Genomic DNA, 115,343 nt, shown 5'->3' with positions numbered 1-115,343 from the left:
TTGAAGGATACGTTTTTGAGCAGCAGGTGGTAGATTGGATAGGTCCTTGAAAATGCGTGATTTTTGGAAATCGGTTGGCTGGTCAAGTACATCGCAAAAAATGGCGTCTGCGGAAACACCCAGACCATTGATAATAGCAATTAAGTTCTCACATCTGGGGAACGACGCGCCTCTCTCTACGGTGGAGATATAGTTGCTGGCCATCCCAATCTTCTCTGCGAACTGCTCTTGGGTCAATCCAATGTTCTCACGGCATTCCTTGATCCGCCTACCTATGCGCTTATCAATCATGGTCACCAGCCCTTTACTATATCGTTTCGATTTAGTATAATGGCATACGGCACAGTGATACAGATACGCTAATGTGTAGACTGTGGATTAGCGATATAGAAAAAAGCGCAGAAAGTTCCAATTGAGGGTATTCTTTTGAAGATCAAAAATGATGTTGCAGTGATGGGTCGTTTGGGCATAATACGCGGGCTGGAAATGGAGTGGGAAAGATGGCAAGCCTTGAGAATTTGACTGTTGGAGCAAGTGTATCGGGAATCGCCGGTAGCAGTACGATTGTTCAGATTGTAGCAGTGAAATGGCATGGCTCTAACGCCATGACCGTTACATACAGAAATCCAAATGGTAGCGTTGAGGAACGGGTCCTGTTTCGAGAAGATGAGGGTGCGTTATCGGTTGCAGATGGCAGTCTCCCATGGAGTTTCGATGCGGACGCCAATCTGCTGCGTCTTACTTCCGAGGCATATAGGATCAACCTCGCTCACATTTTTGACCCATATCTTGCCGTACATACTTCAGCGGTAGAACCGTTGCCGCATCAAATTTCCGCCGTGTACCAGGAGATGCTACCTCGTCTCCCTCTACGCTATATCTTGGCGGATGACCCCGGCGCAGGTAAAACCATCATGACTGGCCTGTTTATTAAAGAGTTGATGATACGCGGTGCGCTGAAACGGTGCCTGATCGTATCACCTGGAAACTTGGCAGAGCAGTGGCAGGATGAGCTTTTCCGCAAATTCGGTCTGCGCTTTGATATTCTGACCAACGACAATTTTGAGTCGGCGGTATCCGGCAATGTATTCTTGGAAAGGAATCTGTGCATAGTCCGGCTGGATAAGCTGGCCCGGAACGAGGACATCCAGGCAAAGTTGAAGATTTCATCCTGGGACTTGATCGTCTGCGATGAGGCCCACAAAATGTCCGCCACTGTATGGGGCGGCGAAGTGAGGTACACCAAACGGTTTCAAGTTGGACGCCTGCTGTCATCCATAACCAACCACTTCCTGCTCCTGACTGCTACACCGCACAATGGCAAGGAGGAGGACTTCCAGCTTTTCATGTCTCTGATTGATCAGGACCGTTTTGAGGGAGTAGCCCGTAGCGGAACACAGGCGGTCGATGTTACAGACGTGATGCGCCGCCTTGTTAAAGAGGACCTTCTTAAATTCGATGGCACACCACTGTTTCCAGAGCGGAGGGCCTACACGGTCAACTATGACCTGTCCAACCGTGAGGCTGCTCTATATAACGCTGTGACGGATTATGTCCAGGAAGAGTTTAACCGGGCGGACAACCTGGAGAAAGAGCGCAAAAACACGGTGGGCTTTGCACTGACCATTTTGCAACGGCGCTTGGCCTCATCGCCGGAGGCTATTTACCAATCGCTGAAGCGGCGCAGAGAGCGGCTGGAAGGCCGACTTGCCGAAGAACGGCTTGGTCGCCGAGGTGCGGAGTATTCTTCCGTATATTACGATGACTTTGACGATGACGATCTGCCCTCGGCTGAGTTAGAGGACGAGGAGGAGAAGGTCGTTGACCAAGCCACCGCAGCACGAACGATTACGGAGTTGGAGGCCGAAATCACCACTCTGAAAAGATTAGAGCGCATGGCGAACGATGTGCGTCAAAGCGGCGAGGATCGAAAATGGAGCGAGTTGTCCAAGTTGCTCCAGGATGATGGGAGTATGTTCGGAGCCGAGGGTGAGCGGGAAAAGCTGATCATCTTTACCGAACACAGAGATACCCTCCGCTACCTCCAGAGCAAAATCTCATCCCTCCTGGGCAGTGAGGATGCTGTTGTCACTATCCACGGCGGTCTGCTCCGGGATGAACGGCGCAAGGTGGAAGAACGGTTCAAGCAGGACAAGGAGGTGCGTATCCTCATTGCCACAGATGCCGCAGGCGAAGGTATCAACCTACAGCGGGCGCACTTGATGGTCAACTATGACCTGCCCTGGAATCCCAATCGGCTGGAGCAGCGTTTCGGGCGGATTCATCGTATCGGCCAGACCGAGGTATGCCATCTGTGGAATCTGGTGTCAAAGGAAACCCGCGAGGGTATGGTGTATGGTCGTTTGTTGGAAAAGCTGGAGCAAGAGCGAGAGGCTCTGAAGGGGAAGGTATTTGATGTTCTCGGCAAACTGTCCTTTGACAACAAATCGCTCCGGGAGCTGCTGATTGAGGCTGTTCGCTACAACAACCAGGAGGATGTGCGGCAACGCCTCTTTGAGGTGGTGGATCATTCCCTGGATCGGGATGCTCTAAAACAACTTCTGGATGAGCAGGCTCTCACGCCGGACGCTATGGATGTCCACCAAGTCATGACCATCCGCGAGGACATGGAGCGTATGGAGGCACAGCGGCTTCAGCCGCACTTTATTGAATCCTTTTTCCTTGAGGCATTCCAAAGAGTTGGTGGCAGGGTGCGCCAAAGGGAACGGGGCCGCTATGAGGTTCTCTCGGTTCCGTTTGCCGTCCGAAATCGGGATATGCAGATTGGTACGGGGACGCCAGTGCTTGACCGTTATGAACGTATCTGTTTTGACAGAGCTTTTTGCAATGTGCAGGGCAAGCCCCAGGCCGACTTGATTGCTCCGGGACATCCTCTCCTGGAAGCCACAATAGACCTTGTACGGGAGCGCAACTCAGATGTGCTAAAGTGCGGCGCGGTATTTGTAGATGACAACGATTTTGACACTGAGGCCAGGCTCCTATTCTACATAGAGGATTCGGTTCAGGACGGAATCGTTCTCCCCAGCGGGGGTAGACGGGTCATTTCTAAGAACATTCACTTTGTGGAGCTGAAAGAAGGTGGTGCTGCTATCAACGCTGGCTGTGCGCCCTACTTAGATTATCGTGCAGCGACAGATGAGGAAAAGCCGGTAATCCGTTCCTTCTTGGAGAGCCAGCGGTGGCTTACAGTAAACGTGGAGGACACCGCCACCAACTATGCCATTTCAGAGATTGTCCCAGCTCATGTATCCGAGGTGCGTCAGCGTACCGCGAAACGGGTGGACAAAACTGCCAGAGCCGTTAAAGAACGTCTGACCGCTGAAATTCAGTATTGGGACTTCCGGGCCGGAGAGCTGAAGACGAAGGAAGCGGCTGGCAAAGTCAACGCCAAGCTGAATTCGGACATGGCCTCCCGCCGCGCCGACGATCTCCAGGCCCGAATGCAGAAACGGCTGGCCGAATTGGAGCAGGAGAAGCACATCTCCGCTCTACCGCCAGTGATTGTAGGCGGTGCGGTGGTCATCCCGCGTGGCCTATTGGACAAGCTGATGGGCCGTCCGGCCCTGTTCGGTGCGGATGCAGCGGCGCGGCGCAAGATTGAGCTTGCTGCCATGAAAGCGGTCATGGGCATAGAAACATCCCTCGGCTTTGCTCCTGTTGATGTGAGTGCGCTGAACAAGGGGTATGACATTGAGTCGAAAATCCCTGCCGAACTTCGGGATGAGGACGGAACCACGCTCCGCTTCATCGAGGTCAAAGGACGGGTCAAAGGCGCGACCAGCGTGACTGTTACCAGGAACGAGATACTCACAGCACTGAATGGTCAGGAGCATGACCAATTTATATTGGCAATCGTGGAGGTGGACGGTGACAGCACACACACGCTCTACCTCAAGCAGCCCTTTCACAAGCAGCCGGATTTCGCCGCCACCAGTGTAAATTACGACATTACAGAATTGGTGAGCGGGGCGACTATCATATTAGAGAGGTGATGAGGATGGTGAAGAAACTGATCGAAGTGGCTCTCCCCTTGGAGGCCATCAACAAGGAGTCGGCCCGTGAGAAATCCATCCGCCACGGCCACCCCTCCACCCTCCATCTGTGGTGGGCGCGGCGTCCGCTGGCGGCAGCGCGGGCGGTGATTTGGGCCAGCCTGGTGGATGACCCCTCCAGCCACCCGGAGCAGTTTCCCACCGAGGATGAGCAGACCACCGAGCGGGAGCGGCTGTTTCGCATCCTCGAACAGTTGGTGGTATGGGAGAACTCCAATAACCCGGAGGTACTGGATCGGGCCAAGGCCGAGATCATGAAGTCAACAGGCGGCAATCCGCCTGCCTTGTTGGACCCCTTCGCTGGGGGTGGAGCCATCCCGCTGGAGGCCCAACGGCTGGGGCTGGAGGCCCACGCCCACGACCTGAACCCGGTGGCGGTGATGATCAACAAGGCCATGATTGAGATACCGCCCAAATTCGCCGGACAGCCTCCGATTCATCCGGGGAAATTGAGCCTTGACGATGGTCGCGGCAGGCGCGGCGCGGCAGGACTGGCAGAGGATGTACGCTACTACGGGGAGTGGATGAAACAGGAGGCGTTCAAACGTATCGGACATTTGTATCCGAAAGTAAAGGATGAAAAGGGGAAGGAATATACCGTCATTGCTTGGATTTGGGCGCGGACAGTGGTATCTCCTGACCCAATGGCAAAGGGAGCCTATGTGCCGCTGGTGTCCTCGCTGATGCTGTCAACGAAAAAGGGAAATAAAGCCTGGGTGGATATCGTGGAGGATGCAAGCGCCAAAGACGGCTGGCGGTTTGAGGTCAAAATGGGTGAGATTCCCGCCGCTGAGGAGACCGCAAAAAAGAACGGCACGAAGGCAGGAAAGGCAAAGGATTTTATCTGCTGTCTCACGCAGTCACCCATTCAGCGCAGCTATGTCCAAGAACAGGGCAAGGCAGACAAGCTCTCCAAGCGGCTCATGGCTGTGGTGGCCCAAGGGCAGAATGGAAGGGTCTATCTCTCCCCTTCGCAGGAACATGAGACACTTGCTTTATCATTGGATGACGCGCCGGAAGTGCAGGAGGCGCGGGAAACCTTTTTAAGTGGAAGTACGCCCACCCGCGCCATGATAACGGGCGGCGTTTGTTCCGCCTATGGATTGAGAACGTGGGGGCATCTATTCACTGGCCGTCAGCTTACGGCCCTTATCACATTTAGCGATTTCATTTCTGAAACTAAAAACAAGGTTATTACGGATGGTGGGTCAGTTGAATACGCAAATGCCGTATGTACTTATCTTAGTTTCACCATTTCAAAAATGGCGGACAGAGGTTCATCTGTTTGTAGCTGGGATGTTTCCAGAGACGGTTTGCGTAATACTTTCGGTCGTCAAGCAATCCCTATGACATGGGACTTTGCGGAGTCCAACCCGTTTTGTAGTGCTTCCGGCAGCTTTGACAATATGCTGGAATGGGTTTACAAGTGCCTTCTTGAGTTGCCAGCGGGGGAGCTTGGCGAAGCCTCACAATTTGACGCACAAAGCGACTGCGGTTTGCAGGAGATCGTTGTGTCAACAGACCCGCCGTACTATGACAATATCAGTTATGCGATTTTGTCTGACTACTTTTATATCTGGATGCGGCAATCGCTGAAAAATGTCTATCCTGATTTATTCCGAACTATGCTTGTACCCAAGGCGGAGGAACTGATTGCCGCGCCCCACCGCTTTGAGGGTAATGTTGACCGTGCGAGAGATTTCTTTGAAAATGGTATGCTGGAAACCTGCAAGCGTATTTTTCGATACTCGCGTGAAGATGTGCCGGTGACAATATACTATGCCTATAAGCAAAGTGAAACGAGTGACGATCAGACAACATCTTCCGGTTGGGAGACTATGCTTTCAGCAATCATTCAAGCCGGTTTTGCTATCACTGGAACTTGGCCCATGCGGACGGAAATGGCAAACCGTTCTATTGCCAGCGGCACCAACGCCCTGGCCTCCTCCATCGTCCTGGTGTGCCGGAAGCGCCCCACGGACGCCCCCATGTGTACCCGCCGGGACTTCATCAACACTCTGAAGCGGGAGCTGAAGCCCGCTCTGCAAAAACTCCAGGCCAGCAATATCGCCCCGGTGGATTTGGCACAGTCTGCCATCGGCCCTGGCATGGGGGTCTACTCCCGCTACTCCACGGTCCTGGAGGCAGACGGCACCCCCATGAGCGTCCGCTCGGCCCTACAGATCATCAACCAGGAGCTGGACCTCTATTTCAACGAGCAGGACGGCGAGCTGGACAAGGAGAGCCGCTTCTGTGTGGAGCTGTATACACAGTGTGCGTTCAATGACATCAAATTCGGCGAGGCGGACGTGCTGGCGCGGGCAAAGAACACCAGCGTGGACAAACTGCGCTCAGACGGAATGCTGTATTCGGAAAAGGGAGTCGTGCGCCTGCTAACCCGCGAGGAGCTTCCGACATCCGTGGATAAGAACAAGGGCATTTGGCTCCTGACCCAGCAACTCACCCACGCAATGGAAAAAGAAGGCATAGAGGGAGCGGCTAACATCGTGAAGGAATTCTTCACATCTGAGCCGGAGAGGGCAAAGGCTCTGGCGTACCGCCTGTTTACGCTGGCCGAGCGCAGGGGGTGGGCGAATGAGGCGTTTGCATATAACTCGCTCATTGTTGCCTGGCCGGACGTGCAGAGCAGAGCGGCTGATTTGTCGGCGGCTTGGAACAATGCAGAACAGATGGAGATAACGGTTCCACCAGTACAAGTCGGTGTTCGTGTTGTTGGAATTGTAGAAAGCATAACCACAACTGTACTGCCCAAATTAGATGATCCGGAGGGTAACAATGGAGAATAATCATGTACTGATTTCACAAGGTTTTCGTGTTCTGCTGGAGTCGATGGCTCCCTATTTGGCGCGGGAGCTGGGGAACGAATATGGCGATGACTGGTGGGAGGATGGTGTAATCAGCGTCCTCTATGATGACCAGAAGAGGGACCTGCCGCTGACCGGGAATTGGCCTGAGTTGGTGGATTCTCTGGATATTGCCCGCTGCCTTTTGTTGTTTGACCTTCATTGGCAAAGGGTATTTCGGAAGAAACTACCCATTGACTGCCGCACCTGGGCCAAGGAACTGGTGGGAGTGCGGAACAAGCTGGCTCATTTGGGGGGAAACGACTTCTCAGATGATGACACTTGGAGGGCGCTCGATACCATGTCGCGTGTCTGTGACCAGCTTGACTCGGAGGGGGCGGAGGAAATCCGCAAGCTGATCCGCTCCTTCCGCTACGGCAGCGAGAGTGGCTCCACCTCAGTAACCGAGGCCCCTGCCGCCGTTCCTCCCCCGGCAAAGAAAAACTCCGGCATTCTGGATGCCACTCCCGTCAAAGGTCTCCCTTGCTGGCGGGATGTCATCCAGCCCCACCCGGACGTGGCCCAGGGGCGGTATAAGAATGCGGAGTTTGCTGCCGACCTCGCACAAGTCGCACGTGGAGAGGGTGCCTACGAATACCGGGACCCGGTAGAGTTTTTTGCACGCACCTATGTGACCGAGGGCATGACCGGCCTTTTGGAGCAGGCCCTCCGCCGTGTATCCGGCAAGGACGGAGAGCCGGTCATCCAGTTAAAGACAGCGTTTGGCGGCGGAAAAACCCACAGTATGCTGGCACTCTACCATATGCTTCGGGGTAGGACGCCTATCGGTAAAATCCAGAACATCATGCCCGTCTTAGAGAGAGCTGAAGTGGACTCCATTCCCAAGACCAACGTTGCCGTCCTGGTAGGCACAGCTCTTGACCCCACGAAAACGAAACGGCCTCAGAATTTCCCCGGTATCACAATCAGCACACTGTGGGGAGAAATGGCGGCGCAGCTTGCGGAGTCAGCGGGCGACCCTAAACTCTATGACTATGTGAAGGAGGCAGATAAAAAGGGAGTTTCCCCTGGCTCCGAGGCATTGAAGAATCTGTTTGACGCCTGCGGTCCCTGTTTGGTGCTGATGGACGAGCTGGTGGCCTACGCCAAGAAACTGTACGGCGCTAATGGTCTGCCTGCCGGAACCTTTGATAATTTTATTTCCTTCATCCAAGAGGTCACGGAGGCAGCGCGGGCCAGCCAGAATAGTCTGGTAGTGGCTTCCATCCCGGAATCCGATATTGAAATCGGCGGAGACGCAGGACAGACCGCACTGGAGGCCATTGAGCATACCTTTGGTCGCATGGAGTCCATCTGGAAACCAGTAGCGGCGAATGAGGGCTTTGAAGTTGTGCGCCGGAGACTCTTCCTGGATTGCAAAGACCCAGAAGCCCGCGATGCAGTCTGCTCTCGGTTCAGCCAAATGTACCACGAGAACCAGGGTGACTTCCCAACGGAGGCTCGTGAGGTAGAGTACCGAGAGCGTATGATATCCTGCTATCCGATTCACCCGGAGGTCTTTGATCGGTTGTACGAGGATTGGGGCACTCTGGAGCGGTTCCAGCGAACCCGTGGAGTCCTGCGTTTGATGGCTGCTGTCATCCATGAATTGTGGATGGGCAGCGATGCCGGACTTCTGATCATGCCTGGGTCGATTCCATTAGATGTACCAACGGTGCGTGATGAACTGACCCGCCATCTGTCCGAGGGCTGGAATGCGCTCGTTGACCGAGAGGTGGATGGCCGGAATTCTATCCCCTATCAGAAGGACCAGGCCAACCAGCGGTATGGTGGCAAACTGGCCTCGCGGCGTGTGGCAAGGACCGTTATGTTGGGGTCCGCTCCCACTGTGCGTGACCAGAATGTTCGTGGCATTGAAGCCTCCCGCATTCGCTTGGGTGTGGTTCAGCCTGGGGAGAACATCTCCGTTTTCAATGATGCGCTGAACACGCTGACCACCTCTCTGGCGTACCTTTACACCAACCCTTCTGGAGACCGTTTCTGGTATGACACGCGGCCCACCCTTCGCAAAACAGTGGAGGACCGGGCCACCCAAGTTGCTGCCTCTGATGTGGAATACGAGATTGAGTCCCGGCTGCGGAGCGTGAAAAAAGAACAGCCCTTTACGGGAATTCACGTCTGTCCGTCCTCCTCACTTGACGTGCCGGATGACCAAACGGCCCGCCTCGTCATTTTGCGCCCCACTGATGTGTATAGGGCCTCCAATCAGAGCAATGCTGCGATGACTGCGGTGACGGACATTCTGAATAACCGTGGCACTACGCCTCGAATCTACCGCAACATGGTTGCATTTATCGCACCAGAGCAGGATTTGATGTTTTCGCTCCAACAAACAGTCCGCCGTTATCTCGCATGGAAGTCTATCAAGGAGGACAGCGAGGACCTCAACCTGGACGCTGCTCAGAACAGGGAAACAGATAACAATTTGAATCGCTTCAATAGGGCTGTCGATGACCAAATCAAGGAGGCATACTGCTGGTTGCTCATCCCCTACATTGACAAGGCGACAGACCTAAAAACTATTGTCTGGGACACAATTCGCATCAGTGGTGGCACTGAAACGATTATTGGTCGGGCCGCAAACAAAATGCGCCAGAACGAGCAGATCATTACGAGATGGGCTCCGGCGCTGCTGAAGATGGAGCTGGATGGTGTTCTGTGGAGCGCATCTGACCATATCGCAATCAAAACGCTGTGGGACTACCTCTGTACATACTGCTACCTGCCTCGGCTGGCTGATATGAATGTGCTGATAGATGCAATCCGCAACGGCCTCACTTCCACTGAATACTTTGCCTATGCTGCTGGGTACGATGGCACACGGTATCTCGACTTGCGTGTTGGGCAGACCGTTGGGATGATAGAACCTTCTGCCTATCTCGTGAAGATTTCAGCCGCCCAACGGCAGCTTGATGAAGACGAAGCAAGACGAAGGGCAACAGAGGAAGAGGCGAGGGCGAGAGCCGAGCAACGGGGCATTCAGACTGATAACACAAACTCCTCGGTCGTATCGCATGAGGTATCTCGCGGAACAGCGATAACGACCCATTCACCTGGTCCGGTTGAGGCTCCCCCTGTGCCTGCCCAGCCAAAGAACAAGCGGTTTTATATGAGTGCTTCTCTGGATACCACTCGCATTGGACGTGATGTTCAGCGGCTTGTCGAAGAAATCATTACCCACCTGACATCTGCGGAAGGAACCCAGGTGGAGGTTTCCCTTGAGGTTAATGTTCAAGCCCCAGATGGGCTTTCACAGCAAATAGTCCGTACCGTTTCGGAGAATTGCCGGACGCTCCATGTGGATGACTTCGGCTTTGAGGAATAGCTGAGGAGCCAGATCAGCATATAGCATTTGTAGGCAGAAAAAAGTATCTTGGTCCGTGAGGCTTCATTCCATCATGGGCCAAGATACTTTTGCCAAAATGTATGGGGTACATACCAATCCCAGCCAGAGGGGGGTAAATTCATTTTCTGGTTGCCTTTTATGCCAAAGAAATACACCAAGCGAATGTGCGACCCTTGCGAGGAGTAGGGGCAAAAAGGCCAGAAAAGCCCGTTATACCGGGGTTTTCGGCACAATTAAAGCCCCGGTAGCACCGAGGCAGAGCGATTATCTTGAGGGTCAGACCCCGCTGTGGGCCAGGGAGATTTCCCCGGGCCGGGGGATGGCCCCGCCCCCAGACAATCCGGCTGTGGAAATGGTGTGGTGGGGGGAGCGGAAGGGCCTGCTTTGCAGCAGGGATCCCCCTGCCTCCAACTGCCCGGCAATGGAGTGGATCATGGTGGCCTCCAGGGCCTCCTGGAAGGCCATGTCCGGCAGGATGGAGGGCAGCCGCTTTGCCATCATGCTCTTGCCAGAGCCGGGGGAGCCTAGCAGCAGGATGCTGTGGCTGCCGCTGGCAGCTATCTCCAAGGCCCGTTTGGCAACATTCTGGCCCTTTACATCGGCAAAATCCGGCAAGGGCAGAAGGCTTTCCGCAGGCTCGGCGGGCTGGGCGGCAGGGATGAGGGAGTCTCCCCGCAGGTGGGCTATAAGCTGGGGTACGTTCTTTACGGGGTACACCTGCAGGCCCTGCATCACAGCCCCTTCCCGGGCGTTGTCCTCCGGGACGAACAGCCGCTTATACCCCGCCTCCTGTGCCCGGGCCGCCATGGGCAGCACGCCCCGCACCCGCCGCACCTGCCCGGAAAGGGAAAGCTCCCCTAAAAATACGGCGTCCTCCAAATCGCACAGAAGCTGGCGGGAGGCCTGCAAAAGGGACAGCAGCAGGGGCAGATCATACATAGGCCCTTCCTTGCGCTTGTCCGCCGGGGCCAGGTTCATGGTGATGCGGCTGACGGGGAAATCGAACCCGCAGTTTTTCAGCGCCGCCCGCACCCTGTCCCGGGACTCCTTTACCGCCGCGTCGGGCAGGCCTACCACCTCAAAAGCCGGCAGGCCCCCGGAAAGATCTGTTTCCACCTCCACCGGGAACGCGTTCATGCCATAAAGCCCCATGCTGTGAATTTTTGCTACCATATCCCTCTTCCCCCTTTCAGCGTTTTAAGACCGCGGATTCCCTCCACGCTCCAGCCTAAGGCCGCGGGGCTTTGCCCCGCACCCCACACCCCCTTTAAAAAGGGGGTGATCCTAAACTCAAGTATGGATTATTTTTGGATTTGCAAACTCTATAATAGCTGCTCTGCGGGTATTATACCATTAGCGCAAAGCGCGTTAGTATCTGCCCATCGTCCGTCTGACCAAAGGGAAGAACTGGGCGGGGCAGTTTGAAATCAAGTATAATAACCGTCTTGCGGTTATTATACCATAAAGGCGCAAAAAGGGAAACTTAGAGAAAAACCATATTTTTTAAGACTTATGGGAAAAACTTCTTGACGGAGCGGGAGGTTTAGGATATGATTAGAGAGAAAATACAGCAGAAGGGGCGATACAGTAAACGCCCTGCCGCGAGGTGTCAGGATGTCCGGGGATTTTGAAGAATGGAGCAGCGCGCAGTTGGCGCGCCGGGTGCGTCAGGGGGACGCGGATGCCTTTACGGCGCTTAGCGCCCGGTATCTGTGGCTGGTGCGGGCAAAGGCCCACAGGTTTTCCGGCGCCCATGCGCCGGAGGTGGAGGATCTGACCCAGGAGGGCCTTTGGGGGCTGTACACAGCGGCAGTATCCTTTGACGAAAGGGCCGGGGCTTCCTTTTCCACCTATGCGGGGGTGTGCATCTATAACCGTATGGCAAGCGCTGTGCGGCGCTATGGCAGCAGCGGCAACAGGACTTTGAACGAATCGGTTTCCCTGGACAGCGGCGATATGGCTTTCACCGTGGCAGGGGAAGATCCCGGGGCCGCGCTGGAGCTGCGGGAATGGCTTCACCAGCTTCGCCAAAGGCTGGAAGCGTCCCTTTCCCCTTTAGAACGACGGGTGCTGGCGCTGTACCTCAGCGGCTGCCCCAGGCGGGAGCTGCCGGAAAAGCTGGGGGTGTCCCAGAAGTCCTGCGACAATGCCCTGCACAGGGTGCGCAGCAAGCTGCGGGCTATGGAGTAAGCCGGGCTTGTCCCCTATATATGCCCAGGTATGAGAGAAAACGGTGCAACTCCGTTGCGGGCAACAAGTATTACGGTAAAGCGAGGTTTCAAATCATGTATGAGGACAAGACCCTTACCTGCAAAGAGTGCGGCAGGGAGTTCGTGTTCACAGCCGGGGAACAGGAATTCTATGCCGAAAAAGGCTTTGCTAACCAGCCCCAGCGCTGCAGGGAATGCCGCCAAGCCCGCAAAAATCCAGGCCGTTCCCAGCGGGAGATGTTTACGGCTGTGTGCGCTTCCTGCGGGAAAGAGGCTCATGTGCCCTTCCAGCCCCGGGAGGATCGCCCTGTCTATTGCAGCGAGTGTTTCGCCGCTATGAAAGAGGAAACGGATTGACAAAGGGCCGGCGGGCAAAAGCCCCGCCGGTTTTGCTTTTTCTTCCTTTCTTTCCCGGATTTGCGGCGGTTGGGGGGTTGACAAAGTCTATATCCCATGGTATAATACCATTGTATTCTGATAGCACGAAAGATGAACTCGCAGTTTCTGTAAGTCATTGGAGCGTCTGATGATTTACACAAGCTGTGAGTTTTTTGTCAGGCACGGAGCACGGGCTTCTCCCCTCAAGGAAATTCCCGTTATCCGGCTCGGCTAGCCGGATACGCAATACTTTCTATGGAGGTGCCGATCATGAACGGTACAGTTAAATGGTTCAACGCAGAAAAGGGCTATGGCTTCATTTCCAACGACGAGGGCGGCGAGGACGTGTTCGTACATTTCTCCGCTATCCAGTCCGAGGGCTTCAAGACTCTGGAAGAAGGCCAGAAGGTCACTTTTGAAACCGAGCCGGATCCCAAGAACAGCGAGAAGCTGCGCGCTGTGAACGTGGTTAAGCTGTAAGTTTACCGCCCAGGCGCTAAAGGCCGGGCCTGCAAAAGCAGGCTCCGGCCTTTTTGCTATATCGTTGATAAGGCTTTTTTGATGAAACACAGGAAAGGGGGCATTTGCCTTGCAGACCGGTATCAGCACCGCATGCCTGTACCCTATGGAAACGGAGAAGTCCCTGGAAATCCTCTTGAAGCAGGGATACCGGTGTTTTGAAGTATTCCTCAACTCTGCCCGGGAAATGGAAAAGCCCTTTCTGCGGGAACTGAAGGCCATGGGATCCTGCTATGGGGCAAGCTTTGTGTCTGTCCATCCCTTCACCGCTGCCATGGAATCCATGCTGCTTTTTGGGGACTATCCCCGGCGCACAGAGGAGGGGATGGACTTTTACCTGCGGTATGCAGAAGCCGCCGCCTATCTGGGGGCCGGATATTTCGTGGTGCATGGGCAGATGGAGGGCCACGGGAAGCTGAGCGATCCGGAATACTGGGAGCGCTTTGGGAACTTATACCGCAGGGCGGCAGGGACAGGCGCCCGCCCTGCCCAGGAAAATGTGCGCAGGCTGAAAAGCGCCCGCCCGGCTTTCCTGCAGGGGATGCGCTCCTATTTGGGGGAGGACTGCGCCTTTGTGCTGGACGTAAAGCAGTGCAGGCTTTCCGGGTTTTCCATAGAGGATGTGGCAGGGGCTATGGGGGACAGGCTTTGCCATGTACATCTCAGCGGCTGCCGGGAGGGGGAGGCCTGCCTGCTGCCCGGGGCAGGGGATTTTGATTTGGCCGGGTTCCGCCGCCTGCTGGAGAGGGCAGGCTATCAGGGCGCAGTGGTGACAGAGGTGTACCGCAGCGGCTTTGGCGAGCCGGGCGAGCTGGAAAAATCCCGGGCGGTTCTGGAAAAGGCTTTTGGCTGTTAAGGGCGGCTGTCCGGGGGAATACACAAATTTTTTTGGGCTGCGCTTTCTTTTTTTCGCGGATCTTCTTGCATTTTCCCTATATTTCGTGTATACTTTTCACACAGGGCCTTTGTGTCCCATATATTGTGGTTGACAGAAACATTCTGTTTTGCCCTCATGGGCAATGTGTTTACTTATAGAATACTTTTTGGGAGGTATCGGCTATGAAGTGTCCCTATTGCGGCTACAGTGAAAGCAGGGTGGTGGATTCCCGCCCCACCGACGAAGGCGAGCGCATCCGCCGCCGCCGGGAATGCCTGAAATGCGGCAAGCGCTTTACAACCTATGAGATCATTGAAAACGTGCCTATTGTCGTGATTAAAAAGGACAAGTCCCGGGAAACTTTCGACCGCAGCAAGCTGTTAAACGGCCTTCTGCGCGCCTGCGAGAAGCGGCCTGTCTCTGTGGACACCCTGGAGCGGATTGTGGACGAGATTGAGGCTTTGCTCCAGAACTCCCTGGACAGGGAGATTTCTTCCCAGCGCATTGGCACCTATGCCATGGAAAAGCTGAAGTCTGTGGACGAGGTGGCCTATGTGCGTTTTGCTTCGGTATACCGGCAGTTTAAGGATATCAACAGCTTCATGGAAGAGCTGAGCAAGATTATCAACAGCAAATCAAAATAAGCGCGGAAAAGCGCCGGAGGGAGAATTTTCCCCCGGCGCTTTTTTGATTGCGGAGAACAGCCTATAGAGAGGCTGCCGGCAAAGCTTTTAAAAAAGGGACTGACCCTAAAATCAGGGCGCGCTCACGCAGTTGGCGCTTTCCTGCTCCAGTTCTTCCAGCAGCTCTTTGACCACCACACGCTCGTCAAAGGGATATTTTTTTCCCTTAATCTCCTGGTAATCCTCGTGGCCCTTGCCTGCCAGCACCACAATGTCCCCTTCCCCCGCGTTCTCCAGGCACCATTTGATTGCCGCCCGCCGGTTGGGGATCTCAATATATTTCCCGCTGGTTTTTGCCATTCCGGTTTTAATGTCCGCGATGATATCCATCACGTCCTCGTCCCGGGAATTGTCCTCTGTTATTACGGAGAGATCGGCCAGCCTGCCGCTTACCTCCCCCATCTCATACCGCCGCACCCGGGATCGGTTTCCTCCTGCGCCAAACAGGCAGATAAGCCTTGCGGGGTTATATTCCCGCAGGGTGATAAGCAGGTTTTCCATGGCAACGGCATTGTGGGCATAGTCCAGCAGCAGGGTGAAGGGACCTGGCACCTCCACAGGCTCTACCCGCCCCTTTACCCGCACCTGCCCCAGGCCCTCCTCCATAGCGGCCTGGGGGATGCCCAGCTGGTGGCAGCAGGCAATGGCTGCCAGGGCATTGCTGGCGTTAAAGCGCCCGGGCAGGCCCACCTGGGCGGCAAACCGGAGCGCGCCGGATACCTGGAAGGTGACGCCCAGAAAGCCGGGCCGGTTTAGGTGGGCGCAGCCGCTTCCCTGATAATCTGCCCCCGTGCCGAAGCCAAAGGTCTTAACAGGGCAGGGGGCCTTTTCCAGCACGCCCATGACGGCCTCATCGTCAAAATTGCCTACAGCGGTTTCGCACATGGGGAACAGCAGGGCCTTGCTTTCCAGATACTCCTGCATGTCCTTGTGCTCTACCCCCCCAATGTGATCCTCGGAAAAATTTGTGAACACCCCGGCTTTAAAGGGGAATCCGTATACCCGGAAGTCCCGCAGGCCGATGGAGGAGGCCTCCATTACGCAGTATTCGCACCCGGCGTCTGCCATTTCCCGCAGATATCTCTGCACCTCGTAGCTTTGGGGGGTGGTGTTTTCAATCTGGGTCAGCTTATGGCCGATAAGCACCCCCACCGTGCCGATAATGCCGGTTTTATGCCCCGCAGCCTGCAAAATGGCCTGTATCATATAAGCGGTGCTGGTTTTCCCCTTTGTGCCTGTGATGCCGATAACCTGGATGTCCCCCTCCGCCGGGTTCCCGAAAAAAGCGGCGCTCATCAGGGCCAGGGCTTTTTTGGTGTCCGGCACCAGCAGCACCTGGGCGCCCGGGGCCTCCACAGGCTCTTCCGCCACAACCACCTTTGCCCCGGCGGCGCAGGCCTTGGCGGCATATTGGTGCCCGTCAGCGCTTGCCCCTCGCAGGCACACAAACGCGCAGCCCGGCAGGGCCTTCCGGGAATCGTACACAATATCTGTAACCTCCACGTCCTCAAAGCCCTGAAGCCCCAGGGCCTTTACCAGCCGCGATACCTTCATGCCAGCACTTCCTTCCGGTATTCTGATCTGTATTGTATGAGAATCCTGCTTATATCATACCTGCTTTTGAGCAGATTGTCAATGCGGCCTGGGAGGGGGAGTGTCCAAAGCATGTGCCTTATGCCTCCGGCGGTTTAGGGGCTTCGCCCCTAAATACCCCACCACCTTTGAAAAGGTGGACGAAACTTTTGTGTTTCTTCATTTTTTAAAATACCCGCTTTGGACACTCCCTGGGCGGGAGGCCTGCCCAAGGCATACGCCTTATGTCCCCGCGTCCTCCAGCAGGCGCAGCAGCAGGGCATTTGACACCAGGAAGCCTTCCGGGGTGAACCGGAGGGACTGGGGGGATATCCGGATAAGATGGGGCGGGCAGGTTTTGGCGTTTTCCAGCAGGCGGCGGAAGGCCCGCTCTCCGGCAGGGCCAAACCTTTCCCCACAGCCTGCCTCGCTTAGCCCCTCTGTTAGGCGCAGGCGGAGCATGGCGTATTCCGGAAAAGATCCGCCCGGCCCGTCGTCCGCGGGTGCGGATCCCGCCAGGAAGCCCTCCAGATCCCGGGGAAAGTAAAACCGCCTGCCGTTTTGGAAGGAATGCGCCCCGGGGCCTATGCCCAGATACTCCTCCCCCTGCCAGTAAATAAGGTTATGGCGGCTTTCAAAGCCGGGGCGGGAGAAATTGCTGATTTCATACTGGAAGAAACCTTGGCGGGCAAGCTCTTCCACGCAGAAAAGATACTCTTCGGCGGTTTCGTCCCCGTCTGGCAGGACAAGGCCCGCCGAGGCAAAGGGAGTGCCCGGCTCCACCTTCAGGATGTAGGCAGAGATATGCTGCACTCCCAAGCCAGAGGCAAACGCGATGGTTCGGCCCAGCTTTTCCCTGCTCCCGCCGGGCAGGCCCAGCATTATGTCCAGGGAAATATTCCGGAACCCAGCCCTTTGAGCCGCTTTCACAGCTTCCTCTACGTTCTCCGGGCTGTGGGCGCGGCCCAAGAGCTTTAGTTCTTCCCGGTCTGCCGACTGCATCCCCATGGAAAGGCGGGTGAACCCGGCTTCGGCCAGGGCGGCAAAAAAGGCCTCGTTCACATGGGTGGGATTTGCCTCCAGGGTGACTTCCCCCGGAGGGGCAAGGGGGAAGGATTTTCTGGCCTGCCGGAGCAAACGGGAAAGCCGCTCTGGCCCCAGCAGGCTGGGGGTGCCGCCCCCAAAATAGATTGTAGTTATAGGCATACCCCCCCACTGGGCCAGCACTGCCTCTGTCCGGCGGACATAGGCATCCATGGCGCCCTCCTCACAGGGCAGGGAATAAAAATCGCAGTAAGGGCATTTGCCCCGGCAGAAAGGGATATGGATATATAAGCCTGCCATACAGCGGCCTCCTCTTTATGGATTTTCTCCTGCCGCTTTGGCAAAAAGGGCGGGATGCATCCGGCTGTAATGAAAAATGTATTGCTGGGCAAGGCCCGCGTTTTCCCCAAAATCCTCTGGGGAAAAGCCGGGAAGAAGGGTGTGCATGGCCCGCTTCATCCACACGTCCATGGGGAAGCACCGGGTTTTATGGAAGCCGTACAGCAAGGCGCATTCCGCCACCTTGGGGCCGACGCCCCTGATTTTTTGCAGCTCCCGGCGGGCCTCCTCCAGAGGGGCCTTGTCCACGGCTTCCAGGCTTACCTCTCCCGACGATATCTTTTGGGCCGCGTCTATGAGGTATTTTGCCCGGAAGCCTGCCCGCAGGGGGGCAAGGCTTTCCGGCGTCTCCCCCATAAGGGCCTGGGGGGCGGGGAAGCTGGAAAGCCCTGTGCCAGGAATGGGCCTGCCCCAACCCTGGCACATCCGCTGGAGGATGCCCTTTATCCGGGGGATGTTGTTGTTCTGGGAAATGATGAAGGAGCACAGGGCTTCCCAAGGATCCTGCCGCAGCAGCCGGATGCCTGGGGCAAAGGCGGCTGCCTCTGCCAGCACCGGGCTTAGGGCGCTGAGGGCCGCGCGCTTTGCCTCATAGTCTTCGTCCAGATCAAAGTATCCCCGCCAGAAGGAGTCAAATTCCGCCTGGGAGCAGGAGAAATGCAGCCTGCCCTGGGCTTCCCGCACAACCAGCGCTTTATCCTGTGCCACGCCCTGCCAGGCCCCCGGCTCTCCCGGCAGGGGCTGCCAGCGGAAGGCCTGGCCGCAGTCCAGGGTTTGGGCCAGGCTGAAGGAGGCGGGGATGGAGCAGAGGGGTTCTGTCATATGTTCGCCGCCTTTCTTTTTTTGTTAAATTCACAAAAAGTATAAATATGCATCATGAAAAAGCAGGGCGCAAGGGAGGATTTCCCGGCATTTCGCCCTGTTTCTTGCAGTATAGCACAAAAAAGGGGAAATGAACAGCCCCAAAACAGGGCAGGCAGGCAAAATTTCCCTATTTCCCGGCTGTATACTCTATGCGTTTCCTGCCGGGCAGGGGGCTTGACACAAGAATTTGTGGGAAAATATATTCCCCGGGGTGGATGTTGAGAGGGGGAATTCCCTGCCATAAGTGTGGAAAAACCCCTTTCTTTCCCTTTTCCACCGGGAAAACCCTTGGCGGACAAGGAGTTATCCACATTTTCCACAGAGTTTTCCACATTGGTTCACAAAGAGGGAAAGTGTTTTATGGAAACTGATGTTTGAGCCTGTTTTCCCCTTGCAAAAAGAATTTTTTTGCAAAAAAAGGGATAAATCCGCCTTCCCTGTATCAATTTTATGGGGAAAGTCAAAGAAACCGGGCTTTTGTCGGCTGGATTGCGCATTTTTATTTGAAATTTGCGGCAGAATACGGTACAATATAAGGGACATGATTTTCCCTGTTTCCCATGATAACCCCTGAAAAACTGTATTGCATGAAGAAATCCCCTTTTGTAAAGGATGTGCGCCGGAAGTTGGAAAAACAAAGAGGAAGCCGGACAGATGAAAACATCATAGCCGGGCGCAACGCTGTAAGCGAAGCCCTGCGGGCGGGCCGCACCATTGACAGCCTGTATATTTCCCGGGGAGAGGCAAGCGGCCCGGTGTTGGCCCTTGTGGCAAAGGCCAAGGAGGCCGGGGCCGCTGTGAAGGAAGTGGACATACAGAAGCTGAACCACCTGTGCCCCGGAGAGCATCACCAGGGCGTGGTGGCGGTGGCGGCTGTGAAGGAATATGCCCGGGTGGAGGATCTGCTGGCCCTGGCCCGGAAGCGGGGCGAGCCTCCTTTCCTGGTGATATGCGACGGGCTGGAGGATCCCCACAACCTGGGGGCTGTGATACGCTCTGCGGAATGCGCGGGCGCCCATGGGGTAATTATCCCCAAGCGGCGCAGCGTGGGGCTTACTTATGCTGTGGGCAGGGCCTCGGCAGGGGCTGTGGAGCATCTGCCTGTGGCCCGGGTGCAGAACCTGCCCCGGCTGCTGGAGGACTTACAAAAACAGGGCGTGTGGATATACGCTGCCGATATGGACGGGCAGCCCTGGGTGCAGGCGGATTTGACCGGGCCTTGCGCCCTGGTGATAGGCTCTGAGGGCCGGGGGGTAAGCCGCTTGGTGAAAGAAAAGGCCGACTTTGTGCTGTCCCTGCCCCAGATGGGCAAAATCAATTCGCTGAACGCCTCAGTTGCGGCAGGTGTGCTGTGCTGCGAGGCGGCCCGCCAGAGAAGCGGGCTGCAGGCGTTCAATCCCAAAAGGAGGGATCTCTAACACCATGGCAGAGAAACCGGATTTTACTTTGGAAGATATTCTGGCGGAAGAACGGGCGCGCCGGGAGGGCGCAGGGGAGATGGATCTGCCTGCCCCCCAGCCGCCAGATCCTGTCCCCGACAAACCTGCGCCCCCAAGGCAGGAGACCCCCGCAAAGGCCCCTGCCCAGCCCCGGCCTGTCCCTGTAAAAGCGCCCCAACCCGCTCCCTCTGCGGAGCCGCCTTTCCAGGAGGAGGAAATTTCCCCTGAGGAAGAACTGCCCCAGGAGAAGCCGAAAAAGAAGAAGAAAAAGTGGGGGCTTTTCGGCAGGCGGAAAAAGATGCCGGACTTTGACGAGGGCGAGGACATGTACTATGGCATCCAGCTAAAGCCTCTGGATGAATACCGCCTGGACAACGACGTGCCCGAGGACATGGCCCCGGGAGGGGACAGCTTTAAGGCGCTGTTTGACGACTCCACCACTGCCATTGATCAGGAGGTGGAGGAGAATTTCCAGCGCCTGCAGAAGGAGCGCCGCCGCCGGGTGGCAGAGGCCGTCCAGACTGCCGGGGTGGACGAGGAGCAGATAGCCGATGAATTCGGCGTGGTGGCCCCCATGCCTGTTACGGCCTTTGCGGCAGACCCCTATGCCCGCCAGCACGGGATCGATGTGGAGGGCGGGAAGAGAAGCCAGGAGGAACTGCCGGACATCCAGCGGGCCATGCTGGAAACCTCCTCCGACCAGACTATGGAAATCAAGCTGAATGTGCTGAACAACACCGTGGAACTGCAGCAGGTGCAGGAAGGCGGCGGGATGGAAGGGGCCACAGTCAGCGAGGAAACTGTCCACAAAATATTGGAATTCGCCCCAGCCCCGGAGGAAGTGCCAGAGCCTGCTTTGGAAGAGCACATGACTGGGGAAGTGATGCTGGAGCCGGAGGAAGCCCTCATGGAGGACGGGCTGGCACAGGAAGCCCCTGTGGGGCAGGAACCTGCCTACGCGGAAGAAGCACAGCCAGCGCCTCTCCTTTCAGATCAGGAACCCCTTTCCCAAGAGGGACAAGCTGCGGAAGCTGGAGAGTCCTTGGCACAGCCAGCCCCGGAAGCGGAACCCCAGGCCACTATCGAAATGCCCGCGGCCCCTCCAAGGCAGAAAGCGCCGCCCCCCAGGCCCATGGCGGAAATCCCCCGGGTGCAGAGCATATACGAATACCGCTCCCGGCGCATTGCCACCCATATCATCCATGCGGATGTGCTGCAAAGCGCCCTGCTGTCTGAATCTGAAGGGTTGCAGCAGGCCTTGCAGGCAGAGATGGAGGAGGCTGCGCCCCGCCGCAGGGTGAAGAACAAAAAGCTGGAGATAAATCTCCCTGAGGAGGAAATGCCCGCCCCGGATGTGGACACCGGAGAATCCATCGAGGACTATACTGGCCCGGAGGATGCAAAGTCCATTGCCCACGAACTGCGGGGGGACATGCACGAGCTTTCCATGCGCATGATGATAACCGGGGTGTGTACCCTTATCCTGACTGTTGTGAACCTGATTTTCGGCGGGCGCTTCTCTGCCGGCGGTGATGTGGGTTCTATGCCCATTATCTTTATTATCCTGACTGTGGTGCTTGCCGGTGTGTCCATGGGTATTTGCTACCGCACAGTGGGCAACGGCTTAAAGGCCCTGTTCTCCCTCAGCGCCAACTCTGACAGCGCCTGCGCAGTGGCCGCGGTGGCGGTGGCGGTGCAGACCCTGGGAGCGGTTTTCTTCCAAAGCGATTTGGCAGACGGCAAGCTGCACTTGTACGCTGTTGTGCTCACTGCCCTGCTGTTCTTAAACGCGGCCGGAAAGCTGACCATGCTCCGGCGCATCCACAGCAATTTCCGGTTTGTCACTTCCCGGGAGCAGAAATACGCGGTGCGCACCTTTGACGACTATAACACCTCTTTGAAGATGACCAAGGATGTGGTGGCGGAAAAACCATTGGTAGCCTACCAGTGCAGGGCCGGTTTTTTAAAGCGCTTTTTGGAGCTTTCCTACAGCCCGGATCCCACGGAATCCTCCTCCCAGCTTATTGCGCCTATTGGGCTTTTGTCCTCCCTGGTGCTGTGCATTTGCAGCCTGCTGGTGACGAAAAGCGTGTCCTCTGCCCTCAGCGCCCTGGCGGCGGCCTGCTGTGCCTGTGTGGCGGCAGGAAATATGCTGGCGGTAAACCTTCCTTTAAGCCGCTTGTGCAAGACGGCACGCCGGGCCGGTGCCATGGTGGTAAGCTATGAAGCCATTGAAAAGCTGGGAGACGTAAACGCTGTTGTGTGCGACGCTTCCGAGCTGTTCCCTCCCGGCACAGTGGTGCTGGGGGGCATCAAGACCTTTGGCAACCGCATTGGGGCTGAGGAAGCCATTATGTCCGCTTCCGCCTTGATGAAGGAAATCGGCGGCCCCCTTTCCAGCGTGTTTGACCAGGTTATCAGCGAAAACGAGGACGCCCTGCCAGAGGTGGAAAAGTTCCACTATGAGCCGGGAGGCGGCATTGTAGGCTGGGTGGATGGCAGGAAAATCTATATTGGCAACCGCGGCCTGCTTATCAACAACCGCATCGAGGTGCCTGCCCGGGAGGAAGAGACGCAGTATGCCACAGGGAACAAGTCTATCATTTATATTGCGGTGGACGCGGCAGTTGCCGCCATGCTGGTGCTCACCTATGGCGCAGACCGCCGGAAGAAAAACGAGCTGCAGCGCATGGAGGACAGCGGCGTTACGGTGCTTGTGCGCACTACGGATCCCAATGTTACCCCAGCGCTGGTGGCCCGGCTGTTTGGCATTGACACTGCCTCTGTGGGGATTCTGGACGGCCAGCTTGGCCAGGAGGCCCAGAAGCTGATGGAGGAGAAAATCTCCCGGGCAGACGCGATGGTGGCCACGAAAGGCCGCATGGAGTCTATGCTCAGCGTTATTTCCGCCTGTGTGGAGCAAAAGCGCATGACAGGCCTGCTGGTGGCAATCCAGTGCGCGGTGGTGGTGTGCGGCTTTATCCTGGTGGCCTTTATGGCCTGCTTTGGAGGTATGCGCCAGCTTTCTTCCTTTACCCTCTTTGTCTTTCAGGGCATTGGCCTGCTTATCCTGCTGGTCCTGCCCAAGCTGCGAAAATAATTACCCTGTAACTCAAAAACCGTATCCGGCTTTTTCACCGGGTACGGTTTTTTCATCATATGGGGACAAAGGCGTATAGCAGCAGCCCCAAAAACAGGCTGGCGGCATTGGCGGAAAGAGCACAGGCCATGCCGCGCTTCCAGCTCTTTTCCCGCAGCAGGAACACATAAGCCAGGGCTTCCACGATAAAGACCAGCGGCTCTGCCACAAAATACACCAGCAGGCTCAGCAGGTATATCCCGAATTCAGCCTGGGCCATGAGGAATGAAAGGCCCGTCTGGGTGAGGATGTTTATGAGGATAAACACAGCCCAGCTTCCTTTTCGGCGGTACCCGAAGCAGTAAAAGGCTATGCCCTCCACCAGCAGCGTGAACACGACCCGTATGCCTACCAGCAGCGGCTGGCGCCAGGGGGGCTGGCCGGGTATTACCTCCCTGCTGCTCACATCCAGGGTTACCAGGTGGCTGTAGCCTTTATACTCGATCCCGTCTGCGGGGATGTCCCAGCTAAGCCCTGTGCCCCGCACCTCCAGGGTGGTTTTTGTGGCGTTCCAGAGAAGCTCTTCTTTGGGGTGTGCGGTCCACTCCTGAAGGTAGTCCACCCTATAGCGCCTTTCAAAGCCAATTTGCACCGCTCCTTCCAAGTGTATGCGGCCTTCGTTTATGCCGTCTGTTTTCACAATGTCAATGGTTAAATCCTCCGGCCCACCGATTACGATAATCGTCATATCCGGCCCCATGGCCCCGTTGGCGGCGGCCCCTACAGGCAGCAGCCACAGCAGGATTGCCGCCACCAGGACTATGCGGAAGGCTTTCCTTTTCTCCAAAATCCAATCCCTCCTTTCCGCCTATGGCAAGGGGGGCTGTGTGCAGCACACAGCCCCCCTTTTTTCATATATTTAATTTCCCCAGCCCGCTGGGCAGATGGGAGTCCAGAGGGGCGCTAATCGCCAGTGGCGATTGTTCAGCGCTGACCGAACCGGCAGGTGAGACCGATGCCCCTTTGGCGCGGGGTTTGAGGGCGGGAAGCCCCCAAGGCCTTTCCCTTACAGCAGCTCCAGAACTGCCATTTCGGCAGCGTCGCCCCGGCGGGGGCCAAGCTTTGTAACGCGGGTGTAGCCGCCGTTGCGCTCCGCGTATTTGGGAGCAATCTCTGTGAAGAGCTTGTTAGTCACGCCCTCCTTGGTGATAAAGCCCATAACCAGCCGCTTGTTGTGCAGGCTGTTATCCTTGGCAATGGTAATCATCTTTTCCGCCAAGGACTGCACCTCCTTGGCGCGGGTTACGGTGGTTTCGATCTTGCCGTTCTCAAAGAAGAACGTTACCAGGCCGCGCAGCATAGCCGTCCGGTGGGCAGTGGCCCTGCCCAGTTTTCTGGTTCCCGGCATGATATTCCCTCCTATCTATGGTCAAAAAACTTATTCGTCATCCTTACGCAGGCTGAAGCCCAGAGAAGCCAGCTTCCATATGACCTCTTCCAGCGATTTCCGCCCCAGGTTGCGCACCTTCATCATGTCCTCCTCAGACTTGCTGATGAGATCCTCCACAGTGTTGATGCCAGCGCGCTTGAGGCAGTTGAAGGAACGGACCGATAGATCCAGCTCCTCGATGGTCATTTCAAGAACCTTTTCTTTGCCGCCCTCATCCTTTTCCACCATGATCTCTGTGCTCTTGCCCTTGTCGGACAAGTCCACAAACAGGTTCAGGTGGTCGGTGAGGACTTTGGCCGCAAGAGACACTGCCTCCTGCGCGTTGATAACACCGTTTGTCCAGACCTCCAGCGTCAGCTTGTCATAGTCGATGCTTTGGCCCACGCGGGTGCTTTCCACGTTGAAATTAACCTTGAGCACAGGTGTGTAAATAGAATCGACCGCAATCTCCCCTATAACGCCTTCCGGCAGGTTCTGCTTGTTGCGCTCGTTCGAGACATAACCCCTTCCCTTATCAAGGGTCAGCTCCATATAGAGCTTGGCCCCGTCTCCCAGTGTGCAGATGTGCAGATCCGGATTGAGGATCTCCACCTCGCTGTCACTTTTAATCGAATCCGCTGTAACTACGCAAGGCCCTTCAGCGGAAATCTCAATGGTCTTGGGGCCGTCGCAGTGAAGCTTTGCCACAAGCCCTTTGATGTTCAGCACGATCTCGGTGACATCTTCCTTTACTCCCGGGATGGTGGAAAATTCGTGCAGCACGCCGTCAATCTTGATAGATTTCACGGCGACGCCCGGCAGGCTGGAGAGCAGCACGCGGCGCAGGGAGTTGCCCAGGGTGGTGCCGAATCCCCTCTCCAGGGGTTCTATGACAAACTTGCCATAGGTGCCGTTTTCGAGAATTTCCGCTATTTCAATTTTGGGTCTTTCTATCTCAATCATCCGCGATCCTCCTTTTACACAGCGCTAAAAATTGCCACAGCCTACTCTTACTTGGAGTACAACTCGACGATGAGCGTCTCGTCCACTTCCAGATCGATGTCCTCACGGGTGGGCATCTCGGCAATCTTCGCCTGCGCGTTGGGGGCGTCTACGTCCAGCCACTTGGGAGTGGGCCGGGCGGAGTTAGCTTCCAGCACAGCCTTGAATTTATCGCTCTGGCGGCTGCCGTCCTTAATGGCAACAGTCTCGCCGGGCTTACAGAGATAAGAAGGGATATCCACTTTCTTGCCGTTTACCGTGTAGTGCCCATGAACCACAAGCTGGCGGGCCTCGGCACGGGAGTTTGCCCAGCCGCAGCGGTACACCACGTTATCCAGGCGGGACTCCAGTAAAATCAGCAGGTTGTCGCCAGCCTTGCCGGGCATCTTGGTGGCCATTTCGTAGTAGTGGTGGAACTGGCCTTCCAGCACGCCATAGAAACGGCGGGTCATCTGCTTGGCGCGAAGCTGCAGGCCATATTCGGATGTCTTTTTGCGGCCCTGGCCATGCTGGCCGGGGGCATATGCCCGGCGGCTGATGGCACACTTGTCTGTGTAGCACCGCTCGCCCTTGAGGAACAGCTTCTGGCCCTCGCGGCGGCACAGCTTGCACACGGCTTCTGTATATCTTGCCATATTCTGAGTAACCTCCTAATTATTGCTGCATTTACACGCGTCTTCTCTTGGGAGGACGGCATCCATTGTGGGGGATGGGCGTAACGTCTTTGATCATGGAGACGTCCAGGCCCGCTGCCTGCAGGGCGCGGATAGCGGCTTCACGCCCGGCGCCAGGCCCCTTTACATAGACCTCTACAGACTTCATGCCGTGTTCCATAGCCAGGCGGGCGGCAGTCTCAGCGGCAGTCTGCGCGGCGAAGGGGGTGGACTTGCGGGAACCGCGGAAGCCCAGCTCGCCGGAGCTTGCCCAGGAGATTGCGTTGCCCTGGGTGTCGGTGATGGTGACGATGGTGTTGTTGAATGTGGACTGGATATGGGCTGCCCCGCGCTCGATATTCTTACGCTCGCGGCGGCGGCGCACCGTACCCTTTACGCCCTTTTGTGCTGCCATGTGATAAACCCCTCCTTACTTCTTCTTGTTAGCCATTGTCTTGCGGGGGCCCTTGCGGGTCCGGGCGTTTGTCTTGGTGCGCTGGCCCCTTACGGGCAGGCCCTTGCGGTGGCGCACGCCCCGGTAGCAGCCGATTTCAATAAGGCGCTTGATATCGAAGGCCACGTCGCGGCGCAGATCGCCTTCCACATGGCAGTTCTTGTCGATATAGTCCCTGAGCTTCGCAGTGTCGTCCTCAGAAAGATCGCGCACGCGGATGTCGGGGTTCACGCCGGTATTGGCGCAAATGTTAGAAGCGGTCTTACGGCCGATGCCATAGATATAGGTCAGCGCGATTTCAATGCGCTTGTCTCTGGGCAGGTCGATACCGGAAATTCGAGCCATTGTTACACCTCCAAAAAATTAGCCCTGGCGCTGCTTGTGCTTGGGGTTGTCACAGATGACCATGACCTTGCCCTTGCGCTTGATGATCTTGCATTTTTCGCACATCTTCTTCACAGAAGGCCTTACTTTCATAACTTTACCCTCCTTGGTACGGGTTGTTTCTCACTATCGCTTACTTAGAACGCCAGGTGATGCGCCCTTTGGTAAGGTCGTAAGGAGACATCTCCATGGTGACCTTATCCCCCGGCAGGATGCGGATGAAGTTCATGCGCAGCTTGCCGGAAATGTGGGCCAGCACCGTGTGGCCGTTTTGCAGCTCAACCTGAAACGTCGCGTTGGGCAGGGCTTCTTTCACAACGCCCTGCACTTCAATTACGTCCTGCTTTGACATTAGGCAAAAACCTCCGTACTTACGATTTCCCCGCCCTGTCCCGGAAAGGCCGGAGGGCGGAACGTATTTGTCGATTGGTTCTCAGGGCTTCCTCGGGAAGCACCGTGGCGGTAGCCGCCACATGGAACGGCTTCTTGCGCTTGGGCCTCTCCAGGGGGCGGCGCTTGCCGTCGCACACCCAGAGGCATGGCCCCTCCGTTCCCAGCACTGCCAGGAAATCCCCTTTGTCACGGCCTGCTATAGACCTGACCACCTGCCCCCGTTTTATTTCCATCCCGCACCCCTCAGTCCAGCCGGGTGAGGATAACGGGGCCGTCAGGGGTGATAGCCACTGTGTGCTCAAAATGGGCTGACAGGGAATGATCCCTTGTCACAGTGGTCCAGCCGTCCTTTAATACCTCTATTTCTTTGCGGCCAAGATTTATCATAGGCTCTATGGCTATGGTCATCCCGGCCTGCAGCCGCACCCCCCTGCCGGAGGTGCCGTAATTGGGGACGCTTGGGTCTTCGTGCAGCTTCGCACCTACTCCGTGGCCGACAAATTCTCGTACCACCGAGTAATTGCGAGCTTCGACATACCCCTGCACTGTGCTGCCGATATCCCCCAGGCGGTTGCCGGGGCGGGCCTGCTCAATGGCTTTAAACAGCGCCTGCTCGGTAGCGTCCAGCAGCGCCTGCGCTTCCCCGCTTATTTCTCCGCAGGGGAAGGTCCAGGCGTTGTCGCCGTGAAACCCCTTATAGCAGGCCCCCACGTCTATGCTGACGATGTCGCCCCGCTTCAAGATGGTTTCCTTTTTGGGTATGCCATGGATCACCACGTCGTTTACAGATATACATGCGCTGGCCGGAAAGCCGTTATAGTGCAGGAAGCTGGGGGTAGCCCCCATCTTCGTAATATAGCTGTGCACTATTTTGTCCAGCTCCCATGTGGAGGTGCCGGGCTGTACAGCCTCACCGGCAAGGCGTAGTGCTGTCTGCGAGATTTTCCCGGCTTTCCGCATAATGGAAAGCTCCCGGCTCGTTTTCAGCACGATCATGAAAGATCCTCCAAAGCCTCCAATACCAGCTTGGTGGTTTTCTCCACCTCATCCTGGCCATGGACCACCAGCAGCTTGCCCTGGTTGGAGTAATACTCCTTCAAAGGCTCTGTCTGGGTGTGGTACACCTCCAGGCGTTCCTTCACTGTATCCGGGTGGTCGTCCTTGCGCTGAACAAGGGTGCCGCCGCAGCTATCGCATTTGCCCTCCTCCTTGGGCTGTTTGTACTGCACATGGTAGGAAGAGCCGCAGGCTTCGCAGACACGGCGTCCGGACATGCGGGAGACGATCTCTTCGTCGGGTACTTCAATATCCAGTACCGCGTCGATCTCCACCCCCATGGCGTCCAGAGCCTCGGCCTGAGGGATGGTGCGGGGGAAGCCGTCCAGGATGAACCCGTTCTGGCAGTCCTCCTCAGAGAGGCGGTCTTTGATGATGCCGATGAGGATTTCATCAGGCACAAGCTGGCCGCTTTCCATATAGCTCTTGGCTTTCAGCCCCATCTCTGTGCCGCTTTTCAGCGCTTCACGGAGGATATTCCCCGTGGAGATTGTGGGTATATTTTTCTTCTGGCAAATAATTTCCGCCTGGGTGCCTTTGCCGGCGCCCGGGGCACCTAAAAGAATCAGCTTCATAGCAAAACTCCCTTTCTCAAATACCCGCCGGAGCCGCCCCCGGCGGCGTTTTGCACGCCTGCCCTTTGGGGGTCTCCTGCGTTATCCGGGGAGCGCTCTTTTGGCTGGGCGGATTCCCAGCCGGTAAGCAGCCCCCGTTTCTACCAGTCTGCGGGGTACTGCCTTAATCCAGGAAGCCCTTGTAATGGCGCATCATCATCTGGGACTCCAACTGCTTCACAGTCTCCAGCGCCACGCCAACAATAATGATGACGGAGGTGCCGCCTAAGGACAGGCCGCCCATGCCGGTGATATTGGTGAAGATGATGGGGATGAGGGCCACGAAGGCCAGGAACAGCGCGCCAATCAGGGTTACTTTGGAGAGGATTTTGGCGATGAAATCCGCCGTAGGCTTGCCGGGACGGAGGCCCGGGATGGTGCCGTTGCTCTGGCGGAGATTATTGGCCATTTCCAGTGGGTTATACTGGACGGACATATAGAAATACGCGAACATCACGATCAGCAGGAAATACAGGATGATATAAACCCATCCGGTCTGCTGGAAGGCATTCAGGACAGAAGCCCAGAAGGTGCCTTCAGCGGGATGTGCGAAGAACTGGACGAACTGGGGAATGGACAGGATGGCACTGGCGAAGATAACGGGCATAACACCGCTCATAGCCACCTTGATGGGCAGGAACGTGCTCTGCCCGCCGTACATCTTGCGGCCTACCACCTTTTTGGCATACTGCACCGGGATGCGCCGCTCGGCTTCGTTCATAAAGACGATAACCCAGATGACCATCAGGAACAGCACGATGAACAGGGGGGCCAGCACCAGGAAGTGCCCGGCTGTAGAGGGGCTGTCCAGGCCCAGCTTGAAATACTGCCAGACAGATCCGAAGGTGACGGGAAGCCTTGCCACAATGCCTGCAAACAGGATCATGGAAATGCCGTTGCCAATGCCCTTCTCGTTAATCTGCTCGCCCATCCACATAATGAGGGCCGTGCCTGCCGTAAAGGCCAGCACAATGACAAAGCCTACAAACACGCCGCCCGCCCCGGCAGTGTACTTCACAATGCCGGAACTGCGCAGGTAGATATAATAGGCCACGCCCTGGATAAGCCCCAGGCCCACAGTGACAAACCGGGTGATGGTGGCAATCTTCTTGCGCCCCTCCTCGCCTTCCTTCTGCAAACGCTCTAAAGCAGGGATGGCGATGGTCAAAAGCTGCATAATGATGGAGCTGTTGATATAGGGGGTAATGCCCATGGCGAACAGGGAGGCATACTGGAACGCGCCGCCTGTCAGCATGTTGATATAGCCCAGGGCCGTGTTGGCGCTTGCGCTCTCCATCAGGGCCTGTAAGCTATTCATGTCTAAAAACGGAATGGGAATCACAGAGCCAAAGCGGAACGCGATGATGATAAACAGGGTAAACAGCATCTTTTTCCGCAGATCCGGTATCCGCCACGCGTTTTTTATCGTGTTCAGCAACTCAGATCACCTCGGCCTTCCCGCCAGCGGCTTCGATCTTGGCTTTCGCCGCCTCAGAGAAAGCACTGGCCTTTACGGTAAGCTTTTTTGTCAGCTCCCCGTTTGCAAGGATCTTCACGCCGTCGCCGCACTTCTTGATAATGCCTGCTTCCATGAGAGCGGCAGCGTCTACCGCGGCGCCGTCCTCAAAGCCGTTCAGGCTTCCCACGTTTACGGAAACGATGTCCTTTGCGAAAATATTGTTAAAGCCGCGCTTGGGGATACGCCGCTGCAGGGGCATCTGGCCGCCTTCAAAGCCGGGCCGCATACCATGGCCTGCCCGGGCCTTCTGGCCCTTGTGGCCCTTGCCGGCGGTCTTGCCGGTGCCAGCGCCATAGCCTCTGCCAATGCGCTTACGCTCTTTTGTAGCGCCGGGCGTAGCTGTTAGCTGATTGAGCTTCATTGTCACGCACCTCCTTAAAGCTTACTTACTGACTGTGACCAGATGGCCTATTTTCTTAATCTTGCCCTGGGTCTGGGGGTTGTCGGGCTGCTCCACGCAGTCCCCCACCTTTTTAAGCCCCAAAGAGAGGGCTGTGGCTATTTGATCCTTCTTGCAGCCAATCAGGCTCTTTACCAAAGTGATTTTCACCTTCAAGCCCTCCTTTTTACAGAATTTCCTTCACGGTCTTCCCGCGGATGGCGGCCACCTCTTCTGCAGTGCGAAGCTGGGTAAGGCCAGCCATGGTGGCGCGCACCACGTTGCAGGGGTTGTTGGAACGCAGGGCCTTGGTGCGGATGTCCTTAATGCCCGCGCTTTCCACCACAGCACGCACAGGGCCGCCGGCGATAACGCCGGTACCGGGGGCGGCGGGCTTCAAAATCACCTTTCCAGCGCCAAACTCGCCCACAATCTCGTGGGGGATGGTGCTGCCTCTGAGGGCAATCTTTGTCAGGTTCTTCTTGGCGTCCTCAATGCCCTTGCGGATAGCGTCGGGCACTTCGGCGGCCTTCCCGATGCCAAAGCCCACGGTGCCCTGGCCGTCGCCTACTACAACAAGGGCGGAAAACTTCATTACGCGGCCGCCCTTTACAGTTTTGGCTACGCGGTTGATGGAAACCACGCGCTCCTGCATATCCAGTGTCGTTGCGTCGATATTACTAGCCAAAATGGTATTCCTCCTTCTTAGAAGTTGAGGCCGCCCTCGCGGGCGCCTTCGGCCAGCTCTTTGACGCGGCCGTGGAAGATATAACCGCCGCGGTCAAAGACCACATTGGTAATGCCTTTTTCTGCTGCCTTTTCCGCAATCATCTTGCCCACCTTGCGGGCCGCTTCCTTGTTGCCGCCCTTGCCTTCAAAGCTCTTGTCCAGGCTGGAGGCCGCGCACAGGGTGCGTCCGGCTGTATCGTCGATAATCTGGGCGTAAATGTTTGTAGAGGAGCGGAACACATTCAGCCGGGGCCGCTCCGCGGTGCCGGCTATTTTGCCCCGCACCCTCTTGTGGCGGCGCAGGCGCGCTTTATTTGTATCTGCCTTATTGACCATTTCTTCTCAACTCCTTAACCATTAGCCTTTAGCGCCCTTGCCGGCCTTGCCTTCCTTATGGCGCACATACTCGCCCTGATAGCGGATGCCCTTGCCCTTATAAGGCTCGGGGGGCCGTTTCTCGCGGACTTCCGCCGCAAACTGCCCGACCTTCTGCTTATCAATGCCGGAAATGACAATGGTGTTCTGGTTCGGGGCCTCGATCTTGATGTCCTCGTTTTCCGAAACGATCACCTGATGGGAATAGCCCAGGTTCATCACCAGGTCTTTTCCCTGCTTCTGCACACGGTAGCCAACGCCCTGCACATCCAGGGTTTTGGAGAAGCCTTCCGTTACGCCCAGCACCATGTTCTGCACCAGGGTCCGGGTCAGGCCGTGCAGGGAGCGGGATTCCTTCTGGTCATCCGGGCGGGTGACTAAGATTTCCTCCCCTTCCTTCTGGATGGTGATAACCGGGTTGAAGCTCTGGGTCAGGGTGCCCTTAGGCCCCTTCACTGTAACAACGCTGCCGTCAATTGCAACATCGACGCCGACGGGAATATTTATGGGTTTTCTTCCAATTCTCGACATATTCGCGCACCCCCTCTTTTTACCAAATGAATGCCAGCACTTCGCCGCCGACATTTGCCTTCCTGGCGGCCCTGTCTGTCATGATGCCATGGCTGGTGGAAACAATGGCCACGCCCAGGCCCTTCATAACCTTGGGCAGTTCCTCCACGCCGCTGTAAATCCGCAGGCCAGGCTTTGAAACGCGCTTGAGGCCTTTGATAACCGGCGTGCGGCCGGCAGCATACTTCAGGGTGATGGTGATAACGCCCTGCTTGCCGTCCTCTGCCACGGTGAAGTTTTTAATATAGCCCTCGTCCAGCAGAATCTGGCAGATGGACTTCTTCATGTTAGAGGCAGGCACCTCCACGGTATCGTGCTTCGCGGACTGGGCGTTGCGGATACGGGTGAGCAGATCGGCGATTGTATCTGTAACTTGCATAGCTTTACCTCCTAATGTTTACCAGCTTGCCTTCTTTACCCCGGGGATTTCGCCCTTATAGGCAAGCTCCCTGAAGCAGATGCGGCAAATACCGAATTTCCGAAGGTAGGCATGGGGCCTTCCGCAGATCTTGCAGCGGTTGTATTCCCGCGTGGAGAACTTCTGCCCGCGCTGCTGCTTGATTTTCATAGAAGTCTTGGCCACAGTAAACCCTCCTTATCTTGTAAACGGCGCGCCCATCAGCGTCAAAAACTCACGGGCTTCTTCGTCTGTATGGGCGGTGGTAACAAAGCAGATATCCATGCCGCGCACCTTATCCACCTTATCATAGTCGATTTCCGGGAAGATGAGCTGCTCTTTGATACCCATGTTGTAATTGCCCCTGCCGTCAAAGGAATTGGGGTTGATGCCCCGGAAGTCGCGGACACGGGGCAGGGCCGCGTTAAAGAGCCTGTCTAAAAACTCATACATCCGTTCGCCTCTGAGCGTCACCTTCACGCCAATGGGCATGCCTTCACGCAGCTTGAAGTTCGCAACGGACTTCTTTGCTTTGCACACCACGGGCTTCTGGCCCGTTATCTTCATCAGGTCGCCGCTGATAGCGTCGATAACCTTCAGGTTGTCTTTGGCTTCGCCCGCGCCTACGTTGATGACTATTTTCTCCAGCTTCGGAATCTGCATAACGCTCTTGTAGCCGAACTTCTTCATAAGAGCGGGGGCAACCTCAGCCTTGTAGAAATCCTTCATTCTTGCCATGTGTTCTTCTCCCTCCCTTACAGCGACTCGCCGCATTTCCTGCAAATGCGCTCTTTGGTGCCGTCCTGCAGGACTTTGTGGCCTACGCGGGTGGGCTTTCCGCAGCGGGGGCATACTACCTGCACCTTGCAGGCGTAAATGGCGCTCTCGGCCTTGATGATGCCGCCAGGCTCGCCCATTCTGCGGGGCTTCACATGCTTCTGCACAAAGTTTGCGTTCTCTACGATGACCTTGCCCTCTTTGGGGCTTACCTGCATGACCTTACCTTTCTTGCCGCGGTCTTTGCCGCTTAAGATCACAACGGTATCGCCGGTTTTCACATGAACCTTATTATTCATCTTACGCGCACCTCCATCAAAGCACTTCCGGTGCCAGGGACAGGATCTTCAGATATTCCCTGTCGCGCAGCTCGCGGGCCACCGGCCCAAAGATGCGGGTGCCCCTGGGGTTCTTGTCGTCACGGATGATAACGGCCGCGTTCTCGTCAAAGCGGATATACGTGCCGTCCTCGCGGCGCACGCCGGAAGCGGATCTGACGATAACCGCCTTTACCACGTCGCCCTTTTTCACTACGCCGCCGGGGGCCGCCTTCTTCACGGAAGCCACCACCACGTCGCCTATATTGGCATACCTCCTGCCGGTGCCGCCCAAGACACGGATGCACATAAGCTCCTTTGCGCCCGTGTTGTCGGCCACCTTGAGGTAAGACTGCTGTTGAATCACAGTACGTTCCTCCTTTGCTTACAAAGCCAAATAATTTCGTAACAAGCCTGCAAAAGCCTTACTTGGCCTTCTCGATGATCTCGACCAGGCGCCATCTCTTGTCCTTGGAAAGGGGGCGGGTCTCCATAATGCGTACCCGATCTCCCACGCTGCATGTGTTCTCCTCGTCGTGGGCCTTGCGCTTCACAGTGCGCTTGATGACCTTGTTGTAAATGGGGTGCTTCACGCTGTCCTGAATGGCGACCACCACGGTCTTGTCCATCTTGTTGCTGACTACCCGGCCGACAGCGGTTTTTCTCATATTTCTAGCTTCGCTCACGTATTTTATCCTCCCTTCCCTTATGCGTTCCCGGCGCTAAGTTCATTCTCGCGGATGACGGTTTTCACCCGGGCAATGTCCCGCTTGACAGCGGAGATACGCATGGGGTTGTCGAGCTGATTGATAGCGAGCTGGAAGCGCAGGTTGAAAAGCTCGGCCTTCAGGTCCTGAAGCTTGCTGTTCAGCTCGTCAGCGGTCAATTCTCTGATCTCTGAAGCTTTCATTTTCTACGCCTCCGTTTCTTTAGCTACGAATTTGCACTTGACCGGCAGTTTGTTTGCCGCAAGGCGGAGGGCCTCCCTGGCGGTGGCTTCGGGCACGCCGCCCAGCTCAAACATAACGCGGCCTGGCTTTACCACGGCTACCCAGTATTCGGGGGAACCTTTACCGGAACCCATGCGGGTTTCGGCGGGCTTCTGGGTTACGGGCTTATCGGGGAAAATCTTAATCCAGACTTTGCCGAAACGTTTGCAGTAACGTGTCATGGCAACACGGGCGGCCTCGATCTGGTTAGATGTGATCCAGGCAGGCTCCAAAGCCTGCAGGCCAAAATCACCGTAGGTGACAGTGTTGCCCCGAAGGGCCTTGCCCTTCATGCGGCCGCGCTGGACGCGGCGGTATTTAACGCGCTTTGGCAGTAGCATTTACCTGCGCCCTCCTTCCCTTTTGTCTGTACGGCGGCGGTCGCCGTCACGGCGATCCCGGCGGTCGCGGCGGTCCTCCCGGCGGGGACGCTCGGGCCGCTCGCCCCGGTTGTCATTCAAAACCTCGCCCTTATACAGCCACACCTTTACGCCTACCCGGCCATAGGTGGTGGCAGCCTCTGCAAAGCCGTAATCAATGTCGGCCCGCAGGGTCTGCAGGGGAATGGTGCCGTCGTGATACTCTTCGCTGCGAGCAATGTCCGCGCCGTTCAAACGGCCGGAAACCTTTGTCTTGATGCCCTTGGCGCCCAGGCGCATGCTGCGGCCGATGCAGCCCTTCATGGCCCGGCGGAAAGAGATGCGGCGCTCGAGCTGGGAGGCGATGTTCTCTGCCACCAGCTGGGCGTCCAGGTCAGGCTGACGCACCTCTACGATATTGATGACAACGGGTTTCCCCAGCATCTTCTCGCACTGCTGCCGCAGCTTCTCAATCTCCGCGCCGCCCTTGCCGATAACCATGCCGGGCTTGGCGCAGTGGATGTGGATGCGCACCTTGGACGCATCGCGCTCAATCTCTATTTTCGGGATGCCTGCGGAGTAGAGCTGCTTTTTCAGGGCCTTGCGCAGGTTGTAGTCCTCTACCAGGGTGTCGCCGAACACGTTGTCCTTGGCGAACCACCGGGAATCCCAGTCTTTAATAACGCCCACACGCAAACCGTGGGGATTAACTTTTTGTCCCATAACTTTGCCTCCTTACCGCTTACTCTTTTTCCTTCACCACGATGGTGATGTGAGAGGTTCTCTTCAGCACCCGAAAAGCCCTGCCGTGGGCGCTGGGCCGGATCCGCTTGAGGATGGGGCCGGGCGTCACATAGCACTGGGAAACATAGAGGCTCCCCTTATCCATGTTGAAGTTGTTCTCCGCGTTTGCCACGGCAGACTTCAAGAGCTTCTGCAGGTCCTCACAGGCTGCCTTGGGTGTGTGCTTCAAGATAGCGGCGGCAAGGTCAACCGGCTTGTTGCGGATGAGATCCAGCACGATAGAGACCTTGCGGGGAGAGATACGGGTATAGTTCAAAACTGCTTTCGCTTCCATTTACTCTCTGCTCCTTCCTTACTTGGTCGTCTTCGAGCCGGCGTGCCCTTTAAAGGTACGGGTGGGGGCAAACTCTCCCAGCTTGTGTCCCACCATGTCCTCGGTGATATATACGGGGACGTGCTTGCGCCCGTCGTGTACCGCAATGGTGTGGCCCACGAAATCGGGGAAAATCATAGAGGCGCGGCTCCATGTTTTCACAATCTTCTTCTCCCCGGCCTCGTTCATGGCCTGTACCCTTTTCAGCAGCACGGGCTGTACGAAAGGTCCTTTTTTCAGACTTCTGCTCATATTCTGTTCGCTCCTTTCCCGTGCTTACTTGCCGTTTCTTCTGCGCACAATGAACTTGTCGCTGCGGTTGTGATGCTTGCGGGTCTTGTAACCCAGAGCAGGCTTGCCCCAGGGAGTGACAGGCCCAGGACGGCCCACAGGGCTTTTGCCCTCGCCGCCGCCGTGGGGGTGGTCGTTGGGGTTCATAACAGAGCCGCGCACCGTGGGACGCCAGCCCATGTGGCGCTTGCGCCCGGCCTTGCCCAGCTTCACGTTCTCATGGTCGATGTTGGAAACCTGGCCGATGGAGGCCATGCAGGACTCAGGCACGTTCCGAAGTTCGCCAGAGGGCAGACGCAGCAGGGCCATGCCGTTCTCCTTTGCCATAAGCTGGGCCATGATGCCCGCGGCTCTTGCAAGCTGGGCGCCCTTGCCGGGATACAGCTCTACATTGTGGATGAAAGTACCCACAGGGATGTTCTTCAGGGGCAGCGCGTTGCCGGGCTTGATGTCGGCGTCGGCCCCGGACACCACCTTGTCCCCGGCCTTCAGGCCATGGGGGGCCAGGATATACCGCTTTTCGCCGTCCTCATATTCCACCAGGGCGATGAAAGCGGAGCGGTTGGGATCGTATTCAATAGAAAGCACGGTAGCGTCCATGTCGTGCTTCTGGCGCTTGAAGTCGATAATGCGGTACTTCTTGCGGTTGCCGCCGCCGCGATGGCGGACGGTAATGCGGCCGTAGCTGTTGCGGCCCGCCTTCTTGTCCAGGGGGGCCAGAAGGCTTTTCTCCGGCCCGTTTTTGGAAAGGCCCGTGTAGTCCGTTACGGACATGTTGCGCCTTGCCGCCGTGGTCGGCTTGTAATTCTTAATTGCCATTTTTTGTTTCACTCTCCTACTATTTGGCTTTGCGGGGGCGGCATTCTCCCCCATTCTTGCCGCAGCGTGCAACGCGACGCAATGCTAATGCGAAGCATTTGCATTTGTGCATATCCAAGACACGGGTCCGTTCGCTCTGCTCACTGCCTGTGAGGGAACAGTCCGCGCGTAATCAGGATTCCGCGCTCACGCTGCACCACGCGTTCTCCGCGTGGCTTCCGATATTAAAAAATGCAACTGTATAAAGGACATTCGGGAGCACCCCGGTCACGCGATGGCTCGCCTGAGCCGCGCAATCCCTATTGCGCGGCGGAAGCTTCCCTCTCATGTCCCCCGCGTCTTAGGTCAAGCGTTACGCTTGCCGGGAGCACCCCGGGTACGCGATGGCTCGCCTGAGCCGCGCAATCCCTATTGCGCGGCGGAAGCTTTCCGCTTCTGCCGCCCGCGTCCCGGGTGCAGCGTCACGCTGCTAGACCATGCTCTCGAAGAACTCGATGGTCTTGCTGTCCTCGGTGAGGGTGACCACAGCCTTTTTCCAGCAGCGGGTGTATCCCTCGAAACGGCCCTGCCGGCGCATCCGGCCCCGCACATGCAGGGTGTTCACTTTCTGCACCTTTACGCCGAACAGCTCTTCTACAGCTCTCTTTACATCTATCTTGGTAGACTTCTTGTCAACCTCAAAGGTGTACTTCTTCTGGGTGGTGCCATCCATCGTCTTTTCTGTAATGATGGGGCGGATAATGATGTCCTGTGCCGCCATTACGCATACACCTCCTCAATTTTCGCCACCGCGTCTTTGACCACGATGAACTTGTCTGCGCCCAGGATGTCGTACACGTTCAGGGTGTTCACCTGGGCGGTCTTGACGCCGGGGATGTTCCGGGCGGAAGCGATAACCTTCTCGTCCACGGTATCCAGCACAATCAGCGCCTTCTTCTCGCTGCCCACTGCCTTGAGCATGGCTGCGATGGTCTTGGTCTTAAACTCGCTGGTGCTGATCTGGTCGAGCACGATCATCTCGCCGTCCTGCACCTTAGAGGAAAGGGCGGACTGCATAGCCAGCCTCTTTACTTTCTTATTCAGCGTGTAACGGTAGCTCCGGGGCTTGGGGGCGAACACGACGCCGCCATGGGTCCACTGGGGCGCCCGGGTGCTGCCCTGCCGGGCATGGCCTGTGCCCTTCTGGCGCCAGGGCTTGCGGCCGCCGCCGGAAACCTCGGAACGGGTCAGGGCGGACTGAGTGCCCTGCCTTTGGTTTGCAAGATAGCATTTTACCATGTCGTTCATAACGGACACGTTGGGGGTGATGCCAAACACTGCTTCGCTCAGCTCCTGCTGGCCCACTTCCTGCCCCTGCATATTCAAAACTGCGATAGTAGGCATTCTCATTTCCTCCTTCCCTTATGCTTTCACAGTGTCGCGGACAACTACGATGCCGCCGTTGGGGCCGGGGATGGCGCCCTTGATGGCAATGAGGTTGTTTTCCGCGTCCACTTTTGCTACTGTCAGGTTCTGCACGGTAACAGTCTCAGCGCCCAGATGGCCGGCCATCTTCAGGCCCTTCCATACGCGGGAGGGAGAAGAGCACGCGCCGCTGGATCCGCCGTGGCGCACCACAGGGCCGGAACCATGGGATTCCTTCAGGCGGTGGAAGTTCCAGCGCTTGATAACGCCTGCGTAGCCCTTGCCCTTGCTGGTGCCGGTTACGTCCACCTTTTCCCCTGCCTCGAACACGTCGGCCTTAATCAGGTCGCCAACGTTCAGGCCGCTGATGTCCTCCAGCCGAAGCTCTTTGAGGGTTTTCTTGGGGGCCACGTCGCCCTTCTTGAAGTGCCCCATGAGAGGCTTGCTCACGCGCTGGGGCTTCTGGTCGCCAAAGCCCACCTGCACGGCCTCATAGCCGTCGTTCTCCAGGGTCTTTTTCTGCGTTACCACGCAAGGGCCGGCCTCTACCACTGTTACAGGGATAACCTTGCCCTTTTCATCGAAAATCTGCGTCATGCCGATCTTCTTGCCGATGATGCCTTTTTTCATGTCTTGCCTTTCCTTTCTACTCCGGGGGCGTCCCGCGCCCCATCAGGTTATTGGTCGGGTTTCCCCGACATGACCCTCCGTCCCGGTAGGTTGAAGCCAAAATCTTTAATTACAGCTTGATTTCGATTTCAACGCCGGCGGGGAGTTCCAGGCCCATAAGGGCTTCCACAGTCTTGTTGCTGGGCCTGAGAATGTCGATCAGCCTCTTGTGGGTGCGCATTTCAAACTGCTCCCGGCTGTCCTTATACTTATGGACAGCGCGCAGGATGGTGATAATCTGCTTTTCGGTGGGCAGGGGCACAGGGCCGGAAACCCGGGCGCCTGTGCGCTTGGCGGTTGCCACAATCTTTTCAGATGACTGGTCCACCAACTGATGGTCGTACCCTTTTATCCTGATTCTGATCTTTTCTTTGACTGCCACTTGTAGATCGCCTCCTTGAAAAAATTCTTCGCGGCGGGCGCTGTGGGTTTTTAACACTTAGCCGGGTGTTTCCACCTGCGGCATAGAAAAACCGGAAATCCGCCAAGCGGACCCCCGGGAAGAGCCGAAACCCATAAAAATCCTTCATGCGGCGCTTGCCGGCCTGCCGGGAAACTCCCGATGGTTCCAGCCGCATAAATTCTTTCGCCCGGTTTAAAATCGGACATACTCCACGGAAAAACCGGCTGGTACAGCCGCAACCTCCCGCTTCATCGCATATCTGGCATAGTTTTCCCATGCCTGTGCAGTCACGCTCCATTATAATACCACAGCTAAAGCCCCATTGCAAGTGGTTTTTTAAAAAAATTTCCACTTTTTCAAAGCCCGCCCCCATGGCCCGTCTTCACATAAAATTCACCGGAACTTCTTGATTTTGCCATAGTTACACGGTAGAATAAGCTTGGACGAAAATCACCCTGGCGTGCAATCGGGCGCAAAGCCCGGGGAACTATAATTATATAAGGAAATATAAAGGCAAAAGAAGAGGGAGAAGAACCATGGCGACTGGAAAAATCCTGATAGTGGACGACGATACCAATATCTGCGAGCTTTTGCGGCTGTATATTGCGAAAGAAGGCTTTGAGGCCTCCATTGCAAACGATGGGGAAACGGCCCTGAAAATGTTTGACAGCGTTTCCCCAGACCTGATTCTGCTGGACATTATGCTGCCGGGCCTGGACGGCTGGCAGGTGTGCCGGGAGCTGCGGAAGAAATCCTCTGTGCCCATTATCATGCTCACAGCTAAAGGCGAGGTGTTCGACAAGGTGCTGGGCCTGGAGCTGGGGGCGGACGATTATGTGGTGAAGCCCTTTGAAACCAAGGAGGTTGTGGCCCGGATAAACGCGGTGCTGCGCCGCAGCGGCAGGAACAGCGGCAGGCAGGATGACAGCAAGGAAGTCTCCTATGAAAACCTTACCATCAACCTGACAAATTACGAGCTGCGGGTAAAGGGCCAGCAGGTGGACACGCCTCCCAAGGAGATGGAGCTGATTTACCACCTGGCCTCCAACCCCAACCGGGTTTTCACCCGGGACCAGCTTTTAGACGAGGTGTGGGGCTTTGACTATTACGGAGACAGCCGCACAGTGGACGTGCATGTGAAGCGCCTGCGGGAAAAGCTGGAAGGCGTTTCTGACAAGTGGGCTTTGAAAACCGTCTGGGGCGTGGGCTATAAATTTGAAGTAAAAGACGCAACGTAACGCCGCGTCCGAGACGCGGGTAGGAAACCTGCCGCATGCGGAAAGCGAATCGCGGGATTCCAAAGGGGCTTTGCCCCTTTGGCTGCCGGCGGCAAAAGGGAGGGCAAGGTGCAGAAAAGCATTTTTAAAAGATATCTGGGCATCACCATGAGCATCGTCCTCCTAAGCTTTGTGATGACGGGCAGCGTGCTGATGGTGTTTTTCGGGCAGTATTGGCGGGCGGAGAAAAAGGATCTGCTTACCCAGAACGCCGGCTCTATCGCCGGGGTGGCAAGGCGGTTTTTATCGGAGAAATCCCCGGGCCAGTATGAATTGCAGACCGAGCTGCTGAAAACTTTTATCTCCGGGTTTTCCCTGAGCATTGACGCGGACATCTTCATCACAGACCTGGAGGGACGCATTCTGTTGGGAAACTATCCCAACAGCAAGCTGGAATCCCCGGAATCGGTGCCCGGGCAGTTTGTGTCTCAGGCGGCAAAGGGCATGTATGAGGGCCGGGACAGCTTTGGAGGCCTGTATAAAAGCCGGTATTACATTATCGGCGTGCCCATGTCCGTACAGGACGGCGGCCCCACAGTGGGGGCGGTGTTTGCCGCCACCAGCGCCGCCTCCATGAACGCGGTGCAGGGGGAGGCCTTTAAAATCTTTCTCATTTCCTCCCTGGCGGCCATCTGCGTCACCTTCTGCATGGCCGGGGCCTTCTCCTTCCGGCTGGTAAAGCCCCTGCGGCAGATGTCCGCGGCGGCAAGAAGCTTTGGGGACGGGGACTTTTCTATGCGGGTGCCGGTGACAAGCGCCGACGAGCTGGGCCAGCTTGCCGTCTCCTTCAACAACATGGCAGACTCCCTGACAAATTCCGAGGGTATGCGCCGCAGCTTTATCGCAAACGTTTCCCACGAGCTGAAAACCCCCATGACCACCATCGCCGGGTTCATCGACGGCATCCTGGACGGCACTATTCCCGAGGAGGAGCAGGGCAAATACCTGCACATCGTTTCAGACGAGGTGAAGCGCCTTTCCCGGCTGGTGAAATCCATGCTGGACTTGTCCCGCATTGACAGCGGGGAAATGGAAATCCATCCCGCCCGGTTCGACATTACCAGCACCATCGTCACCACCCTGCTCACCTTTGAAAAGAGCATAGACGAAAAACAGATAGAAATCCGGGGGCTGGAGGAGGCTTCCCCCCAAACTGTATACGGGGATCCGGATTTACTGCACCAGGTGGTGTATAACCTGGTAGAAAATGCGGTAAAATTTACCAATGCAGGGGGTTCCATCACTCCCAGCGTTATAGACGGCATTGACCGCACCACCGTGGTCATTGAAAACACCGGGCCGGGCATTGCCCCGGAGGATCTGCCCATGGTGTTCGACAGGTTCTACAAAGGGGACAAATCCCGCAGCCGGGATAAAAACGGCATGGGCCTGGGGCTGTACCTGGTGCGCACCATTTTGAAGCTCCATGGCGGGGACATCCATGTTAGCTCTGTGCAGGGGGAATACTGCCGCTTTGAGTTTACCATCCCCAAACCTCCGGAACCGCCGAAGCTGAAAGACCCTCCCCCCCGCAAGGAGCAAAAATCCCGGGAGGGCAGGCGCAGGCCTGACAAGCACGACAAGCGCGATAAAAACGACAAGCAGGATACAGAGGGGCAGGCCCCTGAAAGGAGTAAGGAAGATGACGGACATGGAAAATAAAGATCTCCCCCAGGAGGAGCAGGCAGAACAGCCCCGGGAGCCTGTGGAGGACGGCTTCAGCCAGCCCCCCGCGCCGGAATCCCCGGAGGAAAGCGAACCTGTGCCGCTGGAAACGGCAGAGCCAGTGTACCCGGAAGCCCCGCCTCCGCAGGGAGGGGAGCAGGCCCCGGCAGAGGAAACGCCGCCCTTATGGCAGGATGTTTCCAGCGGCGCGCCGGCAGGAGTGCAGGGCGGGGAAGCCCCTGTGCAGCAGCCCCTGCCTCCCCCGCCCTGGCAGGGATACCCCCAGCCTGGAAGCACGCCTTTGCAGCAGGAAGGCGCTATGCCCCCTCCTGTATGGCCGGGCCAGCCGGGATACGCGCCGCCCTACCCGTCTCAGCCTGTGCCGCCCCAGGCCCCATGGCAGGGCCAGCCCGGCTATATGAACCAGCAGGGGGCAAATGCCCAGCAGCCCTATTACGGGGGCTATGCCGGGTATTACGGTGGAATCCCTCCTCAAGCCGGGGCAGCAGCGCCCCCCTATTATGGCGGGTATCCGGCTACCGCGCCCTATGCCCCTTATCCCGCCCCAGAGCAGCAGTCCCCGCCGCCTAAAAAGAAAAAGCCCCTGGCTTTAAAGGTGTTTTTATGGATTCTTTCCATCCTGGTGGCAGGCGCCCTGGTGGGTTTCGGGATTTACCTTGTAGCAGAGCTGCAGTCTCCTGACCGCGCGCCCCTACTGCCGGAGGAGTATATGGAGCCTGATCCCCTCCCGCCGGAAAGCCAGCCGGAGGAGAGCCTGCCTCCAGCAGAGGACGAGGAGATAGAGGATCTGCCTGACGTGGACGTGACCCCCAACCGGGAAGGCATCAGCCTGGAGCCAAAGCCCCAGGGGGAGACGCTGGAGCCAGAGGCAGTTTATGACAAGATGGTGAAATCCACCGTAGCCATTTCCGCCACCCTCACCCGCCAGGGCCAGACTTCTGAAAGCAAGGGCACAGGCATTATCGCTACGGCAGACGGCTATATGATTACCAATGCCCATGTGGTGTTAAACTCCAAAAGCGCCAGGGTGACTGTGCAAACCTATGACGGACAGGAATATGACGCTGTGGTGGTGGGAGTGGATCGCACCACGGATCTGGCGGTTATCAAGACAAATGATCACAATTTTACCCCCGCTGTCTTTGGGGACACAGAAGAGCTTTCCATGGGCGAGTGGGTTATGGCCCTGGGCAACCCTGGCGGCACAAAGTACGCCAATTCCCTTACCCGGGGCATTGTCTCCGGCCTGCACCGGGAAGCGGGGCAGTACAGCGCAAATGGCATGACCTATATCCAGACCGACGCCGCCATTAACCCCGGCAACTCCGGCGGGCCGCTGGTGAACATGTACGGCCAGGTGGTAGGCATCAATTCTTCTAAAATTGTTACAGAGAATTATGAGGGCATGGGGTTTGCCATCCCTATAAGCGAAGCCCGACCCATTATCAACGAACTGCTTTCCGGCGGCTATATCAAGGGCCGCACCCGGCTGGGCATTATGATACGGGAGATAGACAGCGGCACCTCCGCCATGCTGGGCGTGCCTGCCGGCCTGGCCATCACAGAGATAAACGAGGACAGCGCCTTTACCGGCACAAAAGCCCAGGCAGGGGACATTATCACCGCCCTGGATGACGAGCCTGTTTCCTCCCTGCGGGACGTTTCCAACCTGCTGCTGCGGTACGTCCCCGGCGATGAGGTCACAGTCACCCTCTACAGGCCCGCCCCAGAAAATGGCGGCACCTCCAGCGAGTTTACGGTTACTATTACCCTGCTGGAGGACAAGGGGGAAACCCAAGAATAAAGCACAACGGTTCCAGAGAGAAGCCTCCGGCGCGTTTACGATAAAACGGGCCGGAAGCTTCTTTCTATATTTACCGCCTTACCATCTGCATAAAAGAAAACTCCCGCCGCTTCCCCTTTCAAAACGTTTCCCACGAAAGCTTTTGGACACATCCAGACGCTTCTTTTTCCATCCAATGCCCCGCCTGCGCACTCCTTATCCTGCCCCCCGTTCAACCCGCTCCCCGCCGTTTTCCCCCTTAACCTCCCCCTTTCCCGCCAAAACCCCCGCAAGTGTGAGTTTATAGATAACTTCCACTCGCCGGCGGAGCGGGGAGGAGGGGGAAGGCCTTGCGAAATCCCCCTTGCGCGCTGCTCTAATGGCCAGGCGAGAATCTAAAATTTAAGAGGGTTGAAATTTATGAACAAAAGCAAGTTTCTGAAGAAATCACTTGCGGCTGTCTTGGCTGTTCTTATGATTGCCGCAATGATTCCGCTCAGCGCTGCTGCTGCCTCCACTGGCTATAAACCCACGGGGTTGAAAATTACCGGCCCCAATGGCGAAGTGGCCACTGGTTCGGGCAACAGCTATACGCTGAACTTGAACTGGGACAAGAACGACCCCAAAATCGTCATCAGCACAGAGACTGCCGCTGACGTGATTTATGCTATCAAGAGCAAGGTTGACGCTAGTGGCAACCAAGTGGGTGACGAATCCACAGCGGTAACTGGGAACCCCACCACGGATGACATTTTTCTGGAAATGGATGACGATGGCAACCCCATCCCCTTCCGCTTCTTTGTGAAGAATGGCAGTGAGCAGTCTGACGATATCACCGTTACATGGACAAAGGCATCCGCTTCTACCAGCGGCAAGGCCACCAGCGCAAAGCTGGCAGGCAAGTTTGACGGCGAAATCAACGATTCTGCTAAAACTATCACCTTCACTGTGCCTTTTGGATATGATATGACGACTCCCACAGGCGCAAACACCTATGTTATCAACTTTGAAGGCTGTGCAGACGCTTCTCTGTCCGGCAACTACACTGCAACAAATGTTGGCACAAACATGAAAAAGCCTGTTCCTGCAAAGGTTTCCACCGAAACCCAGGACGGCAAAACCACTGTGCAGTATGATGTGATTGTGAAGGAAGAAACCGGCCTGACCGAGTTCAAGGTTGGCGATCTGCGAACTGAAATTGAGATTGCCACAGCAGACGGTACAAACTCTGCTTTAAGCAAGGACTATGACGCTGGCATGGAAACCGGAAACATCAAGGTTTATGTGCCTTCCACACTGGAGCCTGTTGACAGCAAGGTAAAGCTGATCCCCACCTTTGCGATTTCCGATCCCAACACTAATGTGACGATCAATGACGGCACTACCGATGTGAAGGCTGAAAGCGGCAAAGAATTTGATTTTTCTTACGCATATTGCGGTGTTGCCACTGCTGTTGCTACATCACAGAACACTACAGGTGTAGACCTGAAACTGACCAGCACCAATGGTGCCACCAGAACCTACAAGCTGATCTTTGTCCGCAACGAGGACGTGGAACTGACCAGCGTGAAGGCTGTGGATGGCGGTGGAAACTGGACTTCTGTTGACGGCACCATTGACGGCAGCGATATTGAAATTGTTGTGCCGAGGAATGCCGCTCTGAACAACGTTAACCTGACATTCACTGGCCCCCGGGGTTTTGCAGGCAATGCTTCTGTCACTGTAAGCGGCAAGACTGCGGTTACGTTTGCTAACACGGGCGCTGCTGCCAACACCGTTAACGCTGTAAATTACAGCAAGCCCCTGTCTGTAGTTGTCAAGTCTGACAATAGAAAACACCAGAAAGTATACACCCTAACTATTAAAGCCATCGACGAGGACAGCGTGGCTCCGGCCATCACCTCCGGCGTGCTGGTTCTGAACAAGGGCACCTCTGATGAGGCTACCTACACAGCCAGCATCAGCGGCACCACCATCACTTTCACAGTGCCTCATTCCACAAAGGACTCCGTTATCGCGGCTGGTAACTACACCTGGGCACGCAACAGCAAGGCTACCACCTTGTATTTTGGCACTGCCATGCCTGACGGAACGACTACAGCGAAGCCCACTAAAATTGCAGACGGCGGTTCCGTGGGTATTGTCTCCGCCAGCGGCAACGCTGTGAAGTATGAGATCAAGTTTGCCCGCGCCGCCGCTGAAACTGGCAAGTCTATCAGCAACATGAAACTGACCGAAGCCGACAATACCCATCTGATTGGCTACAACAACAATAAAACTTACAATGTAACTATCAGCAATGGTAAATTCACTGTGACCATGCCCCCCTCTGAAAAATCAAAGAAATATTATGTTGACTTTGAACTTTCCAAGGGCGCGAAGCTGTTTGCTTACAATACCAGCACTGATGACGTTACACAGATCCCCATTGCCAACGCTGACAATGATGGCGCGAACATGACCCAGCTTCAGACTGGAGCCGCCAATACTGGCTATTTCGTAGCAGATGAAATGCTGGCCACAATGATCGCCAACAAGGACAAGTTGATTTGCACTGCTGGCGGCACAAATATCAACTACCCCATCATCAACAGAGAATATGGCAGCCACAAAGCTGACTATATTTTCGATGTGAAGGAAGCAGCCAGCGATGATACTCGTTTACCCGATTTCACAGACACGACCGGCAATGTGAAGGGTACCGTAAGCGGCTTGAAAGGCAGCAGGAAGATCACCTTGGAAGTGCCTGCCAGCTTTGCTTATAATTCCTTAAGTGCAAACTCCAGAAAGATCTATCTCGATTTCAAGATGCCCAACAATGCAAAACTTACAGTGAACAATGGCTCTACGACTGGTGTATTCAATCCTTCGGGACTAATGGAATATACGGATGGCAAGCTCACGCACAAAACAGTTGCCGATACTGACTGGGTGAAGGATGCCTATTTCTACATTGTGAAAGACTCCAATGGGAACTATCGTGCTAAGGTTGGTATGCATGGTTTTGCTGCTGCAGTTTACAATGGTACTAATGGCAACTATAAAGTAACAGTAACAGCGGAGGATGGGAGTACTGAGCAATATGCTATTGATAAAATTACGGTAAAAGATGCCGAGCAGGGCGCGCAGATTACCAACCTGACCGTAAACGGCGTGAATGCCTCCATCAACGACACCAATAAAACCATCACTGCCAACGTGCCCTATGGCACCAACCTGGGCCAGGTGAAGATTGCCCTCACCGCTTCCAAGATGGCTCTGGTTACCACTCCGAATGTAAATACTATTACCTATCCCAATGGTGTTTATGACACCGAGGTTGCCGGGACTTATGACCTGCGGTATCCCATTAAGATTACCGTTAAATCTGAGTCCACCACACCCCGTGTAACCAACACCTACACCCTCACCGTCAAGACCGGCGAGCAGTTCAGCGATGTGCCTGCAAACGCCTGGTTCGCTCCCTACGTGAAGGAAGCCGTCGAGAAAGATATTGTGCAGGGCCTTGGAGACGGGACGTTTGGGCCTTACAAGAATATCACCCGCGAGGACTTCGCTGTGATGACCGGCCGCATGCTGGGCATTAAAGTGGACGAGAACGCCACTGTGCCCTTCAAGGACGCTTCCAGCGTAAGCGGCTATGCCAAGGGCTATGTAGCTTACTTTGCCGAGGAAGGCATTATCGGCGGCTATGAGGACAGCACCTTCAAGCCGAAGAACAACATCACCCGTGAGGAGGCCGCCAAGATTCTGGCAGTTGCCCTTGACCTGGAGGTTACCGGCACTCCCACCTTTGCGGATACCAACAAGATTTCCGGCTGGGCGCGGCCCTATGTTGCCGCTGTGCAGACTGCCAAGGTCTTTAACGGCGACGAGGCCAACCGCTTCAACGGCACCACCAGAATCACCCGCGCTGAGACAGCGAAGGTCATGGTGGATTCCCTGAAAATCAAGTAAGGTTTCAACTCACCTAAATTTTACAGTTCCTAAAAAGAGAGGGCGCAGGGCAACCTGCGTCCTTTCTTTGCAACGTGACGAAACGCAATCGCGATGCGATAGCGTTTGCACCTAAGACGCGAGGGACAGAGTGCTGTTTTTTCGCCGCATGAAAACGCAAATATTAAATTTGCGTTTTGCCATGCGCTTACGGGAGTGCCCGCGTGCTGAGGGTGCTCCCGTCCTATTTCCCCCAAAAGAGAAAAATAAAAACGGCAGGGAACCGGGTGGATTGCGCTGTGATTCTCTGCCATGTGGTGCGTCTCAAAAGTTTTTGGGTTTCCAAAGGGGATTTTTGAAAAAATCCCCTTTGGCCCCCGGAGGCAGCAAAGCAAAAGAGGACGGATTGCTCCGTCCCCTTTCGCTTCGGGCTTTGTAAAATTTAGGTGAGTTGAAATACCTTATTTCGCGTTGTCAATCCGGACAGCGGCGGTAGCGGCTGCAGCGCGGATGGTGTTGCCCAGGGGGTTGAAGGTGTTGTTGCCCTCGCCCATGAGCATGTTGGCGTTCACGCAGGCGTAAACGTAGTTCTTTGCCCAGCCTGCAATCTTCGCGTCATCGGCAAAGGGAGTGCCGATGTTCACATCCTCGGTGTTAAGCTTCATCACGCGGGAGATGATAACAGCCATCTCCTGGCGGGTGATGGTAGCGTTGGGCCGGAAGGTGGTTGCACCGCCGTCACCGGTGATGTAGCCCTTGTCAGCGCAGTAAGCAACAGCCGCGGCGGCTTCGCCGGTAATGCCGTTCATGTCACTGAACTGGCTGGCTTTGCCTTCCCACTCAGCGGGCTTGAAATCGTCCACACGGGCCATCATGGTGGCAAACTGCACACGGGTCACGTTGGTGTAAGGCCCGAAGGTGCCGTCGCCGTTGCCGATGATAATGCCGCGCTTGGAAGCGTCCATTACGTAGCTGTAGAACCAGTCGCTGGGCTTCACATCGCTGAACCCATCGTCAATCTTCACTTCAATGGTGTACTTCTGCTTGTTCGCGCCGTCCTCAGACAGAACCCAAACGGTCTTGGGCTGGGTAAAGTTCATGATAGCTCCAGACTGCACAAGGCCGGTGTTGGGGCTGAAAGTGCCGTTGGCAGTGGTAATCACAAAGGCGCCGTCAGACACGCTGAAAGTGGGCTTCAGGCCGGTAACTTCCGTAGCCTTGGGCAGGGTGACGGTCACTTTGCCGTTGGCGTCGGGCTTAGCGGTTACGCCGTTGATGGTCACGCTGTTCAGCGCGCTGCCCAGCTTTACATCGGCATACTTCACAACCAAATCGTATTCCTGGAAGCCGCCCTTGTCATTCACTGTGTAAGCTTCGCTTTCCACACGAATCTTCGTGATTGTTTCATTTCCAGTTGTGCCATCGTACATTTCAAGTTCGCCTACACCATTTGTGTTTGTTGCTGTCATGACAGCAGTGCTGTCAGTATCTACTACAGCGCCATTCTTGATGGTGAGCTTCTTAAGGCCGTCTGTGCCAATCGCTGTAGGTGTATTCTGATCGTCCAAAGCAATCACATTTTCGTAATGGCTGGTGCCGTAATTAAACCACAGGTTGCGCTCAATGCCGCTGGCAAGAGCACCGGAAGCGTTAGCAGAGTTAGGAGTGCTAGCGGTTTTTCCGCCCACAAAAGAGGCAGGCAGAGTCAAGTTAATCTTGTGGTTGCGGGAATCGACATTTGCCTTAATTTCCGTCTTGGTCACGGAATCATACACGCTGAAGGAATCCAGTGTATGAAGTTTCTGGGGATCGGCCCGCTTGATGATAAGGGTGTATTTGGTGAAGGTGCCAACAGCAAGGTCGGCTTCTGTGTCGGCGGTGCCGTCAATCAAATCATCACCAGTAGCGTCAACCGCGCCTTTCTCGTTGACAACAACGAGAGTCAGCTTCTTGAGGTTCCCAGCACTGTCCTTTTCAACACCGTCATACTTGTTGCCACTGTCCTGGACATCCGGCAGTGTATTATTTGCGGTATCGCCGCTCTTGGCAAGAATATCAACAGGTTTCAACACACCATCGTCAGGCTTCACATAGTAAACCTTCGCACCCTCAGACACAACAGCGCTTACAACGGGGTTGTCAACGATACCACCACTGTACTTAGAATAGGGTACAGAGACGGTCAAGTCACTGGAACCAGTGGCCGCAAAAGTGTTCTCATTGTCCTCTATATCATCAAAATCTGTTACAGAGGTTGCCTTAAAGCCTGTCATGGTCCTGGCAGTGCGTGCAGCAGCCAGCTTTATGGCGATATTGTAAGTAGTGGAACTCTCGCCGTTAGTTACAACAATAGCGTCGCCCTTAGCGGTATAGCCGTCTGCAGGCATAAAAGGTTCATTATTGCTCAGTGCAAAACCAGAGGTCTTGGTGATGTTGCCTGCATCGGATGTAAAGACAGTGCCGTTGCTCAGGCCATAATACAGCTTCCAGTTTGCAAGATTGGCTTTTACATTGGTAGTAGCAAAAGGCAGGGTGAAGGTAATGACATTATCCTTAATTTCGGCTTTATACTGGTTCTTGTCATCGCTGTTATCCTCAAGAACCATTTCGGTGATTTCAGCCTTGCCTACAGTGTCCACTGTGTTGATGGTCAGCTTGTAGTCCTGAACGGCACATTTAGTAAACCCAGCATCGCCAGTTGTTCTGCCTTCCTCATCACCAGCGGAAGTCACACGGATGATGAAGTTGTTCTTGGTGGAAATGGGGAAGTTCTGACGAACAGGGGTGGCGGTGCTATCTGCATTAACCAGCACAGCGGTGCCCTCAGTCACGATTGTCTGTGCAGTAACATTGGTCACATCGGTCAGATGAATTTTTGCGCCTTTAGAAGCAAGGCCCATCAGGTTAGCAGTTGTATCATCGCGCAGAGTCTTGGGCACATTCAGAACAGCAGTGTGCTTGGCCTCGTCGATTTCCGCCTTGAAGGTGCCAATGTACAGATCCTTCAGAACAGGGGCGGGGTCGTTGACAGGAACATCAAACTCAACAGTCCAAGGTTCCGCAGTCCCAACGTCACTGTAGCTAACTTTCAAGGCAATAACTGCACCATGGATAGGCTTAGCTGCATCAACCTTGTTATTGTCATAATCATCTAGCTCAATTTCTTTTCCGCTCTCAAAGGCAACATTGCCAATGGGAGCCGTCTCACGTGTTGCTTTAACATCTACAGAAGCATAGCCGGGAGTAAAAGTAGGAGTAACTTTAAACTTGCCATTGCTGGCATTGCTTCCATAGGGCATGTAAACGGTAACCTTCTTGGCAACAGAGTCAATCTTCGCTTCCTTGCGCTCGCCAGCTACGGAGAAACTAGCGAAAGCAGTGGCGTTCACAGTCTTAACAGTGTAGATATGGGTAGTTTCGCCGTTCACAACAGTAATTTTACTGGTAGACTGGCCAGCCGTTGTAGCACCAATTTCTTCAGTGGTAGTAATTGTGTATACGCCTGCGCCAGCAGGTGTGCCGCCAGTAACAGATGCACTTGTGTTATTCAGTTCGATTTTCAGTGTCGGGCTGCCGCTGGTGTTATAGGGCAGGGTGATGGTGTAAGTATCGCCGTCCACAGCGGTTTCGCCATACTGGGTGTCCACAGTGACAGACTTGATGCTGACATCATTAGAGCCTTCGTTCAGCTCAAATTTCACTGTGTACTCCTTGCCGCTTTCCGCGCCGCGCTCGTCCCACACGGTAAACTTGGCTTCCTTGGCGGCTTTTTCGTCAGGAGTCATGTCAAAACTCCACACGCCCTGCGCGTTGGTAGGCGCGGCATCCTCAGTACCAGTTTCGTCCTCATGGGAAACAACAGCAGTTGCGTTGTCATTAGCCAGCGTCACATTTACGGTGACTTCGTTTGAACCGGGATCGTTAATTTTCGCGGTCCAAACCGTCCCATCCTCCGTTGCATCTACAGGAGCATCAGTACCATTATAAACTGAAACCCTGGAAACAACGGCGGGGTCAGCCGCAGCAGCGCTGAGCGGAATCATTGCGGCAATCATAAGAACAGCCAAGACAGCCGCAAGTGATTTCTTCAGAAACTTGCTTTTGTTCATAAATTTCAACCCTCTTAAATTTTAGATTCTCGCCTGGCCATTAGAGCAGCGCGCAAGGGGAGGCTCACAAAGCCTTCCCCCTCCTCCCCGCTCCGCCGGCGAGTGGAAGTTATCTATAAACTCACACTTGCAGGGGTTTTGGCGGGAAAGGGGGAGGTTAAGGGGGGGGGGGGGGGAATGGCGGGGAGAGGGTTGAACGGGGGGCAGGGACAGGGAGTGCGCAGGCGGGGCATTGGATGGAAAAAGAAGCGTCTGGATGTGCCTGCAAAAGCTTTCAGGGCGAAATATTCAGGGGAAGCGGCAGGCCCGCCCATATTTTCAAAAAGAAAATTTTCTTTTCCTCTTGACTCTCCCCCTGCGTTATAGTCTATACTGTGAACACGGTACCGGAAAGGAGGCTTTCCATGTGAAAAATATGAAGGAAGGAATGATACGGGGCACAAAAGGCTGCGTTTTTTATGGCTTTTTGTGTGAGCCTTGTATCCCATGGCAATGAAGATGGACAGCTTATTGACTGTAAAGGAAGCCGCCGTTATCAGCGGTGTAAGCGTGCGCACGCTACACCACTATCACAAGCTCGGGCTGCTTGTCCCGGCGCAGGTAACGGAAGCGGGATACAGGCTGTATGGACAGGCGGAACTTGCCCGGCTCCAGCAAATTCTGCTGTACAAGGAGCTTGGTTTTTCCCTGGAGGAAATACGCCCCTTGTTAAGCGCTGACCATATTTTCTTGCAGGACGCGTTAGAGAAGCAGACGCGGCTTCTCATGTTAAAACGCAAGCGCCTGGACAAGCTGATTGAACTGACACAAAACCTGTTGAAAGGAGAATGTATAATGGATTTTGCCGCATTTGACACAAAAGAGATCGACCAGCAGATGGAACAGTACGCCCAGGAGGTAAAGGAGCGCTGGGGAGAAACCCTGGCCTATGAGGAATCCCAGCGCCGCATGGCTTCCTATGGCAAAAAGGAGTGGGATAAAATATACGCGGGCATGGGCGGTATTTTCCGCCGCTTTGCCGCCTGCATGGAAAAAGGCCCGGATTCCCCGGAGGCGCAAGCCATGGTGCGGGAATGGCGGGACTTTATCGCAAAAAATTTCTATCCCTGTTCAGATGAAATCCTGCAGGGGCTGGGACAGATGTATGAGGCGGATCCCCGCTTCCAGGCCACCTTTGATAAGACCTCGCCGGGGCTGGGCGCTTTCATTGCGGAAGCCATCAAAGCCTCAGCTACGTGATTCCATCCAATTTCTTTAGCACGCCGCAAAAAAGGCTTGCATCCAAAAGGATGCAAGCCTTTTTTGTATTTTGATATATACGCATAAAACCGCACCCATAGAAAGATCCTCGGGTGCGGTTTTTTCGTTCTAAGCCTCCCCCAAGGGAACGCCCCTTTTAGAGCGTGTTCACATAAGTTGAATATGCAGATTTTCGAGGGGATTTAGTGGGGTTCAAGGCAGGAACCGCAAGAAAGGCGAACGTTTGAAAAACGTTTTCGCATCCTCGAGGATTCCTAACACAGAAGCCCATGAAATATCCCGAAAAGATGCGTGTGATTGCTTTGTGTGTACACGCTCTAATACTCCACCTTCAGCCAGCGCCTCTCAGCGGCGGACTTCTTCCCCGCCACAATGACAGCCAGGGTATTGTGGCCGTCCTTGCCTGTAACGGTGGGCTGGCGGTTGTTGATAATGGAATCCACAAAGTCGTCTATAATGCCGCTTTTTAGCTGCTTCTTGTTGGTGGAAATGGCCCCCACCTGGTATTTTACCCGGGTATCGTCCCGCAGCTCCACCACGATGTCATCGGCAAAGTCCCCGAATATCTTCATAACGCCCTTATCCCCATAGATAATGGTGCTGTTGTCCTCTTCGCCATAGTTGGTCCAGGAAACGTTCATGGTGCCGAAGGTGCCGTTTTTCATGTGGAAGATGGCGGAGGCGTTGTCCTCCAGATCAATCAGCCTGCCGTCCGGATACCGCTTGTCCCGGGTGACAGTTTCACAGCAGATGTCCTCCACCTCGTCATTTGTGAGGAAGCGGATGATATCCAGCTTGTGGGCGCCTAAATCTCCCAAGGCGCCAAAATGCGCCTTGTTTTTGTCAAAGAACCAGGTAGAGTTGGAACGGTTCACACTCCAGTATTCCGGGCCGCGGTGGCGGAAGTTGCTCTGGATGGAAAGAATGTTGCCTATCATGCCAGACTGGAGCAGTTCCCGGGCCTTCCGGTGGGTGGGCAGCAAGCGCTGGTTGTGACCGATCATCAGGATTTTCCCAGACTTCTCTGCAGCTTCCATCATGCGCCGTGTATCTTCCAGTTCCAGGGCCATGGGTTTCTCGCACAGCACATGCTTGCCTGCTTCCAGGGCCATAATGGAATACGGTGCGTGGGTGTTGTTGGGGGAGCAGATGCTTACAGCGTCTATCTCCGGATCTGCAATGAGTTCCTCTACTGTGGCATACACCTTTGCCCCATAGCCCACCGCCAGTTCTTTTGCCCGCTCCTGGTCAAAGTCATAAAGGGCTATCACTTCCGAATTGGGGTTGTCTGTGTACTCTGGCGCGTGGCGGCGGGCTGTAATCATGCCGCATCCGATAATGCCGACCTTCACTTTTTTCATACTGCATACCATCCTTTACCTGAAAAGTTTTATTCCATCGGGGGAACTACTGTCCCTCTGTCTACCAGCTCTGTACCTACCCACACTGTCTCCGGCGGGCCTTCCAGCTCCTGCCGGCGCTTCAAAAGCAGCTCCACCGCCTTTTGGCCCATTTCTCCGGCATATATGCCCACCGAATCTACAGGCGGGGACAGCATGGCGGAAATGGTGTTGTCATAGCCCATCAGGGAAATGTCTGTGGGGATTTTCACCTCTGCCTGATAGAGATACTGCATGGCCCCGGCAATAAGGGTATCTGCCGCGCCAAACACAGCAGTGGGCCGCCTGCCTTGCTCCCACAATGCCTGCATAGCCTTGCAGCCGCTGGCAGGGTGATAATCCGGAACAATTTTTATAAAATCCTTCTCCAAAGGCAGGCCCGCTTCTGCCAGTGCCTGCCTGTAGCCTTCCAGCCGCAGGGCTTCCACAGCTTGGCCGTTCTCCAGCCCAATATAGGCGATTTTTTTGTGCCCGGCCCGCAGCATGGTCTGGGTGGCGCTGTAGGTGCCGGCCTGGTCGTCCAGCAGCACCCTATCGCTGCGCTCCGGCGCCCGCTCTATCCACACCAGGGGAATGCCCGCCCGCTCCAGCTTTTTCACCAGCCCAGGGTCAAACTGCCCGATAGACGTAAGGATGACCCCGCTCATGCGCCTGCCGATAAACTCGGTGACAATTCGCTCATCCTCTCCCGGCAGGCCGTATTTCGTAAAGCTTAAAACACTGTACCCCTGCCGGGTGCAGGCCTCGTCCACGGCCCGGCTGATTTGGGCAAAAAGCATGTTGGGGCTGAACTGCAAAATATGCCCTATCATCTGCACCCCGCTTTTTAGGCCTTGGGCCAGGGTATTGGGTACATAGCCCAGCTTTTTCACAGCCGCTTCCACCCGCTTCCGGTTTTCCCCAGAAACGTACCCATTGTTGTGCAGCACCCGGCCCACTGTGGTCAGCGAAACCCCGGCAAGCCGCGCCACATCTGCCATTTTAGGATTCCCGCCTGCTGCCGCCATACACCCTCCTCCTTTTATTTTTCTATATGGTATCGTTACCATGTGGTGACGATACCATATTACCATCTTCTCCTCCGCTTGTCAAGCCCTCTGTGGAATTTTTTTCAAGCCGGTCGCAGCGTTGTCGCACAGAGCGTAAGGGAAACTGCGTTTGGTCCCCATCTCCCGCAGCGGCTCTCTTGTTTTCTTTCCCTCCTCCCGCCGCTTCCCCTGAATATTTCGCCCTGAAAGCTTTTGCAGGCATATCCAGGCTTTTCCTTTTCCATCCAATGCCCCGCCTGCGCACTCCTTATCCTGCCCCCCGTTCAACCCGCTCCCCGCCGTTTTCCCCCTTAACCTCCCCCTTTCCCGCCAAAACCCCCGCAAGTGTGAGTTTATAGATAACTTCCACTCGCCGGCGGAGCGGGGAGGAGGGGGAAGGCCTTGCGAAATCCCCCTTGCGCGCTGCTCTAATGGCCAGGCGAGAATCTAAAATTTAAGAGGGTTGAAATTTATGAACAAAAGCAAGTTTCTGAAGAAATCACTTGCGGCTGTCTTGGCTGTTCTTATGATTGCCGCAATGATTCCGCTCAGCGCTGCTGCTGCCTATGAACCCACGGGGGTTAAGCCTGTTCCTGCGGGAGGGTTCTCCGGCGAGGTTACGGGCAGCGGGTATAATTGGAACATAGCTTTCAATTATAATGCAGGCAATCTGCCGAAAATTAAAGTTGAGACAGGCCATGCCGATGATCAGGTGTCCCAGGTTAAGAAGGACGGCACACAGATTACCTTTGCACTTGCTTCTATACCTACCGAGCTTACGGCAGAGCGCGATGATGATGGCAACCCGCTGCCTATCATCTTTGAAATTCGCAAGGGTACAGATGACACCAATATCAGCGCACGCTACACCGTCAACTGGATCATGGGCGCACCTGCTGGCAGCGCTTCTGTTAAGTCTGCCAAAATGGACAACACCTACGATGGCGTTGTGGACGAAACCGCAAAGACCATCACCTTTACCGTGCCTTTTGGTTATGCAGGTAGCAAAGCATATACTGTTGAGCTGAATGGATGCAAAGGCTCCAGCGTTTCCACCACTGCATTTGGAAGTACTGGAACCGCAACTCCTACAAATTCCATCGCGCTGACTTCCAGTGGTATTGTGGGGACGAATACAACTAAGGCGGTTGCGCAAAAGCTAACTACTACAACGGAGGACGCTTTAAGTGATGTCGCTTATGACATTTTTGTGGTTGAGGAGGAAGGCCTGAAGTCTATTAAGATCGGTGACTATGAAGGTGTTTTCAAAATGAAAGCCAGCCCCGATCAGGATTATCAGGATGGCAACATTGAGTTTGCTGTACCTGCTGATTTGGCAAAGGACGCTAACGGCGCTCTGAAGCTGGTTCCCACCTTTGAGGTTGGTTCTCATTATAGCAATGCTGTTTTGGCAACAGCCGCTGCTGCGACTGCGAAAATTACTAGCGGAACAGAGTTTGATTTTGCCTACATGTTCGACCAGGCTGCTACTGGTGCGACCTTGACACTCACCAGCATTACAGGCAGCACCAGAACTTACACCCTGAAATTTGTCCCCAATGATAAGGACACCACCCTGACAGGCGTTACCGTCAGCAATAACGCCGGCGCTACGGGTGCCACCTATAAGGTAGAAGGCACTATCGAGGGCGAAAACATCAATGTTGTGGTTCCTAAGGAAGCCGATCTTTCCAAGGTGAATTTGGCTTTCAACGGCCCCAAAGCTATTACTAGCTCCAGCAAAAAGCCGAGCGTGAAAGCCCCTTCCACTGGAACTGCTGTAGATTTTGACGCCGCTGGCGTGGCTAGCGGCACAAATCTCAATAATGTAAACTGCACCGATCCCGTTAAAGTGCTTGTCACCGCCGCTGACGACAAGACCCAGAAGTATTACACCCTGACCGTCACCAAGGCTGACGCGACTGAACTGCAGCCCACCATCACCGCTGCCAAGCTGGTGCTGAACAAGGGCAAGGACGATGAATATACCAGCAACGGCGTGGTGGACACTCCCAACCGCACTATCACTTTCACCGTGCCCCATTCCACCCTTGAAAATGATGTGCGGCCTAGCGCGACTGTGGAGTACACCTTTGCCAAGAGCCAGAGTTCCTTTATTGAAATGACTGGCGTTACTGGCAAAGGCACCTTGGATAGTGCTACCGTTAAGGATGGCGGCCTGGTGACCGTGAGCGCTGGCGGCGGCGATGGCCTGACCTATGCCGTCAAGTACGTCCGCGCCACCCCCGAAACCGGCAAGTCCATCACAAACTTTGTGCTGACCACTGCTGACAACAAGAACCTTATCAACTATAACAACAATAAGGCTTTCACTGTGACTCCTGCGGACGGGAAGTTCAAGGTGACGGTGGCAGATGACAGCGTTGCTTTGTACCCCAGCTTTGAGCTTTCCAAGGGCGCAAAAATGTATACCGCTAACGACGCTAAGACTCCGGTTACAGGCCCTGACGAGGACGGCGTCCTGACCCAGTGGACAGCAACTGCCTATGCAGACGGCACAGCGAAGTATTTCGTGGCTGACGAAAAGCTGGCTACCTTGATTGCCCTCAATGATTCCAGTGTGGCTACCTATGTGCAAATTAAGAATAAGTATGCTGCCAACATGGTAGAGTACACCTTTGAAACTAAAGAGGAAGCCCGGACAGGCAACCGCCTGAAGACTATCTCCGGCCTTGATGGCAACATCACTGGCACTATCGGCGGCGCAAACGGCGATGAAATTACCCTGACTGTGCCTTACAGCTACAGGAACGGGAAAGAGTTCTTCCTGGATTTTGAAACTGACGCGGGCGCTGCTGTGACCGCAGAAAGGTCTGGTTCTAAACCCGCACATGGTGCTGTATACTCTGGTGGCAAGGTTGACTATGTAGACGGAAAAATCGTACCTGTTTCTTCTATATCAACATGGGGCGAGAATGTTGCCTTTAAGGTTGAAAAAAGTGGCGATAATTATATTTTAAAGGCTGGCGGCGAAGCTTATTGGGAGGACGTGACTACTGCAGCAGCACCAAAGACTCTTACGCTGACTGTTACTTCTGAGAGCGGCGTGGCAAAACCCTATAAAATTAAAGAAGTGAAGGTTGCCGATGCCAACACTGGCGCGGAAATCACTGCAGCCAAGGTGAACGGCGTGTCTGCTTCCATTAACCAGACTGCCGAGACGATCACTGCCAGCGTACCCTTTGGCACCAACCTGGGCCAGATTAAGCTGGAGCTTACCGCTTCCAAGATGGCTTCTGTGACCATTGACAGAGTTGTCTTTGACGCTGACAAAACTTATGATCTCCGCAAGCCTGCAAAGGTTGCGGTTCAGTCCGAAAAGGGCGACAAGACTACCGTTTACACTCTGACCGTCAAGACCGGCGAGCAGTTCAGCGATGTGCCTGCAAACGCCTGGTTCGCTCCCTATGTGAAGGAAGCCTTTGAGAAGAACATTGTGCAGGGCATTGGGGAAGGGCTGTTTGGGCCTTACACCCACATCAGCCGTGAGGACTTCGCTGTGATGACCGGTCGTATGCTGGGCATTAAAGTGGACGAGAACGCCACTGTGCCCTTCAAGGACGCTTCCAGCGTAAGCGGCTATGCCAAGGGCTATGTAGCTTACTTTGCCGAGGAAGGCATTATCGGCGGCTATGAGGACAGCACCTTCAAGCCGAAGAACAACATCACCCGTGAGGAGGCCGCCAAGATTCTGGCAGTTGCCCTTGACCTGGAGGTTACCGGCACTCCCACCTTTGCGGATACCAACAAGATTTCCGGCTGGGCGCGGCCCTATGTTGCCGCTGTGCAGACTGCCAAGGTCTTTAACGGCGACGAGGCCAACCGCTTCAACGGCACCACCAGAATCACCCGCGCTGAGACAGCGAAGGTCATGGTGGATTCCCTGAAAATCAAGTAAGGTTTCAACTCACCTAAATTTTACAGTTCTCAAAAAGAGAGGGCGCAGGGCAACCTGCGTCCTTTCTTTTTGGCCTCTTTGCCTCCGGGGGCCAAAGGGGATTTTTGAAAAAATCCCCTTTGGAAACCCAAAAACTTTTGAGACGCACCAAATGGCAGGGAATCACAGCGCAATCCACCCGGTTCCCTATACTTTCACAGAGGTTTTTGAAGATTGATAAGAAAGTTGCCGAAGGCAATCTTTTGAACTTCTTTTCCTCAAAAAAGTTTCTTATCCCGCCGGAGGCAGCAAAGCAAAAGAGGACGGATTGCTCCGTCCCCTTTCGCTTCGGGCTTTGTAAAATTTAGGTGAGTTGAAATACCTTATTTCGCGTTGTCAACCCGGACAGCAGCAGTTGCGGCTGCAGCGCGGATGGTGCTGCCCAGAGGATTGAAGGTGTTATTGCCTTCGCCCATGAGCATCTTGGCGTTCACGCAGGCGTAAACGTAATTCTTGGCCCAGCCTGCAATCTTCGCGTCGTCCGCAAAGCGGGTGCCAATCTCCACATTCTCAACATCCAGCTTCATCACGCGGGAGATGATAACTGCCATCTCCTGGCGGCTGATGGTATCGTTGGGCCGGAAGGTGGTGTCGCCGTCTCCGGTGATGTAACCCTTGTCAGCGCAGTAGGCAATGGCTTTCAGGGTTTCGCCTGTGATGCCCTGCATATCGCTGAAGGGGTTGGTGTATTCGGCGTTCTTGTCAAAGCCGTCTACGCGGGCCATCATGGTGGCGAACTGTGCCCGGGTCACATTGGTGTGAGGCCCGAAGGTGCCGTCGCCGTTGCCAATGATAATGCCGCGGTCCACAGCATCCATCACGTAGCTGTAGAACCAGTCGCCGGGCTTCACGTCGCTGAAGTCTTTGGAAACCTTCACTTCAACCGTATAGGTAGTAGTGTTCTTCTTGTCCTCAGACCTCACGGTGAAGGTGCGGGCAGAGGAGAAGTTGAAGCTGTCCTCACCGTTGGTAATAACAGCACCGCTCACACCGCCGTTCAGAACGCTTGCATACTTGGAAACATCAAAAGCGGGCTTGAGGGAAGTAACCTCCGCAGCCATGGGCAGGGTGATGGTCACCTTTTTGTTGGCGTCGGGCCGTGCCGTCACGCCATTGATGGTCACGCTGTTCAGCGTAGCGCCAGTCTCGGCAGGAGCAACGTTATACTTGATTGTATAAACGCGGGACTGCGTAGCGGTTCCATTGCCTACCTCGCCATCCTCGCTTTCAATGTACAGGCTGTTGTAAGTGCCAGTGGCTTCGCCGCTGGTGTTGGCAGGAGTAGTGGTAATTGCAGCAACCTGCTTGTCACTTTCATTAGCTACAGTCTTAATTTTTCCGTTATCGCCGTAAACAATCGGGTTAATAAAAGTCCCTGTATTGTCAGCATTTGTGGTATCAATAACCACTCCTTCGCCCTTGCTCACCTTGTAATCAAGGTAGACGTGGTTCGCAGTAGCGTTGGCCATGAAATGGTTGGGAATGTTGTTGAAGGTGATAGTTTCAGCAGCGTTGTTCACAGTGCCGATAACTTCTTCCTTGGTGAGGTTGTTGAACAGCTTCACCTGATCCAGCTTAACGGTCTTGTTGGCAGCGGCCTTCTTCACCTGAAGCTTGTACTCGGTGTACTTGCCAGCATTGGCCTGCTTCCAGGTAGGAGTGAATCCACTTACAGGATCGGTAGCGCCTTCGCTGATAACAAACAGGCACAGGGACTTGGGAGTGCTGTCTGAAGAGCTGACAGCAGTGCCATCAAAATGAACGCCATCTGTTTTAATAGCTGCGCCCGGAGCGTCTGCAGTGACACCAGTCAAAGGGGCCACTTTTTCTAAATCATTATCAATATTATTTGCAGCCTTTGCAACGCGATAAATTTTTGCACCCTCAGAGAGTTCAAAAATGGGAACCACCTTGCTGCCCTTATCGAAATCGCCATACTTGCTGAAAGGTACGTTGATGATAACATTTGTACCGGAAGGAGTCGCTTCAAAAATATCATTCTTATCGACATCATCCAGTTTGTTTGCATCATCATGGGTAACGCCGAACTTCACAATGCTGTGTCCGGTTGCAGCAGGCAGCTTTTCCACAACAACTTTGTATTTCTTGCTGCTGTTATCGGAAGCCACCACCTCAATGTCGGTCCCATCACTTGTCTTACCGTCAAAAGCGCTGGGGAAAATGCCAATAGTAGTACCATCACCGCTGTCAAATGTGCTCCCGCTCACAACCAAGGCAGGAGCAGAAATGTATGCACCGCTGGAAACATCATAGTAAAGCTTCCATTCCTTACCTGCGGCAGGCGCCTTGACATCGTTGACTTGAGTAGAATAGGGCAGTTTGAACTTAATGGTGTTCCCGCTGATCTCGGCAGGGAACTGTTTGCCATCGGAATTCTCAAGAACCATAGCCTTCATGGCCGCTTCTTCAGCAATGGCAACCTTCTTCACAACCAGAGTGTAGTCTTTGGCGTCAAATACACCATTGCTGTCAACGTCCTGGGCGGACACAACGCGCAGAGTGTAGGTGCCTTCCTTGCTGGCATCAAAAGCGTTACTGCCCAGTTCTTCCCAAGCAGTGGGATCGGTAATAGTTGCCTTGATCGGAGTCTGGCCATCGCTGCCAGCCAGAGTAACTGTAGAACCCTTAGCAGCCTTTACATTCAAAGCCGTTGCATTGCTTCCGGCAAGGTCCATAAAGGAAGCGGGCAGTTCCAGTGTAAAGGTAGTGCCCTCCAGCTTCGCCATATAGTTGCCAACTTTCACGGCAGAAATGGTGGCGGCGGGGTCATCGTTGGTTATGTTGGCTTCAACCTTAAAAGTTTCTGTTGTGCCATTATAAATGTAGTCAAGGTCGATTTTTGTGCCTGCTGTTACGTCAATGTAAATTTTGTCTCCGCTCTTGAGTTCTTTCTTCTCAGTTTGCGTCTCTACATCATAAGCCAGTGTTTTAATAACAGCAGAGGGATAGCCTGTTTCAAAATTAACAGGGATCTCATAAAAAGTTTTACTCCCAGCCTTATTCTTTACCTGCTTTGTACCAAAAGGAATATACAGGTCAATGGTTTTAGGAGAAGCAGACAGATCCACTTCTGCTGCCTTATACTCATTGGGAGTGGAAATGGACTTAAAGAAGGTGGGAGCCACAACCTTGGCCTGGTAATTTGCCAGCTCGCCGTTCTGGGACTTCACCTGGAGATTGAAAGGAGTGCCCACAACATAGCTTGCGATAGTCCACTTCGCGCCAGTACCCTGTGTGATCGTCAGGCCAGCTTCGCCAGTCAGTGTTGCGTCAGCAGAACCCAGCTCCACTGTTAGGGAATCAGTACCGGGTGTAATTGTGCCGTATTTAGCAGTGATGATGTACACGCCATTTTCGTCCTGGGTAGTGCTGCCATATTGGAAGTCACCATTTGTAAAGCCAATAGACTTGATGCTGTTGTCAGCGCTGCCGCTCACAAAGTGCAGGGTGATCACATAGTCGGCAAAATCCACGTTGTTCTCGTGGAACACGCGGAATTTCACTTCGCCGCCGTCCTTGTACTCATCCTCGCTCAGCGTGAAAGTCCACTGCGCTGCAAGGGAACCAGCACCTGTATTGACAGCGTCGCTTGTGTTGGTGCCAGTGCCGTCATCATGCCAAACAGAACCGTCGTTGCCGCCATTGTTTGCGTCCAACTGCACGACTACCTTGGGCAGGCTTGTGCCTTCCACAAGGTTCACCTCACGGGCTGTCCCCGTACCAGTGGCTTCAACGCCGCCCACTGTAATTTTTGATACAGGAGGAGCCTCAACAGCAGCAGCGCTGAGCGGAATCATTGCGGCAATCAAAAGAACAGCTAAGACAGCCGCAAGTGATTTCTTCAGAAACTTGCTTTTGTTCATAAATTTCAACCCTCTTAAATTTTAGATTCTCGCCTGGCCATTAGAGCGGCGCGCAAGGGGGATTTCGCAAGGCCTCCCCCCTCCTCCCCGCTCCGCCTGCGAGTGGAAGTTATCTATAAACTCACACTTGCAGGAGGGCAAATGCCCGAAAAGCCGCTGAAAATCTGGGCTTTCCAGAGGAGCCGCACCTCCTGTTTCCCCGGGAAATTCAATTTTCATTCAACCAGCTTTTCGAGATTTTAGGCTAAAAACCGGCTTTTTACCTTCCATATTTTTCCTTTTTTAGGAACTATGCCTTCTGCCGCGTTCAACTTTTATTCAACCGGGTCTTTTTTTCCATTTTCTGTTGAATTTTCCTCCAGAGGCACTTGGTTGGTGCTTTGGGCGCTGCGGCGGGCGGAATCCAGCAATTCCTCCATTTTCCCGCTAATCTTGTCCTCGGCCTGCTTCATAAGATGGCCGTAAATGCTGGTGGTGGTGGCAACGCTGGAATGGCCCAGCCGGTGGCTGACGCTGATGCTGTCCACGCCGCTGAAAAGCAGGAGGCTCGTCATGGTGTGGCGGAAGGCGTGGGGGTTTAAGTGGGGCAGGTTGTGGCGCTTTTCAAAGCGGGTAAGCCAGTTGCCAAGCTGGGAAGGGTTCATAGGGCCGCCATGCTCCCCGGTAAACACATAGGGCGCTTCCTTCCACCTCTCCCCCAGCTCTTTCCTATATGCCTCCTGCCACTGGCGGTACTCCTCCAGCAGGGCGAAAGCCTCCTCCGGCAGGCGCAGGGTGCGCACCGAGTCCTTTGTCTTGGGGGTGCTTTCGTATACCCCCCGGTCAACGGCGTACTGCATGGCGCAGTCTATGCGGATGGTGCCCCGCTCCCAGTCGATCTTCTCCCATTTCAGCCCCAGAAGCTCCCCCCGCCTGCATCCAGACACCAGCAGCAGGTATACGGCAGCCCGCCACTTTAAAGGCTCGCTTTCCAGGGCCTGCAAAATCTGCCCCACCTCGTCCTCCTGGAAATAGTTGGGATCCCCTGCCTCCCGGCGGGGCGGGGTGGCCCGCCGGGCTGGATTAAAGGGAATCAGCATTTCTTTTTCCGCCTGTCCCAGCACAGTGGACACCAGCAGGTGGCAGTTCATCACGGTGCGGCTGCTCAAGGTGCGCTCCTCCCGCAGGATATCGAAAAGGTTCTGTATCGGCAGTCCCAGGGCTTCGGCAATGCGCTGGGCTGTGCTGGGCTTTACGGTTTCCCCCCTGCGCAGCCGCGTCAGGCTGATTCGCTTCCCTTCCCCATCCGGCACGTCCCCGTAAAGGCCCCGTTCCTCCAAAACCTTCCAAAGCTGGGGCTTTGCCTGGGCGCGCTCGTTGTCTGCCCGGGCCTGGGGGCCGGACAGGGCCTGATATAATTTATTCAGGTGCTGGGGCCGGATGTCCCGCAGGCGCATGGGGCCTAAGGTGGGCAGCACCCGCTCTAGGTTCTGCCTGTAATGCACTTCGGTCAGGTGCTTCATACCCATGCTGGCCTTCCAGTTCAGCACATACTCGGCATAGTCCCCAAAGGTTTCCCTGCCGTCAGCCACAGCCCCCTGCCTGCACCGCTGCTCAAATAAAACTGCCTGCCGCTGGGCCTCCCGGCGGGCGCGCTTTTCCCCCCAGCCCTCCGGCACCTTCCAGGTGCTGGCATAGGGTGTAAGCTGCTTCCCGGTGCCTGGATCCCGTCCCCGGTAAACCCGGATGCTGTAAGATATAACCCGACCCTCTTTGTTCCTTCTTGCCTGCACGTTTGCCATGCGCTTTGCTCCCCTTTCCACATGAAATTTCCCTCATCCCTTTAGGAAGCCCCCTCCCGCAAGCAGGCGGCTTGCCTCCAGGTACGTTTGCTATATACTATAGGATAGCAGGATTTGTGGAAATATGGTAGCCCTTGCTTTTCAGCACACAATATGCAGTTTCCGCATACGAAAAATAAACGGCCCATCTGGCCAAAGGCATATCACTGAAAAAGAAAAACCACCGCCTGGGTATCCCCCAGACAGTGGTTTCCATATTGTGTTTTGCGCTGCTTTCCGCTTTAGGCCGCTTCGCCCTTTCGCACCACATAGTTTGCGGTGCTTAAAAGGTCTTCCGGCAGTTCCCCTTCAAAGCTTTCCAGGGCAGCCTGGTTTATCCAGGCCTGCCAAGAGTCAAAGAAGTGTACGGGCATTTGGGAAACCTGGGTGCCCACCATGATTTGCACCGCCATGTCCGCGGCCTTGTTGCCCACTTCCTCATAGTCCGCTCCCAAAGAGGCCAATGCCCCGTTTTGCACCAGGATATCGCTGCCTGCAAGCCAGGGCTTTTTCGCCTGGGCGGCGGCTTCCTGTATCTTTCCGGCGGCGGCGGCTGTCACCCCGTCCCCAGGGGTAAAAAGCACGTCTGCCTGCCCGCACAGCTCCTGGGCGGCAGACGCCGCCCCCTCCGCGCTGACAGCAGTGGCCACATGGGTGTCAATCCCCACCTGCCGGCAGTAATCCTGAATGGCCTTGGCTGCGGCCTCCGCGTTTTTATCCTCCGAGCTGTACAGAAGGCCAATGCTTTTAAGGCCCGGCTTTATCTTCTGCATAAACTCTACAGACTGCTGCCCGGACACCCGGTCGGATACGCCGGTCACGCCCCGTTCCGGCTTGCTGATGTTTTTAATGCCCAGGGTGGGGGACGGATCGTTCACCCCGGCAAACAGCACCTTCACGCCGCTGCTGCCTACCGCCTCGGTGGCCGCCTTAGCAGCAGGAGCGCCCACCGCCACAATCATGTCCACCTTATCCCGGGCAAACTGCTTGCAGATATCCGCCGCTTTTCCCTCGTCCTCTCCGGCGTTCTGATAATCCAGCTCCACTTTCACCTCGTCATAGCCCCACTCGTCCAGGCGGCTCATAAAGGATTCCCGCATGGTGTCCAAAGGGGCATAGCTGCCGCACTGCACCAGCCCGATTTTATAAGGCCCCGCCTCTTCCCCTGTTTCTACAGCGGAAGCTTCCTCCTTGGGCGGCGCCTCCTCCTTTTTGCTGCATCCAAAGAGCATCCCCGCCAGCAGCAGGGCGCCCAGCAGCAGGCATACCGCTTTTTTCATCTGCGCTCTCCTTTCTCAACCCGCAGAAGCCGCGCCAACAGGCTATAGCACAATCCTATTGGCGCAGCTTCCTGCTTCTCCCTTTTTCAGTGTGGCGAGGTTTCAAAAAAGCGGCCCGCTTCTTTCAAACCCGCCCTTTCCTATAGCTTCCCTCAAACCGGGCCGTTTAGTCAACTATTGCCCCGTAAAACCGCAGGCTTTCCAGCAGGGGCGGAAACTCGCTGCCCCGCACAAGGCCGTTAAATTCCCCGTTCAGGGTGCAGGCATACCTGTCCTGCCCTTCCACAGCATAAAAACACACGGTGTCCCCGCTTCCGTTTTTATACTGGTACTCCACCTGGAAAGCAGGCGTTCCCTCGCAGGGAGCCTCCTCCAGGGAGAACACTGCCAAAGCCGTAAGCTTCTGGAAAAAGGCAGCATAGTCCTCATAGCTGGTTTCCCGCCCGCCGGGAATTTTCACGGTGCTTTCCCCGTCCTGGGAGTCTATGGTAAAATGATACACCATATCCCCGTCTACGGTCAAGGACATTTCTTCCACATCTGCAATATTTGCCAGGCAAATGGTGCCTTTGCGCAGATCCATGGGGTCTGCTTCCGCCCAGGCGCTCACCTTGGCGTTCCCAACCTTGTATACAATGCTCTGGCCCTCCAGCATAACAAAGCGGTTTCCGTCCCCATCCTTCCCGCTTGCCGCCAGAGCCATTTCCTGGTTATTCATATTAAAGGACACCCGGGCGGCAGGCTTATTCAGGCCAAAGGCAGCTAAGTCCCCCTCCTGCACGTCCACAGCCTCCACTGTGTCCGCGCTGAGGCTTTTCAGGGCGCTCACCAAATTATCGCAGGCCGCTGTGCCCGATTCCGCCACCACAGGGGAAGTGAGCAGATAGCCGTTTAGGCGGCTTTTCTCCACATATTCCAGGGAAATGGGCTGGGAAAAACTCCCCCCAGTGATTTCCATGCTGAAAAGGGTGTCAGGCATGGTGTCCACTGTGGCTTCCCCGTTTTCATCTATGCCGTCCATAGTCCAGTCCGCTATGCTGTAAACCTCCCGGCTTACGCAGTCCAGGGCAGTGCCCGCAAACACGTCAGACAGGGCGGGCACCATATACACCTTGCCGTCCTGCAAGATGTACTGCCCGGTGGTGCCGCTTTGGGAGGTGATGCCCAGGGACAGCACCAGCGGCTCCCCATTTTTCCGGTTCACTGTCACCTTCCCGGCCTGACCGTCCTCCAGGCCATACTGGGCCAAGTCTTCCTGCTCTCCCAGAGAGCGGTTGGCTGTCAGGGAAAGCACCTCCCCGGCGGCGTTCTGCAGCCGGGCCTTGTCCAGGCTGTAGCTTTCCAGGCCCTTTATGGTGTAGGTATAGGCTGCTTCCGCCATGCCGCTCTCCGCCTCCCCTGTTTCTTCCGGGGGGACAGGCGCAATTTCAAAGCTGCCCTGGCTGTTCTCCACCAGAATGGAGGCAAGATCTTCCTCCTCTATCTGAACCAGGGTTTCCTTTGGCTCCTCCGAGGCTGCCGGGGAAGAACCTTCTCCTTCCCCGCCGCTTTCTGCCGGGAACAGCAGCAGGCAGGCCGCCGCCCCTCCCAGCACCACCAGCACAGCCAGCATAATCAGAAGGCTTTTCACCGATTTTTTCATGGGCTTACAGATGCCTCCTCTTTAAGAAGATCGCCAGCCCCGCGATGAGGATAAGCAGGGGCAGGCCCACTGTAAACACACCCAGCCCCAGCAGGGTGGCAGTGCTGCGGGAGCAGGTCACGTCCATCACATTGGTCTGGACAGCGCTTGCCTGTACGGTAACGGCGCTGTCATCCGCGCCTGCCGCATACTGCAAAAGGTCGGTGATATAGTCCCGGTTTCCAAAGGCAGTGGCCTCCAGGAAGCTGTCGGTAAACACATAGGAGGAGCCGAACACAATCACATGGCGCAGGCTCTCTTTTCCGTTTACCTCCAGGGTTTTCGTGGCCATAGCCGCCACTGCCCACTGGGCGGTTTCCGGATTCTCCGCCTCTGCCTGGGTGGTGCTTTCCGTAATGATATAGGCGCTGCTGCCTGTCTCCCACAAGGCCCGGGTGGTAATGTCCCCGTTGGAATCAAAGGCAAAGGACAGGGGCGCGCTGCTGGGAGCCAGCAAACGGTTGTAAGAATTGCCGTCCAGGGCAGTGCCTCCGGCAGGATCCACCAGCACATAGCTGGCGTTTGCCGCTGCCATGCGGCCCGCGTCGCTTTCCGCCACAACCCCCTGATGCACCTCAATGCCCCACTCTTCTAAAAACCCGGTAAGCCGGGGCAGCTCCCGCTGGGTGGGATGGCAGGTGGCAAGCACAGCCACAGGCTCTTCCCGTTCTGTGTTGTTCAGGAAATCCTGCACCTTCTGGATTTCCTCCTGGGTATAGTCGTTGCTGGGGGTGGGGATCATCAGCACCTGGGTGTCTGCCGGGATGTCCTCCGTCAGGATGTCCACCTCCTGCACAGAGAAGTTCTGGCTTTCCATCAGATCGGTAAACACCCCCAGGTTCTCGCTGTAAAGCAGTTCCCCATGGCCTGTGCAGACTGTAAGCACCGGCACCTTCTCCAGATTTACCAGCTCTAAAGCCCCTGCCAGGGCGCTGTCGGCCTTGGTATAGGTCTGAGCGCCGCCGGTCATCTGATCTTGCTGCATGTCAAAGAGATCGTACACCGAAAGAATCTTGTGGCGCTTCTCTGTCCGCACCAGCACCATGCCGTTTGTCAGGCTTTCGTCGGCATATTCCGCCATCAGCGTGGGGCTGGTGTCCGGATCTACAAACTCCACTTTGATATGGGAGTTTGCCTCCTGGAGCCTTTCGGCAAGGTTTGCCACCTGGCTGTATTGAAAGCCATAGTTGGCGTAAAGCAGATCCTTGCGGTAGGCGTCCTCCTTGCCCACCAGATAGATCTCTGTGTCCACTGTAATGCCCTTGGCGATTTCCTGTGCCTGATCTGACAGGGAGTGCAGCTTCTGGGCGGTCAGATCAATATCCATGGAAGGGAAGCGCTGGGTCAGGGCCGTCACGATAATATTTACCGCCACAATGATGGCGATAAACACCACGCTTAGAAGGGTGGCCATGCCCCCCCGCTTCCAGCCATTGCCGCGAAGCTTCCTGTCCGGCTTCTTTTCCGCCGGGGCAATATTCTCTGTCACAGCGGCTTCCACTGGGGCTGTATTCTCTGGCTGGGCGGCTTCCGGCTGTACTTCTGCCTCTGGGGCGCCCAGCAAATCCTTATTCTGATCTGTATTGTTCACGATGTTCCCATCTTCCTTTCTGTAGCTTAATGCCTGTCTGGCCTTATGACGCCCAGCGGCGGCTCTCCAAACGGCGGGCGGTTAAAAAGACAAACACTGCCATAACGCTGAGGAAAAACACCGCGGCGGAAATGCTGAACATGCCCTGGGTAAAGGTTTCATACCGGGTGTTAAAGGATATCCACTGGATAATGGCGCTCACCGCCGCGTTCGATACGGAGGAGGCCAGCATGTCGATATACATCAGGAACACAGACACCGCGAAGGTGCCGATGGCCGCGATAATCTGGCTTACCGTCAAGCTGGAGATGAACACGCCAATGGCTATCATGGCCCCGCCGTACAGCAGGGTGCCCAGATAATTGCCTAGGATTTCCCCCCAGGCAGGGCTTGCGAAGAAGTTCATCACAGCGGCGGGCAGCAGGCCCAGGGTGGAGGCTGTGAAGAACACAAAGAAGCAGGCTAAAAACTTTCCCAGGGCAATGGCTGTCACCCCTACAGGGGCGGTGAGCAGGGCCTGGTCGGTTTTGTTTTTCTGGTCGTCAGACATGCTGCGCATGGTGATGATGGGAATGACCATCATGGAAAAAGAGAACATCACCCCGTATACGGAGGAAATGTAGCTGGAGGATCCCATCATCATCACCAGATAATAATAGTATCCGTACAGCGCCAGCAGCGCCGCCACGCACACATATCCTATAGGGGAACTGAAGTAGGAGCGTATCTCCCGTTTGCATATGGCTTTCACTTTCTCGCTTCCTTTCAGGAATTTCCGGGGAAAACCTGCGCCCGCCGGAAAATCAATTGTGAATAAACTGTTAATAATGGTAATTCTGGGTAAAAAACAGGGAAAAACCTGCTGTTTTGTAACCTGTTTGTAATCTAATTACATATATGTCATTTTTGGGAAGGGGCCGTTCCCTTACTCTGCCGGGGCGTCCTCCTCCGGGGTTTCTTCCCCTTCCTCCGGCTCCTCTCCAGCCTCCTCCAAGGCAGGCTCTTCCGAAACCGCTTCCCCGTCCTCCGCGGCATGTGCCTCGTCAGAGCTGGTAAGCTGCAAGAACAGATCCTCCAGCGTCAAGTCGGAATTTTTCAGGGCCAGCAGGGGCCAGTTTTTCCCAGCCAAAAGGCTGAAGAGATCCCGGCGCAGGTCATAATCCTGCCGGGCCTCCACGCTAATCTCAAACACCCCAGGCTCTTTTTCTCCCAGGGAGACTGCCTCCTGCACATGCTCCAGCCTGCCGATTTCCGCCAGCAGTTCCTGCTCCGGGCCTTCTGCCCGCAGGATCAGGCGGTGATCCTGGGAGAGATCGTGGGCCAGGGTGTCTGTGGCGCCGTCGGCCACCAGGCGGCCGTTGTTGACAACGATAATGCGCTGGCACACAGCCTGCACCTCCGGCAGGATGTGGGAGCTTAAAATAACCGTGTGGTTCTGCCCTAAGGCCTTTATCAGGGTGCGGATTTCGATAATCTGCTTGGGGTCAAGGCCCACAGTAGGCTCATCCAGTATCAGCACAGGGGGGTTGCCGATGAGGGCCTGGGCAATGCCAACCCGCTGCTTATAGCCTTTGGAAAGGTTGCCGATAAGCCGCCCGTACACCTCCTCAATGCGCACCAGGCCGCATATTTCCCGCAGGTGCTGCTCCTTTGGCAGCTTTACCTTTTTCAGCTCGTACATAAACTCCAGGTATTCCTTTACCGTCATATCCTGGTAAAGGGGGGGCTGCTCCGGCAGATAGCCAATAAGCTTTTTCACCTCGCCCGGCTCGTCCAGAATGCTTTTGCCGAACACCGTCACTTCTCCCGCTGTGGCGGAAAGATACCCGGTGATGATGTTCATGGTGGTGGACTTTCCCGCGCCGTTTGGCCCCAGGAAGCCCACGATGGAGCCTTCCTCAATGGTAAAGCTTACATTGTCCAGGGCCAGGTTCCCCCCGTACCGCTTTGTGAGGTTTTTTACCTCTACCATATGTCCTGATTCCTCCTGTCTTGATATTGTCCTGCCGGCTCTAAGGCCGTGGGACTCTTCTCGCCTGCCGGCTCTTAAGACCTTGGGACTCTTCTCGCCTGCCGACTCGGTCGGCTCGGAGCGGTTGCCACTGGCAACCCTCGCCCCAAACCCTGCAACCCTTTTTTGAAAAAAGGGTTGATCGAAAAAACTAATTTCTGTATTTTGAGATACAGCGTTTACATAATAACGCAAACCGGGCGGGTTTGCAAGCCCCAGGCCGCGCCAGTTGTTATTTTACCCGGATAATGTGAATATTACGTGAAATCCTGGTGATTCTTTCCAGTGCGGCGCAGGGAAAGATTTGCGGCTTTCCCTTGACGGGACGGCCCCCAGCGCTTACAATATGGATATATTACCTCTGCACACAATAGTAGGAAACAGGGGTATATTCCCCCGCCCATAGGGCGGGGGAATATACGATGACATTTTTCTATTATTTCTTGCAGAAATAGCAGTTAACCATGGAAAGGGGATACCTGTATGGCAGACATTCAGGCCTTTAAGGCTTTGCGGTACGACTTGGAAAAGGCGGGGAAAATTGAGGAGCTGACCTGCCCCCCCTATGATATTATCAGCGAGGAACAGCGGCAGGCCTTTTTAGGGCGCAACCCGCAAAACGTTATCCGGCTGGAGCTGCCCCGGGACAGCGAAAGCCCTGACGGGCCATATGCTTCTGCCGGGCGCACCCTGGCCCAGTGGCTGGAGGAGGGCGTTCTCCGGCAGGACATGGAGGAGGGCGTGTATATCTATGAAGAGGAGTTCCTTTCCCAGGTGGATAAGGGAGAAAGGAAGGCTTTGCGGGGGCTTATCTGCCTGGTGCGGCTGGAAGAGTTTTCCGCCGGGGTGGTGCTGCCCCACGAGGAAACCCTCAGCAAGGCAAAGCAGGACCGTTTTCAACTGATGCAGGCAACAGGCTGTAATTTCAGCCAGATTTACTCCCTCTATCAGGACGAAGGCCATACCACCCGTCAGCGCCTGGACAATCTGGCGGCGGGCACAGCCCCCCGGTACAGCTTTTCCGACGGCCTAGTGACCCACCGCCTGTGGGTGGTAAATGATCCAGTGGCCATCCGGGCCTTGCAGGAGGACTTTGCCTCCCGGAAGCTGTATATTGCCGACGGGCACCACCGCTATGAGACTGCCCTCAACTACCGGAACTGGCTGCGGGAACAGGACGCCTATTGCCCGGGAGCGGACTATGTGATGATGATGCTGGTGGATATGGGGGATCCGGGGCTGGTGGTGTTCCCCACCCACAGGCTTGTGCGGGGGCTGGAGGGATTTTCCGGCCACGACCTGATGGTTTCCTGCGAAGAGCACTTCCTGGTGGAGATGCAGGAGGGGCAGCAGGCCGCGGAAGAACAGCTTTCCAAAGCATATGAGGAGGGGAAGCACGCCTTTGCCTTCTATGACGGGCAGAAGTGGCTGACCATCACGTTAAAGGACGAGGCCCTGCTGGACGAAATCCTGCCCCATTTGAGCACCGCCTCCCGCCGGCTGGATGTGACTATCCTCCACACCCTGGTGCTGGAGCGGCTTTTGGGCATTGACAAGGAGAACATGGCAAGCCAGAAAAACCTTACCTACACCCGGTCTGCCGGGGAAGCGGTGGCTTCTGTGGACGCTGGTGAGAGCAACTGCTGCTTCCTTTTGAATCCTACCCGGGTGGAGGAAATCGGCCAGGTGGCGGCAAAGGGGGAGAAGATGCCCCAGAAGTCTACCTATTTCTATCCCAAGCTGATTACCGGGCTGGTGATGAACAAGTTCGCGTAAATGCCTCCGGAGGCCTAAGAAACTTTTTACAAAAAGTTTCTTAGGAATCTTCAAAAAATTTTATGTTACAGATACGGGAGAAAGCCTATGAAGCTGTATGAAAAGACACTATCGGAAAAGGAAATGTTCCGGGGGCGGATTATCCGCGTCCATGTGGATGATGTGGAACTGGAAAACGGCCAGCCCGCCCTGCGGGAGGTGGTGGATCATCCCGGCGGGGTGAGCGTGTGCATTCTGACTGAGCAAAACGAGGTGATTTTTGTCCGGCAGTTCCGCTATCCCTATAAGCAAGTGCTGCTGGAACTGCCTGCTGGGAAGCTGGAGCCGGGAGAGGATCCCTTTGAGGCTGTGAAGCGGGAGCAGCGGGAGGAAACCGGCACTGCCAGCAAAAACTACATCTCTTTGGGGCAGGTGTATCCCACCCCGGGCTACTGCGGGGAGATTATCCGCCTGTGGGCCTGCCGCACCCAGGGGGACGCGGAGGAACTTTCTTTGGATGAGGACGAATTCCTCTGCACAGAGCGGGTACCCCTGGAAAAGGCGGTGGAGATGGTGTGCAGGAATGAGATCCCTGACGCGAAAACCCAAATTGGCATTTTGAAAACGGCCCGGCTGGTAGAGCAGGGGCTTTTGTAGGAGGCGTTTATGAAGAATAGACTGATGCGTACCTTTTTCGCGGCCTGGGGGCTTTGCCTGCTTTTAGCTGCCTGCCAGGGGACAGAGCAGCCGCCCGCATCCTCTTCCCCTTCTGTTGTGCCGTCTTCGTCGGAGGCCTCCCTGTCGCAAACGCCTACGCCGAATGTTACCTCCGCGCCCTCTTCCTGGCCTGGTTCCGCTTCCTCCCTGCCGTCAAACTTTGACGAGGTGTGGGCGGAGAACCCCATTGAAGCGGCGCTCCAGGAGGAGTTGGATTCAGCGAACAACTTTGATGACATTACCTGGGCCTATATCCATGCTACGGAAAAATGGGCGCGGCTGATTCCCATTGCTTTTGAGGACTGCCTCAGCCTGCTTTCCCCGGAGGATCAGGAGGCGTTCCAGGCGGATCAGGAAAAATGGAAAGAAGATTTGGACGAGAAGCTGCAATATCTGGAAGACAACCTGGATAAAATGGTTGAGGGAAATGAGGCTGCAGCGCGGGAGGCCTGCGAGCTGTATGAAGAGCGGGCCTACAGCCTGTGCAAGCGGAAATTCTGCTCCGACGGGGTGATGCCCTCTTTTGAGGGGGCCATGAAGGAACCGGAAGCGGCGGGGTGAGAAGAAAGCCACCACAAATTGCAGGTCATGTGGTGAGTGCGGACAAATCTTTCCGAACAATCCAGCGGATGGTGGACGCAGCCCCTGAAGCGAAGAGATACTGCACAGATGGGTATAGCGGCTATCTGGACGTGATCTTCCCTGGAAAGCACATCTTCAATGTCCATAACAAAAGCGACACCTTCACCGTGGAAGGTGTCACTTTTGACCTGCGGCATTATATCCCCACTCTGGTCCGGCGCAGCAGCTGCTTTCTCAGAAAGATGGAGAACCTTCAGGCCGTACTTACTGTTTTCGTTCGTGCTTATAACCGCTTTGGCGCACAGAAAAGCCGTTATCTCTCCCGCCATCCTGGGGCTGCTGTCCCTTTTTCACTCTTTGGCTTCCTTTAGCTCTGCTTTTGGATACTTCCCTTGCGGAAAAAGTGCTTGACAAAGCCAGGGAGGTGTGGTATATTGTAGAAGCTGTCCAGAACCAGAGACAGCAGGTAACAGCCATAAGCGCTGTGTAAACGGGTTGACCGGCCTGCCGAGGGAAAGACAAGCGTTGTGCTTAGGTTTTTTGCAGCGTTTGTGCGCCTTCCTGCGGTTTTGCCGGGAAAGGCGCTTTTTATGTTGTTTTGAAACACGTCCCCTTTGAAAAGGACGAAAGCTTTTGGCTTTATCCCTTTTCAAATGGAACGGCAACCGGAGGTGAAACGAATTGCCTAGTGAGAAAATTTTGGAGCAGAAGCAGCAGCAGGTGGCGGCTTTAAAGGAAGCCTTTGAAAAGGCCAACGTAGGCGTGCTGGTAAACTACAACGGCATCACCGTGGAGAAGGACACAAAGCTGCGCAAGCAGCTGCGGGAAGCCGGCTGTGTGTATAAGGTTGTGAAGAACACTCTGCTGTCCCGCGCCTTTAAGGATGCGGGAATCGAGGGCCTGGACGAGTGCCTCAACGGCACCACCGCCATTGCCTACAGCGAGAACGGCTACACCGAGGCCCCGAAGATCCTTTCCGATTACGCCAAGGATAATGAGAACTTCCAGGTGAAGGCCGGCTTTATTGACGGCGGCGCGGTAGACGCCAAGAGCATCGACGCCCTGGCGAAGCTGCCCTCTAAGGAAGTGCTGCTGGCCCAGGTTCTGGGCGGCCTGAACGGGCCTATCCAGGGCTTTGCCAATGTGCTCAATGGCACTATGCGCGGCCTGGTAATCGCGCTTAACGCCATTGCGGAGAAGCAGGGGGCATAAGTCCCCGGATTAAGTTAAGCTGAAAAGAGAATTTTAAATGGAGGTATTTACCCATGTCTGAGAAAGTAACCAACCTGATTGAAGAAGTAAAGGCCCTTACCGTCCTGGAGCTTTCCGAGCTGGTTAAGGCTCTGGAAGAGGAGTTCGGCGTATCCGCCGCTGCCCCCGCTGCTGTTGCTGTGGCCGCTCCTGCTGCTGCCGCTCCTGCTGCTGAGGAAAAGACCGAGTTTGACGTTGTGCTGAAGTCTGCCGGCGCCAACAAGATCAACGTTATCAAGGTTGTGAAGGAAGTCACCGGCCTGGGCCTGAAGGAAGCCAAGGCTCTGGTTGACGAGGCTCCCAAGACCGTGAAGGAAGGCGCTTCCAAGGATGACGCCGAGGCCCTGAAGGCCAAGCTGACTGAGGCTGGCGCTGAGGTCGAGCTGAAGTAAGCAGCGTAACGCTGGATCTAAAATGCATAGGAAAGGCCCTGGGGTTTCCCAGGGTTTTTTTGTTTTTTCCGTTCCTATTTCACAAGCTTGTATTCATAGCAGTTTTCTATGATTTCAAAGCCGATTTTCTGGTATACCCGGTTGGAGATGGGGTTTTTCTTGTCCACGAAAAGGGTGCAGTAGTCTTTGCCCTCCCTAAGCTTTTCCTGGCAGATGGCGGCGACTGTGTTCTGGCAGTAGCCCTTGCCCCGGTGCTGGGGCGGGGTGTATACCGCGCTGATACATGTCCCGTGGGGCAGGTCGCGGAACACAGCCGCCATGGAGACGGCCCCCTCCCCGGGCGCTTCAAAAAGATAATAGAGGCCGTTTTCCACCCGTCCGCCCTGTTCTTTGCGGATGTCCTCCAGGCTGTGGTCTTCCCCGTGGATGTCCAGATAGAAGCCATGGCACCACTGCGCCACAAGGCCCATATCATCCCCGGTGGTTTTCCGGACAGCCCCAGGCAGCTTTTCCGGCTGGATAACCTTTTTCAGCACCATGATGTCCATGGCAGTCCACAGGCTGAAAGTGCCGCCGTAAGCTTCCATGAAAGCCTTTGCCAGGTCTTTCCGGGCGGTAACGCCCGCGATTTCTATGTTCTCTTCCCGCAGGTACCGGGCCAGCTCCTTTACAGCCTGCATAGAAGCTGCCGTCTCTTGGGGCGCGTTCAGGCAGATATTCCAGGGCGCGGTGTTGCCGAACAGCAGGCACATTTCCCCGTTTTCCTCATACCGGCCAAAGAGCAGGCTAGGGTGGCAGGCTTCTTCCCGGTGGGCCTGGGCGTTACCAAGATTGAGATGCACCAGGGCTTCGTTTTCCAGCAGGAAGTCCCGGTTTTCCTCCAAAAATTCCCCAGGCTTCCCATAAAGCTTACAAACCATCTTTCTTTTCCTCCTTTCGCTTTTTGCCATTATAGCACCAGAGACAGGCTGTGTCAATGCGCCGCCTGCAAAGGAAGTGTCCTTTCGCGCGTTTTATGCCTCCGGCAGTTTAGGGGCTTTGCCCCTAAAAAACCCCACCACCTTTGAAAAGGTGGACGAAACTTTTGTGGTTCTCCGCTTTTCAAAATACTTGTTTTGGACACTCCCCCTGCAAAGGGAAGTGTCCAAAAGCAGAGTTAAAGGAAGTCAAAGAGAGAAAAAGGAACAGCAGTGCCAGAATGACGAAAGAGATAACGGCTTTTCTGTGCTCCAAAGCGGTTATAAGCGCGAACGAAAACAGTAAGAACGGCCTGAAGGTTCTCTAGCTTGATGGAAAGCGCCTGCTGCGCCATGCCAAAGTCGGGATATAATGGCGCAAAACAACCGTGACACCTTCCACTGTGAAGGTGTCACGGTTGTTTTGGACATTGAAGATGTGCTTTCCAGGGAAGATCACGTCCAGATGGCCGCTATGCCCATCTGTGCAGTACTTCCGAGCCTCTGGGGCTGCGTCCGCCATCCGCTGGATTGTTCGGGAAGATTTGTCGTGGCTTCCTGCTCACTATTGTCATGATATAGATATTTTCCCGCGTTTCCATGCGGGGCTTGCGTTCCAGAAACCAGTACAGCTCATCCAGTTCTACCGTCTCAGACGGGCAGAGAGTTTTGCACTTTTCTACATCATTTTTTACGCTCTCTGCTTCGGGTCTATAGTATTGTACTTTGGTGCACTCCCTGTTTTCCTTAAAAACATCCCTTAAGCCGCCAGAGGCAAAAGCCTACTTCAAATTGAAGCGTTTGGTCTGCTCGCGGAGGATATTTACCTGCTGGAACAGCTCGGCGCTGACGGCGGCAGACTCCTCGCTGGAGGCGGAGTTGTTCTGCACAACCTGGGAAATCTGGCTGATACCCTCTGTGACCTGGGCAATGGACTCGGCCTCGCCCTGCACCGCTTCGGCTATCACGCTGATGGAACTGTTGGAATCCCGTACCAGTTCCAGGGTGGTCTGCAGGGTTTCGGACACCTCTTCCACAATCTGGCTGCCTCGCTGGGCGGCCTTAATGGAATTCTCAATAAGCTCCCGGGTGGCCTTTGCGGCTTGATCCGACTGGCCTGCCAGGGTACGCACCTCGCTAGACACCACCGCAAAGCCTTTGCCCGCAGATCCGGCCCGGGCAGCTTCCACAGCGGCGTTCAGGGCCAGGATATTGGTCTGGAAGGCGATATTCTCAATGGTGGAGATAATCTTGCCGATTTCCTGGGAAGCGGTGGTGATATCCTGCATAGCCGCCACCATCTGGCGGATCTGCTCGCTGCTCACGTTTACCTGCTCGCCAGTCTTGCGGGCATTTTCCATGGCAGTGGAGGCTGCTTCCACGTTCTGGGCCGCGCCCTTGGAGAGTTCGTCCAGGGTGGCGTAAAGCTCCTGCACAGCGCTTGCCTGCTCTGTGGCGCCCTGAGCCAGGGCCTGCGCCCCGCTGGAGAGATGCTCTGCGTTCTGGGAAACCTTGCCTTCAGCGTTGTTAATATTGGACATGGCGCTGGAAAGCTTGGTGGTGAAGCTGTCGATAGAATTTTCAATGGTGCTGAAATCACCCATATAGGGCATAGCTGTGCCCACATTGAAGTTGCCGTCGGACAGTTCCCCCATAATGCGGTTAATATCCTCTACATACTCCTGTATGCGAGTCATGGATTTTTCCAAGGTGTCCGCCATAGCGCCCAGCTCGTTTTGGGATTTATATTCCAGGTTGATATCCAAACGGCCTTCCTGCAGGGGCTTGGTCTTTTCGCTGATTTTCAGGATGGGCTTTACTACATGCTTGAACACATACAGCACCAGGCTGATAAGGCAGGCCAAAGCCAGCACTACGCAGACGCAGGAAAGCACAAACAGCATCAGGATGGCATGCTTTACATCTTCCAGGGTTTCCTCGTCTATTTCAGTGGTGCGCTCCACTATCTGATCCAAATACCCCACCAGGCTGGTAAGGTTGCTCTGGATGGTTTCCTGATAATAGGCCTGGGCCTCTTCTGGGTTTTTAGCCAGCATATCCAGCACCACGCTGGCGGAGGCATGCAGTTCCTTATGCAAAGGCTCTATCTTTTTATGTAATTCCAGGATGGTGGGATCGTCCGTTCCCAGATCCCCATACAGCCACTGGCCCAACACACAGGTGGTGGGATCCATGCTGCCCGTAAACTCTGTGCCCGCATACAGGGCGTTGCTCAGGTTTGCAGACCATTTGTAATGGGCCACCTCGGCTTTCTGCACCTGGTTCATTAGATCATTTGCCTGTATGCTTCCCTGCTGGGCATCCTGTATGCCCGCCAGGTTGACTACAATGACCACGCTAAACAGCAGCACTGCCAGCAACGTGGCAGACGCCTGCAAAATAACAGTCCTCTTAATGCTCTTTCCCATGTGCTTCCTTCCTCTCTTGGATAATGCCTGCGCCTCCCTAAAGGCAAGAGACGCTTGTAGAAACCATGCCAGCTGGGTGCGGTACAAATTTCCCGCGGCTCCTATGGGTACGGCTTCTTAAAACAGCTTTCTGGCTGTCCAAAAAACTGTTTGCACATTACACAATATATGTTCGGGCAATACTGACTCATTCTTCCGCAGCATGCCGGGCCGGAAATTTACAGACGGGGCTTACCGCTGCTTGAGACAGCAGTCCATAAATTGTGCGCTGTTGTTTTTAGTATAGCATAAATCTGCCGGGTTTTTCAACACCTTTCTCCACGTTCGTGGAAAAAAGGCTTATCTTGCATATGGAAGGGAAAAATCCTGTTTCTTCCCCTATATCTGGTGATTTGAGGGAAAGCATTGCCAGACAAAACATCTTTTCTTCTTTCAATAGAACAGCGCCCGCTGAAAAGCAACGGCTTTCTCAGCGGGCGCCAGGCTCGTTTATGGCGTATTTTCAAAAAGGAAGGCTTTCCGGGAATTCCTCATTCTTCCTGCTGTCCGGCCTCTTCGGCTCCTTCCTCGGCGCTGCCGTCATCCTCGACTTCATCTGTGGCTTCGCCTTCCTCGTGAGGCGCCCGGGCCAGGGTTGCCACCCGGCTGCCCTCCTGGAGCTTCATCACCCGCACGCCCTTGCTGGGCCGGGCGCATACCCGGATGGAGGAGGCCATAATGCGGATAATGACCCCGTCCTCGGAGATGAGGATGACATCGTCCTCCAGGTCTACCACCCGGATAGAGGCCACGTCCCCGAAGCGGTCTACGTGGTAATTCAGCAGGCCCTTGCCGCCCCGCTTCTGGATGCGGTAGTTATCAGGGCTGGAGAGCCTGCCAAAGCCTGTTTCCGTCACGGTGAGCACATAGGCGCCCTCCCGCAGCACAGCCATGCCCACAATGCAGTCCCCTTCCTTAAGCTGCATCACCCGCACGCCCCGTGCCAGACGGCTTAATTCCCGCACGTCCGTTTCCGCGAAGCGCAGGGCCATGCCCTTTTTCGTGGCTACCAGAAGCTGGTCTGTGCCGCTGGTTACCCGCACCCAGCTTAAAGAATCCCCTTCGTCCAGATCGATGGCGATAAGTCCGGCTTTCCGGGCTGTGTCGTAAGCGGAAAGCTTTGTGCGCTTGACCACGCCGCACCTGGTCACCATCACCAGGTACTTGTCCTCGTCAAAGCTTTCCACCCGTATCATGGAGGTGATTTTTTCATCTCCCTGCAGGGGCAGCAGGTTTTTGATATTCATGCCCCGGCTTACGCGGGAGCCTTCGGGGATCTCATAGCATTTCAGCCTGTATACCCGGCCCAGGCTGGAGAAGAAGAGCACATAGTCATGGCTGCCGGTGACGAACAGCTCTGTGGCCACGTCCTCATCCCGGCGGTTCATGCCGGCAACACCCCGGCCCCCCCGCTTCTGGGTGCGGTAGGTATCCATTTTCTGGCGCTTCACATAGCCGTAATTGGTCATGGTGAGGACGCATTCCTCTACGGGGATGAGATCCTCGATGTCCACCTCGCCGCTGATGGCGGCAATCTCTGTGCGGCGCTCGTCCCCAAAGCGCTTTTTCATGCTCTGGGCTTCGTCCTTCACGATGGCAAGGCGGCGGGCCTCGCTTTGGAGGATCTCTAAAAAGTCTGCGATTTTCTCCTTCAAAGCCTTCAGCTCTTCCTCAATTTTCTCCCGCTCCAGGCCGGTGAGCCTGCCTAAGGGCATCTGCACAATGGCCTGTGTTTGGGGATCGTCTAAATCGAACCGCTCCATCAGGGCGGCCTTGCCCTCGGGGATGGACTTGGAATGGCGCAGGATGCTGACTACCTCGTCGATAAAGTCCAGGGCTACCATCAGGCCCTCCAGGATGTGTGCCCTGTCCTGGGCTTTTTTCAGGTCATACCGGGTGCGCCGGGTGATAACCTCCATCTGGAAGGAGATATATTCCTCCAGGATTTTCCGCAGGTTCAAAACCTCCGGCCTGCCGTTTACAATGGCAAGCATAATCACGCCAAAGGTGATCTGGAGCTGGGTGAGGGTGTACAGATGGTTTAAGACAATCTGGGGGGAAGCGTCCCGCTTCACGTCAATGACAATGTGCATGCCGTTGCGGTCGGAATGATCGTCCACATTGGAAATGCCGTCGATGCGCTTTTCCTTTACCAAGTCCGCAATGCTTTCAATGAGCCGGGCCTTGTTCACCTGATAGGGCAGCTCTGTGACAATGATTTTCGAGCGCCCGGTCTTTTCGTTTTCCTCAATTTCCGCCCTGGCCCGCACAGCGATTTTGCCCCGGCCTGTGGCATAGGCCGCCCGGATGCCGGAGCGCCCCATGACAATGCCTCCTGTGGGGAAGTCCGGCCCTTTGATGTGCTCCATCAAATCCTCCAAGGTGGCCTCGGGGTTGTCGATGAGACAGCATACCCCATCTATCACCTCGCCCATGTTGTGAGGCGGGATATTGGTGGCCATGCCCACCGCAATGCCGGTGGAACCGTTTACCAGGATATTGGGGAAATGGCTGGGCAGCACAGCCGGCTCTTTCAGGCGGTCGTCATAGTTGGGATTAAAGTCTACGGTATCTTTGTCGATATCGTCCAGCATGGCAACGGAAAGCTTGTTCATCTTGGCTTCCGTATAACGGTAGGCTGCGGGGGGGTCGCCGTCTACGGAACCGAAGTTACCATGGCCGTCCACCAGCATATACCGCATGGAGAAATCCTGGGCCAGGCGCACCATGGCATCGTATACGGAAGCGTCGCCATGGGGGTGATACCGCCCCAGCACAGCGCCTACGGTGTCGGCGCACTTGCGGTAGGGCTTTTCGGGCCACAGGGTATTTTCAAACATGGTGTAGAGGATGCGCCTGTGTACGGGCTTTAAGCCGTCCCGCACGTCGGGCAGGGCGCGCTGTACAATGACGGACATGGAATAATCCAAAAAGGACTGCTCCATCTCTTTTGTCAGGTTGACAGGTATAATCCGCCCGCTTTCCTGCTCCTGTTCCGGGGACATGGGGTTGTTTTCCTGATCCATTTATTCCTTCCTCTCCTGGTTGAGGCTCCGCCTCAAACTCCGTCAGGGAAACTTTTTGAAAAAAGCTTTCCCTGGACTCTTCAAAAACTTTATCTGTATATTCCACTCTGACTGAAATCGTGTCAACGGGAGCAGCCCGGAGAACGCGATGGCGCACGTGAGCTGCGGGAACTCTTCCCGCAGCGGGGGATACAGCCCACCAGTCCGCGTCTTAAACATCCCAATTAGCTTTTTGGGCGTTTTCGATGATGAAATCCCGGCGCGGCTCTACCTTGTCGCCCATGAGGATGGTGAAGATTTCATCTGCCTGAGCGGCGTCCTCCACCTCTACCCGGCGCATGGTGCGGTTTGCGGGATCCATAGTGGTTTCCCAAAGCTGGTCGGAGTCCATTTCGCCCAGGCCCTTGTAACGCTGGATTTCGTAATTGCCCCCCAGCTCCTCCATAATCTGATCCCGCTGGGGATCGGAGAAGGCATAATAATGCCGCTTGCCCTTGGTAATGCGGAACAGGGGGGGCTGTGCCAGGTACACATGGCCCTGCTCCACTAAGGGGCGCATAAAGCGGAAGAAGAAGGTGAGCAGCAGGGTGCGGATATGGGAGCCGTCCACGTCGGCATCGGCCATGATGATGATTTTCCCATACCGCAGCTTTGCAAGGTCAAAGTCTTCCCCAATGCCTGTGCCCAGGGCTGTGACCACAGGCATCAGCTTTTCGTTGCCATACACCTTGTCCAGGCGGGCCTTTTCCACGTTGAGCATTTTTCCCCACAGGGGCAGGATGGCCTGGAACTTCCTGTCCCGCCCGCCTTTGGCGGAGCCTCCTGCGGAGTCGCCCTCCACGATATAGATTTCTGTTTCCTCCGGGTTGCGGGACTGGCAGTCCGCAAGCTTGCCGGGAAGGGAATTGTTTTCCAGTGCTGTTTTGCGCCGGGCTAAGTCCCGGGCCTTGCGGGCCGCTTCCCTGGCCCGGGAGGCTGTGAGGGCTTTATCAAAAATGGCCCGGGCTGTGGCGGGGTTTTCCTCCATATAGGTCATCATTTTTTCATAGACCATGGAGCTGACCAGCCCGCTGATTTCCGTGTTGCCCAGCTTGCCCTTTGTCTGGCCCTCAAACTGGGCTTCCTTCAGCTTCACGCTGATAACGCAGGTGAGGCCCTCCCGCACGTCCTCGCCGGAAAGGTTCTTATCCGCCTCTTTGAGGATGTTGTACTTCCGGGCGTAATCGTTCATCACCCGGGTGAAAGCCCGCTTGAAGCCATCCTCGTGGGTGCCGCCGTCGGTGGTGCGGATATTATTGGCAAAGGAAAGGATGAACTCGTTGAAGCTGTCTGTATACTGCATGGCGATTTCCGCTGTGGAATTATTGTCCTGGGCCACAGCGCTGAAACGGATGACATCCGGATGGATGGTTTCCACAGCCTTTTTCTTATTGAGGTATTCCACAAAGGAACTGATGCCCCCCTCATAGAAATAGCTGTGCACCAGGGGATATTCCAGAGACTGCTCTTCCGGCATGCGCTCCTCCGGATTGCGCTCGTCCCGCAGTTCAATATTGATGCCGGCGTTCAGGAAAGCCTGCTCCCGCAGGCGGGTCTGGAGGGTGTCGTAGCTGTAGGTGGTGGTTTCCTTGAAAATTTCCGGGTCAGCCTGGAAGCAGATAATGGAGCCGCTTTTGCGCCCCTCCGGCGCGGGGCCTTTATTGATAAGCTCCGTAACAGCCGCGCCCCGTTCGAACCGCTGGTAATACACATTGCCCTCATGGACAACCTCTACCTCCAGCCACTGGGACAAGGCGTTTACCACAGAAGCGCCCACCCCATGAAGGCCGCCGGAAACCTTATAGCTTCCTCCGCCGAACTTGCCGCCTGCGTGAAGGATGGTGAACACCACAGTGACGGCGGGCAGGCCCGTTTTATGCTGCACGCCTACTGGGATGCCCCGGCCGTTGTCGGAAACATAGATGACGTTTCCCGGCAGGATGCGCACCACGATTTTGTCGCAAAAGCCTGCCAGGGCCTCGTCTATGGCGTTGTCTACAATTTCATACACCAGATGGTGCAGGCCCCTGGGACCGGTGGAGCCGATATACATGCCCGGCCGCTTGCGCACAGCCTCCAGGCCTTCCAGCACCTGTATCTGGTCGCCGTCATAGGCTTTATCGGTTTTCGTCATGTCCGTCATTTCATTGATATCCAAAAGAGGCCCTCCCAATCTCAAACACTTGCGCCAGTTCCTTTTCCCCCAGGGCTTGTTATAGATTCCTGTGAAAAATGCGGGGAAAGGAACAATACCGGGCACAAAAGGCTGCTGTTTCATTTCTTTTTGTGCGAACCCTGTATCGCATGGTGATTTACATATATATTAGTATAGCAGGTTTTCACCTGTTTGTAAACAAATGTTGGCAAAAAAATGCCTCTGCAGGCCGCAAATTTCCCCTATAGGGGGCTTTTCCCGGGATGGCAGAGGTAAATCACATAAAAAAGCCTGACCCCGGCAAGAAGCCAGAGCAGGCCTTCTTTTTGATGCATTGTAAATGCATCCCCCAAGCAGGCGGCAAATCCACTTCTGCAGGGGAGAAGAATCAGCCGTCCTTGCGCTTTATCTCCTGAAGGCGGCGCTGGACATAGGCCGGATCGTCATACTTGGCGAAAAAGTCATCGGCAGCCCTGGGCGGCTCCTGGACGGAGGACTGCACAGGCCGGGAAACGGGCTGTGCCTGCCGGGGCGGGCGGCTTACAGGCACGGGAGGCCGGATTGCCGCAGCCGCCTGCTGCCGGGGGGCAGGGGCCTGCCTGCGCGCCGCCTGCTGGGAAGAGCCGGGCTGGGGATAGGCCGGGGCGGCGGTGGCCTGGGGGCGGGGCGGCGCTGTCTGGGGACGCGCAGGACTCTGGGGTGCGGTACCCTCTAACTGGCGGGAAAGGGGCTGCTGGGCTTCCGGCACAGGGGCGGGCCTTTGCCTGCTTTCAGGGCGGGGACGGGGAGAAAGCTGCACAGGAGGCGGGGCGGGCTGCACCTGCTGGGGAGGATAGTCTGCCCCGTCATAATATGCCCGGCCTGTTTGGGGCAGCGCGCCCGTACTGGAGGCTGGCTCTTTGGATCTGCCCCGCTTTTTCTTCTCCAGCTCATCCCGGGAAACCTTTTTAATCACCGGCTTTGCCAGGTATACGAAGAAAACGCTGAACAGGAAGAAAAGGGCAAAGGGGATGAACACTTGCAAGGCTGTATCCAGGGTGATATCATTCAGCACGAATTTGTGGAAAAAATATACCGCGCCTCCGGCAAAAAGGGCCAGCAGGGCCACCACGTAAATCAGGGGGGACAGATAGATATTGGAGATGCCGCCGCAGCGGGGGCACTGGTATTCTCCCTGGCGCTTCAAGGACCATGTCCTGATAAGGTTCACCCGCTTCTTGCAATAAGGGCAGGTGGGTACACCGAAATACTGCATAGACCCGACTTCCTTTCTCCCGGCAGGACTTCCTCCCGCCATTTTTGCGCAAAAGCCGCCAAAATCAGCTTATACTGTCTATATTATAGCAAATGTCCCCTGTGCCGTCAAATGTTCCGTGGCCTTTGGGTTCCTTACAATTTTAAAATATGCAAGATATAGTATAGTCAGTATTCTTGCCCACAGGAATGGCGGCTATGCGGGAAAGCATTTGCAAAAAGGCAGGGGCTATGTGCCCTGGGCAGCGCTTCGTTTTTTCTCAATATTCCGCTTGACAAAGAAGAAGCAGATGAAGTCGAAGAGGGCGGCAAGGCCCCAGGTGACGGGGTAGGAGACATAGAGGTTTTGGAGGGTGGGGGCAGCGGCAAAGACTGTGAAAATCCACACCACCCGGAAGCCGCACACAAAGGAGATGGTGATAACCATGGGAATGAGGGAAGCGCCCAGGCCCCGGAGCACGCCTACCATAGTCCCCATCAGGCCGCCGATAAACTGGAACATGCAGGTGATGCGCAGGCGGATAAGGCCGTATTCGATTACAGCGGGATCGGAGGAATAGACACCCAGAAGCTGTGGGCCGAACAGGTTCGCCGTAAGCCCTAAGACAAGGCCTGTGGCGGAGGCCATCAGCAGGCACAAAACCAGCACCCGGTTTACGCGCTTAGGCTTATTCGCCCCCAGGTTCTGGCCTGTGAAAGACAGGGCTGCCTGGGAGAAGGAATCCATGCCCATGCTGACAAAGCCTTCGATATTGGCCCCGGCGGTGTTCCCTGCCATGGCAACGGCCCCGAAGGAGTTGATGGAGGACTGGATGAGCACGTTGGAGATGGAGAAGGAGGCCCCTTGTATGCCGGCGGGCAGGCCGATTTTCATCATCTTCCAGAGCTTGTCTTTATAAATGCGCATTTCTTTTGGGAAGAGCTTGTAGTCCCCGTCTACCTTTACAAGGCACCAGAACACCAGCCCGGCAGACACAGCCTGGGAAATGGAGGTGGCTGCCGCCACGCCTGCCACCCCCATGTGCAGGACGATGACAAAAAACAGGTTCAGCAACACATTGACCACCCCAGCCAGCATCAGGAAGTACAGGGGGCGCTGGGTATCCCCTACAGCCCGGAGGATGGCCGCGCCGAAGTTATAGAGCATTAAGACAGGCATACCTACGAAATAGATCCGCATGTAAAGCACAGCTTGATCCAGCACGTCTGCCGGAGTCTCCATCATTTCCAGCATGGGGCGGGCCAAGGCAATGCCTACGGCAATCAGCCCCACGCCGAACAGCAGGCTGGAAAAGACGGCTGTATGTACCGTTTCGTGGAGGCCCTTTTTGTCCCCCGCTCCGTAATACTGAGAGACAAGCACGTTTGCCCCTACGGAAATGCCCATAAACAGGGTGACAATCAGGTTGATTAAAGCGCCGGTGGATCCCACTGCCGCCAGGGCCTGGCTGCCCGCAAAGCGCCCCACCACCACAATGTCTGCGGCGTTGAACAGAAGCTGCAAAATGCCGGAGGCGGCAAGGGGCAGGGAAAAGCGGATGAGCTTTCCCAGGATGGGGCCGTTTGTCATGTCGATTTCATAGGAACGCCGGCGATGCCCAGGCATCAGGTTTAGTCGCATGGTTACAGTTCCACTCCCTTGAATTTTTGAAATGCCTTCATGGAAACAGAAATAGATTCCAACTCGTCAAGCTGGGTGGCGTCCTGCTCTAAAATAATATAGTCCAGGTTTGGGCAGGAACGGGCCGCGCTGATATAATCCTGAATGGGCAGGACGCCTGTGCCGATTTCCGTAAAGCTCAGGGGGTTTTTGGTGCGCTGGAAAACCTCCCCGTCTATCTCTTTATCCCGGCTCACCAGGCCGTCATACATGCACAGAGGCTCCCCGGCATTTTTGGGGAAATCCTTCTGGTGCAGGAGGATGAGGCGGTCGTTATACTTGCGCATGAAGGAGACAGGGTCCTGCCCGCCTCTGGCTATCCAGTAAGTATCCATCTCCGCGTAAACCAGGCCGGGATCTGTGTTCTCCATGATAATATCGTACACCAGCTTATCCCCAAAGCGCTGGAACTCCTGATAATGGTTATGGTAATAATACCGCATGCCCCGCTCCTGGCACAGCTCGCCAATGCGGTTAAAGGTTTCACAGCGGCGCTTCAGGTAGTCCATATCCCCATAGGGGAAAAACTCTATATCACAGCCGATTTGGGTGCTGCCAAGCTCCGCGTGATAATCCAGCACTTCCTGGAGGTACTCCTCCCGCAGGGGATTTACATGGCAGCCCACAATCTGCAGGCCCAGCTCGTCCAGGGAACGTTTCAGCTCCCGGGCCGTTACGCCAAAGCCCACCCCGGGATCCCGCATGGCGTTATGGTTGGCGGCCTCGATGTAGCGGTAGCCTGTTTCCGCCACCTGGCGCAGCACCTCATAGGGCTTTTGGGCGATAGCATTTTTCACGGAATAAAGCTGAATACCAACTTTTAAAGACACTTTTTGACTCCTCCTTTATATTTTTTATCTTTTTCATCCTTTATCCTCAAAAAAACCGGCCTAGTATCCCAGATCCTCCCCCACCAGCACGACATGGATCCGCTCTGTTTTCTGCCAGCCCGTCACCACATAATGGCAGCACATGCGGGTTTCGGCGGCGCAGCCCTCTGCCATATCCCCCTTGCAGCCCACGCAGGTTCCCAACTGCTGGCAGGGGGTGCCCATGTTCTGGCGCAGGGCGTTGGGAGGGGCGGCGGTGGTTTTCACCCGCATAATGGCTTCGTCCACATTGCGGACAATCTTGTTGACCCCTGCCACCACAATCACCTTTTTAGGGCCGTATATCATGGCGGCAACCCGATTGCCCCGGCCGTCCACATTGTAAAGCTGGCCCTCCTCGGTGATGGCGTTGGCGCTGGTAAGGAACACATCGGCGCTGAAGGTTTTCTGGTAAACTTCCTCTGGGTTCATGGCTTCCCGGTCTAAAAACGTATATTTGCCGCTGAGCATTAAATCCCGGATGCCTGTTTCCCGCAGGGTTACGGTGCCGCCGCAGGAGATTACGTTTCCAGGCTCCATCATGCTTTCCACCAGCTTTACCGCATCCTCCTTTGTGGGGGCGTAAAAGGCGGGGATCCTGTTTTTTGCCAAAGCCTGCATTGTGCGCTGGATTTTCATCTGCACCATGGCCTGCTTGTTTTTATCCATTCCAGTTCTTCCTTTCATTCCTGAATGGCTGCATATACAGCTATGTTCTATTTTATTCCTATTTTCCCGGGAAATCAAGGCTTTACAGGGTTTATGCCGGGAATTGCTTATATCAATTTTGTTACCTTTCCCCTTTTTGGCGCAAAAAAGCGGGCCTGCTTTTCCGCAGGCCCGCTCAGGCAGCGCTTTTGGCTGTGCATACAAATTTTAATTGGCTTTAAACCCGGCAAAATCCAGGAACAACTGCTCTACCCGCTCCTTCTGGGCTGTGTTTTCTTCCTTTTTGCTGGTGTCTGTATAAATCATCAGGTATTTTCCATTGAGCACGGCAGGCACCTCGTTGTCCAGCACTGTGATTACACCCTTTTCCTGAACGCTGTCCAAGCAGGCCTTGCCCTTTTCATCCAGGTTGTCGAGATCGAATTCATAGAACTCCACCTGCACAGTGCTGCCGTTATAGGTGAACCTGTACCGCACGCCGGCGATGGCCCCGATCTCCTTATAGGACATCTCCACCGGATCCCCGGCAAAGGCCAGTCCCTCTGCCATATACTCGCACAGGCCTTCCAGGGTGTCCGGCCTGCCGATTTTGCTCATCTGGATCTGCCCGTCCTCAGGAAGCTCCAGCTTGGGCAGGCTCTGGCCTGTCCCGCCGCAGGCTGTAAGTCCCAGCAAAACCGCCACGGAAAACAGAAGCCCGAAAATCTTTTTACACATTGCACACGTCCCCTTCCAAATTTTCCTGTATGATAACGGAAAAAGAAAACCCGGTACCCGCTTGTACAGGCCCGGTGTTTGTCTTTTTGTTTGGTGACCCGGACGAGAATCGAACTCGTGTTACCGCCGTGAAAGGGCGGTGTCTTAACCGCTTGACCACCGGGCCATATGGTAGCGGCAAATGGACTTGAACCATCGACACTTCGGGTATGAACCGAATGCTCTAGCCAGCTGAGCTATGCCGCCACATATGCGCCTTAACTTTTATAAGTCTAAGGCGCTATTTATTATAATACAAGATTCGATGCTTGTCAAGAGGTTTTTGCGTTTATTTGGCAAAATTTCTGAGGCAGGGGAGGTTTCGCAGCCTGCGGGCTGCGCCCAAAGGGCTTTGCCCTTTGGAATCCCGCAAACCCTTTTGAAAAAGCGTTTGACCGGAAAACCAATTTTAAGGGCTTGCTTTTACGGGTTAAAGGAATAGTTGGGGGCTTCCTTTGTAATCTGGATATCGTGGGGATGGCTTTCTTTCAGGCCCGCCCCGGTGATGCGCACAAACTGGGCCTTATCGTGCAGCTCCTGGATATTGGCGCAGCCTGTATAGCCCATGCCGGAGCGCAGGCCCCCCAGAAGCTGGAACACGGTATCCGCCAGCGGCCCCTTGTAGGGCACCCGGCCTTCCACGCCTTCAGGCACAAACTTCTTCTGCTCGCCCTGGAAGTACCGATCGCTGCTGCCCTTGCCCATAGCCCCCAGGCTGCCCATACCGCGGTACACCTTGAACTGCCTGCCCTGATACAGCTCATACTCGCCAGGGGCTTCTTTGCAGCCAGCCACCATGGATCCCAGCATAACCGCCGCGGCTCCCGCTGCCAGGGCCTTCACCAGATCGCCGCTGTACTTGATGCCGCCGTCCGCAATGACCGGAATGCCCTGCCTGCTGGCTTCCATCGCCGCGTCATATACGGCGGTAACCTGGGGCACGCCAATGCCTGCCACCACCCGGGTGGTACAGATGGATCCGGGGCCAATGCCTACCTTCACGCAGTCCGCGCCGGCGTCGATAAGGGCTTTGGCACCCTCTGCCGTTGCGATGTTTCCTGCCACCACCTGCAAATTGGGATACGCTTTTTTCACCTTGCTTACAGCCTGGATAACCCCGCTGTTGTGCCCATGGGCGGAATCCAGCACCACCAGATCCACCTGGGCTTCTATCAGGGCTGCCACCCTGTCCAGCACGTCGGCTGTGGCTCCAATGGCCGCGCCGCACAGCAGCCTGCCGCTTGCGTCCCTGGCGGAATTGGGATAGCGCACAGCCTTTTCAATGTCTTTAATGGTGATAAGGCCCTTCAGGCGCATGTTCTCGTCCACCAGGGGCAGCTTTTCAATGCGGTGCTCCCGGAGGATTTCCTGGGCCTGCTTTAAGGTGGTGCCCACCGGGGCGGTGACCAGCTTGCCCTTTGTCATCACATTCTTTACGGGCTGGTCAAAGTCGCTGTCCTCCATAAAGCGCATGTCCCGGTTGGTGATAATGCCCACAAGCTTGCCGTCCTCGCAGATGGGCACGCCGGAAATGCGGAAGTTCCCCATAATCTCATCGGCTTCCCGCACCAGGTTGTCGGGAGAGAGGAAGAAGGGGTTCGCGATTACGCCGTTTTCCGAGCGCTTCACCCTGTCCACCTGGTCAGCCTGCCGGTCAATGGGCATGTTCTTGTGGATGACGCCCACGCCGCCCTCCCGGGCGATGGCAATAGCCATATCCGACTCCGTCACTGTGTCCATCGCCGCCGTCAGGATGGGGGCGTTGAGCTTGATTGTGCGGGTCAGTTGTGTAGAAAAATCCACCTCGCTGGGCAATACATGGGATTCTGCCGGGATAAGCAGAACATCGTCAAAGGTCAGGCCCTCTTTTGTGAACTTTTCCTGATACTCCATGTTCAGCATTTGCACACCTCTCTCTTTCTCATGAATTTCCTGGTTTTTTTCTTCCTCTCGGGCTTGTATTTAATTTATGATTATAGCATTTGCTCTGCCGCTTTGCAAGCTGTATTTTCTTTTTCCCCTGCCAAAAAATTCTGCCCTTTTTTCCGCTTTATTGGGGCTTTTCACCCGCCTGAAAAATACTTTCCCTTTTCCCCTATTATTTTTCAAAAACCCATTGACAGAACACGCGCTTTGCTATAATCTGTGCAAAGACTGAGGTGTATTATTTTATTTTTTACAGGACTAAAAGGAGGTCTATTCCTCATGAACCGTATCTTTTCCCGTTTAGGGCCGGCCGGCCGCCATTCCCTTATCCTGCTGGGCGTTACCGGGCTTTTCTGGTTCGCCTGGGCCTTTGGCTGTTATCAGAGCGTTTACCTGCAGAGCGTGGGTTTCTCCGCGTCAAATTTAGGCGTGCTCAATGCCATCTCCTCTGCGGTCACCATTGCTTCCGTATCCTTCTGGGGCATGGTAAGCGATAAGTTTGGTTCTATCCGCAAGGTTCTTATCCTTGTCCTGGGGGTAGGCTCCACCCTGTATGCCCTGGTGCCCCTTATTCCTACAGGCCTGCCCTATTCCCCCCTGCTTTTTACCTGCTTCATTCCTGCCCTGAACTTTTTCCGCGGCTCTGTTGCCACCTTTGATGAAAACCTGCTGGTGCGAAACTGCAATGAGCTGCGCCTGAATTTCGGCGTGCTGCGGGGGCTTGGCTCTTTGCTGTTCACAGTAGGAAGCATATGGATTGCCGCTGTCCTGCCTAAGGTTGGGGTGCCTAACACCTTTTGGATAAGCGGGCTTTTGATGATACCGGCTATTATTTGCGTGATTCTTGCCCGGGAGCCAAATTCCAGGCCCCGCCGGGACAAAGCCGGGAAATCGGAAAAGGGCGGCATGAACCTGGGGGAACTCTTTAAGAACAAGGCTTATGTCTCTTTTCTTTTCTTTGCGCTTATCTTTTACATAGCTGCAAGCTGTGAAGGAAATTTCATCCCCTATTTTATGGGCGAAATTCATGTTTCCACCGAACAGTATGGCATTATCCTGGCGCTCCGGGCTTTTATGGAGATCCCCTTCCTCTTATTTATGGTGCGCCTGCGCCAGCGGTTCCCACTGCGTGTGCTGGTGCTGGGAGCGCCGGTGCTGATGGCTTTGGAATGCTTGGGCTTTGGCACCTTTGCAGGTTCCCTGCCAGGGATGCTGCTTTGCTGCACTTTCTTCGGGCTGGGCAACGGCCTGTTTATCGGCTCCTCTTTAAACTATGTGTATGAGCTGGCCCCGGATCACCTGAAAGCCAGCGCCCAGGCCTTTTTCGCCTCTGTTTCCTCTGTGGCCGGGATTTTGGGGAATCTTCTGGGCGGCGTGGTGTTTGACGCTATTGGCGCAAAGCCCTTCTATATAGCTGTGGGCTGTGCATACCTTGTAAGCTCCCTTATTTTCTTGTTGTCCTTCCGGCACAAAAAAGAAAAAAACGCGGCTGTGGCAAATTGACAAAACCGGGCACAAAAAGACAGGCGGCGGGGCCTGTCTTTTTGTTATAATAGTGCCATACTCTCATACAGGAAGGACGATGCGTATGGACAGACGAATTTTGGAACACTACCGGGAAACCGGGCCTTTTACCTATGCCGGGGCCTATGGGGAATGCTTCCGCTCCCTGCCTGATGACATACCTGCCCTTGGCAGGCTGGTGTGCGGACAGGTGATACACCGGGTGACGCTGGCGCAGGGAAACCGGAACGCCAATGCCACCCTCCTGTACGGCGATATGGAGCGCTACCCTTGGCACCGGATGCGCTGTGAGGACGACCTGTTCCCCACGGCCGCGGCAATGGCGGCGGAGCTGTTTCGGCTGGATGGGCGGGGCTTTATAGGGGGCAGGCAGGTGGAGCACAAGCTGGTGGTGACCTGCCGCTATGTCTCTGTGCTCATGAGCGCCATCCTGAAAGCCAAAGGCATCCCTGCCAGGAGCCGGGCAGGGTTCGCGCCCTATTTCCAGGAGGGCGCGAGCATGGACCACTGGATCAACCAGGTTTACAGAGAAAAAGAAGGGCGCTGGGTCACCTTTGACGCGGACGGCTTCTACGAGGAGTGCGGCATGCCCCTCTGCCAATACGACATGCCAGGGGACAGCTTTGACTGGGCCGCTGCGGCTTATCTGGCTGTACGGCGGGGGGAAGCGGATGGCAGGCGGTATCTCTATGCGGATGGGCTGGGGACCTGCGGGATCCCGGCACTGGTGCGCTATCTGGTATATGACTTCCACGCCCTGATGAACCACGAGATACCTTATACCTTTCTGCCCGCCTATCTGGACGGCAGGCTGGATAAATTGACAGAAGGGGAGCTTCGGGAACTGGATGCCCTGGCGGAGCTGCTTACCGACCCGGACGGGAATTTCCAGGCTCTTTGCAAGATTTGGGACGGGGAGAGGAAATTCCGGATTTTAAACAGCCCGCTGGTGCAAAATTGAAGCATACCGCGTTGCGGGAAGGAGCGAGCCTATGGAATGGACAGAATGCCTGCGGGGCGCTATCGCCTATATGGAAAAAAATTTGATGGAGGATATCGGGCCGGCAGACGTGGCACAGGCGGTACACATCTCCCCTTTCTATTTACAGCACGGGTTCCGCATGGTAACAGGATACACCCTGGGGGAATACTTGCGCTGCCGCAGGCTGTACCTGGCGGCGCTGGACGTGCTCTCTGGCAGCGGCACGGTTTTGGAGACGGCTTATAAATATGGCTACGACACCCCTGAAAGCTTTACAAAGGCTTTCACCCGTTTCCACGGCCTGCCGCCTACCCAGGTGCGGAAGAATTCCAGGGCAATCAAGCCTTTCCTGCCTCTTACGGTAAAAATTGAAATACAAGGAGGAAACGAAATGGATTACAAGATTGAAAAGATGGACGGATTTGAGCTGATTGGCTTTATCCGGGAGTTCCAGCACGAAACTTCTTATGGGAAAATCCCTAAGTTCTGGGACGAGGTGATGGCGCTGGCATCCAGCTCTTCTCGGCATGAAACACAGAATGAGGTAGAGAAAGCTATATTCGACCACAAAATAGGGGAATTTGGCGCCTGCTTTCAGGGTTTTGCCGAGGGAAGGTTCTTCTACATGATTGGAGGGATATATAAGGGCGGGCCTGTGCCCCTGGGGATGGCTACCATCCATGTGCCTGCCGCGGACTGGGCAAAGTTCCGCTGCGTGGGGCCGCTGCCCGGGGCTTTGCAGGCTGTGAACACCAAGGTATTTTCCGAGTGGCTTCCCGGGAACCCGGACTATGAACCCTCTATGCCCATCAACCTGGAGTGGTATTCCATGGATTGCTGCCCTGATTCTTCTCCCAACGACTACGAAAGCGGCGTTTGGCTGCCTGTCCGGGCTAAGTGATCAGCCCTGCTGGGGGTGCTTAAGGCCGCGAGACTCTGTCTCGCACTCTGCAACTTTCTTGAAAGAAAGTTGATTAAGAACTTCCATAAAAATCCCCCTCAGGGCCTAAAGGTCCCAAGGGGGATTTTTATAAAGGTTTTTAGGTCAAGCCTTTTTCTCAAAAAGGCTTGTAGGGTGTGGGACGAAGTCCCACGATCTTAGACATCCCGGCAAAGCTGGTCACTTAATCTGGGACTGGCCGCCCATATACATCTGGAGGGGCTGGGGGATTTTGACGGAGCCGTCGGCCTGGAGATTATTTTCCAGGAAAGCAATGAGCATACGGGGAGGCGTAACTACGGTGTTATTCAGGGTATGGGCAAAATAATTGCCGTCTTTTCCCTTGATGCGGATGCCCAGCCGTCGGGCCTGGGCGTCTCCCAGGTTGGAACAGCTTCCCACCTCAAAATATTTCTTCTGCCGGGGGGACCAGGCTTCAATGTCCACGCTCTTCACCTTTAGGTCTGCCAGATCACCGGAGCAGCACTCCAGGGTGCGGACAGGAATATCCATAGAGCGGAACAGCTCTACCGTATAGTTCCACATTTTTTCATACCATGCCATGCTGTCTTCGGGCTTGCACACCACGATCATTTCCTGCTTTTCAAACTGATGTACCCGGTATACACCCCGTTCCTCAATACCATGAGCGCCTACCTCCTTGCGGAAGCAGGGGGAATAGCTGGTGAGGGTTTGGGGCAGGGCATCCTCTGGCAGGATGGTGTCGATGAATTTGCCTATCATGGAGTGTTCGCTGGTGCCGATGAGGTAGAGATCCTCCCCTTCTATCTTATACATCATATTTTCCATTTCCGCAAAGCTCATGACCCCTGTTACTACGTCGCTGCGGATCATAAAGGGAGGGATGCAGTAGGTGAAGCCCTTGCTGATCATGAAATCCCGGGCATAGGACAGCACAGCGGAATGAAGCCTGGCAATATCTCCCATCAGGTAATAAAAACCGTTGCCGCTGGTTTTCCGGGCGCTGTCCAGGTCGATGCCGCTGAATTTTTCCATAATATCGGTATGGTAGGGGATTTCATAGTCCGGCACCACTGGATCGCCAAATTTTTCCAGCTCTACGTTTTCGCTGTCATCCCGGCCGATGGGAACGGAGCTGTCAATGATGTTGGGGATTACCAGCATGCGCTTGCGGATTTCCTCGCTCATCTGGGCTTCCTTTTCTTCCATTTCCTGCAGTTCCCCAGCAATGGCCTGCACCTTTTTCTTGGTTTCTTCGGCCTCCTCTTTTTTGCCCTGGCCCATCAGCTTGCCGATTTCCTTGCTGATAAGGTTGCGCTGCTGGCGAAGTTCATCGCCCCGGGCCTTGGAAGCCCGGAAGGCTGCGTCCAGTTCCAGCACCTCGTCTACTAAGGGCAGCTTGTCCTCCTGGAATTTCTTTCGCATGTTTTCCTTTACCAGCTCCGGGCTGGTGCGTACCAGTTTTATATCCAGCATTTTCTTTTCTCCTTTCCTCTTTTAAGACCTTGGGACTCCGTCCCAAACCCTGCAAGCTTTTTTGAAAAAAAGCTTGACCAAAAAACTGAGATTTGAGCTTTATTTATATTTGGTTATTCCTGGGATTCTTGCAGCTTTAAATCTGACAGGAGGTTCTTTAAATCCTCTTCCCCGTAAAATTCAATGGTCAGCATTCCTTTTTTCTTATTGCCCGCCACCTTTACCTTTCGGTTCAGGCACTGGCCTACTGCTAACTGGGCTTCTTCATAATACTGATTTTTCTTCACAGCAGGCGTTTTTTTGCTGGCAGGCTGTTCCTGCAGGCGCTTGGAAAGGTTTTCCAGCTCCCGCACAGAAGCGCCCTCCTTTGCTTTTTCCGCCCCTAGCCGCATGGCCTCCGGGGTTTTAAAGCTTAACAGCGTGCGGGCGTGGCCTGCTGTAATCTCCCCTCTTTCCAGCATCTCCTGCACATCCTCCGGAAGGTTTAAAAGCCGCAGGGAATTTGTTACGGCAGGGCGGGATTTGCCTACGGTCTGGGAGACTTCCTCCTGGGTGAAACCCTGCACATCTATCAGGGTTTGATACCCTCTGGCTTCTTCCAGGGGGCTTAAATCCTCCCGCTGCAGATTTTCAATCAGGGCAAAGAGCATTTCCTCCGCGTCTGTCATCTCCCGGATAACTGCCGGCACCTCGCTGATACCTGCCATCCGCGCTGCCCGCCAGCGGCGCTCGCCTGCCACGATGCGGTATCCCCCTGTGACCATGGGCCGCAGCAGCAGGGGCTGCAGCACCCCATGCTGGGCAATGGAATCTGCCAGCTCGGAAAGGGCTTCACTGTCAAACTCTTTTCTGGGCTGGTCCCGGTTTGGCTCTATCTCGCTGAGTTTTACGGCGACAGTGCCCTCGGCGCTCTCCGCTGTATTTTCCGCAAAGATTGTCTCAAAGCCCTTTCCCAGTCCCCTTTTTTTCATATGGCGAACCATCTCCTTTTCTCTTGGCATCCGGGCCAGCATTCTTACACCTTGCTCTTTATGATTTCCTGGGCCAACTCCCCGTAAGCTTTGGCGCCCCGGGAATTTTTATCATAGTACAGCACTGGCTGCCCAAAGCCCGGGGCCTCGGACAGACGGACAGCCCTGGGTATGACAGTTTTGAAAACCTTGCGGGGGAAGAATTTCTTCACTTCCTCCACCACCTGCTGGGTGAGGTTTAAGCGCCCGTCATACATGGTGAGCAGCACGCCTTCCAGCTCCAGGCGCTCGTTATACTGCCGCTTTACCCGGCGCACTGTGTTTATAAGCTGGGAAAGCCCTTCCAGAGCGTAAAACTCACACTGGATAGGAATGAGCACTGTGTCTGCACAGCTTAAGTCGTTGATAGTGATAAGGCCTAAAGAAGGAGGGCAGTCGATAATCACATAATCATATTCCCCCCGCACGCTGTCCAGGGCTTCCTTTAATTTGACCGCCCGGTTTTCCATGTTTGCAAGCTCCAGTTCCGCCGCAGCCAGATCCATGGTGGAGGGCAGAAGCCACAGGCCCTCGAATTCCGTCTGCACAATGGCGTCTTTAGCCTTTGCGCCGTTTATCATCACGTCATATATGCTTGCAGTGCAGTTCCGTTTATCCACGCCTACGCCGCTGGTGGAATTGCCCTGGGGGTCTGTATCTGCCAGCAGAACCTTTTTCTTCATACTTCCCAGCGCCGCCGCCAGATTTACGGCTGTGGTGGTTTTCCCCACGCCGCCCTTCTGGTTTGCCGCGCAAATAATCTTCCCCATGAAATGCCCCTTTCTTTTTGTGGCGGGAATTTTCCCGTTCTCTTATGATACCACAATTTCTGCCATTTTGAAAGCCCGAAACTGGCTTTCTCCCTTATTTTTTCAAAAATGTTTCATGTGAAACATGCTGGCGGCAGGAGAAATTTCCTGTTGTTTGCGGAGGAGCGCATAAGGAGTTTATAGTTCACGCAGTTCAAAAGAGGCAGAATACCTCTTTTGAACCAGGCGGCTCAGCCGTTCAACTTAAAAATTGGGATGTACCGATTTTTAAGTGCGTTTACGATAAAAAAGCAAGAAAGCCGCGGCATTGCTGCCCCGGCCTTCTCTGTGGGAAATGAATAAGGGAATGGGTTAAACTTGTACTCTGGTTAATTTAGGAATGCGCACTGTACACTCGATGTACTCCTCGGTTTCCTTCTTTTCTGTGTGCGCCTGGATGCCCGCGGTTTTCATAGCGTCCACCGCGTGGTCGATGGTGTTGATAAAGAGCCGGATATCTTTTGCCACAAAGGTTCGCCTTGCTTTACCCTTTTGCTCTTTTGGCTTCATAGATTCCGCCACAAGGGCTTCTGTTTGGGAAACGTTCAGTCCCCGGGCAATAACCGTATGCAGGATTTTCCGCCTTATCTCTATATCGTCTATACGCAGCAGCGCCCTTGCGTGGCGCTCTGTCAGGTTGTTTGCAAGTATGTCATGCTGTTCCTCAGCGCTCAGCTTTAAAAGCCGCACCTTATTTGCCAGATATGACTGGCTCATACCCAGGCGCCTTGCGGCCTCCTCCTGGGTTATGTTCCACTCCCGCAAGAGGCTTGCAATGGCAGCGGCCTGCTCGAACATTTGCAAGTCCCGGCGCTGGACATTTTCCAGCAGGGCCAAAACCGCGCTGTCCTCTGGCTCGCAGTCCGCCAGGATAGCAGGGATTTCTTTTATCCCGGCCAGCTTGCAGGCGCGCAGCCGCCTTTCCCCTGCCACCAGATAATACGTGCCGTTTTCCCGGCGCACTGTCACCGGCTGCAAAAGGCCGTTTTCTATAATGCTCTGGGCCAGGCCTTTCAGTTCTTCTTCCTGGAACACCTTTCTGGGCTGGGAGGGGTTTGGCTGGATTTTGGCTGTAGGCAGTTTCATCAGCTTAAGCTTGTCCTTAAAAAACATCTGCCGCCCCCCTTTCGTGTCTTTATTCTATCACGAAAGACATGCATGGTTTGCTGAAAAATGTCGGCTGGAAAAAAATTACAGGTATTTTTTAAAGCCTTTTGCCTCTATAAAGCCCAGGGCATGATAAAACTTGTGGGCGCCTGCCCGTTCCAGGCCGGAGACAAGGATTTCATAGTGGCAGTCCATTTCCCTGCCCCAGCGTTCAATTTCTGCAAACATCTGCCTGCCCACGCCTTTTCCCTGATAAGCTTCCAGCACCGCCACATTCTCTATCAGCAGGATGGGCCTGCCGTCATCGCAGATATCTTCAAAAACTACTCCCAGCAGACTGCCGCAGAGAGTGCCTGTTTCGGGGTCAAAGGCTGCCAGCAGGTATTTCTGGGGATCCTGCCGCAGCTTTTCTATTAAGCTTGCCATTTTTTCCAGATTCGTGCTTTTCTCGCTGATAACCTGCATAACTTTATCCATTGCCTCTACATCGGAAGCAATGGCTTCCCGCATACTATACTTCATGCTATTTGCCATTATGATACAGGATACGCATAAAGAAAAAGGAAGGGCCTTTCTGCGTCCGGTATCAATCCTTTCCCTGTATTTTTATCACTGTCAAAAAATATGAATCTAGCTTGCCTGATATTCCCCTTTACAAGGGATGTTTGGTGATGGTGCCGCCATGACGGGGATACCCTTTGGGAGTAAAGCTTTTTTTCTGCACTACAATCAAATTCCGCTCCCCGGCATCAAATTCTGTTACTGGCGCCAGCCTCACTTCATCACCTCCCAGAATATGCAGGGCGTTTCCAGCCGCTGCCAGCTCCTCCCCTGCTCCAGGGCCTTTCATGGCTATAAAGAAGCCTTTCATCTTTACCAAAGGCAGGCAGTATTCACAAAGCACAGGCAGAGGGGCAACAGCCCGGGCTGTTGCCATATCAAAGCTTTCCCGCAGCTTTTTATCCAGGCCCGCTTCCTCCGCCCGTTTATGAATACGGGTGCTGGAAAGGCCTAAAGCTTTGCAAACTTCTTCCAGAAAAATCAAACGCTTATTTAAGCTGTCCAGCAAGGTAAGATGAATGTCAGGCCGCATAATTTTCAGAGGAATGCCGGGAAATCCCGCCCCAGTGCCTACGTCTATCACCTTTGCCCCTTGCTTTATAGAACATGCCGGCAGCAGGCTTAAGCTGTCCAGAAAATGCTTTTCCACAATTTCTTTTGGTTCTGTAATAGCGGTCAGGTTTACTTTTTCATTCCATTCCAACAAAAGTTCCATATAACGCTGGAAAGCTTCAGCCTGCCTTTCTCCCAGCTTTATGCCCATGTCCTTTGCCCGCTGCCGCAGCAGGCCGCGGATGTCTTCCGCCATGCTTCATTCCTCCCTTGCCTTTCCATTTTCAGATGCCAGCCAGATGAGCAGCACAGAAATATCTGCCGGGCTTACGCCAGAAATCCGACCTGCCTGCCCAATGTTCTCAGGCTGCACCTGATTCAGCTTTTCTACCGCTTCCAGGCGCAGGCCCTTTAAGCCGGCGTAATCCATATTCCTGGGCAGAGCTTTTTTCTCCAGCCGCCGCATTTCTTCAATGGAAGCCTTTTGCCTGCGGATATACCCCTCGTATTTCAACTCAATCTCCACATTTTCCAGCACAGCATAAGGCAGGCTGGGACGGGTTGGATCTACCGGCTCTAAATCCGCATAGGTGATTTGAGGCCTGCGCAGCAAATCCGCCAGGCGCACCCCTGTGGCGACAGGGGATGTTTCACGTGAAACAAGTATGCTGTTCAGGGCTTCGCTGGGCGGCAGGGTGGTGGAAAGGGCACGCTTCAACTCAGCCTTTTTCTGTTCCTGCTTTCTGGTAAAGCGTTCCCAGCGGCTGTCGGATATCAGGCCGATTTCCCGGCCTATAGGGGTTAGCCGCTCGTCAGCATTGTCCTGGCGCAGCACCAGACGGTATTCCGAACGGGAGGTCATCATCCGGTAGGGATCGCTTGCCCCTTTGGTGATTAAATCGTCAATCAGCGTGCCAATATAGGATCCGGCCCTGTCCAGTACTAGCCGATCCTTCCCCTGGAGTTTCCGAGCCGCGTTAATTCCTGCTACTAAGCCTTGGGCGGCAGCTTCCTCATAGCCGGAACTGCCATTAAACTGCCCTGCTCCATAAAGGCCGGGAAATGCCCGGAACTCCAAAGACGCATCTAACTCTAAGGGATCGCAGCAGTCATACTCAATAGCATAGGCTGTGCGCATAATCTGCACCCGCTCCAAACCAGGGATAGTCTGATAAAAAGCCTGCTGGACTTCCTCAGGCAGGGAAGAACTCATGCCCTGCAAATACATTTCCTCTGTGTGCAGGCCGCAAGGCTCAATAAAAAGCTGATGGCGGGGTTTATCCGGGAAGCGCATGATTTTATCCTCAATGCTGGGGCAATACCGGGGGCCAATGCCTTCTATCATGCCCCCGTAGAGAGGGGAACGCCGGATATTTTCCAGAATAACCTGCTTTGTCTTGTCATTTGTCCAACTGATGTGGCAGACTGTCTTATTCTGAAGCGGCTCTTCCGTATCATAGGAGAAGGGCACCACTGGCTCGTCTCCAAGCTGCACCTCCAGGCCGCTGAAGTCGATGGAAGATTTCAGCACCCGGGCAGGAGTGCCCGTTTTAAACCTGCGCAGGGAAATCCCCAGCCTGCGCAGGGAATCGGGCAGAAAGGCAGAGGGGAACATGCCGTCGGGGCCGCTTTCATAGGACACCTCTCCCACAAAGATTTTACCGCCTAAAAAGGTGCCTGTGCAGAGGATGACAGCTCCAGCACGGTATACGGCCCCCAGCCGGGTGGTCAGCAGCCAGACCTCCCCTTCCCGGCGCAAATCCACCACTTCTCCCTGCTTCAACTCCAGGTTTGGGCACTGCTCCAGTTTATGCTTCATAATTTGGGCATACTGGTTCCGGTCTATCTGGGCACGGAGCGAATGGACAGCCGGACCTTTACCCAGGTTCAGCATTCGGCTCTGTAAAGTGCAGGCGTCTGCCGTCCGGCCCATCTCCCCACCCAGAGCGTCTATTTCCCGCACCAAGTGCCCCTTTGCCGTACCGCCAATGCTGGGGTTGCAGGGGCAGTTTCCCACAGCGTCCAGGTTGATGGTGAATACTACTGTATGTGCCCCCAGCCGGGCGGCGGCAAGGCCCGCTTCGATTCCCGCGTGGCCTGCACCCACAACTGCCACATCTATAGTCCCCGCCTCATAAGTCATAGCTGCGCCTCCTTTCAAAGGCAGTTCCAGCACTGCTATTCCGCTGCCACTGCAAAACTTTTTCCCCCATAAGAAACCGCGTCACCAGGACGCAGCTTTTTGCCCCGCATAGTGCAGATATCTCCATTTACCTCCACTTCGCCGCCTTGTATTACAAATTTAGCCTGGCCGCCTGTGTCTACCATGCCTGTCAGCTTTAAAAAGGAATCCAGGCGGATAAATTCTGTTGTTATCTGAATAGTTTCCAAATGTATCTTTCCTTTCTTTGAAAGCCGCGAGACGCTTCTCACCTGCCGCCCTGACGGCTCATGGCAACCGCCCCGCACTCCGCAAATGCTTTTTCAAAAAAGTTGATTCTAAAACCCACTGCAAAAAAAGCGGCCCCAAAGGAGCCGCCTTTTTACAATCAATCGTTCTTCAAGCGCACTGGCAGCACCAGAAACAAGAAGCTTTCCCCTTCCTTGGGCATAACTTTCATAGGGCTTAAAGGCCCGCTTAACTGCACCCGGACCTCGTCGCACTCTGTATTGCGCAGTGCGTCCAGCAGATAACGGTTATTAAAGCCGATTTCCACATCGTCTCCGGTCAGGTTTACCTCCAACTGGTCGCTTGCCCGGCCCATGGAGGTTGTACACAACAGCTTGATTTCATTCTGGGAGAACATACAACGGATTGGGCTTTTCAGCCTGTCTGTAATCAAGAGGGAAACACGCTCCACGCTCTCAATGGCCTCCCGGGTGCGCATGACCACCTCGGTTTTGCCATCCGCGGGAATAGCCGCCTTGTAATTTAAAAATTCCCCTTCCAGCAGGCTGGAAATAACGGTATAGTGATCGGCATTGAATAAAATATGCCTGCTGCCTACAGATATGGAGACAGATTCCTCCGCGTCCTTTAAAAGCCGCAAAAGCTCGGAAAGGGTTTTCCCTGGCACCACAAAGGAAAGATCCGCGTCAAAATCCACCTGCTCTGTGCGCTTGGCTAAGCGGTAGCCGTCTACAGACACTACGTCCAGCCTGCCGCCCTCCAGGCTGAACAGGCTTCCCTGGTGGATAGGTTTAGCATCGCTTTCTGCTACGGCAAACACAGTTTGCCGGATCATGCTTTTCAGCACATGAGCGGGAAGCTGAATGGCAGTGGCGTCTGTCAGCTTGGGAAGCTCTGGGAACTCCACAGCAGGGATGCCGATAATGGAAAACAAGCTGTAACCGCTTTCAATGGAAGCCATGTTTTTCTCGTCTACGGCTACTGTAATAGAATCATCTGGGGTGCGGCGCACAATATCGGAAAATATCTTGGCACTGAGCACAGACTTTCCCGGTTCCTCTACCTGGGCGGGAATAGTAGTGGTGATGCCCAGCTCTAAATCATAAGCGCAAAGCTCCAGCTCCCCTTCCCCGGCAGAGAGCAGGATGCCCTCTAAGGCGGGAATGGAGGTTTTCGTGGAGACTGCCCGCTGAATGTTGGACACAGCTTCTGTGATGTGGCTTTTCTGTACGGTAAATTTCATAAACGCATAGCCCTTCTCTCTATAATAAAATTTCATTGCCTGCTTTTATCCAGGAACAGCATTCCGCCTTTTCGTATACGCCTACCCGGCAGTTTTCCACTTGAAGTCCTTTTCCCGCTGTAAGAAGGAAATCCCTTCTCCTATTCTTTCTTTATATGTGTAGATTTAGAAGTAATAGTAGGGGCTGTGGAAAAGTGGAAAAAGGGAAAATTTGGCATGACAGCGCGGTTTGCTCTCTCAAGATTTTCCAAAAGCCCATGTGGAATGATTTTGCGGCTTGTGGAAAGGGAAAGTTATTTTCCACGGCCTGTTTATACGCTGTTAGTGGAATGTGGTGGAAACTGTGGAAAAGCTTGTCCCGGCTTTTTGGGATTGTGGAAAGTTTTCCAGGGGGCAGGAAGCCTTATCCGGATGGGATTCTTAAGAAAATGATTCTCTATAAGCGGGTTCCAAGGGGGGCCTTTGGTCACCGGAGGCCTCCTAGCGGCTGCGGATGTTTTTAATGATATCGTCTACTGTGTCCCGGGTGCGGGGATCCCGCTCCAGCTTTGACTCCATCTGGCGCAGGGCATATACAATAGTAGAGTGATCCCGCCCGCCAAAGGTCTGGCCGATTTCCACCATGGACATCTGGGTAATTTCCCGCACAATATAAATGGAAACCTGCCGGGCAGTGGAAATCACAGAATTGCGCTTTTGGGAGCGGATGTCCTCCGGGGCCACCAGATAAGTGCGGGCTACCTCTTCAATAATCTTGTCCACTGTGACAGGGGTGGGCTGGCTGTTGTTCATAATGTCGCTGATGGCTGACTGGGCTGTAGCCACATTGATGGGCTTGTTTTCCAGCAGGTGGAAGGCCCGCAGCTTCTTAACCGCCCCTTCTAATTGTCGCACATTGCTTTTCAGGCGGTTGGCAATATATTCGCTGACATTTTCCGGAATGGTGAAATCCATGGAAGCGGCTTTCCTGTTGATAATGCTGATCCTTGTCTCATAGTCCGGCGGCTGGATATCTGCCGTCAGGCCCCACTCAAAGCGGGTTTTCAGCCTGTCCTCCAGGGTGGCAATGTCTTTAGGAGGCCTGTCCGAGGTGAGGATAATCTGCTTTTTCGCCTCGTGCAGGGTGTTGAAGGTGTGGAAGAATTCCTCCTGGGTGGAGTTTTTCCCGGCGATGAACTGCACGTCGTCTATCAGCAGCAGATCCGCACTGCGGTATTTGGCCCGCAGGGCAGCAGTGGTGCCCCGGGCAATGGCGTCTATAATTTCATTCGTGAAGTCCTCGCTTTTGACATACACCACGCTGCGATCCGGGAAGTTCCGCATAAACTCCTTGGAGACAGCGGAAAGCAGGTGGGTTTTCCCCAGGCCGGAGTTCCCGTAAATAAAGAGGGGATTGTACAGGAGGGCAGGCTTTGCCGCCACAGCCTGACAGGCCGCGTGGGCAAAACGGTTGGACGGGCCTACCACAAAAGTGTCGAAGGTCAGCTCATAGCTGTCGTCATCCGGCGCCGGGGTTTCCTGTTTTGCAGGAGCGTCTGCCTGGGGCACCACCAGGGAAAGCTGGATAGGCGCGCCGAAAACGGACTCAAAGGCCCTGTTCAGCACATCCGCATAGCCCCGCAGCAGGGTCTGCATGTGAAACTCGTTGGGAGCCTCAATGGTGGCCACATTGTTTTCAAAATCAAGGGATACGGGCTTTAAACTGCTGAACCAGGTTTTATAGGCCACGCCCGTTATCTGGGACTTGCAGTATTCGCAAATCAGCTCCCAAGCTTGCTCAAAAGAATCCAAAAGTCATACCCTCCAAAGCTATCCCCCGAAAAAGCGCCTTCACCCAGGGAAAAGCCTTTGCAGGGCTTCTCCCGGCGCTGGGGATGTAATTTCCCGAAATATATACCAGTATACCATACGGCAGTTTCTTTTTCAAATTTTTTTGCGCGCTTCCTTGTTTTTTCCACATACACAATATCCTGTGTGGAAAAGGAGAAAAGCCGCGAATGGCGGGCAGATTTTGAAGAGGAACAGGGGAAAAGCGGGAAACCCCCGCAAAAAAACCTTTTTTCTCCTGGGTAAGGGAAAAAATTGTGTTGACATAAAGGGCGGATGTAAGGTATAATGCTAAATTGCAAGGGAAAGCAGCCCGAAAGGAGGGGTTTACCTATGCTGAGAACCTATCAGCCCAAGAAGCTTCACAGGAAGAAGGAGCATGGCTTCCGGAAAAGAATGTCCGACAGGAACGGGCGCAAGGTGCTTGCACGCCGCAGGGCAAAAGGCAGAGCACGTCTTTCTTATTAACCCAGCAGGGCGGCCTGAGCAGGGGATTTCTGCCCCTTTCCGGCAAGTTCCAGAGACAGAGTATTTTGGCGGATGTGGGGTTTTAAGTTCCTGCCGCCTGAGCCTTATGCCCTTAAAGGTCACCCTGGTGTGGCCTTTCTTTGTTTATGCTTTTTTCCTGCCGGCAGGGAAGCCGGCACTCTCTTTACCTATTCTTGTTATGTCATGGCGGTTTTTATGGAAAAGATACTCCCCATCACGCGCAACAATGATTTCCGCAGGGCTTATAAAAGGGGAAAAAGCCATGTGTCCCCCCTTTTGGTGGCTTATGTGCTGAAGAACCGCCTAGGCTGTACCCGGGTGGGCATTACCACCAGCAAAAAAATCGGGAACGCTGTGGTGCGCAGCCGCGCCCGCCGGGTACTGCGGGAGGCATACCGGGGGCTTATTGGCCGGGTAAAGCCGGGGTATGATCTGGTGTTTGTGGCCCGGGGCCGCACGCCTGCCGCCAAAAGCACCCAGGTGCAGAGGCATATGGAAAGGCAGCTTATGGCTGCCGGTATCCTGGAGGAAGGGGAAAAGCCATGCTGAAAGCAGCCCTCTTAGGGCTTATCCGCTTTTACAGGGCCTATATCTCCTCCCATAAGGCCGGGCCTACCTGCAAGTTTATCCCCACCTGCTCCCAGTATGGCCTGGAGGCGGTGGAACGCTTCGGCGCTTTAAAAGGCGGGGCGCTTACGCTGTGGCGGGTTCTGCGGTGCAACCCCTGGGGCCGGGGCGGGTATGATCCGGTGCCGGAAAAGAAGGAAAAGCAAAAAAGGCAGAAATAATCTCAATTTTGATGTTTACAGTACGCGCGGTTTCCTTTATAATGGACAAGGGAAGAAAGCCCGCCAAAAAGGAAGATAAAGAAGGGATCTTTAAAAGCACATGGGAATATTTAATTTTTTTGGAAGCATCCTTGGCTACCTGCTCTGGTTTCTATACACCATCTTTAAAAACTATGGCATAGCTATTATCCTGTTTACCGTTATCTTAAAGATCGTCATGTTCCCCATGAGCCTGAAGCAGCAGAGAAGCATGGCTTCCCAGGCAAAGCTTGCGGAAAAGCAGCGGGAACTGCAGAAAAAGTATGCCAACAATAAGCAGAAATATAATGATGAGCTGATGAAGATCTATGAGAAGGAGGGAGTAAACCCCAGCAGCGGGTGCCTTACTACCCTGCTCCCCTTCCCCATCATGCTGGGTATATTCTACTCTGTAGCGTATCCCCTCTCCAATACCCTGCACATTGCCAGTGAGACGGTGGCCCTCGCAACGGATTATATCTCGAAAATCCCTGGGGTTGTCTCTCTGGGAGGCTATACGGAGTTGGAAATCATCCGGAATTTTGACGTGCTCCGGGATAACCTGACCATGTTTACCCAGGCGGATGTGGCGAAAATTGAGTTTTTCTCCCAGGGCTTCCGCTTCTGCGGCCTGGATTTGCTCTCCACCCCCCAGGGCAGCGGCTTTGCTTCCCTTTTGTGGATAATCCCGGTACTCTCCCTGGTGACAAGCTTTGCCTTCCAGTTTTATACCATGCGCGCAACCGGCGCGCCCCAGGGCCAGCAGCAGGGCTGCATGAAGGTGATGATGTATGCGCTGCCTTTGATGAGCGTATACTGGTCGTACATTTTCCCGGCGGCTGTAGGCCTTTACTGGGTTATTTCCTCTCTGGCAGGCTTTTTGCAGACCCTTATTACAAACAAGTTCTTCAGCGTCAACCATATGACCGCTATGGCGGAGGCCCGCCGCGCGGCATCCCTCTATGAGGCGGAGGCTGCGGTGCGTCCCCTTTCCGCCTCTGCCCAGAAGCAGATAGCGGATAAGCTGGCGCAGTCCCCCCAGCAGGCAGAGGCCAAAGAAGGGGCAAGGCAGCAGAATAAAGGGAAAAAGAAGAAAAAAAGCTCTTCCTCAGGAGATACCACCTCCTATATGGGAAGTAAAAAGTAAGCGGGATTTGAGCCGTTATCCAGTAAAAGGAGTGCTTGACATGACAAGAGAAGCAATCGCAAAGGGCGAGACTGTAGAAATAGCTTTTGCTAACGCCTGCCGGGAGCTGGGTGTGGACACCACCGAGGCGGAATGCGATATCCTGGAAATGCCCACCAAGAAAACCCTGGGCCTTTTTGGCGGCAGTCCTGCTAAGGTGCGGGCCTATATTGAGGAGCCGGATGTGCATGATCCTGTAACAGAAGCCACCCAGTACCTGCAAAGCGTGCTGGCAGCCATGGGCCTGCCGGATGTGGGCATTGAGGTGCGCGAGGAGGAAAGCGGCGCGGCCCTTACCTTGAGCGGCGAGGATTTAGGCTTTATTATCGGGCACCGGGGGGAAACCCTGGACGCTTTGCAGTATCTTTCCTCCCTGGTGGCAAACCATGTGGAAGGGGCTTATTTCCGCCTGACCCTGGACGTAGGGAATTACCGGGAAAAGCGCAAAGAAACCCTGGAGGCCCTGGGCCGCAAAATGGCATACCGCGCTGTGAAATCCGGGCGCAATTCCTCTTTGGAGCCTATGAACCCCTACGAGCGGCGCATTATCCATACGGCTGTCCAGTCTGTGGAGGGCGCTAAGTCCTGGAGCGAAGGAGAGGATTTGGGCCGGCATGTGGTGATAGGGCCTGAGGGCGGCGAGCGCCCCCAGCGCAGGGACAGCCGCAGGGGCCAGAACGGCGGTCGCAGGAACTTTGACCGGGATCGCAGGGGGCCTCGTCCCGGCAGATCTCCCCAGCAAAGCCCTGCCCCCCGGGCGGAGGGGCCTAAGTCTGACGATCCCGGCGCGCCTATCTACGGGAAAATTGAGGTTAAAAAATAGAGTTTACAAGGGGCGGCCTATGGGCAAGCCCCTTTTCCATGAATTTATGAGGGCATGAAAGGAAGGAAAACCTGATGCACCTGGAAAAAACCATTGCCGCCATTTCTACGGCGGAAGCTCCCGGGGGAATCGGCATTGTGCGCGTCTCTGGCCCGGAAGCGCTTTTAATAGCGGACAGAGTTTTTAAGGCCAAAAACGGCGGATCCCTTTCTGAGGCCAGGGGATATACCGCCAGGCTTGGCGGGGCTTTTACGCAGGACGGGGAAAAATTGGATGACGTGGTGGCTTTGGTGTTCCGCGCTCCCAAAAGCTATACAGGGGAGGATGTGGCGGAGCTTTCCTGCCATGGCGGGCTGTATGTTACCCGCCGGCTGCTGCGGGAGGTGCTTGCTTCTGGGGCTGTGCCGGCGGGGCCGGGGGAATTTACCCGGCGGGCCTATCTCAACGGGAAGATGGATTTGGCCCAGGCGGAAGCTGTTATGCAGCTTATCGGCGCCAGCGGCGAGCAGGCTGCCCGGGCGGCCCAGGCCGCCAGCGGCGGGGCGCTGTCCCGGAAAATGAGGGGGATGCGGGAAAGCCTGAAGGGGACGGCGGCACAGCTTGCCGCCTGGGCGGATTTCCCCGATGAGGATGTGCCGGAGGTGGAAAACAAGCCTTTGCTGGAGGCCCTGGAGGGATATATCCAGGCGCTTTCCGCTTTGCTGCGGGGCTTTGAGCAGGGGAAGGCCTTCCGGGAAGGGGTGGACACAGTGATCTGCGGCAGGCCCAACGCAGGGAAGTCTACCCTGATGAATCTGCTTGCCGGGTGCAGCCGCTCGATTGTCACAGAATATCCCGGCACTACCCGGGACATTATTGAGGAAACCGTGCTGGTAGGCGGCGTGCCCCTGCGCCTTGCAGACACAGCCGGACTGCGGGAAACAGAGGATCCAGTGGAGCAAATCGGCGTGCAGGCCGCCCGGGAGCGCATGGGTACAGCCCAGCTTGTGCTGGCAGTGTTCGATTCCTCCCAGCCCCTTGCAGAGGAGGACGCTGCCCTTATTGAAACTTTGGAAAAAACGCGCTCTATTGCCGTTATCAATAAAACAGACCTGCCTTCTTCCGGCATACAGCAGAAAATTGAGGAAAGCTTTGCACACACAGCCTGCATTTCAGCGGCAACGGGCCAGGGCCTTTCCGAACTGGAAAAGGCAATTGGGCAGGTGCTGGGCACAGCGGATTTTAATCCTGCGGCAGGCATCCTTTCCACAGAGCGCCAGCGGGCAGACGCGGCCCGGGCCAAGGCAGCTTTGGAGGAAGGAGCCAGCGCTTTGAAAATGGGCATGACTTTAGACGCGGTTACAGTGTGCGTGGAAGAGGCCCTTTCCGCCCTCTATGCCCTTACCGGGGAGAACGCGGCAGAAGAAATTGTGGATGAGGTTTTTTCCACGTTCTGCGTGGGAAAATGAAAAGGATAAAATTTGTTTTCGGGTCAACCATTCCCACAGGGGATGGATCCCCTTCTTTTAAAAAGGGGTTGTGGGAGTTTGAGGGCAAAGCCCTCAGGGCCGCCCTCCGGCAGGAAAGGGATGCGTTATGTATATTACACGCCTTACAACAGAAAATTTCCGGAACCTGTCTGACACAGAACTGCTTCCCTGCCAGGGAGTCAACGTGATTTACGGCGGCAACGCCCAGGGCAAGACAAACCTTTTAGAGGCCTTATGGCTATTTACAGGGGGACATTCCTTTCGGGGTTCCAAAGACGGGGAGCTGCCCCGGCTCATGGAAACAGGAGAGGGGAACAGCCCCCGGGCTTCCCTCTCCTTGGAATTTTACAGCGAGGGCCGTATGCAGGCGGCTTCTTTGCACATTGAGAACGGGCGGCGCAGTTCTGTGATAAACGGGGTGAAGAAAAAGACGGGATCCGCCCTGGTGGGGAAGGTGCGGGGGGTTATCTTTTCCCCGGAGCACCTGCTGCTGGTTAAGGAAGGGCCTTCCCGCCGCCGGAATTTCATAGACGGGGCATTGTGCCAGTTAAAGCCCGGCTATGCAGGGCTTTTAAGCGTTTTCCAGCGGGCGCTGCTCCAGCGCAATGCCCTTTTGAAAGATTTGGTGCGCTTTCCAGAGCTTGCGGATACCCTGGATGTGTGGGACGCCCGCTTTGCAAAGCTGGGGGGCGAGGTGACGGCAGAGCGCTGGGCCTATGTTCAGCGGCTTTCCCCGAAGCTTGCGGAAATTTACAGCGGCATTTCCAAGGGCCGGGAGGAACTGGAGGTTTTTTATGCCCCTTCTGTGAAAATGGAAGGGGATATCACCCGCCAGCAGGCAGAGCAGGCCCTTCTCACAGAACTCTCCCGCACCCGGCGGGCAGACATCCGGGCAGGCTTCACCACCGCTGGGCCGCATCGGGACGATTTGGAGGTGCGCTTAAATGGGGTTTCAGCCCGATCCTTTGGATCCCAGGGGCAGCAGCGCAGCGCGGTTTTAGCCCTAAAGCTGGCAGAGGCAGAGGCCCTTTCCCAACTGACCGGGGAAACGCCAGTGGTGCTTTTGGATGACGTGATGAGCGAGCTGGACGGGAGCCGCCAGGATTATCTTTTAAACCATCTGCATGGCAGGCAGGTTTTCATCACCTGCTGCAGCCCGGAAACTGTCAGCCTGATGGAAACAGGCAGGCGCTTCCGGGTGGAAGGGGGCTGTGTGGAAACAGAGGAGGTATAAGCTGTGTATCTGCATCTGGGACAGGATACAGTAGTGCGCACCAGCAGCATTATCGGGGTGTTTGATCTGGACAACACTACAGTGTCCAAGCACACCCGGTCTTTTCTGGCCAAGGCCCAGCAGGAGGGCCGGGTGGTAAACGTGTCGGCAGAGCTGCCAAAATCTTTTATCCTGTGCGCGGAAGAAGGGGTGCAGCGGGTTTACCTTTCCCAGCTTGCCCCGGTGACGCTTTTGAAACGAAGCAGGCATTTTTTGCTGTAATAGTATTCCTGGAGACAATGGAAAGCATATATCCCAAGTAGCCCAAGCTTTTTATGTTTGGAACATAATGCTGTTAGGGAAAGGAGCAGGATATGAAAATTCTGGTAACAGGGGGCACTGTGTTCGTAAGCAAATATGCGGCCCAATATTTTGCCCAAAAGGGCCATGAGGTGTTTGTCCTCAACCGTGGCACCCGGCCTCAGGTTCCGGGAGTTACCCTGCTGAAGGCTGACCGGCACAGTTTGGGGGATATTCTTAAACCCCACCGATTTGACGCAGTGCTGGACATCACTGCCTACAGCGGAGCAGACGTGGAGAACCTCCTTGCAGGCTTGGGGGAATTTGATCAGTATATCCTCGTCAGCTCCAGCGCTGTATATCCCCAAACCCTGCCCCAGCCTTTCCAGGAGGATATGCCCTTAGGGGAGAACATCCACTGGGGCGGCTATGGCATGGGGAAGATAGAGGCGGAGAAGGTTTTGGCAGGAAAAGTCCCAGGGACATATATCCTGCGGCCGCCTTATCTCTACGGCCCCATGAACAATGTATACCGGGAGGCTTTTGTTTTTGACTGCGCGGAGCAAGACAGGCCTTTTTACCTGCCTGGAGAGGGGAAGCTGCCCCTGCAGTTTTTCCATATAGAGGATTTGTGCCGTTTTATGGAACTGCTATTGGAAAAGCGGCCTCGGAAGCGGGTTTACAATGTGGGCAATCCGAAGGCCGTAACGGTTGCGGAATGGGTTAAGCTTTGCTATGGAGCGCTGGGAAAGGAGCCTGCATCTATATCCGTGCCGGGGGATGTGCCCCAACGCAGCTATTTTCCCTTCTTAAACTATGCGTACAGCCTGGAGGTGAGCGCCCAGCAAATGCTGATGCCTGCCCTCAGAGATCTGAGGACGGGCCTGGAGGAAGCGTATAGTTGGTATAAAGAACACAAAGAGGAAGTGCGCGCAAAGCCCTTGCTGGCTTTCATAGAGGAAAACCTGAACGCAAAATAAAACAAGCACCCGCCTGCAAGTGTATCGCAGGCGGGTGCTGAAGGTTTTAGGGTCAAGCTCTTTAAAGA

Annotated in this window: 102 protein-coding genes and 2 tRNA genes (1 of these 104 running past the window's edge); 34 read left to right on the top strand and 70 right to left on the bottom strand. The window is 55.1% G+C overall.

The features are described 5' to 3' along the window. Positions 1 to 291, bottom strand: the 5' portion of a protein-coding gene (locus tag VSQ30_RS18470) for a helix-turn-helix domain-containing protein (protein ID WP_334466315.1). It extends 57 nt beyond the left edge of the window; the window shows 291 of its 348 coding nt (coding positions 1-291); the start codon lies at positions 289 to 291; its stop codon lies beyond the left edge, outside the window. 209 nt (positions 292 to 500) lie between these two features. Here VSQ30_RS18470 and VSQ30_RS18465 point away from each other — a divergent pair, with 209 nt between their 5' ends. The 3 genes from VSQ30_RS18465 to VSQ30_RS18455 are packed head-to-tail and all read left to right on the top strand — an operon-like array spanning position 501 to position 10,283. Beyond that, on the top strand, positions 501 to 4,013 hold the full coding sequence (locus VSQ30_RS18465) for a helicase-related protein (RefSeq protein WP_334466314.1): 3,513 nt from the start codon (positions 501 to 503) through the stop codon (positions 4,011 to 4,013). A gap of 5 nt (positions 4,014 to 4,018) precedes the next feature. Continuing rightward, positions 4,019 to 6,880, top strand: coding sequence for a DUF1156 domain-containing protein (locus VSQ30_RS18460; RefSeq protein WP_334466312.1), 2,862 nt, complete (start codon positions 4,019 to 4,021; stop codon positions 6,878 to 6,880). After that, the gene (locus tag VSQ30_RS18455; protein ID WP_334466310.1) at positions 6,870 to 10,283 is read left to right on the top strand and encodes a DUF499 family protein; all 3,414 of its coding nucleotides are present in this window, start codon (positions 6,870 to 6,872) and stop codon (positions 10,281 to 10,283) included. Before VSQ30_RS18460 ends, VSQ30_RS18455 begins: the two co-directional genes overlap by 11 nt. A 297-nt stretch (positions 10,284 to 10,580) precedes the next feature. Here the strand turns inward: VSQ30_RS18455 and VSQ30_RS18450 are convergent, their stop codons facing one another. Next, positions 10,581 to 11,477, bottom strand: a complete 897-nt coding sequence (locus VSQ30_RS18450; protein ID WP_334466308.1) for a YifB family Mg chelatase-like AAA ATPase — start codon at positions 11,475 to 11,477, stop codon at positions 10,581 to 10,583. Between the two features lie 441 nt (positions 11,478 to 11,918). Between VSQ30_RS18450 and VSQ30_RS18445 the strand changes: the two genes are divergently transcribed. The 5 genes from VSQ30_RS18445 to nrdR all read left to right on the top strand — a co-directional run bounded on the left by VSQ30_RS18445 (position 11,919) and on the right by nrdR (position 14,932). Then, positions 11,919 to 12,494, top strand: a complete 576-nt coding sequence (locus VSQ30_RS18445) for a sigma-70 family RNA polymerase sigma factor (protein WP_160642137.1) — start codon at positions 11,919 to 11,921, stop codon at positions 12,492 to 12,494. A 95-nt stretch (positions 12,495 to 12,589) separates the two neighbouring features. After that, entirely contained in the window at positions 12,590 to 12,871 is a 282-nt protein-coding gene (locus VSQ30_RS18440) for a zinc-ribbon domain containing protein (RefSeq protein WP_160642136.1), read from the top strand. Between the two features lie 288 nt (positions 12,872 to 13,159). Next, positions 13,160 to 13,372: a cold-shock protein gene (locus VSQ30_RS18435; RefSeq protein ID WP_334466997.1), complete on the top strand. Its 213-nt coding sequence runs from the start codon at positions 13,160 to 13,162 to the stop codon at positions 13,370 to 13,372. 109 nt (positions 13,373 to 13,481) lie between these two features. After that, entirely contained in the window at positions 13,482 to 14,267 is a 786-nt protein-coding gene (locus VSQ30_RS18430; RefSeq protein WP_334466304.1) for a sugar phosphate isomerase/epimerase family protein, read from the top strand. A gap of 203 nt (positions 14,268 to 14,470) precedes the next feature. Next, the gene (gene nrdR / locus VSQ30_RS18425) at positions 14,471 to 14,932 is read left to right on the top strand and encodes a transcriptional regulator NrdR (RefSeq protein WP_160642134.1); all 462 of its coding nucleotides are present in this window, start codon (positions 14,471 to 14,473) and stop codon (positions 14,930 to 14,932) included. Positions 14,933 to 15,043: 111 nt separating this feature from the next. Here the strand turns inward: nrdR and VSQ30_RS18420 are convergent, their stop codons facing one another. The 3 genes from VSQ30_RS18420 to VSQ30_RS18410 form a co-directional block, all read right to left on the bottom strand. Next, the gene (locus VSQ30_RS18420) at positions 15,044 to 16,525 is read right to left on the bottom strand and encodes a UDP-N-acetylmuramoyl-L-alanyl-D-glutamate--2,6-diaminopimelate ligase (RefSeq protein WP_334466302.1); all 1,482 of its coding nucleotides are present in this window, start codon (positions 16,523 to 16,525) and stop codon (positions 15,044 to 15,046) included. Positions 16,526 to 16,786: 261 nt separating this feature from the next. Next, positions 16,787 to 17,887: a radical SAM family heme chaperone HemW gene (gene hemW, locus VSQ30_RS18415; RefSeq protein ID WP_334466300.1), complete on the bottom strand. Its 1,101-nt coding sequence runs from the start codon at positions 17,885 to 17,887 to the stop codon at positions 16,787 to 16,789. 15 nt (positions 17,888 to 17,902) lie between these two features. Beyond that, positions 17,903 to 18,748, bottom strand: coding sequence for a DNA-3-methyladenine glycosylase family protein (locus VSQ30_RS18410; RefSeq protein ID WP_334466298.1), 846 nt, complete (start codon positions 18,746 to 18,748; stop codon positions 17,903 to 17,905). Between the two features lie 668 nt (positions 18,749 to 19,416). Between VSQ30_RS18410 and rlmB the strand changes: the two genes are divergently transcribed. Both rlmB and VSQ30_RS18400 read left to right on the top strand, forming a co-directional pair. Next, on the top strand, positions 19,417 to 20,208 hold the full coding sequence (gene rlmB, locus VSQ30_RS18405) for a 23S rRNA (guanosine(2251)-2'-O)-methyltransferase RlmB (protein WP_160642130.1): 792 nt from the start codon (positions 19,417 to 19,419) through the stop codon (positions 20,206 to 20,208). 4 nt (positions 20,209 to 20,212) lie between these two features. Next, positions 20,213 to 23,329, top strand: a complete 3,117-nt coding sequence (locus VSQ30_RS18400; RefSeq protein WP_334466296.1) for a hypothetical protein — start codon at positions 20,213 to 20,215, stop codon at positions 23,327 to 23,329. Between the two features lie 55 nt (positions 23,330 to 23,384). On the opposite strand, the gene VSQ30_RS18395 is transcribed toward VSQ30_RS18400, so the two are convergent. From VSQ30_RS18395 to rpsJ, 33 genes are all read right to left on the bottom strand, one after another. Next, entirely contained in the window at positions 23,385 to 24,155 is a 771-nt protein-coding gene (locus VSQ30_RS18395) for a hypothetical protein (RefSeq protein ID WP_334466294.1), read from the bottom strand. 219 nt (positions 24,156 to 24,374) lie between these two features. Further along, positions 24,375 to 24,716, bottom strand: coding sequence for a 50S ribosomal protein L17 (gene rplQ, locus VSQ30_RS18390; protein WP_160642127.1), 342 nt, complete (start codon positions 24,714 to 24,716; stop codon positions 24,375 to 24,377). 30 nt (positions 24,717 to 24,746) lie between these two features. Further along, positions 24,747 to 25,700: a DNA-directed RNA polymerase subunit alpha gene (locus VSQ30_RS18385; RefSeq protein ID WP_334466292.1), complete on the bottom strand. Its 954-nt coding sequence runs from the start codon at positions 25,698 to 25,700 to the stop codon at positions 24,747 to 24,749. 47 nt (positions 25,701 to 25,747) lie between these two features. Further along, positions 25,748 to 26,374: a 30S ribosomal protein S4 gene (gene rpsD / locus VSQ30_RS18380; RefSeq protein WP_160642125.1), complete on the bottom strand. Its 627-nt coding sequence runs from the start codon at positions 26,372 to 26,374 to the stop codon at positions 25,748 to 25,750. 31 nt (positions 26,375 to 26,405) lie between these two features. Further along, positions 26,406 to 26,807: a 30S ribosomal protein S11 gene (rpsK, locus tag VSQ30_RS18375; RefSeq protein WP_160642124.1), complete on the bottom strand. Its 402-nt coding sequence runs from the start codon at positions 26,805 to 26,807 to the stop codon at positions 26,406 to 26,408. A gap of 15 nt (positions 26,808 to 26,822) precedes the next feature. Continuing rightward, the gene (gene rpsM / locus VSQ30_RS18370) at positions 26,823 to 27,191 is read right to left on the bottom strand and encodes a 30S ribosomal protein S13 (protein WP_160642123.1); all 369 of its coding nucleotides are present in this window, start codon (positions 27,189 to 27,191) and stop codon (positions 26,823 to 26,825) included. Positions 27,192 to 27,209: 18 nt separating this feature from the next. Continuing rightward, on the bottom strand, positions 27,210 to 27,323 hold the full coding sequence (rpmJ, locus tag VSQ30_RS18365; protein WP_016404088.1) for a 50S ribosomal protein L36: 114 nt from the start codon (positions 27,321 to 27,323) through the stop codon (positions 27,210 to 27,212). 40 nt (positions 27,324 to 27,363) lie between these two features. After that, positions 27,364 to 27,582 (bottom strand): translation initiation factor IF-1, encoded by a 219-nt coding sequence (gene infA / locus VSQ30_RS18360; protein ID WP_066862280.1) that lies wholly within the window; start codon positions 27,580 to 27,582, stop codon positions 27,364 to 27,366. Between the two features lie 19 nt (positions 27,583 to 27,601). Then, positions 27,602 to 27,856, bottom strand: coding sequence for a KOW domain-containing RNA-binding protein (locus VSQ30_RS18355; protein WP_237076187.1), 255 nt, complete (start codon positions 27,854 to 27,856; stop codon positions 27,602 to 27,604). A 10-nt stretch (positions 27,857 to 27,866) separates the two neighbouring features. Next, on the bottom strand, positions 27,867 to 28,619 hold the full coding sequence (map, locus tag VSQ30_RS18350; protein WP_160642121.1) for a type I methionyl aminopeptidase: 753 nt from the start codon (positions 28,617 to 28,619) through the stop codon (positions 27,867 to 27,869). Next, positions 28,616 to 29,254 (bottom strand): adenylate kinase, encoded by a 639-nt coding sequence (locus VSQ30_RS18345; protein ID WP_160642120.1) that lies wholly within the window; start codon positions 29,252 to 29,254, stop codon positions 28,616 to 28,618. Before VSQ30_RS18345 ends, map begins: the two co-directional genes overlap by 4 nt. 163 nt (positions 29,255 to 29,417) lie before the next feature. Further along, positions 29,418 to 30,731 carry a preprotein translocase subunit SecY gene (secY, locus tag VSQ30_RS18340; RefSeq protein WP_334466284.1) on the bottom strand — a complete coding sequence of 438 codons (1,314 nt, stop codon included), beginning with the start codon at positions 30,729 to 30,731 and terminating at the stop codon, positions 29,418 to 29,420. Position 30,732: 1 nt separating this feature from the next. Beyond that, entirely contained in the window at positions 30,733 to 31,173 is a 441-nt protein-coding gene (gene rplO, locus VSQ30_RS18335) for a 50S ribosomal protein L15 (protein ID WP_160642118.1), read from the bottom strand. A 21-nt stretch (positions 31,174 to 31,194) separates the two neighbouring features. After that, positions 31,195 to 31,368, bottom strand: coding sequence for a 50S ribosomal protein L30 (rpmD, locus tag VSQ30_RS18330; protein ID WP_160642117.1), 174 nt, complete (start codon positions 31,366 to 31,368; stop codon positions 31,195 to 31,197). Between the two features lie 10 nt (positions 31,369 to 31,378). Further along, entirely contained in the window at positions 31,379 to 31,846 is a 468-nt protein-coding gene (gene rpsE, locus VSQ30_RS18325; protein ID WP_160642200.1) for a 30S ribosomal protein S5, read from the bottom strand. A gap of 50 nt (positions 31,847 to 31,896) precedes the next feature. Beyond that, complete coding sequence (rplR, locus tag VSQ30_RS18320; RefSeq protein WP_160642116.1) at positions 31,897 to 32,256, bottom strand: 50S ribosomal protein L18; 360 nt, start codon at positions 32,254 to 32,256, stop codon at positions 31,897 to 31,899. Between the two features lie 21 nt (positions 32,257 to 32,277). Continuing rightward, positions 32,278 to 32,826, bottom strand: a complete 549-nt coding sequence (gene rplF / locus VSQ30_RS18315; RefSeq protein WP_334466283.1) for a 50S ribosomal protein L6 — start codon at positions 32,824 to 32,826, stop codon at positions 32,278 to 32,280. A gap of 19 nt (positions 32,827 to 32,845) precedes the next feature. Continuing rightward, a complete protein-coding gene (gene rpsH / locus VSQ30_RS18310) occupies positions 32,846 to 33,244 on the bottom strand; it encodes a 30S ribosomal protein S8 (RefSeq protein WP_160642114.1) in 399 nt (132 codons plus the stop codon). Between the two features lie 18 nt (positions 33,245 to 33,262). Beyond that, positions 33,263 to 33,448, bottom strand: coding sequence for a type Z 30S ribosomal protein S14 (locus VSQ30_RS18305; RefSeq protein ID WP_160642113.1), 186 nt, complete (start codon positions 33,446 to 33,448; stop codon positions 33,263 to 33,265). A gap of 12 nt (positions 33,449 to 33,460) precedes the next feature. Continuing rightward, a complete protein-coding gene (gene rplE, locus VSQ30_RS18300; RefSeq protein WP_160642112.1) occupies positions 33,461 to 34,000 on the bottom strand; it encodes a 50S ribosomal protein L5 in 540 nt (179 codons plus the stop codon). Between the two features lie 17 nt (positions 34,001 to 34,017). Further along, on the bottom strand, positions 34,018 to 34,338 hold the full coding sequence (gene rplX / locus VSQ30_RS18295; RefSeq protein WP_160642111.1) for a 50S ribosomal protein L24: 321 nt from the start codon (positions 34,336 to 34,338) through the stop codon (positions 34,018 to 34,020). 16 nt (positions 34,339 to 34,354) lie between these two features. Further along, the gene (gene rplN / locus VSQ30_RS18290) at positions 34,355 to 34,723 is read right to left on the bottom strand and encodes a 50S ribosomal protein L14 (protein WP_160642110.1); all 369 of its coding nucleotides are present in this window, start codon (positions 34,721 to 34,723) and stop codon (positions 34,355 to 34,357) included. A gap of 58 nt (positions 34,724 to 34,781) precedes the next feature. Then, positions 34,782 to 35,024 carry a 30S ribosomal protein S17 gene (gene rpsQ / locus VSQ30_RS18285; protein WP_160642199.1) on the bottom strand — a complete coding sequence of 81 codons (243 nt, stop codon included), beginning with the start codon at positions 35,022 to 35,024 and terminating at the stop codon, positions 34,782 to 34,784. A 38-nt stretch (positions 35,025 to 35,062) separates the two neighbouring features. Continuing rightward, entirely contained in the window at positions 35,063 to 35,266 is a 204-nt protein-coding gene (gene rpmC, locus VSQ30_RS18280; RefSeq protein WP_160578505.1) for a 50S ribosomal protein L29, read from the bottom strand. A 3-nt stretch (positions 35,267 to 35,269) separates the two neighbouring features. Next, positions 35,270 to 35,686, bottom strand: coding sequence for a 50S ribosomal protein L16 (rplP, locus tag VSQ30_RS18275; RefSeq protein WP_160578504.1), 417 nt, complete (start codon positions 35,684 to 35,686; stop codon positions 35,270 to 35,272). After that, positions 35,687 to 36,427 carry a 30S ribosomal protein S3 gene (gene rpsC, locus VSQ30_RS18270; protein ID WP_160642109.1) on the bottom strand — a complete coding sequence of 247 codons (741 nt, stop codon included), beginning with the start codon at positions 36,425 to 36,427 and terminating at the stop codon, positions 35,687 to 35,689. Between the two features lie 19 nt (positions 36,428 to 36,446). Then, positions 36,447 to 36,782: a 50S ribosomal protein L22 gene (gene rplV, locus VSQ30_RS18265; protein WP_160642108.1), complete on the bottom strand. Its 336-nt coding sequence runs from the start codon at positions 36,780 to 36,782 to the stop codon at positions 36,447 to 36,449. Between the two features lie 18 nt (positions 36,783 to 36,800). Continuing rightward, positions 36,801 to 37,073, bottom strand: coding sequence for a 30S ribosomal protein S19 (rpsS, locus tag VSQ30_RS18260; RefSeq protein ID WP_160642107.1), 273 nt, complete (start codon positions 37,071 to 37,073; stop codon positions 36,801 to 36,803). Between the two features lie 24 nt (positions 37,074 to 37,097). After that, entirely contained in the window at positions 37,098 to 37,931 is an 834-nt protein-coding gene (gene rplB, locus VSQ30_RS18255) for a 50S ribosomal protein L2 (RefSeq protein ID WP_334466269.1), read from the bottom strand. Positions 37,932 to 38,400: 469 nt separating this feature from the next. Next, positions 38,401 to 38,691 (bottom strand): 50S ribosomal protein L23, encoded by a 291-nt coding sequence (rplW, locus tag VSQ30_RS18250; RefSeq protein WP_160642105.1) that lies wholly within the window; start codon positions 38,689 to 38,691, stop codon positions 38,401 to 38,403. Continuing rightward, positions 38,691 to 39,314: a 50S ribosomal protein L4 gene (gene rplD / locus VSQ30_RS18245; protein WP_160642104.1), complete on the bottom strand. Its 624-nt coding sequence runs from the start codon at positions 39,312 to 39,314 to the stop codon at positions 38,691 to 38,693. Before rplD ends, rplW begins: the two co-directional genes overlap by 1 nt. A gap of 18 nt (positions 39,315 to 39,332) precedes the next feature. Beyond that, positions 39,333 to 39,965 (bottom strand): 50S ribosomal protein L3, encoded by a 633-nt coding sequence (gene rplC / locus VSQ30_RS18240; RefSeq protein WP_334466265.1) that lies wholly within the window; start codon positions 39,963 to 39,965, stop codon positions 39,333 to 39,335. A gap of 109 nt (positions 39,966 to 40,074) precedes the next feature. Further along, complete coding sequence (gene rpsJ / locus VSQ30_RS18235; protein WP_016405529.1) at positions 40,075 to 40,386, bottom strand: 30S ribosomal protein S10; 312 nt, start codon at positions 40,384 to 40,386, stop codon at positions 40,075 to 40,077. Between the two features lie 557 nt (positions 40,387 to 40,943). Between rpsJ and VSQ30_RS18230 the strand changes: the two genes are divergently transcribed. The 4 genes from VSQ30_RS18230 to VSQ30_RS18215 all read left to right on the top strand — a co-directional run bounded on the left by VSQ30_RS18230 (position 40,944) and on the right by VSQ30_RS18215 (position 49,110). Further along, positions 40,944 to 41,645 carry a response regulator transcription factor gene (locus VSQ30_RS18230; protein WP_160642102.1) on the top strand — a complete coding sequence of 234 codons (702 nt, stop codon included), beginning with the start codon at positions 40,944 to 40,946 and terminating at the stop codon, positions 41,643 to 41,645. A 108-nt stretch (positions 41,646 to 41,753) separates the two neighbouring features. Then, positions 41,754 to 43,346 carry an ATP-binding protein gene (locus tag VSQ30_RS18225; protein ID WP_334466259.1) on the top strand — a complete coding sequence of 531 codons (1,593 nt, stop codon included), beginning with the start codon at positions 41,754 to 41,756 and terminating at the stop codon, positions 43,344 to 43,346. Further along, positions 43,327 to 45,174: a trypsin-like peptidase domain-containing protein gene (locus VSQ30_RS18220; RefSeq protein ID WP_334466258.1), complete on the top strand. Its 1,848-nt coding sequence runs from the start codon at positions 43,327 to 43,329 to the stop codon at positions 45,172 to 45,174. Before VSQ30_RS18225 ends, VSQ30_RS18220 begins: the two co-directional genes overlap by 20 nt. 399 nt (positions 45,175 to 45,573) lie before the next feature. Next, positions 45,574 to 49,110 carry an S-layer homology domain-containing protein gene (locus VSQ30_RS18215; RefSeq protein ID WP_334466256.1) on the top strand — a complete coding sequence of 1,179 codons (3,537 nt, stop codon included), beginning with the start codon at positions 45,574 to 45,576 and terminating at the stop codon, positions 49,108 to 49,110. Between the two features lie 440 nt (positions 49,111 to 49,550). On the opposite strand, the gene VSQ30_RS18210 is transcribed toward VSQ30_RS18215, so the two are convergent. After that, positions 49,551 to 53,198 carry an S-layer homology domain-containing protein gene (locus VSQ30_RS18210; RefSeq protein ID WP_334466254.1) on the bottom strand — a complete coding sequence of 1,216 codons (3,648 nt, stop codon included), beginning with the start codon at positions 53,196 to 53,198 and terminating at the stop codon, positions 49,551 to 49,553. A gap of 486 nt (positions 53,199 to 53,684) precedes the next feature. Here VSQ30_RS18210 and VSQ30_RS18205 point away from each other — a divergent pair, with 486 nt between their 5' ends. Further along, positions 53,685 to 54,437 carry a MerR family transcriptional regulator gene (locus VSQ30_RS18205; RefSeq protein WP_334466252.1) on the top strand — a complete coding sequence of 251 codons (753 nt, stop codon included), beginning with the start codon at positions 53,685 to 53,687 and terminating at the stop codon, positions 54,435 to 54,437. A 338-nt stretch (positions 54,438 to 54,775) separates the two neighbouring features. Here VSQ30_RS18205 and VSQ30_RS18200 read toward each other — a convergent pair whose 3' ends face one another. Both VSQ30_RS18200 and VSQ30_RS18195 read right to left on the bottom strand, forming a co-directional pair. After that, positions 54,776 to 55,819 (bottom strand): Gfo/Idh/MocA family protein, encoded by a 1,044-nt coding sequence (locus tag VSQ30_RS18200; protein WP_334466250.1) that lies wholly within the window; start codon positions 55,817 to 55,819, stop codon positions 54,776 to 54,778. Between the two features lie 29 nt (positions 55,820 to 55,848). Further along, entirely contained in the window at positions 55,849 to 56,865 is a 1,017-nt protein-coding gene (locus tag VSQ30_RS18195; RefSeq protein WP_334466249.1) for a LacI family DNA-binding transcriptional regulator, read from the bottom strand. Positions 56,866 to 57,358: 493 nt separating this feature from the next. Between VSQ30_RS18195 and VSQ30_RS18190 the strand changes: the two genes are divergently transcribed. Continuing rightward, positions 57,359 to 60,805 (top strand): S-layer homology domain-containing protein, encoded by a 3,447-nt coding sequence (locus VSQ30_RS18190; protein ID WP_334466247.1) that lies wholly within the window; start codon positions 57,359 to 57,361, stop codon positions 60,803 to 60,805. Between the two features lie 362 nt (positions 60,806 to 61,167). Here VSQ30_RS18190 and VSQ30_RS18185 read toward each other — a convergent pair whose 3' ends face one another. The 7 genes from VSQ30_RS18185 to VSQ30_RS18155 form a co-directional block, all read right to left on the bottom strand. After that, positions 61,168 to 64,728: an S-layer homology domain-containing protein gene (locus VSQ30_RS18185; protein WP_334466245.1), complete on the bottom strand. Its 3,561-nt coding sequence runs from the start codon at positions 64,726 to 64,728 to the stop codon at positions 61,168 to 61,170. A gap of 314 nt (positions 64,729 to 65,042) precedes the next feature. Beyond that, positions 65,043 to 66,509 (bottom strand): site-specific integrase, encoded by a 1,467-nt coding sequence (locus VSQ30_RS18180; protein ID WP_334466242.1) that lies wholly within the window; start codon positions 66,507 to 66,509, stop codon positions 65,043 to 65,045. 281 nt (positions 66,510 to 66,790) lie between these two features. Beyond that, on the bottom strand, positions 66,791 to 67,828 hold the full coding sequence (locus VSQ30_RS18175) for an ABC transporter substrate-binding protein (RefSeq protein WP_334466239.1): 1,038 nt from the start codon (positions 67,826 to 67,828) through the stop codon (positions 66,791 to 66,793). 166 nt (positions 67,829 to 67,994) lie between these two features. Continuing rightward, positions 67,995 to 69,470 (bottom strand): DUF4340 domain-containing protein, encoded by a 1,476-nt coding sequence (locus VSQ30_RS18170; protein ID WP_334466236.1) that lies wholly within the window; start codon positions 69,468 to 69,470, stop codon positions 67,995 to 67,997. A gap of 4 nt (positions 69,471 to 69,474) precedes the next feature. Then, a complete protein-coding gene (locus tag VSQ30_RS18165) occupies positions 69,475 to 71,100 on the bottom strand; it encodes a DUF7088 domain-containing protein (protein WP_334466233.1) in 1,626 nt (541 codons plus the stop codon). Positions 71,101 to 71,143: 43 nt separating this feature from the next. Next, positions 71,144 to 71,851 (bottom strand): ABC transporter permease, encoded by a 708-nt coding sequence (locus VSQ30_RS18160; protein WP_160642855.1) that lies wholly within the window; start codon positions 71,849 to 71,851, stop codon positions 71,144 to 71,146. 174 nt (positions 71,852 to 72,025) lie between these two features. Then, positions 72,026 to 73,072, bottom strand: coding sequence for an ABC transporter ATP-binding protein (locus VSQ30_RS18155; RefSeq protein ID WP_334466230.1), 1,047 nt, complete (start codon positions 73,070 to 73,072; stop codon positions 72,026 to 72,028). A gap of 522 nt (positions 73,073 to 73,594) precedes the next feature. Between VSQ30_RS18155 and VSQ30_RS18150 the strand changes: the two genes are divergently transcribed. From VSQ30_RS18150 to rplL, 6 genes are all read left to right on the top strand, one after another. Further along, entirely contained in the window at positions 73,595 to 74,887 is a 1,293-nt protein-coding gene (locus VSQ30_RS18150) for a DUF1015 domain-containing protein (RefSeq protein ID WP_334466227.1), read from the top strand. A gap of 87 nt (positions 74,888 to 74,974) precedes the next feature. Then, positions 74,975 to 75,523 carry an NUDIX domain-containing protein gene (locus tag VSQ30_RS18145; protein ID WP_334466225.1) on the top strand — a complete coding sequence of 183 codons (549 nt, stop codon included), beginning with the start codon at positions 74,975 to 74,977 and terminating at the stop codon, positions 75,521 to 75,523. Between the two features lie 9 nt (positions 75,524 to 75,532). Continuing rightward, positions 75,533 to 76,144 (top strand): hypothetical protein, encoded by a 612-nt coding sequence (locus VSQ30_RS18140; protein WP_334466223.1) that lies wholly within the window; start codon positions 75,533 to 75,535, stop codon positions 76,142 to 76,144. A 32-nt stretch (positions 76,145 to 76,176) separates the two neighbouring features. Next, complete coding sequence (locus tag VSQ30_RS18135) at positions 76,177 to 76,536, top strand: hypothetical protein (protein WP_334466221.1); 360 nt, start codon at positions 76,177 to 76,179, stop codon at positions 76,534 to 76,536. Between the two features lie 310 nt (positions 76,537 to 76,846). Continuing rightward, entirely contained in the window at positions 76,847 to 77,377 is a 531-nt protein-coding gene (rplJ, locus tag VSQ30_RS18130; protein WP_160643960.1) for a 50S ribosomal protein L10, read from the top strand. A 53-nt stretch (positions 77,378 to 77,430) separates the two neighbouring features. After that, complete coding sequence (gene rplL / locus VSQ30_RS18125; protein ID WP_160578582.1) at positions 77,431 to 77,808, top strand: 50S ribosomal protein L7/L12; 378 nt, start codon at positions 77,431 to 77,433, stop codon at positions 77,806 to 77,808. Between the two features lie 74 nt (positions 77,809 to 77,882). On the opposite strand, the gene VSQ30_RS18120 is transcribed toward rplL, so the two are convergent. From VSQ30_RS18120 to guaB, 12 genes are all read right to left on the bottom strand, one after another. Next, entirely contained in the window at positions 77,883 to 78,728 is an 846-nt protein-coding gene (locus tag VSQ30_RS18120; RefSeq protein ID WP_334466210.1) for a GNAT family N-acetyltransferase, read from the bottom strand. A gap of 818 nt (positions 78,729 to 79,546) precedes the next feature. Next, positions 79,547 to 81,193 (bottom strand): methyl-accepting chemotaxis protein, encoded by a 1,647-nt coding sequence (locus tag VSQ30_RS18115; protein ID WP_160642860.1) that lies wholly within the window; start codon positions 81,191 to 81,193, stop codon positions 79,547 to 79,549. Between the two features lie 530 nt (positions 81,194 to 81,723). Beyond that, on the bottom strand, positions 81,724 to 84,258 hold the full coding sequence (gyrA, locus tag VSQ30_RS18110) for a DNA gyrase subunit A (protein WP_334466207.1): 2,535 nt from the start codon (positions 84,256 to 84,258) through the stop codon (positions 81,724 to 81,726). A 211-nt stretch (positions 84,259 to 84,469) separates the two neighbouring features. Continuing rightward, complete coding sequence (gene gyrB / locus VSQ30_RS18105; RefSeq protein ID WP_502876330.1) at positions 84,470 to 86,440, bottom strand: DNA topoisomerase (ATP-hydrolyzing) subunit B; 1,971 nt, start codon at positions 86,438 to 86,440, stop codon at positions 84,470 to 84,472. 400 nt (positions 86,441 to 86,840) lie between these two features. After that, on the bottom strand, positions 86,841 to 87,707 hold the full coding sequence (locus tag VSQ30_RS18100) for a hypothetical protein (protein WP_334466204.1): 867 nt from the start codon (positions 87,705 to 87,707) through the stop codon (positions 86,841 to 86,843). Positions 87,708 to 87,935: 228 nt separating this feature from the next. Further along, entirely contained in the window at positions 87,936 to 89,327 is a 1,392-nt protein-coding gene (locus VSQ30_RS18095; RefSeq protein WP_334466202.1) for an MATE family efflux transporter, read from the bottom strand. Between the two features lie 2 nt (positions 89,328 to 89,329). After that, positions 89,330 to 90,196 carry a sugar phosphate isomerase/epimerase family protein gene (locus VSQ30_RS18090; protein ID WP_160642862.1) on the bottom strand — a complete coding sequence of 289 codons (867 nt, stop codon included), beginning with the start codon at positions 90,194 to 90,196 and terminating at the stop codon, positions 89,330 to 89,332. 60 nt (positions 90,197 to 90,256) lie between these two features. Beyond that, positions 90,257 to 90,904 (bottom strand): lactate utilization protein, encoded by a 648-nt coding sequence (locus VSQ30_RS18085; protein ID WP_334466197.1) that lies wholly within the window; start codon positions 90,902 to 90,904, stop codon positions 90,257 to 90,259. Between the two features lie 207 nt (positions 90,905 to 91,111). Further along, positions 91,112 to 91,621, bottom strand: coding sequence for a hypothetical protein (locus VSQ30_RS18080; protein ID WP_334466194.1), 510 nt, complete (start codon positions 91,619 to 91,621; stop codon positions 91,112 to 91,114). 91 nt (positions 91,622 to 91,712) lie between these two features. Next, positions 91,713 to 91,787: transfer RNA gene (locus VSQ30_RS18075), tRNA-Glu, on the bottom strand. Positions 91,788 to 91,790: 3 nt separating this feature from the next. After that, positions 91,791 to 91,867, bottom strand: a tRNA-Met gene (locus VSQ30_RS18070). A 216-nt stretch (positions 91,868 to 92,083) separates the two neighbouring features. Beyond that, positions 92,084 to 93,562, bottom strand: coding sequence for an IMP dehydrogenase (guaB, locus tag VSQ30_RS18065; protein WP_160642865.1), 1,479 nt, complete (start codon positions 93,560 to 93,562; stop codon positions 92,084 to 92,086). Between the two features lie 303 nt (positions 93,563 to 93,865). On the opposite strand from guaB, the gene VSQ30_RS18060 reads away from it, so the two are divergent. From VSQ30_RS18060 to VSQ30_RS18050, 3 genes are all read left to right on the top strand, one after another. Further along, the gene (locus VSQ30_RS18060) at positions 93,866 to 95,089 is read left to right on the top strand and encodes an MFS transporter (RefSeq protein ID WP_334466190.1); all 1,224 of its coding nucleotides are present in this window, start codon (positions 93,866 to 93,868) and stop codon (positions 95,087 to 95,089) included. A gap of 85 nt (positions 95,090 to 95,174) precedes the next feature. Continuing rightward, positions 95,175 to 96,071, top strand: a complete 897-nt coding sequence (locus VSQ30_RS18055) for a transglutaminase-like domain-containing protein (RefSeq protein ID WP_334466187.1) — start codon at positions 95,175 to 95,177, stop codon at positions 96,069 to 96,071. 31 nt (positions 96,072 to 96,102) lie between these two features. Beyond that, positions 96,103 to 96,993 (top strand): AraC family transcriptional regulator, encoded by an 891-nt coding sequence (locus tag VSQ30_RS18050; RefSeq protein WP_334466184.1) that lies wholly within the window; start codon positions 96,103 to 96,105, stop codon positions 96,991 to 96,993. 219 nt (positions 96,994 to 97,212) lie between these two features. Here VSQ30_RS18050 and serS read toward each other — a convergent pair whose 3' ends face one another. The 10 genes from serS to dnaA all read right to left on the bottom strand — a co-directional run bounded on the left by serS (position 97,213) and on the right by dnaA (position 107,973). After that, positions 97,213 to 98,490: a serine--tRNA ligase gene (gene serS / locus VSQ30_RS18045; protein WP_334466182.1), complete on the bottom strand. Its 1,278-nt coding sequence runs from the start codon at positions 98,488 to 98,490 to the stop codon at positions 97,213 to 97,215. A 113-nt stretch (positions 98,491 to 98,603) separates the two neighbouring features. Next, positions 98,604 to 99,461 carry a ParB/RepB/Spo0J family partition protein gene (locus VSQ30_RS18040; protein WP_160642869.1) on the bottom strand — a complete coding sequence of 286 codons (858 nt, stop codon included), beginning with the start codon at positions 99,459 to 99,461 and terminating at the stop codon, positions 98,604 to 98,606. A 44-nt stretch (positions 99,462 to 99,505) separates the two neighbouring features. Next, on the bottom strand, positions 99,506 to 100,270 hold the full coding sequence (locus tag VSQ30_RS18035; protein WP_334466177.1) for a ParA family protein: 765 nt from the start codon (positions 100,268 to 100,270) through the stop codon (positions 99,506 to 99,508). A gap of 351 nt (positions 100,271 to 100,621) precedes the next feature. After that, positions 100,622 to 101,422, bottom strand: coding sequence for a ParB/RepB/Spo0J family partition protein (locus tag VSQ30_RS18030; RefSeq protein WP_334466175.1), 801 nt, complete (start codon positions 101,420 to 101,422; stop codon positions 100,622 to 100,624). 78 nt (positions 101,423 to 101,500) lie between these two features. Beyond that, positions 101,501 to 101,938 carry a GNAT family N-acetyltransferase gene (locus VSQ30_RS18025; RefSeq protein WP_334466172.1) on the bottom strand — a complete coding sequence of 146 codons (438 nt, stop codon included), beginning with the start codon at positions 101,936 to 101,938 and terminating at the stop codon, positions 101,501 to 101,503. A gap of 130 nt (positions 101,939 to 102,068) precedes the next feature. Continuing rightward, on the bottom strand, positions 102,069 to 102,785 hold the full coding sequence (gene rsmG / locus VSQ30_RS18020; protein WP_334466169.1) for a 16S rRNA (guanine(527)-N(7))-methyltransferase RsmG: 717 nt from the start codon (positions 102,783 to 102,785) through the stop codon (positions 102,069 to 102,071). Positions 102,786 to 102,788: 3 nt separating this feature from the next. After that, a complete protein-coding gene (gene mnmG, locus VSQ30_RS18015) occupies positions 102,789 to 104,672 on the bottom strand; it encodes a tRNA uridine-5-carboxymethylaminomethyl(34) synthesis enzyme MnmG (protein ID WP_334466166.1) in 1,884 nt (627 codons plus the stop codon). Positions 104,673 to 104,707: 35 nt separating this feature from the next. Beyond that, a complete protein-coding gene (locus VSQ30_RS18010; RefSeq protein WP_334466163.1) occupies positions 104,708 to 104,920 on the bottom strand; it encodes an RNA-binding S4 domain-containing protein in 213 nt (70 codons plus the stop codon). 158 nt (positions 104,921 to 105,078) lie between these two features. After that, positions 105,079 to 106,182, bottom strand: a complete 1,104-nt coding sequence (dnaN, locus tag VSQ30_RS18005; protein ID WP_160642876.1) for a DNA polymerase III subunit beta — start codon at positions 106,180 to 106,182, stop codon at positions 105,079 to 105,081. A 480-nt stretch (positions 106,183 to 106,662) separates the two neighbouring features. Further along, positions 106,663 to 107,973, bottom strand: a complete 1,311-nt coding sequence (dnaA, locus tag VSQ30_RS18000; protein ID WP_160642877.1) for a chromosomal replication initiator protein DnaA — start codon at positions 107,971 to 107,973, stop codon at positions 106,663 to 106,665. A gap of 369 nt (positions 107,974 to 108,342) precedes the next feature. Between dnaA and rpmH the strand changes: the two genes are divergently transcribed. The 9 genes from rpmH (at position 108,343) to VSQ30_RS17955 (ending at position 115,275) form a co-directional block, all read left to right on the top strand. Next, positions 108,343 to 108,477, top strand: coding sequence for a 50S ribosomal protein L34 (gene rpmH, locus VSQ30_RS17995; protein WP_009064849.1), 135 nt, complete (start codon positions 108,343 to 108,345; stop codon positions 108,475 to 108,477). 216 nt (positions 108,478 to 108,693) lie between these two features. Beyond that, on the top strand, positions 108,694 to 109,047 hold the full coding sequence (gene rnpA, locus VSQ30_RS17990) for a ribonuclease P protein component (RefSeq protein ID WP_160642878.1): 354 nt from the start codon (positions 108,694 to 108,696) through the stop codon (positions 109,045 to 109,047). After that, on the top strand, positions 109,041 to 109,286 hold the full coding sequence (gene yidD / locus VSQ30_RS17985) for a membrane protein insertion efficiency factor YidD (protein WP_334466156.1): 246 nt from the start codon (positions 109,041 to 109,043) through the stop codon (positions 109,284 to 109,286). The genes rnpA and yidD overlap by 7 nt, the downstream gene beginning before the upstream one ends. Before the next feature lie 100 nt (positions 109,287 to 109,386). Further along, a complete protein-coding gene (gene yidC, locus VSQ30_RS17980) occupies positions 109,387 to 110,451 on the top strand; it encodes a membrane protein insertase YidC (RefSeq protein WP_334466153.1) in 1,065 nt (354 codons plus the stop codon). 40 nt (positions 110,452 to 110,491) lie between these two features. Beyond that, on the top strand, positions 110,492 to 111,313 hold the full coding sequence (gene jag / locus VSQ30_RS17975) for an RNA-binding cell elongation regulator Jag/EloR (RefSeq protein WP_334466151.1): 822 nt from the start codon (positions 110,492 to 110,494) through the stop codon (positions 111,311 to 111,313). A gap of 74 nt (positions 111,314 to 111,387) precedes the next feature. Next, complete coding sequence (gene mnmE, locus VSQ30_RS17970; protein ID WP_334466148.1) at positions 111,388 to 112,761, top strand: tRNA uridine-5-carboxymethylaminomethyl(34) synthesis GTPase MnmE; 1,374 nt, start codon at positions 111,388 to 111,390, stop codon at positions 112,759 to 112,761. Between the two features lie 127 nt (positions 112,762 to 112,888). Further along, on the top strand, positions 112,889 to 114,016 hold the full coding sequence (gene recF, locus VSQ30_RS17965) for a DNA replication/repair protein RecF (RefSeq protein WP_334466145.1): 1,128 nt from the start codon (positions 112,889 to 112,891) through the stop codon (positions 114,014 to 114,016). A gap of 3 nt (positions 114,017 to 114,019) precedes the next feature. Further along, positions 114,020 to 114,277 carry an extracellular matrix regulator RemB gene (remB, locus tag VSQ30_RS17960; RefSeq protein WP_334466143.1) on the top strand — a complete coding sequence of 86 codons (258 nt, stop codon included), beginning with the start codon at positions 114,020 to 114,022 and terminating at the stop codon, positions 114,275 to 114,277. Between the two features lie 92 nt (positions 114,278 to 114,369). After that, complete coding sequence (locus VSQ30_RS17955) at positions 114,370 to 115,275, top strand: NAD-dependent epimerase/dehydratase family protein (protein ID WP_334466140.1); 906 nt, start codon at positions 114,370 to 114,372, stop codon at positions 115,273 to 115,275. Positions 115,276 to 115,343 lie beyond the last annotated feature (68 nt).

Origin of the sequence: Acutalibacter sp. JLR.KK004 (genome assembly GCF_036941085.1) — a bacterium.
Lineage (GTDB): Bacteria > Bacillota > Clostridia > Oscillospirales > Acutalibacteraceae > Acutalibacter.
Note: the sequence above shows the minus strand (reverse complement) of the source record. Positions and strands in the feature narration are given on the sequence as shown.

What these genes read in the sequence shown, in the direction of transcription:
- VSQ30_RS18465 (WP_334466314.1), top strand. Translation starts at nt 501, where the DNA reads ATGGCAAGCCTTGAGAATTTGACTGTTGGAGCAAGTGTATCGGGAATC.
- VSQ30_RS18460 (WP_334466312.1), top strand. Translation starts at nt 4,019, where the DNA reads ATGGTGAAGAAACTGATCGAAGTGGCTCTCCCCTTGGAGGCCATCAAC.
- VSQ30_RS18455 (WP_334466310.1), top strand. Translation starts at nt 6,870, where the DNA reads ATGGAGAATAATCATGTACTGATTTCACAAGGTTTTCGTGTTCTGCTG.
- VSQ30_RS18450 (WP_334466308.1), bottom strand. Translation starts at nt 11,477, where the DNA reads ATGGTAGCAAAAATTCACAGCATGGGGCTTTATGGCATGAACGCGTTC.
- VSQ30_RS18445 (WP_160642137.1), top strand. Translation starts at nt 11,919, where the DNA reads ATGTCCGGGGATTTTGAAGAATGGAGCAGCGCGCAGTTGGCGCGCCGG.
- VSQ30_RS18440 (WP_160642136.1), top strand. Translation starts at nt 12,590, where the DNA reads ATGTATGAGGACAAGACCCTTACCTGCAAAGAGTGCGGCAGGGAGTTC.
- nrdR (WP_160642134.1), top strand. Translation starts at nt 14,471, where the DNA reads ATGAAGTGTCCCTATTGCGGCTACAGTGAAAGCAGGGTGGTGGATTCC.
- VSQ30_RS18420 (WP_334466302.1), bottom strand. Translation starts at nt 16,525, where the DNA reads ATGAAGGTATCGCGGCTGGTAAAGGCCCTGGGGCTTCAGGGCTTTGAG.
- hemW (WP_334466300.1), bottom strand. Translation starts at nt 17,887, where the DNA reads ATGGCAGGCTTATATATCCATATCCCTTTCTGCCGGGGCAAATGCCCT.
- VSQ30_RS18410 (WP_334466298.1), bottom strand. Translation starts at nt 18,748, where the DNA reads ATGACAGAACCCCTCTGCTCCATCCCCGCCTCCTTCAGCCTGGCCCAA.
- VSQ30_RS18400 (WP_334466296.1), top strand. Translation starts at nt 20,213, where the DNA reads ATGGCAGAGAAACCGGATTTTACTTTGGAAGATATTCTGGCGGAAGAA.
- rplQ (WP_160642127.1), bottom strand. Translation starts at nt 24,716, where the DNA reads ATGCCGGGAACCAGAAAACTGGGCAGGGCCACTGCCCACCGGACGGCT.
- VSQ30_RS18385 (WP_334466292.1), bottom strand. Translation starts at nt 25,700, where the DNA reads ATGATTGAGATAGAAAGACCCAAAATTGAAATAGCGGAAATTCTCGAA.
- rpsD (WP_160642125.1), bottom strand. Translation starts at nt 26,374, where the DNA reads ATGGCAAGATATACAGAAGCCGTGTGCAAGCTGTGCCGCCGCGAGGGC.
- rpsK (WP_160642124.1), bottom strand. Translation starts at nt 26,807, where the DNA reads ATGGCAGCACAAAAGGGCGTAAAGGGTACGGTGCGCCGCCGCCGCGAG.
- rpsM (WP_160642123.1), bottom strand. Translation starts at nt 27,191, where the DNA reads ATGGCTCGAATTTCCGGTATCGACCTGCCCAGAGACAAGCGCATTGAA.
- rpmJ (WP_016404088.1), bottom strand. Translation starts at nt 27,323, where the DNA reads ATGAAAGTAAGGCCTTCTGTGAAGAAGATGTGCGAAAAATGCAAGATC.
- infA (WP_066862280.1), bottom strand. Translation starts at nt 27,582, where the DNA reads ATGTCAAAGCAGGACGTAATTGAAGTGCAGGGCGTTGTGAAAGAAGCC.
- VSQ30_RS18355 (WP_237076187.1), bottom strand. Translation starts at nt 27,856, where the DNA reads ATGGAAATAAAACGGGGGCAGGTGGTCAGGTCTATAGCAGGCCGTGAC.
- map (WP_160642121.1), bottom strand. Translation starts at nt 28,619, where the DNA reads ATGATCGTGCTGAAAACGAGCCGGGAGCTTTCCATTATGCGGAAAGCC.
- VSQ30_RS18345 (WP_160642120.1), bottom strand. Translation starts at nt 29,254, where the DNA reads ATGAAGCTGATTCTTTTAGGTGCCCCGGGCGCCGGCAAAGGCACCCAG.
- rplO (WP_160642118.1), bottom strand. Translation starts at nt 31,173, where the DNA reads ATGAAGCTCAATCAGCTAACAGCTACGCCCGGCGCTACAAAAGAGCGT.
- rpsE (WP_160642200.1), bottom strand. Translation starts at nt 31,846, where the DNA reads ATGCAGGAGCGCGTGGTTTCCATCAACCGCGTAGCCAAAACTGTAAAG.
- rplR (WP_160642116.1), bottom strand. Translation starts at nt 32,256, where the DNA reads ATGGTCAATAAGGCAGATACAAATAAAGCGCGCCTGCGCCGCCACAAG.
- rplF (WP_334466283.1), bottom strand. Translation starts at nt 32,826, where the DNA reads ATGTCGAGAATTGGAAGAAAACCCATAAATATTCCCGTCGGCGTCGAT.
- rpsH (WP_160642114.1), bottom strand. Translation starts at nt 33,244, where the DNA reads ATGCAAGTTACAGATACAATCGCCGATCTGCTCACCCGTATCCGCAAC.
- rplE (WP_160642112.1), bottom strand. Translation starts at nt 34,000, where the DNA reads ATGGCAAGAATGAAGGATTTCTACAAGGCTGAGGTTGCCCCCGCTCTT.
- rplX (WP_160642111.1), bottom strand. Translation starts at nt 34,338, where the DNA reads ATGAATAATAAGGTTCATGTGAAAACCGGCGATACCGTTGTGATCTTA.
- rpsQ (WP_160642199.1), bottom strand. Translation starts at nt 35,024, where the DNA reads ATGAGAAAAACCGCTGTCGGCCGGGTAGTCAGCAACAAGATGGACAAG.
- rpmC (WP_160578505.1), bottom strand. Translation starts at nt 35,266, where the DNA reads ATGAAAGCTTCAGAGATCAGAGAATTGACCGCTGACGAGCTGAACAGC.
- rplP (WP_160578504.1), bottom strand. Translation starts at nt 35,686, where the DNA reads ATGCTACTGCCAAAGCGCGTTAAATACCGCCGCGTCCAGCGCGGCCGC.
- rpsC (WP_160642109.1), bottom strand. Translation starts at nt 36,427, where the DNA reads ATGGGACAAAAAGTTAATCCCCACGGTTTGCGTGTGGGCGTTATTAAA.
- rplV (WP_160642108.1), bottom strand. Translation starts at nt 36,782, where the DNA reads ATGGAAGCGAAAGCAGTTTTGAACTATACCCGTATCTCTCCCCGCAAG.
- rpsS (WP_160642107.1), bottom strand. Translation starts at nt 37,073, where the DNA reads ATGAGCAGAAGTCTGAAAAAAGGACCTTTCGTACAGCCCGTGCTGCTG.
- rplB (WP_334466269.1), bottom strand. Translation starts at nt 37,931, where the DNA reads ATGGCAATTAAGAATTACAAGCCGACCACGGCGGCAAGGCGCAACATG.
- rplW (WP_160642105.1), bottom strand. Translation starts at nt 38,691, where the DNA reads ATGGCGGCACAGGACATCATTATCCGCCCCATCATTACAGAAAAGACG.
- rplD (WP_160642104.1), bottom strand. Translation starts at nt 39,314, where the DNA reads ATGCCTACTATCGCAGTTTTGAATATGCAGGGGCAGGAAGTGGGCCAG.
- rplC (WP_334466265.1), bottom strand. Translation starts at nt 39,965, where the DNA reads ATGAAAAAAGGCATCATCGGCAAGAAGATCGGCATGACGCAGATTTTC.
- VSQ30_RS18230 (WP_160642102.1), top strand. Translation starts at nt 40,944, where the DNA reads ATGGCGACTGGAAAAATCCTGATAGTGGACGACGATACCAATATCTGC.
- VSQ30_RS18220 (WP_334466258.1), top strand. Translation starts at nt 43,327, where the DNA reads ATGACGGACATGGAAAATAAAGATCTCCCCCAGGAGGAGCAGGCAGAA.
- VSQ30_RS18215 (WP_334466256.1), top strand. Translation starts at nt 45,574, where the DNA reads ATGAACAAAAGCAAGTTTCTGAAGAAATCACTTGCGGCTGTCTTGGCT.
- VSQ30_RS18210 (WP_334466254.1), bottom strand. Translation starts at nt 53,198, where the DNA reads ATGAACAAAAGCAAGTTTCTGAAGAAATCACTTGCGGCTGTCTTGGCT.
- VSQ30_RS18205 (WP_334466252.1), top strand. Translation starts at nt 53,685, where the DNA reads ATGGCAATGAAGATGGACAGCTTATTGACTGTAAAGGAAGCCGCCGTT.
- VSQ30_RS18200 (WP_334466250.1), bottom strand. Translation starts at nt 55,819, where the DNA reads ATGAAAAAAGTGAAGGTCGGCATTATCGGATGCGGCATGATTACAGCC.
- VSQ30_RS18195 (WP_334466249.1), bottom strand. Translation starts at nt 56,865, where the DNA reads ATGGCGGCAGCAGGCGGGAATCCTAAAATGGCAGATGTGGCGCGGCTT.
- VSQ30_RS18190 (WP_334466247.1), top strand. Translation starts at nt 57,359, where the DNA reads ATGAACAAAAGCAAGTTTCTGAAGAAATCACTTGCGGCTGTCTTGGCT.
- VSQ30_RS18185 (WP_334466245.1), bottom strand. Translation starts at nt 64,728, where the DNA reads ATGAACAAAAGCAAGTTTCTGAAGAAATCACTTGCGGCTGTCTTAGCT.
- VSQ30_RS18180 (WP_334466242.1), bottom strand. Translation starts at nt 66,509, where the DNA reads ATGGCAAACGTGCAGGCAAGAAGGAACAAAGAGGGTCGGGTTATATCT.
- VSQ30_RS18175 (WP_334466239.1), bottom strand. Translation starts at nt 67,828, where the DNA reads ATGAAAAAAGCGGTATGCCTGCTGCTGGGCGCCCTGCTGCTGGCGGGG.
- VSQ30_RS18170 (WP_334466236.1), bottom strand. Translation starts at nt 69,470, where the DNA reads ATGAAAAAATCGGTGAAAAGCCTTCTGATTATGCTGGCTGTGCTGGTG.
- VSQ30_RS18155 (WP_334466230.1), bottom strand. Translation starts at nt 73,072, where the DNA reads ATGGTAGAGGTAAAAAACCTCACAAAGCGGTACGGGGGGAACCTGGCC.
- VSQ30_RS18150 (WP_334466227.1), top strand. Translation starts at nt 73,595, where the DNA reads ATGGCAGACATTCAGGCCTTTAAGGCTTTGCGGTACGACTTGGAAAAG.
- VSQ30_RS18145 (WP_334466225.1), top strand. Translation starts at nt 74,975, where the DNA reads ATGAAGCTGTATGAAAAGACACTATCGGAAAAGGAAATGTTCCGGGGG.
- VSQ30_RS18140 (WP_334466223.1), top strand. Translation starts at nt 75,533, where the DNA reads ATGAAGAATAGACTGATGCGTACCTTTTTCGCGGCCTGGGGGCTTTGC.
- rplL (WP_160578582.1), top strand. Translation starts at nt 77,431, where the DNA reads ATGTCTGAGAAAGTAACCAACCTGATTGAAGAAGTAAAGGCCCTTACC.
- VSQ30_RS18120 (WP_334466210.1), bottom strand. Translation starts at nt 78,728, where the DNA reads ATGGTTTGTAAGCTTTATGGGAAGCCTGGGGAATTTTTGGAGGAAAAC.
- VSQ30_RS18115 (WP_160642860.1), bottom strand. Translation starts at nt 81,193, where the DNA reads ATGGGAAAGAGCATTAAGAGGACTGTTATTTTGCAGGCGTCTGCCACG.
- gyrA (WP_334466207.1), bottom strand. Translation starts at nt 84,258, where the DNA reads ATGGATCAGGAAAACAACCCCATGTCCCCGGAACAGGAGCAGGAAAGC.
- gyrB (WP_502876330.1), bottom strand. Translation starts at nt 86,440, where the DNA reads ATGACGGACATGACGAAAACCGATAAAGCCTATGACGGCGACCAGATA.
- VSQ30_RS18100 (WP_334466204.1), bottom strand. Translation starts at nt 87,707, where the DNA reads ATGCAGTATTTCGGTGTACCCACCTGCCCTTATTGCAAGAAGCGGGTG.
- VSQ30_RS18095 (WP_334466202.1), bottom strand. Translation starts at nt 89,327, where the DNA reads ATGCGACTAAACCTGATGCCTGGGCATCGCCGGCGTTCCTATGAAATC.
- VSQ30_RS18085 (WP_334466197.1), bottom strand. Translation starts at nt 90,904, where the DNA reads ATGGATAAAAACAAGCAGGCCATGGTGCAGATGAAAATCCAGCGCACA.
- VSQ30_RS18080 (WP_334466194.1), bottom strand. Translation starts at nt 91,621, where the DNA reads ATGTGTAAAAAGATTTTCGGGCTTCTGTTTTCCGTGGCGGTTTTGCTG.
- guaB (WP_160642865.1), bottom strand. Translation starts at nt 93,562, where the DNA reads ATGCTGAACATGGAGTATCAGGAAAAGTTCACAAAAGAGGGCCTGACC.
- VSQ30_RS18060 (WP_334466190.1), top strand. Translation starts at nt 93,866, where the DNA reads ATGAACCGTATCTTTTCCCGTTTAGGGCCGGCCGGCCGCCATTCCCTT.
- VSQ30_RS18055 (WP_334466187.1), top strand. Translation starts at nt 95,175, where the DNA reads ATGGACAGACGAATTTTGGAACACTACCGGGAAACCGGGCCTTTTACC.
- VSQ30_RS18050 (WP_334466184.1), top strand. Translation starts at nt 96,103, where the DNA reads ATGGAATGGACAGAATGCCTGCGGGGCGCTATCGCCTATATGGAAAAA.
- serS (WP_334466182.1), bottom strand. Translation starts at nt 98,490, where the DNA reads ATGCTGGATATAAAACTGGTACGCACCAGCCCGGAGCTGGTAAAGGAA.
- VSQ30_RS18040 (WP_160642869.1), bottom strand. Translation starts at nt 99,461, where the DNA reads ATGAAAAAAAGGGGACTGGGAAAGGGCTTTGAGACAATCTTTGCGGAA.
- VSQ30_RS18035 (WP_334466177.1), bottom strand. Translation starts at nt 100,270, where the DNA reads ATGGGGAAGATTATTTGCGCGGCAAACCAGAAGGGCGGCGTGGGGAAA.
- VSQ30_RS18030 (WP_334466175.1), bottom strand. Translation starts at nt 101,422, where the DNA reads ATGTTTTTTAAGGACAAGCTTAAGCTGATGAAACTGCCTACAGCCAAA.
- VSQ30_RS18025 (WP_334466172.1), bottom strand. Translation starts at nt 101,938, where the DNA reads ATGAAGTATAGTATGCGGGAAGCCATTGCTTCCGATGTAGAGGCAATG.
- rsmG (WP_334466169.1), bottom strand. Translation starts at nt 102,785, where the DNA reads ATGGCGGAAGACATCCGCGGCCTGCTGCGGCAGCGGGCAAAGGACATG.
- mnmG (WP_334466166.1), bottom strand. Translation starts at nt 104,672, where the DNA reads ATGACTTATGAGGCGGGGACTATAGATGTGGCAGTTGTGGGTGCAGGC.
- dnaN (WP_160642876.1), bottom strand. Translation starts at nt 106,182, where the DNA reads ATGAAATTTACCGTACAGAAAAGCCACATCACAGAAGCTGTGTCCAAC.
- rpmH (WP_009064849.1), top strand. Translation starts at nt 108,343, where the DNA reads ATGCTGAGAACCTATCAGCCCAAGAAGCTTCACAGGAAGAAGGAGCAT.
- rnpA (WP_160642878.1), top strand. Translation starts at nt 108,694, where the DNA reads ATGGAAAAGATACTCCCCATCACGCGCAACAATGATTTCCGCAGGGCT.
- yidD (WP_334466156.1), top strand. Translation starts at nt 109,041, where the DNA reads ATGCTGAAAGCAGCCCTCTTAGGGCTTATCCGCTTTTACAGGGCCTAT.
- yidC (WP_334466153.1), top strand. Translation starts at nt 109,387, where the DNA reads ATGGGAATATTTAATTTTTTTGGAAGCATCCTTGGCTACCTGCTCTGG.
- jag (WP_334466151.1), top strand. Translation starts at nt 110,492, where the DNA reads ATGACAAGAGAAGCAATCGCAAAGGGCGAGACTGTAGAAATAGCTTTT.
- mnmE (WP_334466148.1), top strand. Translation starts at nt 111,388, where the DNA reads ATGCACCTGGAAAAAACCATTGCCGCCATTTCTACGGCGGAAGCTCCC.
- recF (WP_334466145.1), top strand. Translation starts at nt 112,889, where the DNA reads ATGTATATTACACGCCTTACAACAGAAAATTTCCGGAACCTGTCTGAC.
- VSQ30_RS17955 (WP_334466140.1), top strand. Translation starts at nt 114,370, where the DNA reads ATGAAAATTCTGGTAACAGGGGGCACTGTGTTCGTAAGCAAATATGCG.